The organism is Serratia sp. NPDC078593, from assembly GCF_050268245.1.
Taxonomy (GTDB): Bacteria; Pseudomonadota; Gammaproteobacteria; order Enterobacterales; family Enterobacteriaceae; genus JBNNGK01.
In genome coordinates this window covers 288,005-388,533 of record NZ_JBNNGK010000003.1, presented here as the reverse complement: position 1 = coordinate 388,533, position 100,529 = coordinate 288,005, and the positions used below count along the sequence as shown (strand labels likewise).

The following is a 100,529-nucleotide window of genomic DNA, read 5'->3' as shown; positions in this document are numbered from 1 at the left end:
AATCAAATGAACAACGATTAGTTTTTTCTGCGACTTATCATTTAACGCCTCTTTAATTGAAGGCATTAGCGCGTGGACCCTTCCAAGCTATCAAAATGCTCAGAACACTACAGGGATTAACCGGACATCGGCAGCACCTTTTCCCGGGCAGAGACAATCCGCTAGGTCCAATGACATCGCACTCGCTGCGCCAGCTACTTAAAAGCCTCGGCTGGAGTGGCATTTATAGCCCCCATGCAACCAGAACTACAGGAAGTACGCGTTTAAACAAAATGGGCTATCGACCTGATGCTATTGAGTCCCAACTTGCGCACGCTGATACCAACAATGTTCGCCGCACATACAACCATGCAACTTACCTTGATGAGCGTAAAGTGATGATGCAGGAGTAGGCCGATATGCCGGATAAATGGGTAGCAGGATTCGAGTAGAACTTACTGCACTTAGTGAGCCACGAGGATAGAACTCATTCTTCATGGGTCCACTTTGTGCCAGAAGCGGACATTACATTGCTCAGTTTATGTTCAAAACATCATCCAAACCTCAGTGCGACGAAACAAATTTCGATGTTTGCTGCAAAGAAGGAAACGCGAAATTACGCTGCATACGTTTTACTTCCTCTGCCGGCGGCAGGCCAAACAGCCGTTTAAACTCACGATTAAACTGCGGTGGGCTTTCGTAGCCAACAGCGTAGCTTGCGGCAGCAGCGGTAAGTTTCTTGCGGACCATCAGCATTCGAGCCTGGTGCAGGCGGACCGATTTTACATACTGCATCGGAGGCATGCTGGTTATCGCTTTAAAATGGTGATGGAATGTCGGCACGCTCATGCCGGTTTCCTTCGCCAGCTGTGTGAGCGTTAAAGGCTCAGCATATGTGGCATGAATGCGACGTAACGCTTTCCCAATTTTGCCGAATTGCCCCTGCAAGGCCAGCGCCGCGCGCATTGCGTTGCCCTGCGCGCCGGTTAACACACGGAAATAGAGTTCACGCATCCTCGCTGGCCCCAGAATTGCAGCTTCAGTCGGATTTTCCAGAACCTCAAGCACGCGCAATACCGCTGTTTTTATAGTGTCATCCATCGGGCTTGATATCATGCTCTCAGGCGCGGCGGAAGGGGGCAGAGCGCCATACTGTTCGATCTGTAGCATCAGTTCAGCGGCCAGTTGAAAATCAAGATGAATATAAACGGCCAGCAACGGATGCTCTGCTGATGCGTCAGTCTCCATTGTAAAAGGCACGGGCACAGAGACGGCAAGGTAGTGCTGTTCATCATACAAATAGGTCTTTTTGCCGAAGTAACCGCGTTTACTGCCCTGAAAGACAAAAACAATTCCGGGATCATATAGCACGGGCGTTCTTGTAAGCGGTCGGTTGGCGCGCAAAATTCTCACGTCGGGCAACGCAGTAAGGTTATATCCCTCCTGAACTGCTAGTGTTTTTACCCGTGTAATCATGTCGGACATTATCGAGCCTCATAAAATCAGGCAATAAAACCATAAGATTTGGTCTGAAAATCCATCAGTGCAGATAATATCATGCGGCTTTTACTGCATGGGAATAAATTATGACATCTGCAAAAACGATTTTTATCACCGGTGTGAGTAGTGGCTTTGGTCTTGCCCTAGCGAAGGAAGCTCTGATTGCGGGCCATCGGGTTATCGGCACCTTACGCAACTGCGAATCCCTTCATGCTTTTGAAGCGCTTGATGCGCAGCGGGCATTTGGCCGTCTGCTTGACGTGACTGACACTGAACGTGTCGATGAGGTGGTCAAAGAGATACTGGCAACTGTCGGTCATGTTGATGTTCTGGTCAACAATGCCGGTTACGGCCATGAAGGTATTCTGGAAGAATCCTCTCTTGAAGACATGCGTCGCCAGTTTGACGTGAATGTGTTTGGCGCAGTAGCGATGACAAAAGCAGTACTGCCGGTCATGCGAGAGCGCCGCAGCGGGCACATCATCAATATCACGTCGATGGGCGGTTTCATCACCCTGCCCGGTATCAGCTATTACTGCGGCAGCAAATTTGCGCTGGAAGGCATATCAGAAACCTTAAGTAAGGAACTGGCCGCGTTTAACGTAAAAGTCACCGCTGTCGCACCCGGCTCGTTTCGCACCGACTGGGCAGGCCGATCAATGTCACGCAGTGCTCGCACCATCCCGGACTATGACGCGTTATTTGACCCCATTCGCCAGGCGCGTCAGGAAAAAAGCGGAAATCAGACCGGTGATCCTGCAAAAGCGGCGCAGGCCATCCTGACATTGATTGAAAGTCAGAACCCACCAACACACTTGTTGTTAGGTAGCGATGCTCTGAGCTTGGTGCGACAAAAGCTCACTGATTTGTGTAGGGAAATAGAACAATGGGAAAAGTTAACGCTTTCAACAGATGGCTAACCCGTCTCTGACCGCGGGAATTGACTGAATAATCTGGTATGGCCGCTCAAACAGTCGGCCATTTTACTTAATGTAGTGGATCGGTAATTCAGGACACCTCGAAATCCTGTTAATGTTAAAACAGTGAAAATGAGGTGATGCATGCTCAAAACTCGTCGGACTAAACGCACCTTTTCCCCGGAGTTCAAGCTCGACGCTATCGAGCAGGTTGTTAAATACCAGCGAGATGTACGGGAAGTCGCGCAGGAACTCGAACTCAATCCTGATCATTTGCGCAAATGGATACGGCTTTATAAGCAGGAAATTCAGGGAATTGAGCCAGCTGGCAATGCTATCACACCTGAACAACGCGAAATTCAGCAGCTTAAAGCACAGATAAAGCGTCTTGAGATGGAAAAAGAAATACTAAAGCAGGCTGCCGTGCTGATGAGCGAAATCCCCGGGAAATTATCGCGTTAATCACACGGCTAAAAGCAAAGTGGCCAGTACGGAGTCTTTGCCGTTTATGGGGTGTTCACCGTAGCGTTTATTACGCGCAGGTGAAGCGTCCTGTTAATGTGCAAAGAATTGAATTGCGAAGCCGGGTGAGAGCTTTCCATGCTCTCAGTCGTGGCGCTGCCGGTAGCCGGGCCATCAGCCAGATGTTGCGCCAGAGTGGCGTTGATGCCGGGCGGTGGCTGGCGCGACGACTGATGCAGGAATGTGGACTGGCAAGTCGTCAACCCGTTAAACATCGCTACCGGGTGAACGAAGACAACAGTCCGGCATTACCGAACTTATTGAACCGGCAGTTTAACCCTGCTGCACCGAACCGCGCCTGGTGCGGCGACATCAGTTTTATCCGTCTGCAGGACAAATGGTGCTATCTCGCACTTGTCGTTGATCTATATTCACGCCGGATTATCGGTTCAGCCCTCTCATTAACCGCTGATGCGGATTTGGTATGCAGGGCTTTGCGTAATGCTCTGGAAACACGACCGCGTGATGGCCGACGGTTGTTTCATTCAGATCAAGGCGTTCAATATAAAAGCAATAAATACAGAAGGTTACTCTGGAATTATGGAGTAATACAAAGCATGGGTCGCAGAGGGAATTGCCTGGATAACTCGCCGATGGAAAGAGTCTTTCGTAGCCTTAAAAGTGAATGGTTGCCCAAAGGCGGTTATGGTGATAATAACCATCGTAAACGTTCGTAGTATGCCTACAATAATTTGTTAATCATAATTAGTTCACAACAACTATTTTATTTTTATGGAAAAATCACAAAAAATGACTGACTGGATCTATCGGCCGATGCAGGAGATTGAGTTTGATAAGTGGATGGACCTTACTCTGGCTGACTACGCTGAAGACCTGATGATAAACCATCTGTACAGCAAAGAAAAAGCAGTATCAGAGGCGGCGAAGGTAAATAAAGATACCTTGCCGCAAGGGATAAACACAAAATATAATCATTTCCGAATTTGCGAATACTGCCGCCAAACTGTGGGTTATATCTGGTTTAGTTTAGAAGATAGCTCAGCATTTTTGATGGACATAATGCTGTTACCTGAATATCAAGGTAGAGGTATAGGGAAGCAATTTATGCAATCCTTCTTAAACGAACTCATTGCATCAGGCGCTGAGGAATTAGAACTGCGCGTGTCACCTCATAATCAGCGTGCCCTCAATATGTACAAGAAATTAGGTTTCCGTGTTACCGGTTTCGATATGTGCCTCTCTTTGATAACGCCTCTATCTACCACCGTGGTTAAACCGTGACACAAACCCTGTTGTGCCTATCCTACATTGCCATGGATAAGCCGGACACTGGATTGAGCGTTGTATCTAATCTTGGTGGCCAGTCAACCATCAAACTCAAGCCACATAGCGGCCTAGTACCGATCCAAAAATTACAGGTATAATCACACTCATTATTCAACTGGTTTAGAAACGAAGATGACAAAACTCACCCTGCAAGAACAGATGCTAAAAGCTGGCTTAGTAACCAGCAAAAAAATGGCAAAAGTCCAAAGAACGGCGAAAAAATCGCGAGTTCAGGCTCGTGAGGCAAGAGAGGCTGTAGAGGACAATAAAAAAGCACAGCTCGAGCGTGATAAACTGCTAAACGAACAACAAAAACAAGCTGCTTTATCTAAGGAGTATAAAGCTCAGGTGAAGCAACTCATTGAAATGAATAGAATCGATATTGCCAAAGGTGATATCAATTTTAACTTCACAGATAATAATTTAATCAAAAAAATAGTGGTGGATAAGCCGACACAAACCCAGCTGATCAGCGGTCGTCTTGCCATAGCGCGTTTGACCGATAATAACAATGGTGAGAGTGGGTACGCGATTATCCCCGCAAGCGTTGCCGATAAAATCGCGCAGCGGGATGCGAACAGTATTGTGTTAAATAGTACGCTTAGTCAGGAAGAGCAAGATGAAGAAGATCCGTATGCCGACTTTAAAGTTCCCGATGATTTGATGTGGTAATTAACGGCCACGCCCGCCTGTTTTTCCTTGGGAAAATCATTAGGTTAAACATTTCGGCCTGCTCTTTTGTACTCAGCAGGCCTCTTCTTAGGCATCGTTGTAGAAATGCCGCGTTCAGAACGGACTGGCATGAGAGGCGTTGATCCTCACCCCGCTGATGGGATGAACAAAATGCAACTCGCTGGCGTGCAACATCAGTCGCGGCATCCGTTCCGTACCGGGCAGCAAACGCCCACCATACAGATCGCAGCCTAAAATAGGGTGGCCCAACTGCTGGCAATGTATGCGTAGCTGATGGGTACGCCCGGTTTCCGGAATGAGTTGTACCCGTGTCAACGGCAGTAACGTCCTGTTTTCCAACTCGTGATAAAGGCGCTCAACGACCCGATAGCGGGAGCGAGCGGGCTTGCCGTTGGTTGAGCAAATCGACATCAGCGGAAACTGAGCCGGATCTTTGGCAATTGCTGCATCTATCACACCTTCATTATGATCCAGATGTCCACAGAGCAGCGCACTGTAGATCTTGGTCACGGTGCGCTGACTGAACTGCTGGCAGAGAGCGGCATTGATCGCCTTATTGCGGGCAATTACCATCAGCCCGGAAGTGCCAAAATCAAGTCGATGGACCAGAGTACAACCGGGGAATATTTGTACCAGCCGATAATGTACCGAATCGAGGTTTTGTGGATTTTTCCCTGAGAGGCTAAGCAATCCGGAAGGTTTATTGATAAGCACCACGTGATCGTCCTGATAAAGCGTGGCGATCTTGTCATGACATGGCGGGGCAATAAAGGTATCGGAAATCGTGGACATCATGCTACCGGCTGGAAAGTGGATTCGGATAATAGCGAGTTTTCTGTCTACTGGCGAATCTGGCCATTCGTTCTGTAACTCTTCTTGGGGCCCGCCCTTCCCCCACCTTTACCGTGATGGTCACGCCACAGCCTCGTAAGCTGAACCATAGGGCATATAACCTTCCTTTTTATATGCTCCGCACGGTTCAAACATCATTCAGATTGCCCGAGCACGTAACGATTAGCTGATGTCGATGCCATTTAGGCTCTCCTTTTTTCACTGCGCGTTTAGCCTCTCTGAGCCCCGGGGCGGTCCCGTTAATTCAGAAACGGTGTTTGCACTTTTTAGACGAGAGTCTAGTCTGGATTAGACTCCAGTCTGAAATCTCCACTAGCTCTTATGGGAGAATGTCATGAGCAAACCGATCAAGAATATCGTCATTCTAGGCGGCGGCACCGCGGGCTGGATGTCCGCCTCGTACCTCGCCCGGGCGCTTCAACAACAGGTGAATATTACGCTCATCGAGTCTGATGCGATCCCTCGGATCGGTGTGGGCGAGGCGACTATCCCCAGTTTGCAAAAGGTGTTCTTTGACTTCCTCGGAATACCGGAGCGGGAGTGGATGCCCCAGGTGAACGGCGCGTTCAAGGCCGGCATCAAGTTCGTGAATTGGTGAAAACTGAACCGCACAGGTTTTTTTGGAGAGTTTTTAGTCCGGAAGCTCAGGCTGCCAGAACATTATTTGCACTGTTTAGTCCATCAGATTATCAAGCCGCCGTTGCCAGCGGTGAAACTGCCTCGGCAATTATTACCCCACGGATTTGCACCACAATGTTGGGCACTCTTTGGCTATGCAAAGGATCAGTGCTGAGGAAATAGCACATATTCTCGGACACTCATCGTTAGTTGTGGCCAAACATCTTCGCCAGAATACGCAATGCCACCGATTTTGGATTAACCCCCCTGCTTTTTTGATCGCGCTACGTGAAATATGAAAGCATTCTGCACCTTTGTATACCGACAGATTTTCTCAAAACGCACCAAAAAACGGCCTGTTTTGCGCGTGGAATGTTCACGGCGGCCGTTTCGCGCAAACGTTACCGCCATGTCGTCAAACTGGCTTTAGCTCATCGAGTTCAAAGTAACCGTTGTAGCCTTTCAGATAGATCGCCGCGCGATGTTGGAACAACAACAAAGCCTCGGTTCGGGTTTCCGCTTCCGCGTTCAAAATTGTGGAATGAACCTTTTGCCCGATCGGGAACCGGCTATTCCATTGCGCAATTTTCTCGGCTGGTGCCAGCGGCGCGTTGTGTTTAACCCTGTCAATCACATCGGCCACTTCCTTGATGGCGTTATTTCCGTGGCGCTGTAACCTTATTGCCTGCAACTCGTCTTCTGTCGTTTCTGCTTTGATTTTTTCGACCAGGCCACTGACCACTTCGCTGTGGCCCAGCTCGGTAAATTCAGGTGTGCCCAGGCTCATCAGATATTGAATGCTTGCGGTCCAGCGCACCGGGCTGGCGATTTGTTGCGCCAGGCAGGTTAACAGCGTGTCATCGTCATAGGGGCGTGCCGTTGTATTAGCAATGACAGGGATCTTCAATGCTGAGAACTGAAAGTTTTGCAGGTAACTTTCGAATTTATCCATTGAGTCCCGCATCAACCTGGAATGAAATGCACCGCTGGTATTCAGAGGAACACACTGCATTCCGCTCTGCTCAAATTCCGTTAACGCTTTTGTGACATCGTCACGCTGACCGGAAATTACAATCTGCGAGGGCGTATTAAAGTTTGCTAAATCAATGGTATCCAGTTTTTTTTCAGTCAAGAATGCCCGCAGTATCGCTTCACTTACCCCCAGCACTGCAGCCATGCCGCCGCCCGCCGCCTGCGCCATTAACTCGCCGCGTTTCTTCACCAGTTTCAGGCCGGTGGTGAAATCAAAGCATTCTGCGGCCAGCAACGCATTGAACTCCCCCAGGCTATGCCCTAAAACAAAATCCGGTTGAATACCAGTTTCTTGCCGTTTCTTGTAATAAGACAACGCATTGACTACATAAATGGCAGGCTGAGTGTATTGGGTCTTATTAAGCTCGCCATCAGGGTCACCAAGACAGAGGCGCTCGATAGAATAGCCTAATATATCGTCGGCAATACGGGTTAAGTCAGGGAACTGGCTGAACAGTTCTCGCCCCATTCCTGGCTGCTGGGAGCCCTGTCCCGGGAACATATAAACTTGAATTGGCATAGTCTTACACTCCTTCTCATTGAATCTATTAGCCGCCACCCCTGTTACGCCTTCACCTGCGATAACAGGGTTTCAAGCGATGCCATCCCGTCACTGAACGGGTTTAAGACATAACCGTGTCGACAGGTAAAATCCTGCGAATATTTTAAAAAGTTGGACAAGCTGCCAGTGGCGGAGGCATCAATAAAAAAGTGGTCGCTCATGGTGGAAAATACGGAATCGACCAGGGTGGAAAAATCAACCTTGTCTCGGATGACTCGCCATAAATAACCTTGGGCATCAGCTTGTTGCATCGCGCCGACGGAACGCCCCAGTACCGAGGAATAAACGGGCATCGTTGGCGCGAAACATGGTGTTTTATCCAGTAATTTTTGGTATGAGGGTTTGATCGCATCGATCGAGGCTGAATGGAATGCGTACCTGACCGGCAGCGACAAGGACAAAATATCGTGCTCCGTCAGCTTCTGTATAGCACTGACGACAGCGCTCTGTTCACCTGAGATAAAGAAGTTATTGCCGAAATTAACACCGGCCAGCGTGCAGCGAGAAAAGACATCTGTGGCGCGATGAAAAATGTCCGGCGAAGCCAACACAACGGCCAATCCTCCTGCCGGCGCATGTTGCTCCAGCAAATGCGCCTGTTCAACGACCAGCCGAAGCGCGTCGTCCAGCCGGAGCATCCCGGCGACCACGGCGGCGATGTATTCCCCCAAACTGTGGCCGACCACGGCGGCTGGTTGGATGCCCCTGGCTATCAACATCTGAGCCAGGCTGTACCCAAAACAAAACAGCGCCGGGTGGGTATAGCGAATATCGTCAAACTCAGCTGCGGCATCACGTTCGCTGTAGAGTTGTTCCAGCAGGTTCACACCGCTGAGCATATAAACCTTGTGGCAAAGGCGATCCATCGTCTGGCGAAAATGGCCGTCGGAATGATAAATAGCCCGTCCCATCTGATAGTACTGGCTCCCCTGGCCCGCGAACATAAAAACAAACTTGCGCGGCGTAGCCGGCGGCGAACCCTTGGGGGGCGCCTGCCGCGTTGTGGCCTCTTGAGGTTGGGCAATCGGCATTGGCGCTTCGGTAATGCGCTGGTGCAGTTTCGTTAACACATCGCCGGGGCCCACTTCGGCAAATTCATCACAACCTTGCGCCAGCAAGCAGGAAATAGACTCATACCAGCGAACCGGGCTGGATATTTGCCGGGTCAGCAGCGTCTGATAATCCGTGCTGGGATAAGCCCGGGCCGTAACATTTGACAGAACGGGAATCGATAAGGGCTGGAAAGTAAACTGCGTCAGATAATCGGCGAATTCCCTTTCGATATCCGACATCAACCGTGAATGGAACGCCGCACTGACATTTAATTGAACAAAGCGTGCGCCGGCCTCGAAAAAACGAGGCTCTAACGCCAGCACTTCATCATAAGCCCCGGATATGATGCATTGCTGAAGGGAGTTGATATTGGCGATGTCAACGTGCTGAAAACCGCTTTCGGCCAGGATACGTTCAATATCAGCGACATTGATTTCCAGCACGGCGGCCATGGCTCCCTTGGGGGCAAGGCTCATCAGCTGTCCGCGCTTTTGCACCAGCTTAAGTCCGGTAATAAAGTCAAAAGCGCCGGCGGCAAACAGCGCGTTATATTCTCCCAGGCTGTGCCCGGCTAGGATATCCGGCTGCGCCGCGCCGTGCGCTTTGCGTTCCAGGTAGCTGAGCGCATTCACGGTATAGAGCGCCGGTTGGGTGTACTGCGTCTGGTTTAAAACGCGCAGCGGATCCTTGATGCAAAGTTCGGCAATGTCATACCCGAGAACCTGACTGGCTTGCGCCACCAGCTCAGGAAATTGTTCGAAGAGGCCATAACCCATAGTACGATATTGCGATCCTTGGCCAGGGAAGGTATAGACTGTTTTCATAAATTCTGCGCCATCCGCTTAAGAATAGGAGTAAGAAGGTGAAACATCGCTTTTGAGCAAACCGATCTTTGTCGATAGCATCGAGGCGGCTTCCTGCATCAATATTTCCCCGATTTCATCCACGTGGCGGTTACGCCAGTCTTCATAAGCGGAGCCTTTTACCCATTGATTGAAGGCGCCCAACGCCGGCCCGCAATGCACCTGGTAGTCAACCTTGTTTTCCGGATCGCCGGCTAGCGCCAACCGCGAGCTGTAAGCAAAATACCAGCGGAAGACCGCCACCATTTTACGCCGCGGCTGCCCTTCTATCTTTTCCAGCATTTCTGGGCGGCGAGCTTGATAATATTGCTTCACGTCTTCCCAGACGGCGGATAGCGGCCGTTTAAAGTACTTACCTTCAAGCTGGTTTTTTATCGCCTGCGGTAGCTCATCCAATGAATTGTATTGCTGATAAAGCTGGTAAAGCTTATTGGCGCGAGCGGGGAAAAACACGCCACGCCTAAGCACTTGCACTTTGGCGCCCTGCTCAAACATATCGCCGGCAGGTGCATAGTCGGTATCCTGAATATTGATGTTTTGCAGTAGGTCTTTCACTTCGTCACTGGTCGCCGCCTCTACCGAACACTGATTCACCGAACCGGTGATGATAAAATCAGCCCCCAGCATAAAGGCCGCCATCACGGCTTCCGGCGTGCCTATACCACCGGCGGCCCCGACTCTGAGCGGTTTCTGATAGCCTTGCCGGCCCGAAATATCCCGGCAAAGCCGGGCAATGGCCGGAAAAAGAACATACGCATTGCCTTGATCGGTATGGCCGGCAGAATCTGACTCGACGCAAATATCCTGGGCCATGGGAACCCGCGGTGCCAGCTCAGCCTCTTGCGGCGTCAGCAACCCTTGTGCGTAGAGCCGGGCAACTAAATCAGGCGGCGCCGGATTGGCAAAAACCTCGGCGACCTCAGGGCGTGAGACTTTTGCCATCAGCGTATGCGGAATGACCAGCTGTTGGTCTTTCCCTAGGTGAATACCGCGCAGCCGGTAAAGAACCAAGGCCGGCGTAATCGCAATATAAGCTGCGGCTTCAATAAAACGAATATCATGGGCCAGGAACAATTCAATCCGGCGCATTTCTTTTTCCGGAAACTCATAGTCAGCGAGCATGTTCATGCCGAATGACTCTCCGTTCAGATCAGATTGAATGCCTAAAATGGCTTCTTGCAACAGCGGCAGACTCAGCCCTCCCGAACCGAAAAAACTCATCATCTTGGCCCGGGCCATCGCCACGACCAGTTTGCGGGATGCAATTCCCTGATACATTGAGCCACTGGAGTAGGCGTATTTAACGCCATAGTCCTGGCGGAACGCCGCACTTCCCAACCGCTCAGCCTGAGCCAGCTGCCGTCCTTCGCCGGCCTCAGAATGAGGCGGGTGTTGGCGGCGTTCCGCCAACGTTTTCACATAGGTCATTATTGCCTCTCATTCACTTACTCAGGCAGTCAGGAAAGCCTTAATGGTCGGCATCCCCTTTCATGGCAAAGGATGGATAGTCAGGAAAATCTCTTGTCGCCGGATATTTGGCAAACGTCATGACTTCCCGGCCATTGGTCAAAACCGTTTTGTCGGCATTCAATTTAAATTCGTAACTCACGTAACTCTGGCCTTCCCCCCAGCGTTCATGGTGCGTGCGGGTATTAAAGGTTGTACGCAGGCCATCCGGGGAGATCACCGCTATTTCGTTCGACTCATAACCGATCACGATTTCTTTTAGCTGATGCGGGGGGCTGGTCGCCAGAATATTGTAGTTCCCGTAATACATCTGATTTTTTGGCGTGGCTTTTTCGCCGCTATGGCGCCCGCCCAGCGGAATACCGCCGTTATCGAGAACCGTAATGTAGAAGCCGCCGTCACGCACAATCCACCCGGCTGCAGGTAACTCCATCCCGGCGACGGAATACAAGCGATACTCGCCATCCGGGTTGCCGGTATAAGGTTTCAATTCAATGCGTTTTTGTGCGTCCAGCGCTTTTACATCAATGCCGAATTCCTGGTTAAAATAAGCGATGGCGTCTTCTCTTTTTTGCGCCACCTGCTGCTCATTGAATCCCATGATATGCCTGTAGAAATAGTCGCTGGTACATAGGGTGCCCAGACACCCGGTCACCCCGGGGAAAGGTTCACTCTTGGTGATATTAATGACGCCGGAGCCCATAAAGGTCAGCACCTGGCTAAAGCCCATCGGTTTCGACAAAGGGGTATCCGCATACGTATTGAATGCCATCAATGGCAGAGAAAAAGCCGCGACGGCGGCGAACTTTATTTTAAATAGGTGCAATGACATCGATATCCTCATCAGTTGTTTTATGGCTAACCGGGTTAGCCTTTCATTTACTTGCGCCCTTCGTTGGCGCTAAACATCCAAAGCCGCCATCGCCTCCGGCGACAAACGGTCGATCAGCATTTCGGGAACGGGAATGTCCTCCACGTTCAATTCCGGTTGTTCCACCATCAGCGTCAATAAAAAGCCTACGTGCTCAGCAAGTACCTGAATCAGATCCGGCGAGAAATACCTGCGGTCATAGACGAACGGCAGGCTCAGCACGCCGTTTGTCTTCAACAATCCCATTAACAAGGGGGCTGAGGGCTCCCTTTCTTCCAGCGACATCGGCAGCAATTTTCGGGCGAAAGCCGTGACCTCAACGAAGCTGTCCCGATCATTACTGTCGACCGCTAGGCTGCCCAATAGGGTGTGTTCGTGGGCAGCGCTCTCTGCGAGGACGAGTTGCCGATGCAGGGCAACAAAATCAAAGTGCTTATATTTTTGCACCTGCAGGATGGCGTTTTCATAGGTGCGCCACACGTGTTGTAGGTTGAAGTGAGGCTGAAGCGTTAATACCAGGGGAACCGATGACGAGAAGTCGCCGCATATCGGCTCAAATTCATATCGGTCTCTGAGGTTGTACGCCATTTGGATCGGTATGTTCACGCCGGTAATGCGATACGTCAGCACCGCCAAGGCACAGGTCGCGAGCTGTGTGAGCGTGGTCTTATGGCGGCGATTTGATGCCTGCAATTGGCCAAGCATCTCATCCGAGACTTGCAGATGATAAACCCCCGCCTTTCCAACGTTTCCGGCTTTGTTTGACGGGTCTTGGCGTGCGATGTCTTTGTCGCGCAGCACAAAGGGCACGCGTTTGTCGCGTAACTGGCTCAACCAATATGCAGTCGCGCTATCCCGATGTTCGCCAAACTGGCTCAAGGCGAAATGCGCATATTCAGCCGTGGGTTTGTCGCAAACGAACTCGGTGTCGCTGAGCAGCGCGGTATAGCGGAGATAGAGCTCTTGCAGCAGCATGAACAAGGTAAAACCATCGGCATGGAAGTGATGCGTCACCAGATAAATCGCGCCCAGATCTGCGCCATTATGGACAAGATACACATCAAACATCGGCATCCGTTCCGCGTGGAACAGCGCCATGTTCACCGACTGCTGGAATAGCGCGAATCTCTGTTCAAACGTTGCCCGATCGTTGATATGAGGCCAACAGATTTCCCGGCATTCCAGCGTTAAGGCCTCATGCACGACCTGCGCCCACTGTTGCGCGACCAGTTCGGCGCCGGTTCTCAAAATCGCGTGGCGGCGCGCCATGTCGTTCAATGCCTGATTCAACAGCGCCAGATCGATGGGCATCTCGAGCCAAAAGCCTTGGCCGATATTAAATGTTGCGCGTTTTTTCACCTCGGTTTCATGCAGAACGAATGCCTGGATGTGGCTGGTCGGGTAGTAACGCACTCCCTCTTCCAGAGACATCCCCAAAATATCCGCCTGATTCGCGTGTTCCAGCGCCTGTCGGGCGCAGGGGGCATTGCGGTTAAACTCGACATGCAGATGGGCTGAGTCTTTCCAGACGCCAACGCCCTGCTGCAATAGTCGGCCCAACTCGGCACGCGCCAAGGTCAACTCATCGGCAGTCAAGGCAGCCGTCCGTCGTATCGCCAGCGAGGCCGATTGAATATAGGCTGGGCGCGACGCGCTTGCGGCGTCTTGCGGCACCGCCACCGGCGCGGAGAGCGGATGAGCGGCAATCTCCCCGGCAATCGCCCGAAGCGTGCCGCGGGTCAGCAGCTCGGCATCGAATGCCGTGACAAACGCTGAGTTGATCCGGTTAAGCAAACGCAACCCCAACAATGAATCGATGCCGTAGTGCGTTATCGGCTCATCCGGATCAATTTCTGTGCTGGCGAGGCCAGCCAGTTCCGCCAGAATGCCGAGCAATTTTTGCACGATCGGCTGGGCAGCCGCCGGCGCTGGCGTCTGCTCGGGCGCAAGATCTGCCGATGATTTGCCTACAGGTGCAGGTTCGGCGTTGCCGGCCCAGCATAAACGCGCGTCAAACGGATAGGTTGGCAACGACAACGGGAATTTCTCCGCCGAAGAGAACGCCTGAGCGATATTGGCCCCAGCGTGGAAATCCTGGGTCATGAAGTCTACGCCATCGACATAAAGCCTAGCTAACCTCAACCAATTCCCGCTATCGCTCGGATCCTGAATGGCTTGCCGAACGCACGCGACGGAGGATGAGGCCGCATGCTCCGCCAATCGTTGCCCGCCTGGCGCCGCTTTGCCCCGGTAACCTGGGTCCGCCGGGGTTAAAACCGCACCCGCTACCACCTGCGCCAGAAAATAGCGTAATTCTTCGACGCCAGAAACCACGCAGGCGCAGCGGTAGGCGAAATGCGTTCTGCGCAACAACAAGTTGGCCGCCAACTGTTGCAGGTCCAATTCTGGCCTGGCCTGCACAAACTTTTGCAACTCACGACAACGTTGCTGCAGGGCCCTTTCATTCTTTCCCGACAGTGCGAGGTACACAGGCCTGGCGCATTCCAATCGCGAGGTGGCCAATGAAAGGCTACCATCCTGCCCTTTTTCACGCGCTTCCCCGTTTGAATCAGGCTCGGCGATAACAAGATGAACATTGATCCCCGTAGCCCCAAATGAACTGATTGCGGCCCGACGTGCTTGCCCTGCTTCCGGCTGCCAGGGAACCGTTGCCGAATTGATATAAAACGGGCCGTCTTCCAGCGCAGGCAGCACCTCGCGGTCTTCGGTATTCGGCGTGCCGGGAATCGCCCGGTGCTTGAGCGCCAACAACACCTTGAACAGGTGATTAATTCCCGAGCTGTGAAACGCATGGCCAATGTTGTTTTCAACGCTACCCAGCGCACAGGATTGACGCGCACGTTCCTGACCTCGAAACACTTGGCTCAGGGCGGCGATTTCCGCCGTATCTGCGGCGGGCATTCCCGTGGCATGGGCTTCCACCAGCGTAATGCTCTCCGGACGGATATCAAACCGTTGATAAGTATCGGACAATAGCGCCACCTGCGCCTTGGCGCTCGGGGCCATAATCCCGTGGGTTCGGCCATTGTGGTTGCTGCCCCAGCCTTCGATCACACCGTGGATGCGATCCCCCTGCGCTAATGCCAACGACAGAGGTTTCAAAATAATCACCCCCACCGATTCACCGGGCATCATGCCGCTGGCGCACGTCGAAAATGCGCCACCGCGATCCGCCTGCGATAACAGCCCAAAACGGGAAGCGCTGATCAACATATTCGGCGTGGAGTAAATCTGCGCCCCTCCGGCAATGGCCACGTCACATTGCCCCTGCGCTAAATGGTCGCAAGCCTGCGCGATAGACAGCAACGATGACGCACAGCCGGCCTCTACGGAGAGACAAGGCCCCTTCAGGTCCAGGCTGTAAGAGACGCGCCCCGGGATCTGGGACAGCGTGATATTCGGCGCGAAGTGCTCGCCTGCGGCAAAGCGCAGCGTATAGTCGCCCCCGCTGCCGCAGAAAACGCCCCAACGCCCGCCGGAGAGCGCATCAGGCCGTATTCCCGCATCCTCAATCGCTTTCCAGCTTTCCTGTAAGAACAGCCGTTCGCAAGGGTCCAGCATCGACGCCTCTTGCGGTGACATGTTGAAAAACAGCGGGTCGAAGGATTTTATCTCCGTGAGAAAAGCGCCGTAGCCTTCATACTGGCCGGCAGACCAACCGCGATCATCCGGCGGCGGCGTAAACGCGGATTGGCCCTGCTCGAGCAGCCGCCAGAGTTCATCCGCATTTCGGGCGCCGGGGAACTGCCCGGACATCCCGATAATCGCAATACGCTCTCGCCCCGGTTGACGCGGCCTCGCCACAGGTTCTTCCGCATCGGCCACGGTTGTTTTTCTCGCAGAGGCGTTCTGATAAATCGTCCGGCAGCGGTCGGAGATCATGGCTACGCTTTCGCGTTCAGACAACAGGTGAAAATGGTCTTTGGCCCGGCTGCGAAACACTTGAGCACCAGGCAGATAGTCTAACCATCGCTGACAATGACTCTCGTCATGGGTGAGCGCTTCGCCCAGAACATGGCGATTGTTTTCAGCTAAAGCGGACGACGCACTCCCCGTGTCTGGCTGCTCATCGTTTGACGATGGGCTCAGGGTCATGTAGTGCAAATCGATATCATGGGCTTTCGGTAACGCTTTCACCACGTAGGCCGCCATGGCTTCGCGGTTGTGCTTCAGGATCTGAGCCATATTCTCGATTTTTTCTTGCACCACCGGCAACGGCTGCGCCACACCTTTTCTGAGGCACCCCTCAGCCAGCCACGCCGCCAGTTTATCGGCGTCAATGCCCATTAATTCCTGCTCCCTGTAGGCAAGGCTTTCAAACGCTACCTGCCCCGACGCCAAAATTTCTTTCAAACTATAGTGCAAAAAGAAATTCGCGCTCATCAACAAGGCGTCGCGATAATCAAATGGCGACGACTGGCGCAGAGGCTCGGGTTGCGGGAACGGCGGCTCCAGCAGGATCAGGCTCGAAACCCGGTAGCCCGCCAGTTGCAGTTGCCGGGCCATTTCATAAGCGATAATCCCGCCCATGGAATAGCCTGCCAGTTCATAAGGCCCGGTGGCGTTGCCGGCTTGAAGAATTTCAATATAGTAATTCGCCATGCTTTCAATGCTTTTCAGCGGCGAGAACCGGGTCAGGAAACCGCGCGAATGAATACCCCATATGGCGTAGTCATCGCCCAGATTTTCAGCCACCTTCAGATATAAGCCGGTAGACCCCGTCAGCGGGTGGATCCAGAACCGAGAGCGGTCATGTTCCCGCTCATCGCCGGCGCGCAGTTGTCGGCTGAGAGGAATGCACTCCGGGTACTGTTTCAACCAGGCCTTTCCCATTTGCCGGCCGCGGGCGGCGGCGCCTTGTTCAGCGCTCAGTGCCGGCGCGGCTTCCATGCTTTCGGCCTGGCCATTCGTGCCATCGGAAGCCGCCGAGGCAAGGCGGCCACGCGGCAAGGCGTGCAAATATGCTGACAGGGCATCAATGCTGGGATACTCAAAAATTGCATTAATCGTCACCCCGGCCGCTAATGACCGGTTAAGGGCTTCAATAAAGCCAACTGCATTGATTGAATTTAACCCTAGTTCGGTAAACGGTTGATGGTTGGCAACATCAGCCTCCTCAAAATACAGCGTCTGTATCAGTAAAGAACGAACCTGACGCGTGATGGCGTCAAGCGACGACGTTTTGCTTTCGCCCATCGTTGCATCGCTTGCTGCCTCGGCCGTTTGCGTATGCACAACAGCAGGCCCGCGCTGCATTGTGGGCGAGAGAGTGGCCCAGTAACGCTTGCCCTGGAAAGGATAGACTGGCCCCGCGCTGCGCTGCGGTGGCCGTGCCTCTCGGTATAATTCAAACCAATCGATTTCAGCGCCGCGGCTCCAGGCGTCGGCTAATGCTTGCCATTGGCGTGCTGCGATCCATGCCTGAATTTGTTCAGGCGGCACCGAGTTTTCATCCCCCCACGCCTGTGAATTTGTGACATTGTCACCATTTTGCGCACTAATGTGATAAACGCCCGGCGCAGCCTGGCCGGCAATAAACTGCGCTAACTGTTCGTGCAGTTCTGCGCTATCCGCTGCGACAAAGGCGACGCGTTGCGCCATGGCATCTCGCCCGGTTTGCAGGCTATAGGCCAGCCTATCAAGCCGCGTTGCCGGCTGATCCCGGAGAAATTGCGCGCAGGCCTGGACATAGGCTCGCAGCGCTTCGGCGGTTTTTGCCGAAATTGGCACGATCGTGGAATGCGCGGCGGCCCCTGCCGACAACGGCGTTTTTGACGCCTGCCCGGATTCGGGGTCGTCTGCAATATATTCTTCAATCACCGCATGCGCATTGGTTCCGCTGATCCCCGTCGCGCTGATGGCACCCAGTCTGGGCTGCATACCCCGGCGCAGCCAGGGCTGATTCTGTCGTTCGATGGTAAAGGGGGTTCGCTCCAGATTGATGTAGCGGTTGCATGTTTCAAAGCGATGGGTCGCCGGCATCGTCTGATGCGTTATGGCTTTCAGCATGGCGATGAGACTGACCACGCCGGAAGCGGCAAAAGTATGGCCGATAAGCGGTTTAATCGAGCCTAGCACGCAGCGATGGGGATCGTCACCGCCACCGGCGAAGGCATCGGCCAGCGCTTGAACTTCAAGCGGATCCCCCAACTGCGAACCGGTGCTATGGGAGATAACGTATTGAATCGCGCGGGGATCAATCCGATAGCGGTCATAGATATTTTTCAGCAATTCAGCCTGACGCAGCGGATTCGGCGCCGTGATGCCATTGGTTTTCCCATCGTAATTCACACCGCTGGCTTTAATGCAGCCATAGATCCGATCGCCATCGGCTTTGGCCTTTGACAAGGGCTTCAGCAATACCGCCGCAACCGCCTCTCCCGGCACCAGCCCGTTGGCGCGCTGATCAAATACGCTGGCGTTGCCGTCAGGCGACAGCATCCCGCTCCGATGCATGCTCTGATACACCCACGGCGTCATTAACAGGTTGATCCCCCCTGCCAGCGCCATCTCGCAATCTCCCTGGCGCAACGCCAGGCAGGCCTGATGAACGGCGACCAAGCCCGATGCGCAAGCCGCGGTCAGGGCCAGGTTAGGCCCTTTCAGATCCAGCGCATATGAAATCCGCGCCGCCAGCGTGGCATTCTGATTGCCATTTATCGACCCTTGCTCGCCGACAAGCATGCCATAATCGCTTTCTTCCGCCCCGACATACACGCCGCAAGACATGCCGCGGATGCGTGGCCCCATGTAACCTGCATCTTCAAACGTGCGCCAGGCCTCTTGCAGAAAAATTCGCTGTCTGGGGTCCATGTCCATCGCCTCTTTCGGCGCGATATCAAAGAAAGCGGCATCAAACCGCATGATATCCGTCATGAACGCGCCCCATTGCGGAACAACCGCTCCATTGTCGGTGACGGCGCCCCAGTCCCAACGCGGCTCAGACATCTCGCCGATACCACTTTTCCCCTGAATCAACGCATCCCAGAATTCGTCGATGCTGTCCGCCTGCGGAAAACGCCCGCTCATGCCGATGATGGCGATCGGCTCCTCAGCGGCCCCGATCTCGCGGTGCGGCGCTGTCGCAGAGGCCGCTTCAGGCGGCGGCTGAACCAAGGGTATGGCGGCAGCACCGGTGTCCTCGGCTATGTGAGGCGACAGCATGTCATGCAGCACCGATGCGTGTTCACGGCAAAAGTATTCCGTTAACCGTTTAACCGAGGAGTGGCCGAAGAGCACCGTTGGCGTAATGTCGAGATTAAAACGCTGACTCAATTCCCGGGAAAATGACGCCAGCGTGATCGAATCAAAACCGAAATCGGCAAAGCCGCTGTCCAACCCGATCCGATCAAGCGGAGTGCCGAGCAAGCGATGGATCAGCGTTTTCAGTATGTGGCTGACTTCGGCGCGAATATCGGTCGTTTTTCCGGCAGGGAGCGCCGGTTGTTGCAGATCGCCCGTGCCAGCGACATCGTGCGACGGGCTGGCCGAATCAGGATCCGGGGCCGGTCCGGCCACCCTGTGTTTATCCAATCCCAATAACTGGGCGGCGCGAGCGGGCTTTCCAGCAATAACCAGATATTGCCCCTCACCTTGCTGCAACAACTGCTCGAAGACCTGCAGCCCTTCCGCACTGTTAAGTGCCCGCTGTCCAGTCGCGCTGAGATAGAAGCCAGCGCTTTCTTTGTCGTGAGCGCCCATTTTCCCTTCGGCCCAGAATGGCCAGTTGATAATCAAGGTTTTGCCGCGAAGATGGCCTTGTTTCACCTGCGCCATGCGGTGCTTGCCAAAGCTCATCAGGAAACGGTTTCCCATCGCGTAATCGCAAGAACCGAAATCGCCCAAGAATGCAGCGCTGGAGGAAAAATAGCAGACAAAATCCAGCGGATCCTGCGTGAGCAATTCGTCTACTATTTGCGGCCCATCCACTTTCGGCTGCAGGACCGCTTCGAATGCCTGACGAGATTTGGCAAACACAGGTTCCCCGGCTTCAATACCGGCGGCGTGAATCACGCCAAGGATCGCCCCCATCGCTTGTCTGGCCTGCGCCAGATTAAAACGCATGGCGCTGGCATCACACACATCCGCCTGGATGTAATGCACTTGTCCCCCCAACCGAACCAACTCGTCAACCACCGCGCCCCGTTCCGCATTCATGGCGGTGCGGCCAGTCAGAATCAACCGGGCGGAATAACGCTGTGCCAGGTATCGGGCGAAAATCAAGCCCAGACCGCCGAACCCGCCGGTGATCAGGTAGGTGCCCCCTTGCTTTATCCCCGTTTCCTCCGGCCCCGTCAGAGACGCGGGGCCAGGTTGAACCTGCAGGACGTGCCGTTCTTCATTTTCATAGCAAACGCTTTCAAAATCTTGCGCCGTTATTTGCTGATAAAGCCGAGAGAGAGAGAGCTCGGTGACGGCGTGTGCGGCCAACACCACGCTTTCATCTGCCGCATCGGCGCCTGAAACAACGCTGGCGGCAATGGCGCATTGCGTGGACGGCAATGCGGCCGTCAGGGAACGCTCGATGCCAATCCACGACTCTAGATAGGCCCGGCCAAGCGAATAGTGGCTGGCGCCGGCCAACAACAGACGTTGTGGCGCCATGCCTGTTTTCACCATCGAAGACAGAAGATGATGCAGCGCGGCATAATCCGGCAAATGGCCGCGCTCTTCCAACGGCCATAGATACAGGATTGCGCTGCGCTGAGGGTCGATCTGCGCCGATTTCAACTGGGTGAAGCAGCGGTGATAGTTCTCCGTCTGTTCCTGTTCCGCGCCCGCATGCGGCAGCGAGAAAACGCGTTCTGCGCGGCGTTCCGGCTCGCGGGAAACAAACACCACTTCGGTTTGCGGCGCCAGCGTCTTCATGTGCAATCGCAGCAAATGCTGGCTTTCCGGCTGCGACAAGAAGCAGATCAGCGTGTTGAAGTCTCGGGGCGGCCGGGGTGCGGCCGGCGCAGGCATCTTATGCCACGACTCCGTAAACAGCATCAGCCTCTCGGGCTCTTCCGGGCTGACAGGCGCTGAACCTGGCGCGGCCGTCTCGTCCGAAGAGGCTGCCGATGCGGCGTGAGCGATCCGCCCCAAGTCGTCCGGTGCGGGAAGCCAATGCTTCTCTCTGGCAAACGGATAGCCTGGCAGGCTAATGCGGCAAGGTGTCGCCAGCGGGTATAACTGAGGCCAGTCCACCCTAAAGCCTTCAACCCAAAAACGGGCGATTTTGTGAACGGCGTTTTGCGCTATCCAGCGTTGAAGCAGCGCGGCGCTGTCGTCCGCCGAGAGAAAACCGCCGCTGCGGGCGCTGTCTTTGCCGTTGCTGCCGGCACTTCCCCGCCAGCTCTGCTCAGGCAAAACGGCTTCTGTGGCAAAAGCCGCCAGTTTCTGTTCCAGCTCCCTGAGATCCTGTACGACAAACACAACGCGCTCTTCCAATGACCGGCGGCCCACCTGGAGTGTAAAGGCCAGATCTTCAGGAGGCAGTCCGTCGAGATTCGGGTGGTTCGCCAGGAATTGAGCCAAATTTCCCGCCATAACCCGCAGCCTGTCTTCATTTTTCGCTGACAAAGGCACGATCAGCGGCTGAGCACTCGCCGCTCGGTGGGAGACCGGCGGCAGAAATTCTTCGACGATCAGGTGCGCATTCGACCCGGTGGCGCCAAATGAACTGATCCCGGCACGCCGGGGCACGGCGATCGCTTCACCGTTGTGTTCCACCCTTGGCTGCTCCCACGCCTTCGCCTCGCGCTGAATATAGAAAGGTGAATGCTCCAGTTCCAGATAAGGATTCACCTGTTCTGCATGCAACAGTGAGGGCACCAGCATTTTATGATGCAGTTGAAGGATCACTTTACTGAGCCCGCTGATGCCCGCTGCAGACTCCGCATGACCGATGTTGGATTTCACCGAGCCTATCGCGCAAAACTGCTTGTCGGGGGTATGTTGCCTAAAGGCTTTGACCAACCCCTGAATTTCGATCGGATCGCCCAGCGCCGTTCCGGTGCCATGCGCCTCGATATAGCTGATGGTGCGTGGATCGATGCCGGTCTTTTCGTAACAGCGCAGCATCAAATCAGCCTGTGCCACCGGGCTGGGAACGGTAATGCCGCTCACTTGCCCCACATGGTTGATGGCGCTGCCCTTGATTAACGCATAAATATTGTCCCGGTCCTTGAGCGCCTGAGAAAGCGGTTTAAGCAAGACCGCGCCAACCCCTTCCCCGGAGACGAAACCGTTCCCGCCGTCGCCGAACGTCCGGCAGCGTCCATCGCTGGAGTACATGTCCGCCAGCCCATAGGTCATGTACTTGTAAGGATGCAAGGACAGATTAACGCCGCCGGCTATCGCGACCTTGCTTTCCCCCCGGTGCAAACTTTCCAGAGCCAAATGAAGCGCCGTCAGGGAAGAGGAACAAACCGTGTCGATGGCAAAAGAAGGCCCGTGGAAGCCGCAAAAATAAGAGACCCTGTTAGCGATGGGGGCATGATTCATCGACAGCGGCATGACCTGCCCGCGATTGACGATTTCCGCAGCAATCAGGGCGTAATCGTTATGCATTACCCCCACAAAGACGCCGACGTCGCGCCGTTTATTGGGCCCCTCTTCAGCCACCAGCGTCTCCGGCGTGTAACCTGCATCCTCGATCGCCGTCCAGCAGGTTTCCAGGAACAATCTCTCTTGAGGGTTGAGCCATTGCGCTTCTCGGGGGGATACGCGGAAGAACTGGGCGTCGAAACAGTCCACATCGTCGATAAATCCACCCCAGCGTGAAATCGGGCGGCCCGAAGGCGAAGCGACGCCATCCAATACCTCTTTCCGCCATCTCTCTGCGGGAATTTCCGTCACGGAATCCTTGCCGGCGTTGAGATTAGCCCAAAACTCCGCCATGTCCTGTGCTCCGGGGTATCGCCCCGCAATCCCGATCACCGCGATATCTTCATCGCCGCTTGCCGCGGGTTGCCGCATGTCGGCAGATGAACGAGACGCTTGCTGTTTCGCGTTGTTCGCTGCGGCATCCGTTTGGATCTCGCTCGTTGAAATGCCGGCATTTTGCGTCTGGGGAGAAACGTCCCCCTGTGCGGCGCTTGCCTTATCCGCCGCGAGGAACGACATCGGATACTGCTCAAGCAAATACGCGGCGAGTTCACCGACGTTGGCATATTCAAACAGTACCGTCGGGTTCAATTTCACCTTGAGCGACTGTTCCAGTAACTTCACCATATGCAACAGCCCGGCGGAGTCCAAACCCAACTCGTAATAACCGATATCGGTTTCAATCTCTTCAGGGCTTTTCGTCAGCGTATCCGCCAGGATCTTTTTCACTCGCTGCTCAGCGCATTCCAATGCTGAATCATGCGTATCCGCGACGATGGATGCGGTTACAGACAGGGTTTCATTTTTCATAGGCTCAATGAGATCGGCGGACATGACGGCGGCAGCGGCCTGCGTCGTCACGTCGGCGTGAGGTTGTGATGCGTTGATCGCCGCGGCGTCGCGCACGCGCTTGCAGGTGAAATTTTTCAGCTCGCCAATCTTTTCTCCGTGGGGCGTAAAGAACTCCATGGTCAGGTACGAGAGCTGCGGAGTTTGTTTCAGCGAGTCGCGGCCGATCCGGGTAATACACTGTGCCGATAATGGCGACGTCGCCCGGAAAGATTCGTAATAAAGCGGCAAGAAGATATCCTGCTGCGCGTTCTGCTCCAGAAACAGGCTACCGGAGCCGATGGCGCTCCCGTCGATCAACACCGGATGGAACAGATAGTCTTCGGCGCCGGGCAAGGGTTCTTCAGGCACGGCAATATCGATCAGATTTGCCATAGGCAGGTGATAAATTACGCCGTCGCCAACCATCGGCCCGCTGTGGCGAATATCGGTTCCGCCAAAGGTCTCATAGGCTTCCCGTAGCCCCAACCGCCCGGTGGCGCCCTGTTTCAACGGGGTTAAATCAAGTGTTTCATCAAACGGTGCCGCCTGAACCGAGTGCATTTCCGCACTCATATAGGTCTTCAGTTCTGACTGCCGATGATCATCAAACACTTCGTAGCCTTCAACGCGAAGCTGCCAGTACCCTTGTTCATGTTTTTGGCAACTGATGTGCGCCTCCACCGCGTAATCGTCGGCAATGGTCAGGGGATGGTGGATCACCAGATTACGCATTTCCAACCGCCGATAATCCATGCCCTGGCGATGGAAAAATTGGAACAGCAGATCGATGTATGCCAGACCGGGCATCAGCGATTGGCCGAATGCCTTGTGATGGCGTAAAACGGGATGATGGCGATTAAAAGGCCGGCTCCAGGGATGCCCGGCCCTAAATAAGCCCACTTTCCCAATCGGATAATGGCCGTCGGCAATTGCGCTGCCCGCTGGCCGGTTTTTTTCGGTGAAGCCGGAATCCGACGCGCGGAAAACGGCTTTCGCAAAGCGATAGCCAGGCAAGTGAATTCTTTTAGGCGCCGACGAATAAAAACTTTGCCAATTAACGGGGCGGCCCTGCAACCAGGCGTGGCCGATAGTCTCCAGCTCGGCATGGGAAAGCCGGTGCAAACCGCGATCTTGATAAGCCTCAGCGCTTAACGGCGGCTGCTTCCTGGCGGCATTCGCAGCATGGCTTGTCGCGGTTTGCCGGCGGCAAAATGCCTGTAGCTGCCGCAGGCAGTCACGATGATCGTGCACGATCATCAAGAAACGTTCCGGCATCGCTTCTCGCCCGATTTGCAACGTGTACGCCATAGATTGCATGAAGGCGCGGGCATTCTCTTCGCTCTCGCGGCCTTGTCGCCCCATCGTCTCCAGCCAGGTGCTCAGCGCCTCTGCCTGCGCGTACAGACGGTCCGGCGTTTTGGCCGACAGAGGAATCATCCAACCGGCGTTGGCCGGTTCGGCCACCGCTTGCGTCGCGACATACTCTTCGATGACCAAATGGGCGTTGGTTCCGCTGTGGCCGAAAGAATTCAGAGCCGCCAAGCGGGGTTTATCGCCGTGGCCGTGCCAGGCGGAGGCCGAGCTCTGAAGATAAAATGCGGAGTCCTGCAATTCGAATAATGGGTTGATTTGCCGATAATCTTTCAAACCCGGCAGATGACGATGGCGCATCGACAGCACGATTTTTATCAGCCCAATCACGCCTGACGCGGCAGAAGTATGGCCAATATGCGATTTCACGCTGCCCAGGGCGCAGAAATGCTGCTTTGCGGTCAGCGCTTTAAACGCGCGCACCAGCGCATTAACCTCAATGGTATCGCCCAATTTTCCGCCGGTGGCATGAGCTTCAAGGTAGCTGAGCTCTTCGGGGTTAATGCGATACTTATGATAGACCTGTTCCAGTAATTGTTGCTGCGCGGTTCCGCTCGGTGCCGTGATGCCGTTGCTGGCGCCATCCTGATTGATCCCCGAGGCGCGGATGACGGCGTGGATGGGATCGCCGTCCGCAATGGCTTGCTCCAGCCTTTTCAGCACGACCAGCCCAATCCCTTCCGACAGCAGCATACCGTCAGCTTCCTGGTCAAAAATGGGGCATACCGCCTTGTGGGACAACAGTCCAATACCGGACAGACTCGCCAGCGCGTCGGCATCCAGCGCCGTAAAGACGCCGCCGGCCAGTGCAAGCTCCGTCTCCCGGCGACGCAGGCTTTCACACGCCAGGTGTATCGCCACGGCTGAAGATGAACAGCCGGTATTTACCACCAGTGCCGGGCCCTTCAGATCCAGAAAATAGGAGACGCGTGACGCGATGATCGCCTCGGACGATCCAACAAAAGAACCCTGCTGGTAATTGGCGGGCTCCGCGCCAATAAACACGCCCGCGTTGGCGCCGGACAGCGCTTTGGGGTTATAGCCGGCATCTTCCAGCGCCTTCCAGCTTTCCTGCAGCACCAGGCGCTGGTGAGGGCTCATCGACAGGGCATCCTGCTCGGAAATGCGGAAAAACCCGGCATCGAAACAGTCCCGGTCTTTAACGATACCGCCCCACTTGCAATAGGTTTTTCCGTCTCGGATGGCCGCGTCTTTGTCCGTATCGGCAGAATATCTCGCGGGATCCAAATAATGGTGAGGCAAGGCTTCAATCCCGGCATTATCTGCCGCAAGATTGTCCCAGAAACCCTGGATATCTTCGGCGCCGGGGAACTGCCCCGCCATGCCGATCACCGCGATGGCATCAGATTCGACGTGCCGCTGCCCGGAGGCTTTCGCCTCTGGTGCGGCGATCGGCGGCACCGGCTCTCGGCGCCGGTCTGAAGGGGGTTGCGGTTGCGGCGCGGCGAGAGGTTCAGCAATAACGTGCAGCTCGGGATAAGTCCGGCAGATATGCGCGCTTAAGGCTTCTATCGTCGCATAGTCATAGAGCACCGCCGGGTTTAGCGCGATCCCCAGTGATTGATTGATCTGATTGATAAAGTTAACGCTGAGAATCGAATCAATACCAAAATCCGACAATGCCGTCTGCTCATCGATACGCTCGGGCTGCAGGTTGACCGTCTTTGCCAGCACGTCAATCACGCTGTCCGTAATATATTTCAGTTTGTTTTCATCGTGCGTACTGCGTGCGGCGGCCGGCCCTTTCTTGTCCGTATGCGCCGGAACCGCCTCGCCGCCCTCGTGGGCGCTGGAGGCGGCCAGCGAGGCGCGCACTGCCTCACTGGCGCTGCGGTGGATATGGCCGCTCAACGAGGCGACAGAACGGTAATCGTAAAGCGCGGCCGGGTTCAGGCGGACGCCAATTAATTCGTTAATTTTATTGGTGAAATTAACCGTCAGAATGGAGTCAATACCGTATTCGGAGAAGGCGGTTTCGGCATCGATCTGCTCAGGAGAAAGGTTCACCGCTTGCGCCAGAGCAGACAGGATCACCTCGCTGATGTGCGCCACCATGCGCTCTTCGGTTAGGCCGGCCTCGGGCGCCGAAGCCGGTGCGGCGGGACGCGGGGTCGCCTGTTGTTTTGCAGGCTGATTTCTTTTCTTCGACAGCGGCGCTTGCTGTCGAATGACGCCGTTGCTGAAGGCAACAATAATGGTTTGTCCCAACGCATGCGCTTTCTGCGCCGGAAACTCAACCGAATGAAACCCCTCTTCTTCCAGAATTTCTCGCCAGGTATCAGGCGCTATCGCCGGGCTGCCTTCAATGCGCAACGCGGTGTCCTGATGTAACCACCAGCCTTTGAGTAGCCCGAACGTCAAATGCGTAAACACGGATTTATCGCTCAGTTCATTGATGATCACCATGCCGCCATTGCGCAAGGCGGCTTTGCAATGGCGCAGCGTGCTCCGGATATCCTTGGTGGCGTGGAGAACATTGGTCGCGATCGCCACATCAAAAGACGCAGGAGGGATCGGCTGCGTCGCCAGGGGTTGCTCAATATCCCACAATGCATAATCAAGAAACGGGCAAGTGGGTCCATAACAACGCCGGGCATGCATCAAAAAGGCTTGCGAGAGATCCGTATACAAATATTGTTGAATATTGCGTTGGTGCGTCATCAGCGCCGGTAACACCATGGCCGTTGTGCCACCGGTGCCGGCGCCGATCTCGACCAGATTCAATTGCGCTTCGCGTTCCAGGCGCAACACGCCGCTCACATAGTCGCTGACGGTTTTCGTCAATACCCGATTAAACAAATCTGAAACCGGATTATCCTTATAAATCCCTTCGACTTTTTCCATCGACGCATTGGGGAATAGCACTTCCGTCGCCGGCAGCCCGCCGGTCAGGATCTGTGGCAGATTACGCAAACAGGCATCAACCAGATTCATTTGGGTCATGCGTGCAGAGTCATGACGATGGCCGTCGCGAAAATCATCCCACGCCCGCCATACCGCTTCCGCGTGTTCCGAACTCGGTCCGCGGCAAACCAGGACGCCGTCTCGCCAGGCGATCAATTCGGCTGCAAGCAACAGCCTGATCGACTCGCGCCACCAGAGCTGGAACTGAGGGTCAAGGCCCCAACGATCGGCGTGTTCAGTAAAATCATCCTGATGCACCGAGGCTGAGAAAACGCCAAGCCGATCGAGCTGTAGATACAGAAGTTGAGCCAGCCAGGCATTAATGGCGTGAGGATGATGGGACTGCAACAACACGTCAGTCTCTGTGTCCCATTGATTGTCAGCGATCTTAGGCATTGATCAGCCCCTGATTAAAAGTGTCGGGTGAAGGTTGTCGTTGATGGCTGACCAGCACGGACTCATGCGGATGCAGATTCATCAGTTGCTGTACCGGCGCAGAGGCATTCAGGCAGACGAACTGACCCTGGCGCTTTTGCTGCAGCAGCGTGACAAAACGCTCAAAACAGGTGAAACCCTCCGCATCACTTAATGCGAAAATGCTTTGGCTGGCCGGCAAACCGGCCAGTGAGGCTTGCCAGAATCCCCAATTGATAATTCCCACCGGATACCCGGCCTGAGCCTGCAGGGTGCGTACCAGCGTGTCAGAGAACGTAATCCCGGCGGCATAGGCCGACAGCGTCGCGGCGCCGGAAAACGAGAAGGCCTGACAGGAAGAGAAATAGACCAGGAAATCCAACGATTCCTGCTGGAGCGCCCGGTAGAAATTGAGGCTGCCTGACGCTTTGACCTGCAGTATTTGCCAGAAAGCCTGTTCCGTGGTCTGGCTAATGGCATTCTCGGCGTCAAAAACCAGGCCGGCGAATATCGCACCGTCGATGCGGGGGTATTTCCGCTTGATTTGCGCCAGGGCCGACTGCAAAGAGGCCAGGTCCGTCGCATCGGCCTGGAAATATTCAGGCCGCTCGCCCACGCTTGCCAATGCGTCCAACCGGCTTTGCAACGCAGGGCTGGAATCAGGCTGACGACCTAACCAAATCACTTTCGCCTGGTAATGTTGCAAGAGTTGTCGGGTGATGACACTACCCACCGTTCCGCTGCCGCCCAGAATCAGATAGACGCCGCCATGTTTGATGGCGTTCTCGTCGCTGTAACTGCGAGGATCGAGACGGAAGAAGGTTTGTCGGTAGCGCCGGTCGGAAAACAGGCGAATTTGTTCGCCTCGCTCACTGGGCGCTTCGTTGATGATCTGCTGCAGCAATTTTTCTCGTCGCGCGGGCGATTGCACGTCTCGCAGGGAAACGTCCAAATTCCTGACCCTGAAACGGTGATCTCCCTGAGCGATGGAATAAGCCAGGCCGGTAATCCCGGCGCCATGGTAACGGATCTCATCGGCTGACAACGCATGGTTGTCTTGGGTAATCACGGTAAAATCTACTGCATCTTCTTTCGCCAGCCGCTGTTGCAGCGATTTTGCCAAACGCAGCAGCTGCAACTCGTTACGCTGCAAACTGGCCGTGAGCGTTGCCGCATCTGCCGATGGTTGGCTATCCGCGCCGTCGGCAATGAAAAAGACATGCTGTATGCCGCCGACGTTATCCAGGCAATGGCCGAGTGCGTTTTCATCCCGGATGTCGCACGTCCAGCGATCGGGGTCGGTCTGCCGCGTTTCACGCGTCGCCGCGTCGCTCAAGGAGAAACGCACCAGGCGCGAAGTTTGGCCGCTCAGTTTGGCGATCAGCGCAGTTTCCAGCGCCATATCCTGCTCCGCCGCGACAATCAACACCGTTCCCGTCATTGGTGAGGCTGTGATGCTCTCCTGGGGGGTGTCATCCGTTTCCCAGAGCACGACATGGCTGAAGTCATCGTCTGGCTGCGTCTGCGCCCGATCCGGGTTCTGCGCTGCGCTCGCGGCGAGATCGTCGGGCACGGCGTCTGGCGTTTGCGCGGCGCAGACGCTCAACGCCGCGTGGCGGACATCGTTGATCCAGTATTGTTCGGTCGCGAACGGATAAGTCGGCAGGCTGATGCGTTTTGGCCGCTGCTGCGGGTATAACCGATACCAGTCAACGTCCATCCCCTTCACCCACAACGCCAGGATTTTTGCGTGCTTACGCTTACGGAACCAAAGATCGAGGGTAGCCGTCATGTCTTCGTCCGTGACGAACATGGCCAGCATGTCTTTATTCTGTCGGACATTACCGCGATACAGGCCATCGATAGCCTCTTCCCCCGCCAGGAACTGGCTTAGTTTCTCAGCCAGTTCGTCAAGGGATGAGACCAGGATCCCCAACCGTTGATCCATCGCATCCCGCCCGACCTGCAATGTATAAGCGAGTTCATCCAACGGCGGCCGCGCCTTGTTCTCAGCCGTGATCCGGGAGAGCAGATTCTGCGCCGCCGCCATCAGGCGCTCAGCGTTCTTTGCCGAGAGGATCACCATGGCGAGTTCCGCAGGTTCTTTGCCCCGCTCGTCCGTTGCCGTTATTCCGCCGGTGTATTCCTCCAGCACGATATGCGCATTGGCGCCGCCAAAACCGAAAGAGCTGACGCCGGCCCGGCGAGGTTGCGCCTGCCCCTGGGGATCCTGAGGGGCAAGCCAAGGCTGATTCTCTCGCACGACATAAAAGGGCGAGTTATCCAGTTGGATATAAGAATTGAGTTGTTCGGAATGTAAACTCTTCACCAGCGTCTTGTGTTGCAGCTGCAATAACACTTTGATCACGCCGGCAATGCCGGCCGCCATTTCCAAATGGCCGATATTGGTCTTTACCGAGCCCAAACCGCAGTGTTGAGGCCGGTCGTGCAGATCGGTCGCCGCCGGCGTCTTGCGATATAAGTCTTGAAACGCGCTTTTCAGCCCATCGATCTCTATCGGATCGCCCAACGGCGTTCCTGTGCCGTGAGCCTCGATGTACCCGATACTGCGCGGATCGATCCCGGCTTTGGCGTAAGCCCGCTTCAGCAAGGCCGCTTGCGCTTTCGGATTGGGCGCCGTTAATGAATTGGCCCGGCCGCCGTGATTTTCCGCGCTGGAACGAATCAAGCCATAGATATGATCGCCCGACGCTTCCGCCACGCTGAGTTTGCGCAGGAAAAGCATACCGACGCCTTCTCCTCGCACATAACCGTTAGCCGCGCTGGAGAAGGTTTTGCAGCGGCCGTCCTGGCACAGCATGCCGGCCTTGCTGAAACTGATATACCCATCTGGGGTTACCAGCGTATTCACACCGCCGACAATGGCCTGTTCACATTCGCCGGCGTTGATAGCCTGAACGGCGCGATGAATGGCGATCAACGAAGAAGAGCACGCGGTTTCCACAGGCTCACTGGGGCCGTGAATATTCAGGAAGAAACTCATTCGGTTAGGTCCAACGGAGGGGACAATGCCGGTCAGCGAATACCCTTCGATGGGGAGCCTGGCCTCTGAGATGAGGCTGCCGTACCCGCTCATGCCGGTTCCCACGAAAATTCCGGTGTCGGTACCGGAGATTTCGCCGGCGCTGTAGCCCGCATCTTCAATGACGTTCCATATGTAAGTCATCAATAAGCGTTGTTGAGGGTCCATCAGCTCGGCTTCTTTCGGCGAAATGCCGAAAAACAGAGGATCAAACTCATCGATACCATCAATGAATCCACCCCATTTAACCTGGCATTTATTCACTTCACGCAGGGGATCGCCATACAGTGCCCGCCAGTCCCAGCGTTGCTCAGGAATCTCGCTGATGCAATCTTTGCCGTTCACTAGGTTGTCCCAAAAGGCGTCCAGATCCCGCGCCATCGGGAAACGGCCCGTCATGCCGACAATGGCTATCGGCTCGTTTGCCGGCGCGATGGGCGCCGAGGGATAGACCGCCCCTTGTCGAGGCAACGTCCGAGGGGCGTGCGCTGTCTCGTCATGGTGCCTCGATTCGCGTGATTGCCCCCCGTTTTCTTGCTCAGCGCCTGCGGCGGGCTGCGCGAGCGGCTCATGTGCGGTAAGCAGCGTCGAGAATGCGGCCGGATGGGCTTGCGCCAGATAAGCCACAAACTCCCCCAGGGTGGAATATTCGAAGAATACCGTTGGCGTCAACGTCAGCGAGTATTGGCGATTCAACAGGTTGGTAAACTCCGTAAGCTGAATAGAATCCAGACCAAACTGAGACAGTTCGGCATGGGGATCGATTCGCCCCGCTTCCAGCTTCCGCAACCTGGCCAGTGACTGCTGCATCAAGGGGAGCAGCTTGTCTTGCAATTCTTTGTTCTCGGCGCTTTCCGCCGCGACGCGCATGTCAGAAGGTCGTGTCTCGGTTGGCGTCTCCGTACGGCCAGCGGCCGGCGGCGCATTGTCCACCTCTCTGGAAGAAAAGCCGCCGAGCCTGACCCAAACATGGCCGGCTTCGTCGCACAGGTCGTAATCCATTTTTTTGACTTTGTCGGTTTTAGCAGACCCGGTTTTATACCGCGCCCAGACCCACAGGCACTCGGGCAACGCGCTGGCCCCCTCTCGCGGGAACATGTCCAAATGTTCCAATGCAAACGGCAATGCGAATTCAGGGTTTTCAGCGTCAACCAGCAAACCGGCGGCCATTTGTAATGCCGAATCCATCAGGCTGGGGTGTAAAAAGAGTTGACTGTGGCTCTTGGCCACACAGGCGGGCAATTCGATACGGGCAATAGCCTGCGTAGCGCCCTCATCTATTGAGATCACGCCCTGATAGGCCGGGCCGTGAAGAATGCCCATTGCGCTGTAAGCGGCATAACATGCCTGGCTGTCCAGATGCCTGACGGCGCATTGGCGCTGCAGAGCGCGCACGTCGATTGCAGGTGGTGCCGGCTCCCCGGCAGGCGCTATCCCGGCCTGCCCGCGGCAATGCGTGACTCTTTCGCTCCCCGCGGCAGAAGCGCCGGTGCTGTATATCTCAAAGCCGAAGCGCGCATCGCCTTCAGGATGCAGTTCGACAGCAACGTGCAACCCCGGCGCCTCTACGCGCATTGGCCGTATCCAACTGATATTTTCCAGCCTGATCGCTGCCGGCTGGCCCAAGGCATCGGCCAGCGCCGCCCGCGCCAACTCCAGGTAGGCCACCCCAGGCAGCACTTTCTGGCCTTTAACCAGATGATCAGCCAGAAAAAACTCATCGCCGGTATAGAAACTGCTGTAGCGCTGAGTATAAAAATCCGACGTATTTTGCTGCACTAACGGATGTATGTCCCGATGCCCCCGACCGCCGTGCGGCGCTGACGGCGACACCGCCGCGCTCCAGTAATGTTCAAGGTTAAAAGGGTAACGCGGCAGCGACAGCTTGTTAAACGTCGATGCGCCAAGGGTCTGATGCAGCGGGAAGTCGACGTCCTGAACCCACAGATCGATAAGAAAGCGTTTGTCATTTTCCCAATCCAGCGTCGTCAGCAAGTCCGATAGCCGGTGATGGCGGTTAAATATGTCGAGCGCCTTATTCTCATCGCGCACCCCGCTTTTCAGGTAGTAAGCTTTCTGCCCTTTGGCGGCGATAAACTGGGTCAGCTTCTCTTGCAAATTTTCAATGTCGGTATAACGAAAGACCACCCGGTGCTCAAACTTATTGCGTGCGGTCAGATAAAAATATTCCAGCGCGCCCGGAGGGACGTCGGGAGACCGCTGCAAAAAGGCCAGGAGAGATTCAGCATAGCGAATCCACTGCCATTCATGCAGCGCCGACAGCGCCAGAAAGTACCCCTTTTCCTGCGAATGCGCGTCATCACCGGCGCTCTCGCGGCGATCGTCGTAACCGGAGAACGCTTCCAGCAGCAAATGGGCGTTAACTCCACCCGCGCCAAAGTTGTTAATCGCGGCCCGGCGTGCGATCTCCCGGCCATCGGCATCTACCAACGGCGGCCACTCTTCCGTCGCCTCATTGAGGTAAAAACGTGAACCTTCGAGCTTGATTTTTTCACTGCAGCCGGTGAAATCCTTGATCCCCGGTTTTTTCCTCGTTTTAAACGCGTGCAGCACACGGACCAGCGATACCAGGCCGGAAGCCGAATTGGCGTGCCCCATATTCGGTTTAAGCGTGCTGATTTTGCAGGGCGTGCCCGTAGAGGGCGCCAGGCGCGTTGCTAATTGCGCATCCGCACGCTTGAATCCTTTGATTTCTTCGGCATCGGACAGCAGCGATGAGGCGCCATGAGCTTCAATATAGCCCAGGGTATCCACATCGATACCGGCTTGACGATAGGCGCTGACAATGACCTTCGCCTGTGATTCGGCCGAAGGCATCGTGAGGCTGCCGTAGCCTCCGGTATGGTTGACGGCGGAGCCTAAAATAACCCCATGGATGTTATCCCGATCGTCGATAGCCTGGGATAACCGCTTGAGCAACACGGTGACCGTCGCTTCGGCGGGCAGAAAGCCTTTGGCATCGGACTGAAAAGGGAAACAACTCGCCTCGCCTCCGAGAATACCCAGCGATTCCTGACCCAAATACGATCCGGCCAGCGCATCGCCGAATAACAGGTTAGCGGCGCCGACCAGCGCATAATCCGTCTCTCCGCGCAACAACGCTTCCTTGGCCTGATGCAAAGCCACGCTGGCGCCGGAACAGGCCGTATCGATATACAGGCTTTTGCCGTTGAAACGAAAAGCGTGCGAGAGGTAATTCGGTAAAGACCAGGACATCATGCCCAATATGGAATAGCTCGTAAGCTCAGCCTTAGCGAGAAACGGCGTATAAGCGGCGCCTTCCGAGGCAATATAAACATCGACGTTGGCGTCGCGTAGCTGCTGCGGCAAATAACAGGCGTCCTCCAGGGTATGCCACACCGACATCAAGAGTAAACGCGTCCTGGGATCCATGTACTCGGCCTCCATCGGGCCGATATTGAATATGTCAGGATCAAAGCCGGATATATCGTGCAAAAACGCGCCATATCTGTCGCGCATTTCCGGCCCGGGAAAATGATTGTCAGGCACCGGTGAAAACAGCGACGCTTGCATATCCAACTTGAGGCAAAATTCTTCGATAGAGTCGGCGCCTGGGAAGAACCCGCCTATACCGATAATCGCGACAGCGTCTTTTTTCTCATCCAGGCTCAGGCTTTCCACTATTTCCTTATCATGTATATTATTTAATATTGAGGCGTTTTCACTGTCGTTATTTTGCTTCGTCACTTGTTTCTCCAATCACTTTCCCTGGCGCAGTTAACAGCGCTGCCGCACGCCCCCCATGAGTCTAGTACAACCGGGCGAAATCAAAAGAAGGCGTGCATCAATTTTATTCAGGCGAATCGGTTACTAACGGACGGACATTTTTAACTTGTCCCGTTTAAATATCTTGACGGCGCCCGTTTGGCTGTCACGAACGGCGACCAAACTGCCAAAGTTAAATGCCTTCAAGACAAAACGGTCGATCAGCTCCGCCTCGGAAAGTTCTTTACCCAGTCGGTATTCTTTTTTATCGAGATCCTGCCAGGATTCATCGGCGCGATATTTAAACCACAGGGGCTTAAGCCGGTGGTACTGCACGTTATCACCGTCCAGAAACTCCTGAAGCGTCTGCGTCGAAGCCCGATCTTCATTAAGGATGTAATAGGCTTTGTCTGCCGGACAAACAATCATGTTGAACTCGCCGGAATTTATCAGGTACTCGCTCATTGTTTATCCCCATTGGTCAGAACATCGCTGGTCGAAGTATAGGCAGAGAAATAGTTCTCATCGCCGATGGTTTTGGATTTTTCCCCCAAATTATTAAAGATATCAAACTTGAATTTGATGAAGGATGGATCGGAGTTCAGAATGTTATCGTATACCGGCATCAGCGTCGGGACATCTTTGCCTTTGGTCATGGTATCCAGATTCACTTCCGTCATTCGCATATTGGCCATGATCTGCAGCGGTGTCGTGTTGATAACCGCATGCGGCCAGTATTTCGTGAAGAAGATGACATCGCCGGGCTCCAGGTCGACATAAAATTTGGGCGCGTACGCATAAAGCGGGCTATGGATTTTATGGAAGCTCATATCCAGGCGAGCATCCATCTTGGCTGACATGCCATTGGCGCCATCAAAGAAGGGACGCAAGATATACCCTAGCCGCGGATCGACGAAGTACCACCGTTTTACCCCGCTTATCATCAGAGCGCAGGAAATATCATTCCCCTGATGCCAGTTAGTTCCCCAGGTGCGAAGATTGCCGACAAATAACTGACTGAAACTATTTGCAGAATGACCATGAAACAGATCAAGTATTTTCTCAGCCCCCACTTCATCGATTAAATCCGGATAGTCGTTAAATATTTCCGCAGAGTTGTTGATGTAGTAACTGACCTTTGAATCCTTGTCCAATTGAGAACGCAGTATTTTTTCCAGCTTGAGTTTTTTTAGGCTGGTTTCTTTTTCATCATAACCCACCGCGATAATCTCAGTGTCTTTGTAGTGCTCAATCAGGTATTCATGGGACCATTGTTGAACGGCTTTCGTGTCGTTGAGAAAACCCTTGGCAATAATCGGCGGATTACTTGCGTCATTGATCATGCACTGGAATGTATTCCGATCCATATTTGAGAAATCGTAGGACTTCATTTTAATGAACGTATCGGCACAATCCATGTTGGCCAGATCCGGACATTTCGCCTGGAGGTCGGCCAATTTCTTCTCAAACAGGTCGCGTTCGAAGGTAGCCATAAACTCAGGCGCGTTCAACAGCAACCGCATATGCATCATAAAGTGGAAATTCGCCTGTTCCTCCTGATCGAGAAAGAAGTGTGGCATCAGGTCGAAGGCTTTGCGTTGCGTTTCACTTTGAATGTCATACTTTTCCATAACAGTTTCCTCCGAGACTCATGTTCATAAAAAGGTCATTTCAAGACGATTGAAGTGATGTTTTTTCAGATACTCACTCAACCCTTGCAATGAATTGACTTCCAGGAATACAACCGGCGTCAGTTTGATAGAGAAAAATTTATTCAGATCGACGCAATATTGGTTGACCTCCATCGACTCAAACCCATATTCATCAATATCACTTTCCCACTCGATAATGTCCGGGCTGCACTTCAGTACTTTCGCAGCCTGCGTAACAAGGTAGCCCGACAAGGCTTCGTCTAATTCATTCATTGCACACCCCTATTTGAATAAAAAAACAACGGTACAATTGCACCCTTACTCCACGACAGAACGCTGTTCCGCGTTTGTCGGCACTGCATGATGTCCGTCAGCGACGTCGCTATCGTGGAACCCCTCATGCCAGCAGAACAGCTTCCGCAGTGGGTTGACGGGCAAATGAAGCTTGCGCAGTCCGTCTCGCCACCCTTCGTCCTGCCGCAGTTTGGCCCACTCCACGGCATCCCCCGCCAGCCATTTCAACAAGGCTTGTCGCACGCCGTCGCTCAAGGAAGACAACGCCTTCTCTTTTATGGATGACGTCTCGCGACTGTCGTAAATGCCATCCTGATGGCCCGTATGCGACAGCCAGCGCTGCAACTTCTCTTGCAGTTGCGCAATGCTGTCGGCGCTGACCGCCAGTCTCACGTCTCGATGCTCTCTGCCCTGTTGCAGGGTATATTCGAGCCGTTCCAAATAGAGCGACTCGTGCGCCCGCAGCTTTTCTGGCGTAGGCTCCTGTGCCGCGTCGCGCGCAGAGAGGTTTGCCAACGCACGCGGCAGAAAGCGCAGGTAATCGCTCACCAGCAGGTCCAATCCGGCCTCATCCGCCTCAGAAAACAGGAAAATGAACGGCCGCTCGGTCGGGGACCACTCGGCGTGGTGTTCCGTTTCATAGTCTTCAAGCAGCAAATGGGCGTTCACGCCGCCAATGCTCATGGAATGGATGGCGCCGCGTCGTGGGTGAGGCCCTCGTTTCTGCCAGGGACGATCTTCATCGAGCAATTTAAAACCATCGGTCAGAGTGATCCCTTCGTTCAGCGCGCCGAGCCCCGCAATTTTCGCCAGTTGGCGGTGGTGCATGGACAGCACCATTTTCACCAGGACAGGGAACGTCGATGCCGTTTCGGCGTGCCCGGTCAAGGGTTTGAGTGAACCAATGGCGATAGGCGCCGCCTGGGTTGAAGGCGTCTGCTTGGCCTGCAAATGGGGGCCATAGACCGCCTGGATGGCGATCAGCTCCGCCGCGTCGCCCAACTGGGAGCCGTTGGCCTCGGGCTCGATATAGGAGATGGTCGCCGGATCGAGCCTGGTCTCCGCGAAGGCGGCGACGATGGCCGCTTTTTGCCCCTCAATATTGGGGCTGTACCATTTCAACGGGGCTTTGCCGCCGTGGCTGACGCCGACGCCTTTGACATTGACGTAAATGGCATCGCCCTGCGCCAAGGCATCGCCCTCCGCTTTCAGGATAATGGCGCCGACCACTTCGCTTTTCACATAACCGTCAGAATCACTGGCGAAGCTTTTCGTTACCGGATGAGAGCTGTACAGCGCCTGATCGTCGGTGCGGTTCTGCGCGAAGGGCGAAAGACCCAGTTCCGCGGTGGCGACAATCGCCTGCTGGCAACGCCCCTCTCTGATGGCGCTCATGGCGTGCCTGATCGCAACCAAAAAGCTGGCGCATCCGGTTTCCACAATCTCGCTGAGCCCTGACAGGTTCAGAATGTTTGAAATGCGGTTGGCGTAAGCGGAGATCTGCTCCGCCTGGAAACGCCATTGAGCCGCCTGCTGCGGATCCACTTTTGCCTGAATATCCTGATAGCCTGAATGCCCGCGGGTCGCGACAAAAAGCCCGGTCCGTTTCTCACGGAACTGGCTCAGGGTATAGCCGGCGTCCGTGATGGATTGCCAAATGACTTCAAGCAATTTTCGGATCTGGGGATCCAGTTTTTGTGCGTCCTTGTGAGAAACCTTGAACAGTTTGCGATCGAAATACTCGACCCCCTCCAGATAGGCACCGATTCTGCTGCTGCCGACCTCTTCTTCATCCAGGGCCATCAGGCGTCTGCGCTTGTCACTCAGCGTGGAATGCGCCGCTCGGCCAGCGCGCAGGTTATCCCAAAATGCAGCGATATCCTTGGCCTGCGGGAAGATCCCCGCCATGCCGATGATGCTGATATTTTGCGCCCGCACCTCCTCCGTGCGAATTTTGCTTTCTTCCTGTTTAGGCTCTGGCTCCGCTTCTGACAACGGCCCTGGGTTACTCAGCATGGCTAGCCGTTCGCTGAAATGGCTGCGCAGATACAGCTGAATTTCACCGACGGTGTGGTATTCCATAAACAGCGAGCGGGAGACTTGCGGGAACGTTTCGCGGATGTCATTTAACAGCGCGATGGACACGACCGAATCCATGCCCAACTCCTCCAAAGCGGTATCCGGGCCGATCGCCGCTTCGGCCACTTTGAGCTGCCGGCCGATCAGCGCGGTCAGGTAAACCTCAAGATCAAAGCGCACCTCGGCCTTCTGCGGCGGGCCGTCCGCCAGGGATGGCGACGGTATGCCGCCTGTTTTTTCCGACTGGCGGTGAGCGTCATGCGCCAAGACGTGGGGAACGGCGCGTTCTTGTCCTTGAGCGGCGGGAAGCCAGAAAGCATGGCGGTCAAAGGGATAGGTCGGCAGGCTCAGGCGAAGCGGCTGCAGTCCTTGATATAAGCCCGACCAATCAAGCTCCAGCCCCTGGCACCAAAGGCTCAGCAGCCTGGCGTATTTACCGCGCGCCACCCATTTCGCGATGGCTTCGCGCAGTTCTTCATCGGCCGAGAATTGCGCCACCAGAGCATTGTGGCTGCTGCGCTGGCCGCGGTAGATCTCGCCGGGTTCCTCGTTACCCTGCAAAAAGTCGTCCAGCTTTGCCCTCAGTTCGTCGAGGGACTGCACGATCCAGCCCAGCCGCGCCGTCATGGCGTCCCGCCCGACTTGCAGCGTATAGGCCAGATTCATTAGCGTCAGCTCAGGGTTTTCCCGTTTAGCATCCAGATATCGCCGGAGGTTCTGGGCTACGTCACGCAAGCGAACATCATCCCTGGCTGACAACGGGATCACATAGCGCGATTGCGGCGCCGGCAGTACCGACCGATTGCCGCGATATTCCTCGATCACGATATGCGCATTGGCGCCGCCGAAGCCAAAAGAACTGACGCCGGCCCGGCGCGGCAACGCGTCACCCTGCGCGTTTCGCAATGCGCGCCAGGGGCGATTCTCTTGCACGACATAGAATGGCGTGTTCGTGAAATCGATATAGGGATTCAGTTCTTCACAGTGCAGGCTCTTCACCAACGTCTGGTGTTTCAGCTGCAGCAACACTTTGATGACGCCGGCAATACCTGCCGCCATCTCCAAATGCCCGATGTTGGTTTTCACCGACCCGACGCCGCACTCCGCCTCAGGATATTTCTCGCCCGGATAGAGAGCCTGCATATCGTGAAACGCGGCTTTCAGGCTATTGATCTCAATCGGATCGCCGAGTTTTGTGCCCGTCCCGTGCGCCTCAATGTAGCCGACCGTCCTGGGGTCGATGCCGGCATCGCGGTAGGCGCTGGCCAACAGGGCCGCCTGCGCTTTTGGATTCGGCGCGGTCAAGGAACTGGCGCGCCCGCCGTGATTTTGCGCGCTGCCGCGGATGACGCCATAAATATGATCGCCGTCCGCTTCGGCCGCCGATAAACGCTTCAGCAACAGCATGCCCGCGCCCTCGCCGCGCACATAACCATCAGCCTGGCTGGAGAATGTTTTACAACGGCCATCGGCGGCGAGCATGCCCGCTTTGCAGAAACTGACGAACGTATCCGGCGTGACCAATGTATTAATGCCGCCTACGATCACCATATCGCAGCCTTCATGACGCAGGGCTGAAACACCGCGATGAATGGCGATGAGTGAAGAGGAACACGCCGTTTCAATCGGCTCGCTCGGCCCATGCACATTGAGGAAATAGCTCATGCGATTCGGGCCAACCGAAGGCACAATCCCCGTTGCGGTGAAACCTTCCGCCGGAAGTTTCGCATCGACGATCAGACCCGCATAACCGGTGTTTCCCGTACCGACATAAATGCCCAGCGTACTGCCGGCCAAGGAAGCAGCCGAGTAACCTGCCTCTTCAATCACTTTCCAGGCATGGGTCATCAACAGCCGCTGTTGCGGATCCATCAGTTCGGCCTCTCGGGGGGAGATACCGAAAAAGAGCGGATCGAATTCCGCCATATCCTGAATGAATCCTCCCCAGCGAATACTGTCGCGATTTTCAGCGCTGTGTACAGCCTGCAGGGAATCCCGCCAATTCCAACGCTCTGGCGGCACCTCGCTGATGCAATCTTTCCCCTGCAATAGATTTTCCCAGTAGGCGTCCAGATCCGGCGCCATAGGGAAACTGCCGCTCATCCCCACAATGGCGATCGCTTCCTGCGCGTCGTGCCGGTCGTGAACGGCGGGTGAGGCGGACGGTTTCGGCTGGGGCGCTCGCTCGGCTGAGGCATCATGCGCCGGCGCCTCATCGCTTTGCGGGGCTTGCGCCATCACTTGCGCGGCAAACAGTCGGCTAAAACGCGCCCGATAGCGTTCGGCCAGATAATGCGTTAATCCCGCAACGGTCGGGTACTCGAAAAACACGGTCGGCAGCAGTTCCAGCGTATATTGCCGGTTCAATTTATTGGCAAAACTGGTCGTCAGTATGGAGTCGAAGCCCAGCTCGCTTAGCTCAATATCGTTATCGATGTCAGCGGCGTCCACATGCAACAACGCTGAGATTTCCTGCATCAGAAGCGACTGAACCGCTTCATGCAACGCCGGTATATCCACCGCCTGGGCAGATGCCTCTTCGGCTATCCGAGGCGCCGGCGCAGCCCGTTCAACCAGGTGTTGCTCCCCGGTTTCCGGCTGGGAGAACGCGGTAAACCTTGCTGCGAATGCGGTCTGATAGGTTGCCGTCAGATAACCGCTCAGCGCCGCAATCGTTGGATACTCGAAGAACAGGGTTGGCAGCAGGTCGAGCTGATACCGCTGATTCAGCGTGTTGGCGAACCCGGTTGTCAGAATGGAATCGAGGCCCAGCTCCGTCAATTCGAGGTCCAGATCGATCTCAGTCGCCGCCACCTCAAGCAATACGGAGACTTCGCGGATCAACAGCTGTTGCACCGCCTCTTCCAGCCCCGTTTTGTCAATCTGCGCCGCCGCATTCTGCCCGCAGCCTGCAGCCGGCTCACCGCGGTGCTGTTCATTACCCTTGGCCAATGTCAGGCGCAACTTTTCAATGTCGCCGGCGATCACCAGCACTTGGTTTTCTTCCCGCTCAAGCGCCTGATAGAAAGCCTGCAGGCCGACATCCGCAGACATCGCGATCATGCCCGTATTCTGGTACATCAGGGTTTCAGATGCGTCATCAACCACCATGCCGCCTTCTTTCCACAGCGGCCAGTTGATTGTCAGACTTCTGCCCATCCGCGCCTTAGCCGCCACCTGCCGCTGGCGGTAGTGAGCGTAAGCATCCATGAAACCGTTCGCCGTAACATAATCAGCCTGCCCTGGATTGCCCAAGGCGGCCGCGGTCGAGGAAAAGAGAATAAAGAAATCCAGCGGATGCCGCGCCAGGGCCAGATCCAGGTTCACCGTCCCTCGCACTTTAGGTGCGAGTACGGCCAGAAAATCCTCCGGCGACTTTTTCAGGATGTAGCTATCGCGCAGCACGCCGGCGCAATGCAGCACGCCGTTGATGACGCCGTATTTCGCTATGGTGCTGGCGGTTAACGCCTCAACCCCTGAGCGATCGCAGACGTCAAGCCGGCAGTAGTCAACCTGAGCGCCCAGCGCGTTCAACTGGCTGACGGCGGCCTGGATCCGATCGTTCATCGGTGTTCGTCCGGTGAGGATCAGCCTGGCTCCGCGGGTTTGGCGGGCAATCTCTGTGGCAAAAATAAGCCCCAACCCGCCCGCACCGCCGGTAATCAGATAAACGCCCCGCTCTTTCCACGGCATGCGGGCTGCCCCTGACGCTGAAGGCACGGCGGAGCTTCCGGTGAGTGAGCGCACTTCCCGCCAGGATAAAACCTGGCGCCCCTCCCGGCCGTAGCGTATGTGAATATCTTCCGGCACGAGGCTGCTTTCCCGCAGCCTGTCGTTAATCTCATCGGCGCGTGCCGTCGCCTCCAGCTCAATCAGTTGGCCAATAAACTGGCCATTCTCTAAACGCGCCGTTTTTAACACCCCGCAGAGCGCGGCGGAAAACGGCGCGGGCAGCGCCCCGGCAACCGCCACTTGCAACAGCATCGGCTGCCTGGGCCGCCCATCCAACAGGGATTTTACCCGGCCAAATAAGGCCAGCGCCTGCTGCTGAAAGTCCAGGGCGATATGCTCTTCACGGTCCAGCGCCGGGAAAATCAGGTCATCCGTCAGCCCCATGGCTTTCGCGACGGAAGGTTCGCCGCAGAAGAGTGTTTGACGGTGGGTGTACGCCTGCGGAGCAACGACATCGCTCCGGACCTGTTTACGCGACCACGTCGGCACCAGCAACAGCGTGCCATTGCCGGGCGGCGTGGCGGGTTCAAGCGCGCGGGCGCTGAATCCCCGAAAATGAACACAGAGCCGCCCGGCATCGTCGTATAGCTCAACGGTCAGTTTCTGCACTTTCGCCCGTAGCGCAGGCTCGGCACCATGCTCATACGCAATGCGGGCCCACATTCTGGACGTGCAGTGGTGCAGGATCTCCAGTGACTCCAGTTCAAACGGCAAACCCAGCCGATGATCCTGGGACAACCCCAGCGTCGCCTGTAATGCAGAATCCATCAGGCTGGGATGCAGAACATACTCGCCCAGCGTATCGTTGAGGGGGGCGGGCAGCGCCAGTTGCGCAAGCACGCGCCCGCTGGCGATATGCAGCCGTTCAATGCCCTGATGTCCGGCGCCGTATTCGATCCCCAACTGATGGAAAGCCCGGTAACATTCGGCTTTCTCCAGCGTACCTTCCTGGTGCTCGGTCAGCGCAACCGACAGATCGAGCAGGGTTTCGCTAGTCGCAAACGAGTCCGCAACGATCGCTTTTCCCTGGCAATGCGTCTGGGTTTGGCCATCCGCCATCTGAGAACAAATTTCGAACCGAATCACCGTCGGCGATTGCGGCAGCAATTTTACCGTCATAGGGGAAAGGCCGTTTTCGCCAGCAGCGATGTAAGGGCGAATCCAGACGATCTGAGTCAACTGCAGACGCCGCTCATGCCCCACCGTCTGTTCAACGGCGGCGCGCGCCATTTCCAAATAGGCGACGCCAGGCAAAAGCCGTTTCCCCATCACTACATGGTCTGACAGGAAAAACTCGCTGCCATCAAACCAGGAGGTAAAGCTGAGCGCGGTCAGATCGGAGGTATTGCGGTGTACCAGCGGGTGCAAACGATAAGGTTGGGATGGGATGACTGGCGCCGTCGCCTCTCCGTTCTCGCCGGCCGCGGTGGCTTTCTCTTTCAACCAGAAACGATCCCGTGCGAACGGGTAAGTCGGCAAGCCGATCTTGCGGGGTGGCGTTGCCGCGGAATACAGCGCTTTCCAGTCAACGACGGCGCCCTGCACCCAGGCCGCCAGTAACTTGTCGTACTCGCCTTGTCGGCACCAGGCCTGAAGGTCTTCATCAGCCGCAGCCAATAAGGCGCCATTGCCCGCTTTCGCATTGCCGCAATAGATGCCCGGCGCCGATTTGGCGTCGGCAAGGTAGCGGGACAATGTGTCTTGCAAGGCCGGCACGGAGTCGGCGACGAAGGCCAGTCGTTCATCCATGCCTTCGCGCCCCACTTGCAGGGTATAAGCGATATCCGCCAGGCTCGGCTGCTGCTCGGCAAAGGCCGCAGAATCCAGGTAGGTGGCCAAACCTTGTACGACTACCTCCAGGCGAGCGGTTTTTTTTGCTGACAAGACAATCGCCGCCGGCCTCGTTGAGGAGGCAATAACGCTGCCGGCCGGTTCCGCCACGTACTCTTCGAGAACGATGTGCGCATTCGCCCCGCCGATGCCAAAACTGCTGACGCCGGCTATTCTCGGCAGCGGCCTGCCACCGGCGTCTTGCATCGCCGGCCATGGCTGCGTTTCCCGCACCAGGTAGAACGGACTATCGGCAAGATCCAAATACGGATTCGCCGTCTGCAAATGAACGTTGCCAGGCATTTTCTGGTGACGGAACATCAATAACACTTTCAGGACGCCAGAAATGCCGGCGGCGGCTTCCAGGTGGCCGATATTGGTTTTTACCGATCCGAGCCCACAACCCGCGTCGCTCGGCATGGATTGCCCTCGCTCTTGGTACAAGGCGGCGAACGCTTTTTTCAACCCATTGATCTCAATCGGATCGCCCAGCCGGGTTCCCGTGCCATGGGTCTCGATATACCCCACCCTCGCCGGATCGATGCCGCTGCGGCGATAGGCCTGGGTCAACAGCGCCTGCTGCGCAACCGGGTTCGGCGCGGTGGGCGACGTTGCTTTACCGCCGTGATTCTCGGCGCTGCCGCGGATCAGGCCGTGAATGCGATCGCCATCGGCAATCGCCTGGCGCAGAGGTTTGAGCAGAATGGCTCCGACGCCTTCGCCACGGCCATAGCCGTCTGCGCTGATATCAAAGGTTTTGCAACGGCCGTCTTCGCTAAGGATCCCCGCTTCTCCGGCGGTGATGGTGATCCCCGGATTGACGATAATGTTGGCGCCGCCGACCAGGGCCATATCGCAGCTGCCGGCGCGCATCGCTTCTATCGCCCGGTGAATGGCGACCAGTGAACTGGAACAGGCGGTATCAACGGGTTCGCTCGGGCCATGGAGGTTCAGTATGTAAGACACACGGTTGGCCAGCGCGAAGTGAGAAAGCCAAGGGGGATCGCCGATGCCGAACTTATCGTGGGAATACTTCAGCCAGGCGTCTTTGTATTCGGAGGTCGATACCCCGACAAACACCCCGGTGTTGCTGCCCGATAAGTCACTGGCGCGATAGCCTGCATCCTCAATCGTCGCCCAGACCGTTTCTAGGAAAATCCTGAACTGCGGGTCCAATGACTGGGCTTCCCGTGGAGAAATGCCAAAAAACAGCGGGTCGAAACAATCGACATCCTGCATGAACCCGCCGCAAGTCACGTTGGTTTTTCCGGGCGTTTCATGCGGGTTTCCATAATATTCCCGCCAGTTCCAACGATCGGCCGGAACCGTGCTGATCAAATCCTGATTCGCTTCCAGTTTTCGCCAGAACTCATCTAGATTGCGCGACTGGGGGAAGCGGCCGCTCATGCCGATAACCGCTATCGCTTCCGGCTCTTGCGGCCCGTCCGTCGCCGCTGAGGCAGTGGCCGGGGCTTCTTGCTGTGGTGCTGACGCATAAGCCGCCGTCCGCCAGCCAAAGGTTTTTTCACCATCACCCCGCGTTGCCAGGCGGGTGGCGGTGATGATTGGAGCCGGTTCTTTGGCGGCCGCCATTTCCACAGCGCCCACTATTTGCGCGACCGCGTCGGGATAAGTGTCGGCCAGATGATGACCCATCGCCCGCAGGGTGGAATGTTCAAAGAACACCGTCGGCATCAGTGTCAAGCCATAGGTCTTATTGAGACGGCCGGCAAACTCGGTGAAATCAATAGAATTAAAGCCATACTTGGACAGTTCCATATCCAGTTCAACCTTGTTCTCATCGAGCTTTTGCAACTGAGCCACCATGCTGACCAGCATGGTGTGGACGCGTGCAACCAGAACCGAGCTGTTTTCGCCTGCCCGTTGCCGGGGTGCCTCTTCGCAGCTTGATGATCCCGCAGGCAGCGGATCGCGTGTCTCCGAGAGCCGGCGCTCGATCTGCCCGGCTTCGCCATACATAACCGCCAACTGCGGCTCCAGGCTGTGCAGCCCCAGAAGCAACGCCTCTATCCCCACGGCGGTGGGCATCGGTACCAAACCCGACTGCCGCCTGAGCTGTTCAGCGGCTTGATCGGAAATTCCCATACCGCCATCGCGCCAAAGCGGCCAGTTCAACGACAGGGTTTTTCCGCGCCGCAAACCATCGGCAACCTGCTGGTTACGCTTGAAGGCGAAGCCGTCCATAAAACCATTGGCGCAGGCATAGTCAGCCTGGCCGGTATTGCCAAACGCGCTGCTCAAAGAGGAGAACAGCACCATGAAGTCCAGATCGCAATCCCGGGTTGCCTCATCCAAAGCCAGTGTACCCGCGACTTTCGGCCCTAATACCTCAAGTACTTCAGATGCGGTTTTATTGACAATGAATGCGTCACGCGTGACACCCGCACTGTGGATGATGCCATTCAATTGGCCCTCATCGTGCAGAATTTGCCCCACCAAACGACGAACTTGCTCAGGATCGGTCACATCACCCTGATAGTAAGCCACCTGGGCGCCCTGCTGTCGCAGCGCCGCAAGGCGTTGCTCATTGAGGCCCTGTAAAGCGGAACGGCCGCTCAGGACGAAACGAGCCTGATAGCGCCCCCCCAGTTCACGGACCAACTGATAGCCAATACCGCCCAGCCCGCCGGTGATCCAGATAACGGAGCCGGCAGCCATCGGCGGTACATCGGCGGCGTCAGTCAGCGCGGTTGGGTGCCACTCCCGCACGCTTCTGCCCCCCGCCGCGTCGTAACGAATCTCGACGGCGCCCTCTGTCGCCTGCATTTCGGCACGCAACTGGGTCGGCAACTGCATGGCCGCGTCAGCGGTATTCGGGTAGCGGATCACTTTTCCATTAAGGCCCGGCTGTTCCTGGCGGGCCGTTTTGAGCAGCCCTGCCGCCGCAGACAGCCACGACGCGTTAACCGGTTCCGCCGCCAGTATGAACAGCACCTGCCGCTGGGCCTGTTCCGTGCAGGCAAGCGCGCTTTCTTTAATTTGGGCAAACAACTGCTGCAGACAAAGCGTCAATTGCGCCGGTGTCTGATCTGCATCAGACGACAGGCGCATGACCCGGCAAGCAGGCCAGGCGGTTTGCAACGCGGTTTGCCACGCATCATGCCCCTGCGCCAGGATAAAACATGGCGGCGCGTCTGTAGCCCGTTCAGCGTGCGGGAGAACGGCTATGTGTTGACGGGTCCACAAAGGTCGGGCAAAGACCAGCGACGCCGCAGGCGCTGCGATCATTTTCAGCCCCTTCATTTCGACCAGGATATGGCCGTGGCGATCGGTAAACCAGATATCACAACTGACGATCTGCTGCGTAGAGCCGCTCTCTGAAGGGTGTTGGCGAATATAGGCCAACACGCTCCCCGGCAATGGCCGGTGGACTCGCAGTTCATCCAGGCCAAACGGCATCAGCGGGCGATCGCTTTGCCGCTCGCCGCCGGTGGACAACATGATCGCGGCCAAAACGGCCCCGTTCATCAGGGTTGGGTGCAGCGCCACCGTCTCGCCGTCAACATCGCCCGGCGTTTCCAGCGCGATCAACGCTTCTTGATGCCCCTGGTCATAGCGGGTGATGCCGAGCAACCTTGGTCCGATCGCCGCCGCAAAAAACTCGGCGCAGGCGCTCTGTTCCCTGCGCTGCCGACAGCGCTGCGCGATCTCTTCAAGCGGCAACGGCTGAAGCACCTGTTCGCTGGTTGAGACGGTCATCACTCGGGCCTGCGCGTGCATCGCGCCCTGCGAACTGACCGTGCAGCGATAACCTTGTTGATCCCGGCTCAGGTGCAAATCAATATCGGCTCCGTGCACACCCACCGCCACGGGTTGCCGCCAGACCACCTGTTTGAGCCCAATGACGGACGGAGGATCTTCTGGCTGGAGATGCGCCGCCGCCAATTCGCTCATCCACGCCAGCGACAGCATGCCCGGCAACAACCCGCCGTGATCTTGCAAGAAGTATTCAGTCCCGCTTAACGTTTTGCGCTGTGAGCTAACGGCCGTCTCGACCGCAGGCTCGTCTTGTTCAGACGGGTGAGTTACCGACAGCATGCGGGTCGAGAAGCCGCGCAAGCTCACGCAGATATGCCCCCGTTCATCGCAGAGATCGACGTCCATTTTTTGCACTTGCGGATCCGCCGCGTTATCGGTTGTGACCAGCCGCAGCCAGACCCAGAGCCGGGTGTCGATGTTGCCAAAGACCTCCAACTGCTCCAGCGCAAACGGTACATAGGCGGCGTCGGGGCGCGGCTCAGAGCCATGCAGCCCCAGGCTGGTTTGCAATGCGGCGTCGATCAAACTCGGGTGCAAACCGAGCCCCTGCAGGGTTGCCGCTTTCGGCAGCGCAATTTTGGCCAACACTTGGCGATCTCCCGTCAGCAACTGTTCAATGCATTGGAATGATTCGCCATACTCGAGCCCCATGCTGCGGAACCTTTGGTAGCACTGCGCCGGCAGATAGCCGGGGTCGGTCATCTGGCTTTTCAACTGCTCCACGTCCAGCGAGCGGCGCGCCGGGATGGCGTCATTCAGATGCGGCACAATCACGCCCTGGCTGTGGATCCTCCGCTGCTGTCCTTCGCTTTCCGAATACACCCGATAGTCAACAAGCCCTTCGTTCTGCTCACACAGCCCGACGTAAAGAGTCATGGTCTGTTGTGCGGCGATCGCCGGCTGAAGCCAAAGAACCTGTTTCATGCTGAAGCGCAGCGGCTGAGGCGTTGCACCCGACTGCGAGGCCGCGCTGGCATAAGCCGCACGCGCCATTTCCAGATAGCAGACGCCCGGCAACACTTTCTGCCCGTAAACCCGGTGATCCTTGAGGAAAAACTCTTCGCCGCTGAATTCAGCGCGAAAACGCAGCTCCCCCAGCGTTGAAGCATTCTCCTGCAGCATCGGATGCAGCGCGCCGTGTGCGGCGGCGCTTCGCGCCGGCGATGACGCACCACCCTCCGCCCAACAGCGTTCACGGGCGAAGGGGTAAGCCGGCAAGACAACGCAACGGGACACGTCCGGCAACAGCTCGTCACCTTTCAGCACGTATCCCTGGCAGTAATAATCCGCCAGCGCGCACAAATTCTCCTGATATTCCTGCCCTGCACTGCGTTGTGATTGGTGCAGCAACGCATCGACGTGTTTTTGAATGGCCGGCTGCCCGATGAAGCCCAGAGGGATACCGTTACCGCGAAACAGATTGGGGCGCTGCCCATGTTCGGCCTGCTGCAGGCTAACGATGGCGCCCTCGCGATCTGCGACCACGATAGCCAGGCGGTAGCGGAAATGGCTACGGCCGCGGAGCAACGTATAGCTGATCGCCGCCAGACTCTGACTCTCGGTTTCCGATCTTTGCAAATGCGACATCAGATCGCCGGCCTTGAGATAGAGCGCCTCCTCGGTCTTGGCGGACAAGCAGAGCAGATAATGGCTGCGTTGCTGCTCTGGCGCCGCAGGCGCCTGCGCATATTCCTCGATGAGAAGATGCGCATTGGTGCCGCTCATGCCGAAAGCGCTCACCGCCCCCATTCTTCGTTTATCCGCCACCCTCGGCCAGGCGCGGGCTGTTTTATTAACGTAGAAAGGACTCTCCGCCCAGGTGATGTAGTCATTTTCCTGTTGGCAGTTGAGGCTTGCGGGAATGATTTGCCGCTGCAAAGCCTCAATCAAGCTCACTGCGCTCAGAAGGCCCGAGGCGGCGAAAGTATGACCGAAATTCGTTTTGGTCGATGTCAGAGCGCAAAAAGCCTGTTTATCGGTGTGCGCTTTGAACGCCTCATTCAGCGCATTGATCTCAACCGGGTCGCCAAGGCGGGTGCCCGTGCCGTGCGTGACGATATACTCAATTTGCGCCGGGCTAATGCCGGCGCGTTGATACACGGATTTGAGCAAATCGGCCTGCGCCACGCCGTTCGGAGCGGTGATCCCGTTAGTCTTGCCATCATAGTTGATGCCGCTGGCGCGGATCAGGCCATGGATTCGGTCGCCATCGGCCTCTGCCTGCGATAACCGTTTCAACACCAGCACCACGACGGCTTCCCCCGGCACCATGCCGTTGGCGCGCTGATCGAAGGTATAGCAGGTGCCGTCCTCCGACAGCATGCCTGAGCGCGCCATGATGTCGAAACCTTCCGTCGAGAGTTGCAGGCTGACGCCGGCGGCCAATGCGGTGTCACATTCCCGGTTGCGCAGGCTGGCGCATGCCAGATGCGCTGCGACCAAGCCGGATGAACAGGCCGTATTGATCGCCAGCACCGGGCCATGCAGATCGAGGAAATAGGCCAGGCGCGAAGCCAGAATGCCGTTATGATTGGCGGTGATTTCAACCTGCTCGCTCGCGGTGAAACGGCCATAGGCCCCCTCTTCGACACCGACAAACGTACCGATACTGTGCTGTCGCAGCGAGTGTTCGCCATAACCAGCATGCTCCAGCGCTTTCCAGGTCTCCTGCAAAAGCTGGCGCTGGCCCGGGTCCATGTTCTGCGCTTCCCGTGGCGAAATTTCAAAAAACAACGGGTCAAACTCCGCAACGCCAGGCATGACGCCGCACCACAGCTGGCGCGCCGACGCGCTGCGATGCTCTCGGCAAGATTCGTCACGGCCGCGCAGATACGCCTCGCTCACCTGGCTGACGGACGATTTGCCCTCCGCCAGATAGCGCCACATTTCTTCAACGTCGCGGGCGCCGGGGAACCGGCCGCTCATGCCGATCACCGCGATCGGCTCTTCCTGCGCAGACGGCGTCGACGCCGGGGTATGCATGCCCGGATTGCGGGCTGATGGAGGAAGCTCATGGACGCTCGGGTCTGCCGACACGCGCTCGCCTGGCGAACAGCCGTAACAGCTGTGCATTAACGCCCCGTGAGTCGCCATAAAGTACTGGCTAAGCCGCGACAGCGTGGCATGCCCGAAAAACAGAGCCGGCGACACAGCGATTTTCCAGCGCCGGCTGAGCGCGGCGGCAAACTCCGCTAGGCTGATTGAATCAAAACCGAAATCCGCCAGATTCACGTCATGCTGCAAACGATGCCGCTCAATGCTTAAAATATCGCTCACCGTCTGCTGCAATTCCCAAAGCACGCACTGTTCAACCGTCAGACCTTTCATTTCAGGGGGGTAAACGGAGGTGTCTGCCGGTCGATTTTTCGCGCGCTGTTGGCGCTGTCCTCCCGCCAGCAAGCGTTGCAGCGCATCGGGCCGGCCGGCCATGACCAGCGCCGCGCCCTCTTCGCCGGCGAGCAACTGTTCGAATACCCTCACCCCTTCTTCACTGCGCAATGCGCGCTGGCCGCTGGTTTTCAGGTAAAAGGACGTCGCCTGCTCCCGTTCGGCCGAACCCTGCGTCATGCCGCCGTCTGCCCACACCGGCCAGCCGATAGCGACCGTCTTGCGGGCGGACCGCACGCCATGGTGGCGGCTGTTGGCGTAAGCCATTTGGAAACGATTCGCCACGGCATAATCACCGGCGCCAAAATCGCCGAAAATAGCGGCGCTGGACGAGAAGTAAACGATAAAGTCCAGCGCGTGTTCTGCCCCGAATACGCTTTGCCAGGCGTTATCAATCGCCTGAACGCCCAGAACTTTCGGCGCCAGCACCTGATGAACCCCGGTGAGATCTTTCTCCGCCAGCGTTTGCTGCGTTTGCGCCCCTGCGGCATGCAAGATGCCGTCAATCCTGATCCCCTGACGCCGACAGTCTGCAAACAGAGACTCCATCTGCGACAACACACTCACATCGGCCTGGAGGTAGGTAATCTGACCGCCATGTTGTTCGATGGCGCGTAACTCCGCCTGTTTACCCGGCTCAAGCGGAGAACGACCAATCAAGATCACCTTCGCCATAAAGTTTTCGCACAGATAGCGCGCAAATATCCTCCCCAACCCACCTAGCCCTCCGGTAATCAGGTAACATCCGCCCACTTTCAAACAACTTTCCGCTTTCACGTTTTCATCGTTGTTTACGGCATGAGCTCCGCTGGCCATCTGTACCGGCTCGTACGCCAGCACATGGCGTTTGCCCTGGAGATACAGCACGTTTTGGCCCGGTTCGCTTTGCAGCTCAGCCCAGACGGCGGGAAGCGATGCGGCTACCCCCTGCCAGCGCTCAGCGCCCGGAGCCGTGTCGAACCCGACAAACGAGACGTTTGCTTCCGGCAGAACACGTCGCAAAGAGGTGCCGAAAGCGACCAACGCCTCGGCGTAACAACGCTCCAGAGCGTCGGTAAAGGCGCTGACGATCAAAATACGGCCGACCTCGAGCCCGCTGGATAACACCCCCTGGAACAGAGGCACCAATTGGTCCATCGCGGTCTCAGGTTCGACGACGCACAACAGCGCGTTTACCGACTCAGGTTCATCTGCCGTTTGCGCAGTCATCTTCAGTTGCGCAAAGAAACGGCTGCAGGCATCGGCTTCTGTTTGCGCCGCATGCAGGAACAGCGCCGGTGAGCCCTCTCCTGCAATCTGCATAATGCCGGCCCCCAGCGTCGTTTGAACGGCGGCGGGAAGGACGCAAATCACGCGCCGGTTGCAATGCCCGGCGCAGAGATTCACGGCATCCGGCAGCGGCTGCTCCCGCCATCTTTCGCGAGCAATCCAAACGGCGTCACTCTGCTCTGCCTCCGCCGCACGACGCGGCGCGAGAGCGTTTAACTCATCCATCGAGGCGAACCAATAACGTTCCTCCGCGAAAGGATACGTCGGCAGGTGCATCCTGCGCGGCGCGGCATCGCGATATAACGCCGCCCAATCCACCGTCTCACCGCGCAGCCAGGCGGCCAGTTGCAGGCGCGCCAGAGGCGGCGTCTGGCCGGTTTGAAGCCCGTGAGTCCCTCCCTCGTCACGCAGCAATGCCTGCGCGGCGGCGGAACGGTCGGTTCCCGATACGTCGGCATAATACACATCGAGCGAAGCGCTTATTTCCGCCCCGCTGGCAAGATATTGCCCCAACGCTTCCTGCAGGCTATGCCAGCCGTCGCTAAACAACGCCAGACGATGCGGCATCGACGTTCGCCCGACTTGCAGGGTATAAGCGAGATCGCGCATGCTGTGCGGTTCATCCGCGGCGAGCAGGTTGGCCGCCATCTGTTTCAACTGAGCTTCACTTTTAGCGGATAACACCATCAGATACGGCTCATGGCGGCCTGATTGCTCCTCCAGGCGCTTCACCGGCGCCTCTGCGTTCTGCAGTACCAGGTGGGCATTGGTGCCCGTGTGGCCGAAAGAACTGACCGCCGCGAAACGCCGCTCCCGATCCCAGCGTTTGAGTTCGGTATTCACATAGAAAGGGCTGTCGGCAAAATCAATATCCGCATTGGGCTGGGTATAGTTCAGCGACGGCGGGATTTCTCGCTGTTTCAACGCCAACGCCGCCGTGATGACGTTCACGATCCCGGACGCGGCCTGCGTATGGCCAATATTGGTTTTCGGCGAGGTTAACGCGCAATACTGCTTCTTCTGCACCCCTTCGCGCTGGAAGGCATCGATCAGCGCATTGCACTCAACGGGATCCCCTAACAGGGTGCCGGTGCCATGGCTGACAACATAGTCTATCCGATCGGGAGAAACGCCGCTTTGCCGATAAACCTGTGCGTAAAGCTCACTCTGGCGAACGCCGCTGGGCGCCGTCAGGCCATTGGTTTTGCCGTCATAGTTAATTGCGCTGCCTTTGATAATGGCGTAAACATCATCGCCATCTCGCAATGCGTCCTCATGGCGTTTTAACACCACCGTCGCGCCCCCTTCGCCGACCACCATGCCGTTGGCGCGGTGATCAAACGCATAGCAGGCGCCGTCTGGCGAGAGCATATCTCCCATCCGCGACAAACCGTGCAACAGACGCTCCGGCTGGCAGATCAGATTGCACCCGCCGGCCAACGCCAATTCACTTTCTCCGTTCAAAATACTCTGGCAGGCATAATGCAGGGCAACCAACGAAGAGGAACAGGCGGTGCCGATAGCCAACAGAGGGCCTTTAGTATCAAGGAAGTAACCGATACGCGCCGGCGCCGTTCCCGTATGCACAGAGGTAATCGCAGAGTGTTCGGTCAATGGGTAATCTGATTCTTCCATGCCGACAAAAATGCCGTGCTGTTGCCCGCACCATGCATGCGGGTCATAACCGGCATCTTCAATCGCTCGCCATGCGGACTGCAACAGCAAGCGATGATGGGGATCCATATGGTGGGCTTCCCGCGGCGAAATCTTAAAAAACAGCGGGTCAAAGCGATCGATATGCGCCATGAAACCGCCCCGGGAGGTTTTCATTTGCAGGTCTTCGCGCTGCCGCCGCCATTGCGGCACCGGCCCAATACTGCTGCGGCCCTCTCGCAGCATTTGCCAAAATTCTGCCGCATTCTCTGCCCCGGCGACCTTGATATCGATGCCGATAATGGCGATGTCGCCATTGCCGCTCTGCGCCGAACGCGGCGCAACGGCGGTTTGGCGCGGTGCTTTCGCCGCCGCGCCGCTCTGCATGCGTTCGGCAACCACACGCGCTAACGCCGCCGGCGTGGTGTAACTGAACAAATCCGAACGCCGCACTTTAACCGGGTACGCCGCCATCAGTCGGCTGACGAAGGCGGCAACAGAGACGGAGTCAAGGCCGAGATCGGTAAATGCCTGCCGACAGGCTTCGTCGTCCGCGCCCTTCATGCCCAGCAGGCGCGCGATTGTCGCGCGCACGTCGGCTTCAGCCTCGGTCAGGCGCCGGGCGTCAGGGATGCGTTCGGTTTGGGCTGGCCGCGCACTGGGCTGGAACCAGCAATATTCCCGGGCGAAGGCATAATGGGGCGACGCCGCCGGAAACTCGGCACCCGCAGGGTGAGCGCCGCGATATTCTTCAATCAGGATATGAGCATTATTGCCGCCGGAGCCGTAGCTATGAATCGCTGCGATCCTGGGATGTTCACCTGCCGGCCAGGCCTGCGTTTCTTTCGCAAAAACACAGGGGGTGTCTTGCGTATCGCAATAGTCATTCGGCTGTTCAAAACCCGGTATTTTATGAATTTTATCGGTTTGCAGACTACGGATGACTTTGAACAAGGCGCCCAGTGACGAGGCGGAATGCATGTGCCCCAGCAGGGGTTTCAAGCTGCTGACCCGGCAATAACCCGGCTCGAACGCCAGCCCCTGTTCATCGCAAAGCTGGCTCAGCGCCCGGTTGAACGCCGTCCATTCGGCAATGTCCGCTACCGGTAGCCCCATGCCCTGGGCTTCAATGTAAGACACGCTGCGTGGGTCAATAGCGGCTTCACGGTAGCAGTCTTTGATCAGTTCACAATGCGCATCCGTATTCGGCGACGCCATCGATACACCGCCTTGCCCGTTGAAGTTAACCCGGGTATGCTTGACGACGGCATAGACCCGTCGCCCGGCCTTCTCAACGTCCGCCAGACGTTCCAAAAGCAAGGTGCCGACCCCTTCGGATCGAATGAATCCATCCCCATTTTCGCCGAAAGAGAGTACCTGCCCACGGTGAGTGAGCTGGCTGGCGTCATTCAATCGGTTGGTCACGTCCGGAACCAGCATGATATTGGCTGCGCCGACAATGGCCCGATCAATGATGCCGGCTCTGAGCGCCAAAGTGGCGCGGTGAAGCGCGACGGCGAACCCGGCGCAGGTCGCATTGATTAACTCACTGGGCCCGGCCAAATCAAACTGGTAAGAAATCCGGTTGGCTATCATGCTGTCGGCCTGCGTCAGGCCGAACTCGGGCCGATAACCGTGGCGCGCCATCAGCGCGGCATACTCATTGGATTCGCAGCCGATAAATACGCCGGTCTGCGTTTTGCTCAGGGAGGCGGGAACAAGGCCGGCGTCTTCCAGCGTGTGATAGGTTGACATCAGCAACAGACGTTGCCGCGGGTCCATCTCTTCGGCTTCGATCGGTAAGATACCGAACTTTGCCGCATCAAAAGAGGCGATATCGGGAATAAATCCGCCTGCGAGCACCGACCACGGCGTTTCTCCCTCGGCCTCCCCTTGCCGATACCATGCTTCGCGTTGCGCCGGCAATGTGGTGATCAACGTATCGTCGGCATCGAGATGCCGCCATAACTCAGCAATGCTCATACACTGCGGGAAATATCCCGCCAGGCCGGTAATCGCCAAAGGCTCGATATTCCCGTTTGCAGCCAACAGCGTTGATGCCGAATCTGAAGAAGCAGTTTTATGATTATTAATCCACTGCGCAATGAAAGATAATTGTGCTGCTTGCTTACTCATAAAAAGACTTCTCCCGCTTGAGATTAAGTTCAACTAATTGCTGCAAATAACCAAGGGCGTTTTTGACGGAGGCGTAATCCATGCCGAAGTCCTGAAGAAAGGCAATTTCATTGACGCCGCACGCCACCGCCAAATCAATTTGTTTCTGGCATTCGTCAAGCGGGCCGAATATGCCGCCGGTTTTGAAAAAACGCGCATAGGCGTAATCAAGAATGTGATCAATTTGGCTGTTATCGAAATGCTTATCTCTGGCTTTCATCTGGGGAATAATGCTGCTACGGATATAAGCCTTGAACGGTTCGCAGACCACCCGCTGTACCCATTCCATGTCCGGATGAACGAAGGTGTGCATCATCAGCGTCACCCGGCCGCTCAGAGGATCCAACCCCGCTTCGGCGCGGGCAGCTCGGTAGCTGCTCACATACTTGCCGAACTCGTGCAGGTCTATCCCATGCAGCATGCCGAAGACGTTATACCCTTGCAGCCCCGCATAGCGAAAACCCGGTTCCGAGATGCTGAAGTACCAAATGGCGACCTCTTTTTGAATCGGGCGCGGATACACGACCGTTGGGAAACGCTCCCCGCCGGGGCCGGGAAAATCTACGGTTTCACCGCGCCAGAGCTGTTGAATAACCGGGATCCGCTGGTCGCGTATTTTAGCCCGATCGTCATAAGTCTCAGGTGACAGGATAAAGTCCGCTTTGTTCCAGCCGCTGCCAATACCCAGTTCAACCCGACCGTCTGAGAGAATATCCACCATCGCCCAGTTTTCGACGATCTCGACCGGATGGTGCAGCGTATTGGTCACGGCGGCTGAACGCAGGCGCACGTTTTTAGTCAGCGGCGCAAAATAAGCCGCAGCGATAGCGTTATTGGCGTAAATAGAACCAAATTCATAGAAGTGACGCTCAGGGAAGCAAACCGATTCAAACCCGGCCTGATCGGCAAACTCAACAAGCTCGCGGGCAAAACGATATTTATCCCGATCCGAGACATCTTTGCGAACATCAGAAAAAAACAGATAGCTAAAAGAAACGTCTGTCTCAGGCTTGCCGTTCCGCGCTTCGGTCTCTGAGGTGTGGTAACCGGAGAAAAAATTTTCCAGCTTTTGATTCAGCGTATTCATAACCGGTTCCCTCTTGCGCCAACCTGTTCACGCAACTTTTTCATCAATAAGTTGGGGGTCGGATGATCGATCAGCCAATTCGGCTGCACGGGAAATTTCATCTGTTTTTCCAATGTGGTGCTCAGCTGCATGGCGATAATCGAGTCCATCCCGTAGTCCTGCAGGGGTTTATCCCAGTCAAGATCGTCGCCCAGCTTCATGACTTTCTCGATCCCGAAGGCCAGCACGTTACGCAGTTCGCCGTCACCTTCTCTCTGCGTCGCCCCGCCGACATCTTTGACTGCTTCGATGGGCGCCGTGTTGGTGGCAGGCTCATTCAGCGCCGTCGCAATCGCGGCCCCAACCTCTTGTTGCAACTCGGCCGGCAGATCCTGCAAGGACAAGGTAGAGAGATAATCCGCAAACGCCGTTGGCGTTAATACCCCCAGTCGATAGCGTTCGATGTTTTGTCGCACCGCTTCTGCCGTCGCGTGCGCCCGATCGACGTTTACGGTAAGCGTCTGCTGTTCGTCAAACCCCAACAGCACTCTCGCCTTGTCGCGATCGGTCACGGCAACCAAGGCTGTGGCCCCCTCTGCAAGACCGGCTTGTATCTGCCGTACCGCCGCCGAGGCGTTAATGCTGCCCATACCCTGCCGCACCAGATGTGCCAAACGTGCAGGTAGCCGCTCGGCATCAACGGCGCCGTCAGTTTCCCATTGCCCCCAGCAAATGGATGCCGTGAGCCCATGCCGTTGTTTCTGGGCGACCCGTTTTTGCCGGTATCGGGCAAACGCGTTCTGGAACGCGGCGGAATAGGCGTAATCCGGAGATCCTTGAATGCCGAACGCGGCAACGGAAGAAAACATCATGAAAAACGCCAACGGTTCATTGGCCGTTGCCGCGTCGATGTTCAGGGTACCTGAGACCTTCGCCGCCAGCGTTTGTCGAAACGCATCCCAAGGCTTATTCACAATAGAACCGTCGCTCACCTGTCGGGCCAACTGCACAACCCCGTGGAGGGTGATGCCTTCAGATTTCAGCTGCTGCATCGCCTGGCTAATCTGGCCCATGTCCAGAATATCGACAGCATGATAAATAACCCGGGCGCCAGAGGCTCGGATGCGCATCAGAACCGGCGCTACCTGGCTTTCTGGGCGGCGAGAGAAAATCACCAACTCTGCCTGATAGTTCTGCCCTAAAACCCGGCAAAGCTGCTCCCCCGTTTCGCCCAGAGCACCGACCATTAAATAGGTCGCGCCCGTGCGAAAACGCGCTTCCGCCGTTTCAGGCCGCTCGGATTCACTGACACGCAACGCGTACTGCCGGCCGCCAGAGAAACGCACTGTCGATGCGCTGATCGCCTGCGTCTGTCTGCCCGCTTCAGGCGCCGTCATGCCATCGCACAGCCAAGTTTGCATCAACTGAAGCGCCGTCTCCCGGTGGGCTGTCTGCGGAGAAAAGATAACGTTCCGGTAGCTATGCCCCACAGTTTCCAGGATCGCAGATCGCAGCAATCCGCAGAGCGCTTCATATTGCACGGCCGCAGTTGTCAGGCCGCGATCATAGTCCGCCCGGTGACAGCAATAGAATTGCACCGGGTTGAGCCGAGCAACCGCCTGGACGGCCTGCACGCAAAGATAGGCAAGCCGCAGCCCATACTCTGCTTCGGCGTCCGGGCTATCGGGCAGGAACAAAAAAATAGCCAACGGTTTATCGGGATGGGGGATCGCTGCCGAGAACGCCTCTTGCAGCGTGGCTCTCTCGGCCTCCGCCGTTAAGGCTTCCTTCGGCAAGGCGATATGTCGTACATCCCAGAGTGGCTGAGTGTTATCGGTGATCTGCTGAATATGCTGACAAACCTGCTCAACGCTCCGATAGTCTGCCGCAGTCTGATCAAGCACCAGAATTTGCCTGTCGCGGTTCGCCTCGATGCAGTCAACCCATGGCGTGTCTTCATGGGCATTCAGGTCAACCCAAGCCTCTGTCGCCCGTAGCCATGGCGTTTCTTCTTCAGCCAGCCCTGTCCCGGTGGCGTCTGACGAAAGTACCGGCGAGACCCCGGTATCTACCTCTTCGAACCAGCACGGCTGCCGGTAAAACGGATACGTCGGCAAGCTGATTCTTTGGGGGAAACGGCGCTCAGCGCCTTCAGCAGGGTGCGGATAGAGTAAATCCCAGGGCAGCGGCGCCCCTGCGGCCCAGGCCGCCGCCAGCACGTGCAGATCCGCCGGGTTGACGCATTGATGGCGCTCAAGTACCGGTGGGTTGCCGTTCACCGTTTCTCTGAAGAACGGGGGTGCCGCGATATCCCCGGCGATAAACCGGCCCAGTTTCTCTTGCAGATCGCCGACCGAGGTGGCGACAAACGCAAGCCGTTCCGTCATGGCCTGGCGTCCTCTCAGCAAGGTATAAGCCAGCCGGTTTAAATCAACGGAATGGCCAGCCGTTTGCTCACCTTGGATCCAGGCCAGCAGATTTTTCGCCATCAGCGGCAAACGGTCGGCCCGCATCGCCGATAACGCGATCACGTTTGGTTTTTCCTCCGCCGCCTCAGCCACCGACGGCGACAGATACTCTTCAATCACCATATGCGCATTAGTGCCGCTGTAGCCGAAAGCACTCACCGCCGCTCTTCGCGGCTGGTTTTCATCATGTCTCCAGGGCTGGAATTGAGTATTGACGTAGAAAGGCGAATCTTCGAAGTTAACGTGTTGGTTCGGTTTGATAAAATGCAGCGATGGCGCGAGTTGCCGGTGTTTCATTGACAGCAGCGTTTTGTGCACGCTTGCCATGCCGGATGCCGCTGAGGCGTGGCCGATATTGCTTTTCACAGAACCAAGGCCACAGAAACGCTTGCGCGATGTATGCTCTCTGAAGACGGAGGTCAGCGCTTCAAGCTCAATAGGATCGCCGAGTTTCGTCCCTGTACCGTGCGTCTCCACATAGCTGATCGAATCCGGGTTAATTTGAGACTTGCGGTAGACTTCCCTCTCCAGCTCGATCTGGCTGTTGACGCTGGGCGCCGTAATGCCGTTGGTTTTGCCGTCTTGGTTGATGCCCGAGCCAATGATGACGCCATAAATATGGTCGCCGTCCGCCTCAGCCTGGGACAGTCGTTTCAACACCAGGCATCCGGCGCCTTCGCCGGGCACAAATCCATCAGCCGCATCATCGAACGCTTTGCACTGGCCCTCAGGGGACAACATGCCCGCAGAACACATGCCCATGTAAGTTTCCGGCATCAGATAGAGGCTGACGCCGCCGACCAGCGCCAGGTCTATTTCCTCGTTTTGTAATGCCGTGACGGCCAAATGGGTCGCGACCAGCGAAGACGAACACGCGGTATCGACAGGGATGGCCGGCCCTTTCAGGTTAAGGAAATACGGAATTCGCGCCGCGCCGATGGCGAAGCTGTTGCCGGTGCCGGACAGCGGCCGCGGGGAGTTCAGCATTAGGTGAGCATATTCATAGCTCATTATCCCCATATAAACGCCGCAGTTCTGGTGACTCAATTCTTCGGGGCTATAGCCGGCATCTTCAAATGCCTTGTATCCTTCCTGCAGGAAAAGTCGGTGCTGGGGATCCATGCCTTCCGCTTCGGCGGGAGAAATCGAGAAAAAGAGCGGGTCAAAACAGTCGATATCCGTTAATGCCCCTAACCATTTGCAATACACCTTTCCCTCCGCGCGACGATCGGCATCGAAGTATTGATCGACGTCCCAACGCGCTTTGGGGACCTCACGCACAGCATTGCGCCCGTTCGCCAGGTTATCCCAGTATTGCGCCAAATTGTCCGCATCGGGATAGCGGCTAGCCATGCCGATGATGGCAATTTTCTCTTGCCGGCGATGCGGGATGGCGGTCTCTTCCGAGCGTGCGGACGCGACGGGAGCGGCCGGTTTCAGAACCTCGGGACATGCGTCCTCAGGCGCTGAAACGGCCGCGTTCGGTTTTGGGCGCGGCGTTGCTCCATCGGATTGTGACGCAATATATTCCGCCAGAGCCTGAATGTTGGGGTAGTCGTACAAACGCGTGGCGGAAAGATCGGTGCCCAGCGTCTTGTTTATCTCATTGATCCATTCGGCGCCGATGATCGAGTCCAGACCTAACGCCGAGAAGGCGCGATCGTTCTGAATGTCTTCCACCGTAATGTAAAGTGCATCAGCCAGGCTGGCTTTCAGCAATGGCGCGATCGCCGCAGCCGGCTCGCGTTGCCGCTCTGCGGAGCGCGCCGATGCCGCAACTGCGCTTGGGGCGATAGTCTGCCGGCCGTCATGCCGAGGCTTATCCCCGGCATGACGCGGTTCCGGCACGCCACTGAGCGCGATAAACTGCGCCAGTTGCCGAACGCTGGAATAATCGTATAACCGGGTAGCGGATAAGGCGCTACCAAGTTGTCGGTTGATGTCATGCACCCATTCAGCGCCGACAATGGAGTCCAGGCCCATTTCAGCGAAGGAGCGATCCAGGTGAATATCCGCCTCGGCGCAACAGAGCGCCCGAGCCAAACTGGTTCGTAATGCTTCGGTGACGCTTTCCAGCGGCCTCTCTCCGCTGCGCGGGGAGCCGTTACCGTTCACCGTGGCAGCCCCGTTGTATTCATGGTCCTGGTGCAGTTCACCCCGCTCGTCGCGCCGCCACGCCTGCGCCGAAGCCGCGTCGCCGCCAACTGCAACCGGCGGATTAGCGTCCTTCTTCGATTTCAGCGGCTGCAGTCGGATCTTTTCTGAATGGCTGGCCCTTTTCATCGGTTCTTTTGCCGGCTGGATGGCCGCGACATTTACCGTCGGCTGCGGCTGCGTGTCCTTTATCCAGTAACGGCGGCGATCGAAGGGATAGGTTGGCAGCGCCAGGCGCGGATAATGCCGGCCCGCGTATAGCTGCCGCCAGTCAACCGCGCCGGTCGCCACCCAGGCCCGGGCGACTTCATTAAGCTGCCGATTCTGCCACCAACGCGCGATATCCTGCGCATCGGCATGGGAAGCGCGTTCCGCGCCTTCGTTGTTGACAAAAATGGCCTCGTCACTGGCGGCGGCCGGTGTTTTTTGCGCCAGAAGGGTCAGTTGGCGCAAAAGCGAAGCCGCATCTTCGGCCACGAATGCGGCCCGCACCGGCATCGCATCCCGCGCCGTTTGTAATGTGTAGGCGAACTGCTTGAAGTGTGTCGCGACATAAGCCGAATTTTGAGCGACATACTGCGTCAAATGCTGCGCATAGACCTGCAGCCTTTCGCTGTTCTTAGCTGACAGCACGATGATTTCCGGCTCCAGGACCAAGGACAACGGCTCGTCAGGTTCCTGACGGTATTCCTCAATCACCAGATGCGCGTTCGCGCCGCCGGCGCCGAAGGAGCTCACGCCGGCCCGCAATGGTTGCTGCGCGTCACCGATCGTCGGCCGTTGCCATGTTTGGCCCTCCTGAAGGACATAGAACGGGCTCTCTTCCAGCTCCAGCAAAGGATTCAGATTCTGGCAATGCAGCGATTTGGGCAAATATTCATCCTGCATCGCCAACAACACCTTGATGACGCCGGCAACGCCGGCGGCGGTTTCCGTATGGCCGATATTGGATTTCACCGAACCTAATGCGCAGTGTTTCGCCGCTGTGGAATGCAGCCCGTGTTCCTGATAGAGATTTTTAAAGGCCGTTTTCAGGCCGTTGACCTCAATAGGATCGCCCAGTGGCGTACCGGTCCCATGGCACTCGATATAAGTAATACTGCGCGGGTCAACCCCGGATTTTCTGTGCGCATCGCGAATCAGCTGAGCCTGGGCATTCGGGTTGGGAGCCATCAGTGAGGTGGCGGCGCCGCCGTGGTTCTCAGCCGAGCCGATAATGACCCCGAGAATACGATCTTTATCCGCCTGCGCGGCGGACAGCCTTTTCAGCATGACGACGCCAACCCCTTCCCCGCGGGCATAGCCGTTGGCCTGATCAGAGAACGTCTTGCAGCGGCCGTCCTCGCAAATCATTTCGGCCTTGCTGTACAGAATGTGCATTTTCGGGCTCAGGATCAGGTTGGCGCCGCCGGTTATCGCCATATCACAATCACCGTGCTGAATGCTCATCACGGCGCGATGGATCGCCACTAAAGAACTTGAACAGGCGGTGTCGATAATTTCGCTGGGGCCATGCACATCCAGCAAATAAGAGAGGCGGTTCGGGCAAAACATATGGGGGATCGCCGTGAGCTCGACAATATCGCGGGATTGGGCATTCAGGACGGTTTCGGCATAGTCTTGCAAATTGATGCCGGCAAATACCCCGACCTTTTTTCCGGCTAATGACGAAGGGGCATAGCCGGATGACTCGATGAGCTGCCAGGCCGATTCTATAAACAACCGATGCTGAGGATCCATGGTCTGGGCTTCACGCGGTGAGATGCCAAAAAAACCCGGGTCGAACTTATCCACATCCTGAATAAAGCCGGCGTATTTAACATTGGTCAACTCACCGTCTTTCGGGTTGCCGTAGATGGCTTTCCAATCCCAGCGTTCTTTGGGAATTTCACTGATGCAATCCCGGCCCTGGTAAAGGTGGCGTTGCAGCGCCTCCACCGAGGAAGACTGCGCAAATATTCCGCTCATGCCGATGATGGCGATCGGCTCATAACGCCCGTTTGCCGGTACGCCAATGGGCCGGGCCTCATCGCCCGGCGCAGCGCGCCGTTCCCGTTGTCGCTTGAGTTGATGACTTTTTGCCAACAGCGCCTGAAGGTGACGGGCTGATTTTTCACCGGCGGCGATGTCTGCCGCTGCTGCCGGCCCACGCCGTTGGCCCGCCGCCAATGCGGCTGACCGGCTGTCATCGCTGCGGACGGGTGAACACTCGTAGCGCGCCGCGACATTCTGGCCGAAACGCGTCATGATGATATCGGTCAGTTCCTCAATGTTTCTGGCCTCAAAGAAAATGGCGGCGGAAAGCGACACGCACAATGCACCGGCGATACGCCCCATGATTTCCGTAATGACAATAGAATCAACGCCGTAGGTCGATATCTTTTCCTCGCTGTCGATTTTTTCCGCCGGCAGTTTGAGGATCATGGAAAAAATGCTCAGCACCTCTTTCCGCAGTGCCTGGCGGTGGCCATCGCCGACAGCAGCGGCAAGCGGCCATTCAACGGCGGCACGAGCAGAATTGGCATCGGTAGGCATAGGTTTCCTGACGGATTGCATCAACTCAGCTTCCAGCGCATTCCGGGCTGACTCATGTAAGTCGTGGGTGTTGTTATCTTTGCCTGTCATCGCCTCTACCTTCTGTTGAGTACTTCACGGTACTGCGCCAGTAACTTAAGGAACTTCCAGAGATCGACTTCCCACTGATGCCGGAAAGATCCGATGTAATAGTTCTGCCCCAGATCGGGGTTTTGCTCTTTTTTCATTCGGGTAAAATCGTGCAGCCCTTGAGACTGAGCGAAATAAGCCTTGAGGTAATCCACTACGAACAAACCGTGAGAACGGGCGGAAACCCCCAGGCCCGTAGCGGAGTTGATATAACCGACAAAAAGCAGGTTATTAAAGTTTTTGGGAACGATGTGTAAGAAACAGTCTGGAATGCCGTTCTTCATATCCAGATATTTGTTGTCCAGGAAGGGGAAGCGGCGGTTATATCCTGTCGCATAAATAAGGGTATCGACCTCAACCTGCGAACCGTCTTCGAATATCACGGTATTACCGCGAAACTCGCTCACGTCTCCCTTGGGCTGGATATCGCCGTGGCCAATAAAATAGAGCAGTTGAGAGTTCATGATCGGATGGGAGGCATCCAACGGATAATCCGGCTTCTTTAAACCGAAATCCGTACCGTCGTAACTGGCGAGCTTGAAAACCTGTTGTATATAAGCCAGCGTTTCTTCGCGAGTGTTAAATTTATTCCCCAACCCTTCCATCCATCTTGGGGTTGGCATGCCGTTGATAAACTTGGGCTGATAGTAGTAACCGCGCCGCGTGCTATGGTAGACCGCCTGGCAATGATGAACTGCGTCGACCGCGATGTCGCAGCCGGAGTTGCCGGCGCCAATGATCAAGACCCGCTTGCCCTTGATACGCTCCGGCGTCCGGTAATCGATCGAATGCATGATATCGCCGGTGAAATGGCCACGATAAGCCGATTCAGGATAGCGGGCCTCTCGTTGCATGCCGTTGCTGACCAGAACAAAAGAATAAAACTTTCTTTCCCCCGTCGATAACTCAACCTGCCAACCCTTATCCTGCGGTTCAATACGGGTGACGGCGACATTGAAATGGGCTTTCTCATAGACCCCAAAGGTGCGCGCGTAATGGCAGATATATTGATGCATCAGTTTATGGTTGGGATAATGAGGGTAATCTTCCGGCATGGGGAAATCCGGATATTGGGTATTGACCTTCGGGGAGATCAGATGCAATGACGGATAGGTGCGGCCACAGCGGCTGTCAGCATTCCATACGCCGCCAAAGTCGGATTCGGCTTCATACAGGTCATAATCAATGCCGCCCTGGTTCAACTCTTTACCGAGGCTGACCCCATAAGGGCCGCCACCGATAATGCATACTCGTTTTCCTTGTACATCCATCAATGACATCACCTCTTTCAACGGGCTGGCAAAACCGTACGGGTTATTCGGTCAGTAATCAGTGTTCTGCGCGATCAGGGTTCGGACGATTCAAGGGTGAGCAAGGCCTCTTCCCTCACCATTTTCAAGTTGCTGAGCCGCAGGCAAAGCGCGCCCGATTCGTCGTACACGCTCAGGTCATATCCGGGGAGATCGCCGGTGATCACCAAAGACGCATGTTCCGCAGGCGCGGGTGAAATGCAGACCGTCGCGCGCTCTGGAACCGGCTTATAAGTCATGATCGAATCCAGCGAGAACGGGTACCACTGTCCATGCGCCGGGGTTTGAGGATGACAATAATGGTTTAACGCTGAGAGCAGCTGCCAGCAGGCGGTCAGCAGCGCCGGCCGTTGCGCAAAGGCGCTGAGTCGCGCCAGTAACTGTGTGCCGTCAAAACACATTTTTTCGGCCACCGCGTGCTTGTGTAACCCGCTTTCATCGATTGTCCGTTTGATTTGCTGCGCCGCCGGCTGGTGATGAGGCGCTTCCAGCCGGGCTTCTAGCGCCTGCAGATCCTGCACATGGCTGCCTACGCCGGCGGATGCGTTCAGGGCGACCTGGCCAAAATGATGAGTCACGGATTGATGCGTTTTCTCGGTCACGCACTGGAAATAGAGACCGTCATCCTCGCGGGCGAAATAGGTTTGAATATTGCCATCTACAGCGTCCTGTACGCTGGCCGGTTGTCCCCACAGCAGATAATTCAGTTCGGCCGTATGCCCGCGGGCGGATGACTCGCAGGCGCTCAGCACCTGTTCCAGCAACCATAATCCGGGGAGGCGGCCTTGCGGAGACATTGCGCCTGCCGCCAGCAGGTTCTCATAAGCGGTGAAATCCATCGGTGCGTCATGCATTTGCGCAAGCGTACCGGAAACGGGCGCCGCGTCTGCCGGCGCGCCCAGAGTACCCTCGGCAGGCACGGTGAGCAGATCGACCCAGTAGCGTTCACGGGCAAACGGATACGTCGGCAGAGACACTTTTCGAGGGCTGAGTGCCGACGTCCCCTTTAGATAGAGAATATCCCAATCGATATTGACGCCTTTGACCCATATCTCGAGGAGTTTGGCAAACTTGCCCTTGGCGGCCCAGGCTTGCACCAGGCCATGCATATCGTCATCGACGTTAAAGAGCGACAACACATCGCTCTGTGATTTGCTCTTGCCTCGGAAGATCGGATCGTGGGTTTGCTGCTCGCCGTCGAGCGCGGCTGCAAGCTGGCTTTGCAACTCATCAAGCGTGTGCGCGACAAATCCTAACCGCTCACTCATCGCTTCACGCCCGGTTTGCAGGGTATAAGCCAGTGAGTGCAGGTAGGCATCCGCTCCTCCGGCCTGGCCTTCTTGCGTTCGCATCCGGTCAGCCTGTTCACGTACATGAGCCAACAAATTGACGGCGCTTTGCCTGAGCTGCGCGTCGTTTTTCGCCGACAAGACGATCAGCGCCGGTTCGCGCGTGGCGGGTTGTCCGGTAACGATGGAGGGCGCATCCTCGCTTGAGAACTGTTCAATCACCAGGTGGGCATTGGTGCCGCTAAAGCCGAACGAACTTACGGCCGCCTGACGGCGGTGCCCCGCTGCCACGCTCCAATCCCGAAGCTCCCGGTTGACGTAAAAGGGTGAGCCGTCCAGCGCAATGTGTTCATTAAGCGCCTGATGCTGCAACATGGGCGGTATCTGGCGATTCTTCATCGCCAGCAACACCTTAAGCACCGAGGCGACCCCGGCGGCTCTCAGGGTATGACCGATATTGCTTTTCACCGAGCCCAATGCGCAGTAATTCGCTTGGCGGGTAAATTGCGCGAAGCTCTGCTTTAAACCTGCAACTTCAACGGGATCGCCCAACTTGGTGCCCGTCCCGTGAGCTTCTACGTATTGAATGCGCTCAGGATCGATCCCAAAGCGGGTGTATACCTTCTGCTCCAAGCGCGACTGCGCGTTGCCGTTCGGAGCCGTGATACCGTTGCTTTTGCCATCCTGATTGACACCCCATCCTCTGATCACGCCATGAATGACGTCCCGAGCTTCAATCGCCTCTTCAAGGCGTTTTAGCAGCACCACGCCCACGCCTTCTCCAGGAACAAAGCCATTGGCACGCTGATCAAAGGTAAAGCAGCGCCCATCTTCCGACAGCATTCCGGCTTTGCTGGTCATGATGTGCATGCTTGGGCCGGCCAATACGCAAACCCCACCGGCCAACGCCAGATCGCAATTGCCCAGCACTAAACTGTCACAGGCCGAGGCCATCGCCACCAAAGAGGATGAGCAGGCGGTATCGATAGCCAGACTTGGCCCTTGCAAATTCAGGTGGTAGGCGATTCTCGCGGCGAGAATCGACGCGGCATTTCCCATAAAGGTTTGCGCATTGAGTTCCATGCCAAAGCGCGCTTCATAGTCACCCTCGCCGCATCCGACGAAAACGCCGCATCGGCTGCCGGACAAATCGGCAGGGTTGTACCCCGAGTCTTCTATGCAGCCCCAACAGGCTTCAAGAAATACCCGCTGCTGCGGATCCATCAGTTCGGCTTCGCGAGGAGAAATATTGAAGAACAGCGGATCAAACTTGTCGGCATCGTCCAGTACCCCCATCCATTTGGAGTAGGTTTTTCCGGGTGCTTGAGGGTTAGCGTCAAAGAACGCCGTTACCGGCCAGCGTTCGGCAGGCACTTCTGAAATACAGTCGACGCCGGCGCGCAAATTCTCCCAGAACTGCTGCAAATTCTTCGCTTTCGGGAACTGGCCGGACATACCGACGATAGCAATCGCCTGACCTGCGGCAGACGCCGGTTCTGGCGCCGCCGGCGAATCTGCATGCGGGGTGCGGTGCTCTTCCGGCCTCGCAGCCGGCAGCGGCGCCTCATGCCATTGCGCCGTCGGTTCTGTCGACGTCTGGCTTAGCGGCACCGTCGCCACGGCATAGCGCTGCACCAGCGCGGCGAACTCTTGCAGCGTAGGATAGCTGTATATTTCCGCTGCATTCAGTGCCAGGCCGAAGTGCTGGTTGATTTTTCGGATCCAGGTGACGCCGGTTATCGAATCCAGACCCAAATCAACAAAAGCGATGTCAGGATCAATCGCCTGCGCTTTAATTTGCAGTTCTTGAGACAGCGTTTGGCTTAAAAACGCCAGCACGTTGGCTGACCGGGTTTCCACATGGCCGGCACGGTCTGCTGCTAGGCTGTCGGCGGACAGCGCCGGCAAGACGTCCGCGGCCTTATTCGATTTAACAGCATGATGGTCAGCCACGACAGCACTGAGGTCCGCTTTATCGATCACCAGCGCGGTGAAGAGTTTCAGATTGGGGTAACTGTAAATGTCGGCGGCGTTGAGCGTCAGCCCGTATTCCGCATTGACTTTTCTAACCCAGGTGACGCCGGTAATCGAATCCAGCCCAAGGTCGACAAAAGACTGCTCGCTTTCAACGTGCTCGGCTTTGATTTGCAATTCTTCGGTCAGCATCCGCCGCAGGAGAACATAAACTTTATCAAACAACGCCTGAGGTGCGTCTTGCGAGGGCTGCCCGGCACCGACGGAATGCGCTGCATTCACCATCAACGCATTCGCGCCTTGCTGTGGAGCGATCGATTCCGGCTGCTTGGCGCCCAGGTTAAAATGCTGTTGGATACGCGATAACACCTCTGGATTGCCGACAAAAGTCCGTTCATGCATCCGAAGCTCCTGCGCGTAGTTCGCTTCGACGCGATCTCGCAAAGGCTGCGAGCGTTGCGTTTTCCAGGCAACCAGCTCAGCTCGCGATTTCTGGGCGACCGCACTGGCGGCAGCCAGCGCAAAGGGCAACACCCGGGCGCGTTCAAGCACCGGATTTTTGAGCCCGCGTTGCAGGAACTCATCCCCTTTATACTCACCGGCGGTAAACAGCACTTCCCTAGCGAGATCCAGGCCCAGCCTGCTGGGAAGGATCAGCGTCGCCCCTGCTCCCGGGGTAAACCCGTAACGCATATACGGGCTGTAATAGACGCTTTCCAGACTGAAGATCGCCTCATCGCAAAACATGCCGACGGCCCATCCCGGACCAATGCCATGCCCTTGCATCGCGGCGATGACCGGAATTTCACATTCTAACGGCAAGGCGAAGATTTTTTCGTCGGTGAACTTCGCTTCGCCTTTCTGGATCGCCTGCAGCGTTTCCAGCGTGCCGCCGCTGGCAAAATAGTGATCATATCCGGTTAGCACCACCACTTTATAAACGTGATGTTGACGGATATGAGTAAAGATCTCTTCAAAACCGGCCACGAAGGCTTTCGAGAACTTATTACGGCTTTCACGCTCACATAACCGAACCAACAGCACGCCATTGTCATAAGCTTCCGCCTCGATAACCGTGGAACTGAGCGCCACTTTGTGCGGCTGGCCAGACGGCGCTGGCAATTGACCGTTTTCGAACGCCTGCACCCCATTTTCCGGCAGTAACGGAGCAGAAACCGCGGCGTCTGGCGTAAACGCGATCGGGTTATCTGCCGATGCGGCAGACAGTTCAACCAGCGTAGCCGCCAAATGCTGCTTCAATTGAACCAGCGCTTCTCTGGGCGCTTTCGCCAGCTCCCGCGCCAGTTTCAGTCCTTCCGCGGCAACCTCTGCCGACGGGAAAACCGGCATCAGCATCCCCAAGGTTTTCAACTGTCGACCCTCCCTCTGCCGCGTGTCGGTCAGCAAAGCCTGAGCCGCAGCTGGCGCAAAACGCTCGCTCAGCAGGTGATACAACGGCTGCGATACCCGTTGATCGCGGCTGGCGTAGTGATAGCGGGCCGTTGCGCTCAACACGGCAAAATCGCACAGGCAGGCGAGCAACCAGGCATACCCTTTGCAATCACCAGGCACGACAGCGATCACAGGAAACGGCATCATCAGCACGGTACGGTAGAGCGCTTGCTGTAAAAACAGCTCATGGTCATGCTCAAGATCGGTAAGGAAGCCATGCTCATCCCCGCAGAGCAACAGAACGCTGATGTCCGTGCGGCGTTTTAACGCCGTCAATATGTGGGAAAGATGATTGGCCGAAACCCCGTCGGCACCCTGGAGGCGCAGCGAGAATATGCCCTGGCCTTCATCCGTTAGCGGGATGGAGGCTATCTCAGCCTGCGAATCCGCCGACTGGAAGGTTTGCAAGGCGGCCAACACCCGCTTGCCCGGCGTGTTTTCAGTCAAGGGAGCGGCCGTGACTGCCGATGAGACATCGGCCGCAGATATCGTTCCGGCATCGCTCAGGGCATATGGCATGGCGCGGGTTTGGTTTTCGGGCAGCCAGTACCGTTCTTGTTCAAAAGGATAACGCGGCAGGTTGGCCACGCGTTGGCGTACCGCCGGATACCAAGCAGACCAGTCAATTTGCCGCCCTTCCAGCCACTGCCCGGCCAGCCCTCTCAGGTCGCGTTGCTGCATGGCGCGGTCGATTTCCGCCTGCTGCTCCGCGCTGTTGCCTCTATTCCGCTCGCCTTGCGCCACGGCGGCGGTGAGATAAGTTTGCTCAAACGCATGCCGGTTGAGGTAGTCCTCCAGCCCCGAGAGCATCTCCGCCTCACTTTTTCCGGCAACCGCCAGACGATGGCCCAAGGATTCTCGGCCAAGTTGCAACGTATAAGCGATATCCTTTAATTCGCCGAGAGTCAGCGGCGAGTGTTGCTGAACATACGTTTTCAGTTGTTGAGCCAGCAGGTGCAATTGTGCTTCACTTCTGGCGGAAAGCAACAACAAGGCGGGTTCGGGATCCAGCGCATTAAGCTGTTTTGTTGGTGCCCCTTCGTCACTCGCAGGACTAAACTCTTCAAGCACCATATGCACATTGGTCCCGCTAAAACCGAAAGAGCTCACTGCGGCTATCCGTTTGCCCTGAGCGTTCGGCTGCCAATCCTGAACCTGGGTATTGACGACAAAAGGCGTTTCTTCAAAGGGGATCAGCGGGTTCGGTTTGTCATAGTTGGCGCTGGGAGGCAACTTGCGATGTTTGAAAGACAGCAATAGCTTGATCAACGCGCTGACCCCAGACGCATGAACACAATGTCCGATGTTGCTTTTGACCGAACCAATGGCGCAAAAGCCGGCGCGTTGAGTTTGCTTGCGGAAGGCATCCGTCAGGGCGGTTATCTCTATCGGATCACCCAGTTTGGTTCCGGTGCCGTGGGCCTCGATATAGGTCAGTTCATCGGCGCTGAGATTCAGCTCATCGTAAACCTGACAAATCAATTCGGTCTGCGAACGGCTGCTCGGCGCAGTGATCCCGTTGGTTTTGCCATCCTGGTTCATGGCGGATCCTTTGATCACGCTATAAATTGGATCTTTATCGGTAATGGCATCCTGAAGACGCTTCAGGACAACAACGCCGACCGCTTCTCCCGGAACAAAACCGTCGGCCCGATGATCGAAAGGTTTACAGCGCCCATCGGCCGACAACATACCGGCCTTCGCGCATAAAATATGAAAGTTGACGGTAGTATGAATTGACACGCCGCCGGCGATCGCCATTTCGACCGCGCCGCTTCTCAAGCTTTCACAGGCCAAATGCACTGCGGCCAAAGACGACGAAGACGCGGTATCGATCGCCATCGCCGGGCCTTTCATATCCATAAAGTAAGCGATACGCGCCGCCAGAATCGACGAATCGTTCCCCATGAATGAAGAAGCGTCTAACGGAACACCATAGCGCCGCAGATTAGCTTGGTAATCGCCGGCATCCGCGCCGGCATAAACGCCCCACTTCTTGTTTTTGATGTCTCGGTTGGCATATCCCGCATCTTCCAGCGCGTGCCAGCTTTCCTGCAGGAACAGGCGTTGCTGAGGATCCATCTGTTTGGCTTCTTTACCGGAAATACCAAAGAAAGACGCGTCAAACTTATCAATGTCCTCGATAAAACCGCCCCAGCGACCGTAAGTTTTATTCGGTTTGGAACGATCTTCATCGTAATAGGCCGCAATATCCCAGCGTTCTACCGGCACGTCAGAAATGCAGTTACCGCTAGCCAGCAACATCGACCAGAACTCGTCAACGTTCGCAATGCCGGGGAAGCGCGCAGACATGCCAATGACGGCGATATCCCCGCCGTATTGGGCCTTTTCGCCGGCATCATTTGCGTTTTTTCGGTTTTGATTCACCGGCGCCCTGGCGCGACGGCCCGCATCATCTGCAGGCACAACGTTTGGTTGCATACGTGCCACAATGGCAGAGCGATAATTTGCCAGCAGATAACGGCGCAAATCACTGACACAGCCGTAATCGAAGATCACGGTGCTGGGTAGCTTGATCAAGAAAGTGGCGTTCAATTTGACCGCTAGGTTAATGGCGGCGAAGGAGTCGACGCCATACTCGGAAAAAGCTTTGGTCTCGTCGATATCAACCTTTGCCTTCAGGCATTCATGCAGGCTCTGCTCAATTGCAGTATCGATGAAATGCAAAACGGCATCGTTGTCGATGTTGTCTGGCTGGTGCACTGTAATCGGTGGGCATGCCCGTTCGGTTTGAGACAGCGAGAGCCGGCCGTGCTGTTCGGCAATCTGCTGCATTTGCCGCGTATCATGTGATTGCCCGTACGGAAGAGAGGCTGTCTCCTGCGCAGAAGGCGCATTGTCACTCGCTGAATCAATAGCCTGAGGCGAAGGAGTAAATGCCAGTTCGGCCAAGGCGGCGGCCGGTGCGGAATACGCCCAACTACCGGACGACTCCTGCACCATTACTGGAATGCCGCGCAGGAATTTTTCCGCCGGCTGGTTTTTATCATTGGCTGCAAAGTGGATCGCCACGGTGTGCTTCTTCCGTTCCAGAGCGGTACGCCCCAGCGCATTCAACACCTGATATTCAACACCGCGTCCCAGCACGCGGCAACTGAGCAACAGACCATCCACGGACAACGCGTGTTCGTGTTCGGAAAACAGGCACAGGCCGCAGATACCGTAATCGCCAAAGCGATCGGAAACGCGGATGCTCCAACACCCCTGCTCAGGATGCTGAATGCGGGAAAGGATATCGTCGGCGGAGTAAGGCGTTTTAACAAGGTTGAACTGGTTGGTGCGGAGTGTCAGCTGAGACAGCCTTTCCGCCTGATCCGGCGTTGCCGGCTGGAGGGCGACATCAAGGCCAAGCCCGTGAATGAACGTCTCCATGCTGAATGCACTTTGGCGGAATGCTTCACGCTGGACTTGCACCTGATAAAGATGGGTGCGTTTTGCATCCTCATCTGTCGTGCGGCTCAGGTGATCAAAGGCCCATACATGCGCCAGGAATCCGGGAATAGCGTCGCTATTCTCCGGCAATCGCAAACTGAGCACCTGCGGGCAATGCGCAGAGACCTCGGCGCATTCAATCGGACTGTCATCAAGAAAAACAAAGCTATCCAAACTCAGATTCAGCATTTTTGCCAGACGTTGCAAATTGTCAGATTTGGCGTTCCAGTTGATTTGCACATCAACAAAGTCATCCCATTGCAAAACCATGTCGTCACGGCTGTCGAAGACCTGCTTGACATCTTCCTTGTCATTCTTGCTCACCAGGCATAGCAGCATTCCCCGCTCTTTTTGGCGCAACATAAACTGCTGTAATGCGCGGAAATTCGCATCGATAGTGACGCCCGCGGCGCCCTGTTCGCCGACTACGCCAGACCACAGCGTGTTATCGCAATCCAGGGCGATCACTTTATAAGGCGGGCGCCGATTGGCATGGGTATGGCGTACGAGAACGGAAGCTATTACCTCGAAAAACGCGGGCGCATAGGGAATATGCCCCATTTCATCACGCACATCATCGTGATAGTCGGTGACACCATAAGCCTGCAGCTGATGATTCAGGTCAATACAGCGTATCTTCGCCTTATCGCCCTGTATGCGATGCATCATCTGAGCGACTTGCGTTAACAAGGCGGTGGAAAACCGCTCACGCATTGCGGGGGAAGGCGGGCAAAGCACGAAGAGCGTCGGGCCTTTACGACGGTGAGGTTGCTCTCCGACCAGGGTCATCAGATCGTTAAAGTTATCGTAGACGCCTTGTTCGAAGGGGGACAAACGCGGCACATTGTCAGCCTGAACTGCCGGACGTCTGGCATAAAAGTTAGCAAGCCCGGAAGACTTAAGCATATCTTCTTCCACTACCGCCAGCTCATAGCCTTTATCACGCAGCAGCCGGGCGATGTTGTCTGCCGTAGTCCCTTCTTTATCATGAACTTCGACTACGATCTGGCGAATATTCGGCCAGACATCATCAGCAATGCTGCTTAAAATGTCCCATTCACATTTTTCCGCGTCGACCTTCAACAGATCGATAGTCTTTATATGATGCTCTTGCATGATGCTGGCCAATGAACGCATCGGTACTTGATAAGTTTGTTTTTGCAGACGTTCGCCGATCATCGCATCCAAATGTTCGCGAATAACTTCACCGTCCATGGCGCCAAGGTGCTTGGCCACCTCATTTTCCATGGATTTTTTCAACGCTTCGCCATCTTCCGCGTCATCGGTATGGAACCCGGACCACACTGAAGAGTTGGGGTAAAAAACAAATTCGGCTTCACCATCTTTGTCGGCAATGCCCACTTGCAACGCTTTCGCTTCAGGCGCATAGAGTGCAAGATTCTTGCGAAGAATGGCGTGGGAGATCGGTGACGGTTCGCAAGAAAAAATACGTAAATCAGGACATTGAGTTGTAGCAAACAGGGAAAACATGCCGATGTTGCCGCCAATATCAACGACCACATCCCCTGGCGCAAAGGAAATACCGTGTTTCACGTATGTTTTCTCTACGAAAATTTCTTCGTACAGATAGCGAGTTTCATAGGGCTTCAGATGCGCGATCTCCATACCGTTAGGCAGGACGAAACGCTCGCAATCCGTTAAATGATGATTGATTTGTTCCGGTGAAACCTGAGGGACGCCATTTTTCCCTGTAGTGGGCGCTTGCGCCGCATCATTGGCGATCAGATCTTCTAATCGACACAGAATCGCATTTACACCTGTGGCGTTTGTCGCCAGCAAACTCTGCGGACTGAGCAGCTCCTGATAAACCTGATTGTACGGCGCAAACTTGATGCGATCATGCCAGTTCAGTTGGGAGAACCACGTTTGCAGAGGCTCAACGATCGGTTCTGCCGTAAAGGTGGCGGCGATCGCCCATGTTTGCCCCGCATCCATTGGCGTGGCGGCAAGCACTCCCTGTTCACCCTGCCCGCCTTTATGGTATGTCCGTATATGCAAGCCTTTCATTTCCACCAGTATGTCCCCAGATTCACTGACTATCAGCACGTCGAAAATCCCCTTGTCAGGCGAGTGTGAAGACGCCAGCCTTGGGATGGAAAAAACATCGCACTTTTCCGTTAATGGCTTGTAAATCAATATATTGTCTAACGAGAAAGGGACATAAACTTGCCCAGGGAAGTCACCCCACAGGGTTTTTCCGGCGCCAAGCAAAACCGTTTGTATTGCGGCGTCGAGAATGTAGGGGGAAGGAAGGCCCGTCAGGCTTTCTTCATCCGCATCTGCACAGATCTGGCCCCAAAAAAGCGTTCGGTTGCAGTGCAGCGCATGCAAACACTGAAAATTGCCCCGGTAATCGAGGCCGGCAGACAGAAACTGGCGGTAAATGTCATCACGGGTCAGCCTATGGGTGAAGGTTTGCGCTGTGATATCGGGCAGTGGAAATACGGAGCGTGCGGGCCTTTCGTTTGCTTCGACAGCGTTAAGATCGAATGACACTACGCCCGTCGCATGGCGCTTTGTCGCCTTGCCCGGCACCTTTGACGTAACCCAGTAAGTTTTATCACCGTCTTCTTCGCCAAAAACAATATTCACCTCGCAGGCCCCCATATCCAGGGGCATCGGCGAGAACCAGACTGCATTTTTTATCTGCATAGGGTAAATGCCGGTGGCATTATTAGCGTCGTTATTATTCAATAATGATGACGCAACAAAATGAACATATCCCATCGCCGGCAGAATAGGTTCATTTAATACCACATGCCCAGAAACAATAAGACTGCTGTCACTTAACCTGTACGCCGACATCACGACCCCTTCACCAATATGCATTAATATTTGGGTTAACTTTGGAAGGATTTTTCACTTAAAGTTCAATTTCAATATATTCAGAACCGAATAACTATAACCAAAACTTAAAATGAAACAGCGAGCTGCTGCGTAAAAATTATTTCAGTTAGTTTCATTATTAACATTTAATTAGTTTTTCTTAATAAAAACAGGAGTGTAAATATTAAGCCAATCTAAATATTTTTAACATACAACCCCGACTGACAAGCTCCCACCAGTATCGAGGGGTGTTGATGAAACGAACAGCGCAATTGAGTCGGCAGGGATAATAACCGTCTTGTTCTTACGCCGCGGGGTGCGATGCGGACAGCGTAAAGACGCTTGCCGAGAATGCATTTCCGCATGGTCAAGAAAGATACCTACGGAACGGCTGAGTAACGCGTGCCGCATAAAAAATATCAGAATAAAAACCACAATAAATTGATTTAAAATAAAAAAATAACACCAACATTGCACCTTTCGTTGCCCGATCACCCTGACGGGTATCGAATGCCAAAGAGCGTACGCGGCGAGAAACACGATAACGGGCGCCCGCAGCATGGTTCTGACAGTTGGCGTTGCGATGAGCCTGTTTCCTCCTGTGGGCAACTATCCGTCAGGCAGGCCGTGCCGTGAAAACATCTGTATTAGATACAAAAATGCGCAAAAAACAGGCGATCTCGGCAGGTTACGATACTGTAAAAAAATTGATAAATACTAATTGACACTCCTTTACCCTCCCTGATATAAGGTTGCACACAAAGCGAAAAGTTAAGTGTCCTTCATGGTTGATCTTTATTAATCCCTCAGGGTTAATAAAGGGAAAGCGGTTTTTAGATCGAGATTCATTATCAGAGAATGATTAACTCTGATGTTGTTCTTTGGCATTAAAATTAAGAAAATCCATTCTCATTCATGTTAATTCATACTCACCCATACAAGTAAGGAGTAGCGTATGAGCCCAAAGAGTAAAGAAGACATATTCAACATCATCGTAAAAAACCTATTGGAAACCTTGCCGCACCTTGACGCCGGTGATATTAAACAAGAACACAGCATGCGAGATTTAGGCGCCAACTCAATTGACCGTGCGGATATTCTCCTTTCCAGCATGGAAGCTATTGATGTCATATTCCCGCTCCACGAAGCCGCCTCTCTAAAAAACATCGGTGAGTTAGCCAGTTTCCTGCACGCCAAAGCGCAGTAACCATTTCATTTGCATATGCTGTTCTGTTGCATAAATGCACATTCAGTAAAGTAAGACCGGGGGCGTATGATGAACCATGTCGTTGTGACCGGCTTAGGCGTTTCTGCTGCCAATGGAATTGGAATACCCGCCTTTACCCAATCTCTGAAATCAGGCATCAGCGGCGTTAAGTGTCATATCAATGAATTTCCTGCAATCAAGGCCAGCCTGGCGGACTACAGTTACAAAACCGCACTGGCATCTTTACCCCTCTCACAGGACACACTGAATCATGCGCTGCGCCTGGGCGCCAAAGCGCCGCTAAGCGCCCATTTATCGCTCGCAACCGCGCTTGAAGCCTGGCATGACGCCTTCGCCGACGGGTGTCCCTATCCTCCCGACCAACGAGGGGTCATCATTGCCGGGCATAACATCGAACAAAAGTATCAATATCAAATCCGTCAGTCTTATGTTGAACGCCCCGAGTTTGTTCCCGCCAGCCATGCGCTGTGCTTTATGGATACTAACCAACTGGCGCTGCTCAGCGAACTTTTAACCCTCCGCGGAGAAGGCTATACCGTGGGTGGAGCGTCTGCCAGCGGCAACACCGGTCTTCTCCACGCCTACCGGCAAATCGCTTCAGGGGTTACGCAGGCTTGTCTGGTCGTCGGCGCGATGGCGGATTTGTCACCGCCGGAAATACAGGCTTTCAAAAACAGCGGTGCCTTGCTGACTGAAGGCGACGCATTCGATGCCGCGCGGCTTTGCCGCCCTTTTGACCTTAATCGGCAAGGTTTTGTCTATGGCCAAGGCTGCGCCTGCCTGTTGCTCGAAAATGAGCAAAGCGCCAATGAACGCAATGCGCCGATTTGGGGGCGCGTGCTTGGCGGCAGCCTCTGCCTGGATGCCAATCGCGGTAGCAATCCAAGCAGTGAAGGTGAGTCGCGCGCGATGCGCCAGGCGCTTCTGGCGGCGAATCGCCCTTATGACTCGGTCAATTACATCAATACTCACGGCACCAGTTCATTGCAGGGAGATGAAACTGAAATTGCCGCCATCAAGCACGCCTTTGGCCCCTATCATCGGCAAATTTGGCTAAACTCCACCAAAAGCCTCACGGGGCATTGCCTGTACGCCGCCGCCGCCGTGGAAGCGGCCGCCACGTTGATACAGATGAAAGAACACTTCCTGCATCCGAATTTGAATCTGGAAAACCCCATCGACAATGACTGCCGTTTTGTCGGGCAACAGGCTCAAAGCCAGCCGATCGCCATCGCATTGAATAATGCTTTCGGTTTCGGTGGCATTAATACCTGCGTTGTGTTGGAACATGTCAGCCAATAACGGCGTAAACCTCCCATGTAACCTCGCGAAAAGAGGCATTATGATTTCCGTTGGAATTGAAGCGATAAACGCCTTTTGCGGCTCAAGCTATATCAATGTCAGAGATCTGGCGCAACATCGTCAGCTGGATATATCACGCTTCGACAATCTGCTGATGAAGCAAAAAACAGTCAGTTTACCCTGTGAAGATCCCGTCAGCTTTGCCGTCAATGCCGCCAAACCCATTCTGGATGCTCTGAGTGATGCAGAAAAAAATAGCATTGAGTTGTTGATTACCTGTACGGAGTCAGGCATCGACTTCGGCAAATCCCTCAGCACCTATGTGCACCACTACTTGGGAATAAAGCGAAATTGTCGCTTGTTTGAACTGAAAACGGCCTGCTACTCCGGCGTCGCCGGATTGCAAATGGCGGTGAATACGATCCTTTCTCAGACATCACCAGGCAGCAAGGCGCTCGTTATCGCCACCGATATGACGCGTTTCATCCTGGATGAGGAAAACGCCGCAGCTACCAGCCAGGATTGGTCTTTTGCCGAACCGAGCGGTGGTTCGGGCGCCGTGGCCATGCTGGTCAGCGACAACCCGCACGTTTTTCAAATCGATGTTGGGGCGAATGGGTATTACGGTTATGAAGTGATGGATACCTGTAGACCCATTCCCGATATGGAAACCGGGGATTCGGATCTGTCATTATTGGCCTACCTAGAATGTTGCGAAAAAGCGTATCGGGAATACGAGAAACGTACCGCCGACATTGATTATGTGAACACCTTTGGCTATTTGGCCTTCCATACGCCGTTCGGCGGAATGGTCAAAGGCGCTCATCGCAACATGATGCGTAAGCTGGTTCACGCCGCCCCGCAGGATATTGAAGCCGACTTCGTCCGTCGGGTCATTCCCGGGTTAAATTATTGCCAGCGCGTCGGCAATATTATGGGAGCGACGTTAGCGCTTTCACTGCTCAGCACGTTGGCGAATGCCGATATTCAATCAGCACAGCGTATCGGCTGTTTTTCGTACGGGTCTGGCTGTTGTTCCGAGTTTTTCAGCGGCGTAGTCACACCTGAAAGCGCCCGACGCGTCAGGCAAATGGGCATCGGCGCTCACCTGGACAACCGCCGGGAACTGACCATGGATGAATATGACGCTTTGCTTTACAGCAACCAGCGTGTCAGTTTCGGCACCAAAACCGTCGAGCTGGATCTGAACCTATTCCCGCAAATTCATACAGGATCCCACGCACCTCACCGCCTGGTTTTGAGACGCATCAACCAGTTTCATCGTGAATATGAATGGGTTTGACCATGTCATCATATCAAACGCTACGACTGCGGCAGGAAGGCTCGGTCTTATATCTGCAAATATACCGGCCTGAAGCCAACAATACGATCAATGAAGCATTTGCCTTCGAGTGTCGGTCTGTCATCCACGAGTTTCGCGATAAAATCAACATATTGGTTGTTGAGGGCCTGCCTGAGTTCTTTTGCTTCGGCGCAGATTTACAGGCCATCGAACAAGGAAATATAGCCGGAAACGACAGCGGTGGCCGGCCTCAGGATCCGGAAATCCTTTATTCTGTCTGGCAAGATATGATGAGTGGGCCTTACATCAGCATTGCACATGTCAAGGGCAAGGCCAACGCGGGAGGATTAGGTTTCGTTGCCGCCAGCGATATCGTCATTGCCGACAATCGGGCTCTGTTCAGCCTGTCTGAAATGTTATTCGGCTTGTTGCCGGCCTGTGTACTCCCCTTCCTGATACACAAGATAGGCAAACAAAAAGCGCATTATATGACGCTAATGACCAAGCCAGTGTCGGCGGAACAGGCCCACGCCTGGGGATTGGTTGACGATTATTGCGATAACAGCGACCTGCTCCTTAAAAAGCATATTCAACGGCTTAGCTGTTTATCAAAATCAGCCATCGTGCGTTACAAATCCTACATGGCGGAACTTGATACGCGGGTTTGCGATCAAAAGTCAGCGGCTTTGGCGATGAATGTGGAAATTTTCTCAGATGAGGACAACATCAGAAAAATAAACCGTTACATACAAACGGGCAAATACCCCTGGGAGGCCTAGAAATGTCGACAAATGTCATTGATTTTCAGGAGATAGAACCGGGAATCGCCCAGATACGCATGCAAGATCGCGCCTATAAGAACACCTTTTCACGCGCTTTGGTCAATGAACTGATCACGGCGTTCAAACAGGTTGAAACGTCGGAGCGTTATAAAGCCGTCATTCTTACTGGCTATGATAACTATTTCGCCACAGGGGGAACTCAGGAAGATCTGTTTGCCTTGCAGGCAGGAAAAGGAAAGTTCACGGACACCAACATCTACAGCCTGCCATTGGAATGCCCTATCCCGGTCATTTCCGCTATGCAGGGGCATGCCGTGGGAGGCGGCCTAGTGATGGGGCTCTTTGCCGATTTTGTGATTATGAGCAAGGAAAGCATTTATACCGCCAATTTTATGAAGTACGGCTTTACTCCCGGCATGGGAGGAACCCTTATCGTACCGGAGAAACTGGGTCTGGCTTTAGGGGCAGAAATGTTGATGTTGGGGAATAACTATCGCGGCGAAGCGTTGAAACAAAGGGGCGTGCCGTTCCCGGTTTATCCTAGGGAGGACGTCGCCGCGGCGGCTTTATCCATCGCCAGGGATCTGGTAAAAAAACCCCGTCTGTCGCTCATCACGTTAAAGGACCATCTGACCCGGAATTTGCGCGCCCAATTGCCAAACTATACTGCGCAGGAAGTTCTCATGCATGAGAAAACCTTTTTCCAACCAGAAGTTCGGCAAAATATCGCCAGGCTATTTGGCAATTAACGCATGCGGCCCCTGCTCAACCCGGTTGAGCAACCGCTAAAGCATCATTGATACCAATTTGTAAAACATCGAAGTGGCAAAAAATGAAATAACCACTGAGGCGCTGCGATAAAAAAGCACGGGTTTTAACTTGTAATTTGAGTGTTCACTGAAATTAATGAGGGTACCTGAATAAGTTCATATGAGGGAAACAGGTAACAATGCCAATAACAAACAGAGCATGGCATGAAAGTAACTGTCTTGATAAAGAAAAGCCGATGGAGGGATAATCGAGTCCGCAAATAAAAAACCTTTGGATTGAGCAGCGTTGTAATGAATACCATGCCGAAAGTCATATTGCTGCGAACCTGATGAAGCGAAAAGCGCTACACTTTTATCGCCAAATAAGCCGAGTAAAATGAAGGCATCAATTTAATGATGTTTAACACCGGATTTCCGTGTTGCGCCAAACAGGTGAAAAAGACTCCCCATGCTGTAACCGCCCTATCCATTCCGATAAAATCAGTTTCAAGCTTTTCACGAAACCCTGCGTGTAACCTGCGCAGATAAGCAATGTATTGGTCGGACCAGGAACACTCAACAGCAATGCAATATATAATGTCACTCTTACATATTCATTTTTACTAAACATGCTTGAAACACCTCGATTAAAATTAACGGGGATTATTCTTGATCACGACAACCCGCCTAATTAAACATCAAGCTTTCAATTTACGCTCGGATGACTCATCTCGCCGCCAATGATTTCAATGATTGATACATGGCCGACATCATCAGAAAGAATGAACAGTATCCATTAGAAATTAAAATAAAACAACGAATGAGGTAAAATAAAAATGAAATAAAAACCGAAAGACGGCACGCGGAAATTTCCTGTGGCGCCATTATTCCCCCCTCAGTCTCTTAATGCCGATAGCATCCTGCGGCGGCCATATTCGGCAAAACGCGCTGAGGTAGTCGTGAGGATTAGACGAAATCATTGCAAGCTTAAATACGAACAGTAAAATCATAATTATATGTATTTAAGGTGAAAATTTTATCAACCAGCGTGTCGACGAAGGCACGGTCACGCCAGCTTTTCTATGCCGGGTATCATCTGCATGAAATCATAGAGCGCCATATTGAAACCGCTATTATTTTCAATGACCAATCCGTGTCCAGACTTCGGCACGTTGTAATACTTCGAAAACTTAAAGTCGCGAAGATAATCTTGCGCCTGATGTTCACTGACAAACGAGGAGAAATACCCTCTGATTATCGAAATAGGAATCGAACAAGCTCTGGTCTGCGATGTCTCATTTTCGCTGTGATTTGCACTACGATTTAAAATTCGTGGATCCGCATGAAAAAAATAGCTGCCATTCATTTTTACTAATAGTTCAGCCGCCAGCCACTTAATATCTTTTCCCGGCATTAATGGCCTGGCATTGCTGATGAAACCGGCATATTCATCGATTGACCATGATCTTATCACCGATTTTTCGAAATTTCTCGCTACGTAGTTTGATGGCGTACCGCCACTAATTTTCGGGCAGAAGTCAACCATCACCATTCCACACACTCCAGATACTTTTCTTTTCAGCAGTTCATTGGCAATTCTTCCCCCCATAGAGTGCCCAATTAAAATAAGCGAGTTTATATTCAACTCATTTATAACGAACTCAACGTCATCAGCATAATTGGCAATATTATAGTTGCCATCGTCACGCCAGTCTGATCGCCCATGGCCGCTCAGATCGATGGCAATAACATCGCAATTAAACTTACTCGCGGCTTCCTGGGCGGTTTTTGACCAGATAAAAGAAGCCTCAGCAAATCCATGAATCATCAGCAAAGTTGTAACGCTATTGCTCTTCGTGTAATGATAATAAAAAATCCGCCTCATAGAGGAGTGACGCAAAAAACCTCGTCTGGAATCAAACATTAATGCCACTCCTGATGAAAGTAGTGTTCAAAGAAAAGAGATAATAGCAGAAATTCATCCAGAAATTACCGCCCTACCTGATAAGAAGTGGAACTCTGTAAATGTTACCTAAAAATTAAGTATATTCAACAAATCAATCAGATAAACCATAATATTTTAAGGGGCTAATTATGAGATTACAATTTATGATAGTTCATGAACTAAAACTGACTGAGCCATGCAAAACAGCACAAAAATGGCTTGATGAAGTTATTGATTGATAATCATTGATGGAAAATAATGATTAAAAACAATGAGATAAAGCATAATCATATATGAGCTGGGGTTTCTTTCAACATAAGTTCAATTGAATCTGTTACTCCGCACCGGGATGTCCGTCCTGGCTATATAAGTCACCTCACCTCCAATACTCACCGGTTTGTCTCTACAACAGAGATCTATCAATGCCTGTTTTATCATTGCTAATTTGAACATTGTTGTTTCAATCTTCCACCGGTGTACCTTGGTGAAAACGTATCTGCCAGCGGTCATTATCCTCTCCTGACGATCGCAACATATTGCGACTCATACTGCCTTCAGCACTACGATGAAAACTGCGGTATGTCAGCAACACCAAACCTTCAGTTATTTGGGCCAGCTTGAAGCCATCGGAAAAAATCGTTGTCTGGCCACTTTCTATTTGCAGTGCCATCAAAGTATTACGCTTGTCGTAGCATTGACCGGAACGTCCAATCTCTTCAACGTCGTCATGCAACAATTCACTGACCGCAGCTATGTTGCTCCGGGTTACTGGTTGGTGCAGTTGAATTTCCATAGCTTTAATCACGGCCAACAAGTCGGCTAAATCGGTCAAAATGCCCTCCTTTTGTGATCGCGCTACGTGAAATCTGAAAACAATTGACAGTATCTCGCGTCAATTACTTTGGCCGGTCGGCGACAATTAAAATGGCGGCTTTTCTACGGCGCTATGATGCCGCTTCCGTTTTTACCCTCACCATCTTCTTTCGATAATTTTCTCCCCTTAGTTCAAATAGATAACCATGATGGATAAGGCGATCGGCGGCCGCTACCGCCATAGTCTCATCCACGAAGATTTCTCCCCACGCGCTGAACCCATGGTTGCTTGTGATGATCAGACTCCCATTTTCGTATCGATGTGCGATCAGTTCGAACAACACCCCCGTCTCCGCGTTATCGCGTTTCACAGCCGTTACCGTCAATGAAGCCAGCAAGGTTCATGGCTCGCTCGTGAAGTGGAAACACACCGCAAAGCGGCCGAAGCCAAAGGCGACACAGAACACGCTAAATACCTGGCCAGCCGTCTACGCCGTCTCACCGCTCTTAAAGATGAGCGTATAACCGCCCGTTCAGCATCCGAGGAGAAAGCACAATGAGCATCAGAGCCATCGAATTAGCAGCCGATTACGCTAAGTTGCATCAACTTGTTGAAACCTCCGACGAGATTACGCCGGAAACCCAGTCACTAAAAAAAAATTTCGCTTGGACAAATCACGCGCCGTGACGCCATAGCGCAGGCGGTCGAAGCAAACCACTATATTGAGCAGAACTACTCCCCTGTTCTGCTGCTGGAGAAGATTAAGGCACGCACGAATACACGCTAAACTCCTGGCTCGAGCGTTACTACGTCATTTTTAAGCGCCGTAACTTGGCCGATGCCACGTATAAAGTCCGCCGCGGTCAGCTAGCAATCATCAAAGAGAAATTGGGCGATATGGTGCTCTCTAAGATCACCACGCGCCACGTCGCAGAGTTCCTCGAACTCTGGATAGCACAAGACAAAAGTCCATGGCAGCAACAATGCGATCGGTGCTATCCGACATTTTCCGCGAAGCTATTGTTGAAGGCCATATCGAAAACAACCCCGTGGCACCGACACGCGCGGCAAAAATGGTAGTTAAGCGTGAACGTTTGGCACTGCCGCAATATACCGCCATACGTGCAGCGGCTACCGCAATGCCAGCGTGGTTTGGCTTAGCCATGAATTTGGCTCTGGTCACCGGCCAACGGCGAGAAGATGTGGCACATATACGATTTGATCATGTAGTTGGTGAACGCCTGCAAATTGAGCAAGGCAAAACAGGTGCCATGATCTCCCTGCCTCTTGATCTCGAACTAAAATCCGTGAGTTTACGTCTCGGCACAGTGATCGAGCGCTGCCGCTGGGCCAGCACCACAAACTTTATGATTAGTGCCGGTATCAGGAAAAATAGCCCTGATGGCTCACTGCATCCAGACGGTTTAACGAAAAAGTTTGTCGCTGCGAGAAAGGCTTCAGGATTGGTATTTGAGGAATACCCACCGACCTTTCACGAGATCCGTAGTCTGGCTGGGCGACTGTATGAGAAGGAAAAAGGAAAGAAGTTTGCGCAGAAGCTATTAGGGCATAAATCCGAAGCAATGACGGGAAAATACCTGTATTCACGGGGGAAAGAATACGTGATGCTATAAAAGACCGAATACAGAAATTCGTGGAAATTTCGTGTATTTTCGTGAATTCTGATTTTTAACTTTAAAAATCAATTACTTAAAAAAAGACCGAATACGATTCCTATATTCGGTCTAGGGAAATGGCTCTTGGGAGAGAGCCGTGCGCTAAAAGTTGGCATTTCATGCAAGGCTTGCTCAGCCATGCACTTTAAGAGTAGCTCACTCAGATGTTTTTGCCAGCCAGACGCACAGCAGTGATAGTTTCAACACAAAATCATTTGCGGGCATATTTTAACCGCTTGTTAACCCACGGGTAAATGCTGAGCGATCGGCATCTCAATGTGCACACAATTTTTCAGCACGCGCGCGGAAAGGGTCAACGCTCATTTTTTTACCGGGATTATTGGCATCATCCAGCAGAATAACGTCTAACGGTTGTGCACGTTGCTGCCCCATTTTTACCTGTTCTTGTGCCACTTCATTGAGTGGATATTGCATCAAGGTGCCGTTATTCAGCACAAATAATGCGCCGCCTTTGCGGCATTGCAGCGTCACCTCTTCTTTAACAAACGCCCACTGTGCGCCATATTCCAGTTTGGTGACATTGACTAACCCTTCCGCAGCCAGCGCACTGCCCATACTGCTCAACAGTGCGATGCTTAATAATGCACGTTTCATATTCTGACCTTAACGTTATTTTATGATGCTATTTTCCTGTAAGCCGTGTCTTGCCGCAAGACTGCGATGCTATCTCGGTGAATAGGTAGCAAATAAACTGACCAGCAATAGCACGATGCCACCCAGTGCAACTTCACTCCAGCACGCCAATAGCAATCCACGCTGCGCCAGTTTTGGCATGCTGCGCATTGCAGGCACGACCGCGTAACGGTTCGCTAACGCGATAACCATCATCAACGCGACCAGCGCTATTTTTAATAACAATAATCGCTGGTAGGGCAAGTCAATATCCAGTGACCCACTCCCCAAAATAACCAAGCTATTAATGATGCCAGTCACTATCACAACTGCCACCGCAAGATGCCCCCAACGGGAAAAACGAATCAACGTGGTCACGGCATCTGTTCGCCACTGGGGTAAATGCAAATAACGCAAACAATACAACAGCGGCAACAAACAACCAAACCAGTAGCCTGCCGCCAAAAGATGTAGGGCATGATTAAATCGATGTATGGTCCCAAGCGCCCCACTGTGCATAGCTGCATGGCCAATAAACGCCATACTTACCAACAGTAGCGCACTCAAAAACGCGCAGACTGCACTGCGGTATGTCGGCACCCACAACGCAAGTAACGCTAACAATGAAAAGACCAAATGCCAACGCCACACTTCACCGAAGGTGGTGCCAAGCACCGCTATCCATACATCAAACTGATAAGTATCCCGCCATCCATCTCCCATTTGACCTGCCTGAATGGCTAATAACGCTACAGCAGAAAGCGCCGCAAGCAACGTCGAAGATATCAACAAAGGGCGCAGATCGCGGGAAAGTATCGGGGAAAGGCGCTGCGGCGACAATAAGGCGGTGAATACGCTGACACCAAGCATCAGCATCACCGCCGCAAAGTGCACGAAGCGACATAGAACAAACAGCGTCGCCAACGTCATCGATTATTTTACGGTAAAGGTATAGTTGCCTTTGGTTTTATGCCCATCCACCGATACTACATGCCAACTCACTTGATATTTCCCGGCAGCCAGTTGGCCTTCGATAGGCACGTTGATCTGCGTATTGTTAGCGGCATCAATCTGCAACTTACCCGTTTTTATTACGCTATTTTCTGGCCCGGTAATTTTCACTCCGCTAAAGTTGGGTTCAATACCTTCAGAAAAACTCAGCGTTAACGCCTGTGGCGCAGGGCTTACGATAGTGTCCGCCGCCGGAGTTTGCATTTTTAAATGAGCATGGGCTAATGCCTGTTGCGAAGACAATCCAACGAACAGCACGAATAACGCAGAAAGCAGGCGATAAGAACAGCGAATTTTACCGATCACAGCGAAGTCCCTTAATGTAAAAGATGAGGGTGATCAGGGAGAGAAATAGCCTCATCCCTGTAGCGTATCGATAGAAATCATAACGATGGAGACTTAGCAAGTCGAGTAGAACACTGCTATTTTGCGATCCGGTAGCACATATCGCTGCATAACCCGCTTAACGGTAGGGTATAAAAAAACCGCGTTCTGCAAGCAGATACGCGGTTCTTACAAATGCTACGGTATCAATCAAACTTGGCCGTTGTTGCCTTCGGTCGCGGCGCCCATTTTCTTCAAATCTTTATCGATAAAGAACAATGCATTGCCGCTGTTACCCACTAGCGCTAGTTTATCTAATACAGATTTGAACAGTTTCTCTTCTTCATGCTGCTCTGCAACGTACCATTGCAGGAAGTTAAAGGTAGAATAATCGTGGGTGGTCATTGCCATATGCGCCAGTTCGTTGATCTGACGGGTGATCAATTGTTCGTGTTCGTAGGTTTGTTGGAAAACATCAGCTAATGATTCAAAATCAACGGGCGGCGCGCTAATCGTACCCAACAACGGCAGTGAGCCCGTGTCGCTCAGATAATCAAACAGACGCTGCATATGCTGCATCTCTTCTTGAGAATGCTCCTTTAAAAATGCAGCCGCGCCCTCAAAACCTTTGTCGCTACACCATGCACTCATCTGCAGATAAAGGTTCGCGGAATAAAACTCGAGATTAAGTTGTTCATTCAACTGTTTTGCCATTTCTTGCGTCAGCATTGGATATCCTTTTATTTTGCAGGTCACAATTTAATTTTGTGCATTATGCCTTGGCACATACAAAATAAAAACAGTTGATTTACAACATATATGAATTTATTTTTATTTTAATCTATATCAATAAGTTAAAAGCAATCACAAAAAAATAAAACAAGTAATTATGATAATTATTTCCATCCAGGAAAATAATTAAAAAAGAATCATTCTTATTTAAGATACTAAATAGTTTTCTTTAGCTAAAATAGAAAATAACACCAGCATTTAGTAAGGGCATTAGTGCAGTCTATTGAGACTTGCCAAGCTTGGCTGAGTGCATTACCTTTTGCGCTGTTTGTAGATGCGGTAACAGTAAGGAATAAAACATGGGATACAATCTGGCAGCGCTTTCTAAAGAAGAAATGGACAAGGTTAACGTCGATCTAGCAGCCTCCGGTGTGGCTTTCAAAGAAAGATACAACATGCCGGTGATCCCCGAAGTGGTGGAACGTGAGCAGCCCGCTCATTTGCAAGATTACTTTCGCGAACGCGTGGCACACTATCGGGTAGAATCGCATAAATTTTCTCGCCTGCCATACGAGCCTAAAATGAAATGAATCGCTGCCACGGGCGCCCTCTTGAGCCCCCGTGGTTTACATTGTTGTATGACGTTGACTTATTCACTAGCAAAACGATCGGTCGCCAACATCAACTGATGCAAGATCCCGGGTTCATCGAACGAATGCCCCGCACCTTCAACAATCTGCAGTTCGGCTTCAGGCCAGACCTTTGCTAAATCCCAGGCATTTTGTACCTGGCACGCCATATCATATCGCCCATGAATAATCACTGCTGGAATATGACGGATCAAAGGTATATTGCGCAGTAATTGATCGTCGCTGTCCAAAAAACCGGAGTGGGTAAAATAGTGGTTTTCAATACGGGCGAATGCCAGCGCAAAATCATCCTCTTCAAACGAGGATGAGGCTTCACTCGGCAATAACGTGACCGTTTCCCCTTCCCATACGCTCCACAGCTTGGCTGCCTCCAGTTGTACCGCGCGATTGGGCGAGGTCAGTCGTTCACGATAGGCTGCAATCACATCCTGGCGCTCTTCTTCTGACAATATCGACAATACGCGCTCCCATTTATCCGGGAAGAAACGCGACGCGCCGTCTTGATAATACCAACTCACCTCGTGTTTACGCAGCGTAAAAATACCGCGTAACACCAGCTCACTCACCTGTTGAGGATAGGTCTGGGCATAGGCCAATGCCAAGGTAGACCCCCACGAGCCGCCAAATACCAGCCACTGTTCGACACCGGCCATTTTCCGTAGGCGCTCAATATCATCAACCAAATGCCAGGTGGTGTTGTTATCCAGGCTGGCATGAGGTTTAGAACGCCCGCAACCACGCTGATCGAACAACAAGACCTTGTAGCGTTCTGGATCAAATAACTGGCGGTGATAAGCTGAGATACCGCCCCCTGGACCGCCGTGGATAAATACCGCCGGTTTACCATCTGGATTGCCGCTTAATTCCCAATAGATCCGGTGGCCATCACCGGTATCCAGCCAACCACTATCATATGCTGCTAACGGTGGGTACAAACCTCGTAATTGTTCCATGGCGCTTGCGTCTCTTTGTAAGTCATGCATTCATCAAAGCCCAAGCGCTGCATCAGGTCAACGGGAAAACCCGAAAATGCCGAACCACCTCCGCTTGATCGCGTTCGTTTGCTTAAAATGAACGCGACTTGCGCCTATTTAGACCAATCCTCACACATTTTCGCAAATTACTAACTCATTTAGCGGATAACCACTTTTAAACTTGCATCCGGTCAACGAAAGGTGATTAATGGTTAAGCAACCCACCCAACCATAGCTCACAGCGAGGTCATCATGAGTAAGGGAATGGATAGCAAAAAGAACGCGAAGAAAAAACCGTTGAAAAGCCCAGCAGAAAAACGCGCGGAGAAACGCGCTAAAAAGGATCAACCCACCAGCGGGCTGGGAATCAGCTAATATTTTTCTCATCAAAATGATAAGCCCGCTCAGTTTGCGGGTTTTTTATTGTCGTTAAAACGGGTTTGGCAATGCCCCGCCTCTGCCGTTAAGCTAAGCGCAGATAATTCTGCGAGGGCAATATGACGTTACGCGTGATAGATACAGAAACCTGCGGGTTAGACGGCGGCATTGTTGAAATTGCCTCAATTGATATCGTCGACGGGCAACTCACCAATCCAATGAGCGATTTGGTGTCGCCAGATCGCCCGATAGGGATTGAAGCCATGGCTATCCACCATATAACCGAAGCTATGGTGGAGGATAAACCCCGTATCGCCGTCGCGATCGGCCGTTATATCGGCTGTGAGTATTATGTTGCCCACAACGCTGCGTTTGACCGCGGCGTGTTGCCAGAAATGAATGGCCGCTGGATTTGTACCGTCAAACTGGCGCGCACCTTGTATCCTGGCATTAAATACGGCAATCAATATTTGCGTTATGCATTGAATCTCAATGTAGAACTCCCCCAGGATACAACGCTCTATCCTCATCGCGCGCTGTATGATTGTTACGTCACCGCCGCCCTGTTGCAACGCATCATGCACGATTCGGGATGGTCGCCAGAAGAAATGGCTAACCTCACGGAACAACCCGTGCTATTAAAAACGTTTAGGTTTGGCAAATATCGCGGGCAACCTATTGAGCGTATAGCTCAAGATGATCCCGGCTATTTACGCTGGATGTTAAAATCGGTCGCCGACCTTAGCCCTGATATGAAGCACACCTTGAAATACTATTTGATTGGTTAAAGAGATGGGCGACAACCCGCCGCCCATTCTAGCTTTACTCGGCCAACGCCAGAATGAAAGCATACTCCAGCGCTATATCTTCGTAGGCTTTGAAACGACCAGACTTTCCGCCGTGACCAGAATCCATGTCGGTGTACAGCAGCAGCTGATGATTATCTGTTTTCAGCTCACGGAGTTTCGCGACCCATTTTGCCGGTTCCCAATATTGCACCTGCGAATCATGTAAACCCGTGGTCACCAACATGTGCGGATAGGGCTGCGCTTGTACCTGATCGTAGGGGCTGTATTGCTTGATGTAATCGTAATAGGGCTTATCATTCGGATTGCCCCATTCTTCATATTCACCGGTGGTTAAAGGAATCGACTCGTCCAGCATGGTGGTAACGACATCAACAAAGGGAACCTGCGCAACAATGCCGTGATAGAGCGTCGGAGCTTGGTTAATGACTGCGCCCATCAGCAACCCCCCAGCACTGCCGCCCATTGCAAATACCCGGTTAGCATCGCCATAGCCTTGGGCTATCAGACTATGGGTAACATCAATGAAATCGCTGAACGTGTTCTGCTTTTTGAACAATTTACCGTCTTCGTACCACAGTTGCCCCAACTCACCACCACCACGAATATGCGCCAACGCAAAGACAAAGCCACGATCTAACAGGCTCAATCGGCTAGCGCTGAAGGCCGGATCCATGCTGCTGCCGTATGAACCATAACCATAAACCAACAGCGGATTAGCACCTTGGGTAAAGCGATCGGCACGATAAACCAGCGACACCGGCACCTCAACGCCATCTTGCGCCTTAACCCATACCCGTTCACTGCGGTAATTATCGGGGGTGAAGTTTTTCACTTCTTGCTGTTTGAGCATCACCCGCTCACCGGTGTCGAGATTCAACTCATACAACGTTGTCGGGGTAGTCATCGACGAGTAGCCATAGCGCAGCAACGCTGTTTCGGGCTCAGGATTGTACGCCAACCAGGTCGCATAGGTCGGATCGTCAAACGCGATACGCTTTTCTTCTGCACTGTGCCAATGGAGTTGCCGTAATTGCGTCAACCCAGCCGCGCGTTCTTCTACCACCAGCCAATCGCGAAACAGGTTAAACCCTTCTAGCATCACGTCAGTACGCGGTGCAATCAGCGTCTGCCACTGCGTTTCATCAGCCTGAGCCGTTTGATAGAGGCCAAAATTCTTCCCATCTTTATTCGAGCGGATGTAAAAATTCTGACGATAATGGTCGATACCATATTCATGATCTTTACGGCGTGAGACAAACACCTGCGGTTGTGCATCGGATTTATCAGCATCCAACAGCAAAATTTCCGACGTAGTGGTACTACTGAGATGAATCAGGATATAGCGTTCAGAAGTGGTTTTTTCCAAACTGACGTAAAAAGTGTCGTCCGTTTCCTGGTACACCAACACGTCATCTAATGGATTGGCGCCAATCACATGGCGATAGACCTGATACGGCAATAACGTTTGCGCATGTTTACGCACATAATAAATGCAGGAAGAGTCATTAGCCCATTCAAAACTGCCCGAGGTATTTTCCAGCACATCATCCCCCCACTGCCCATCCAGCAATGACTTGAAACGGATGTCGTACTGGCGGCGCGAGAGAAAATCTTCCGCTACCGCCATCATCTGGTTGTTCGGGCTCACCTCTAACCCGCCAAGGGTGTAAAACTCACGCCCCTCGGCACGTTGGTTGCCGTCCAGCAGCGTATCCCATTGCTCGGTTTCAGACGCAGGCTGGCGCACATACAGCGCATATTCATTACCCGGCTCATAGCGCGTTTGATAACGATAACCACGACGCACGTAAGGTACGGAGTGTTCCTGCTGCGGAATGCGCGCAACCATTTCCTGATACAAGGCTTCACGCAATGGCTGCTGTGGTTTCAATGTGGCATCGGTAAACGCATTCTCCGCCTGCAAATACTCCAGCACCTGCGGATCGGTACGTTCGTCGTCCCTTAGCCAATAATAGTCGTCAACGCGGGTATCCCCGTGCGCAGTCATCGGGTACGGTCGTTTTTCAGCCTTTGGGGGTGTCATCATTACGTCATCATCCGCTTACAGAATTTGCTGTAAGGGTGTCATGTTTTCCCCCGAATTAACAAGCAGAACGCTTATGCTAATGCGCGCTTTTTCTCAGCCACATCGCTTTCAATCCCTTGCTTAACATCGTCAGGTATTTTCAGTGATTGCGCTAAGGCATCAAGATAGCCACGCTCCATGAAATGATCGACGTCAATCACCATACAACTCAAGTAATACACTTCTAACGCTTCATCTTCGTTTTTAACGCTGCTGGTGATCAAGTCCGGATTAAGTGGTTGATCGATCGCCTGCTGAACCCAAGCTTGCGCCTCTTCCCCGACGTGTAATTGCTCAAGACTGTGATCGATAGCGCGACGCTCTTCATCATCAATGTGACCATCGCTTTTAGCTGCAAACACCAATGCCTGAACCAAGCGCTTGGCACGTAAATCGACCGGCGTGATCGCCTTGCCAAACTGAGGTTCATCTTGATGGGTTTCTTTGACTCGGCTTTTATACTTGTTCCACAGTACGGCGCCCACCGCCGCGCCGCCGCCAATAACCAGCGCGTTCTTGCCCCATTTCCCAACTAACTTACGCGAGGATTTATTAGCCAATAGCACACCCACCAGACCACCCAATGCGGTAGGCGCTAGCAGTTTACCTATCCCTTCCGAGCCCCCCAACGTTCCGGCTTTTTGACCGAGCATCGATTGAATCTGCTGCATCCAGTTATTCTTCATCATGTCCCCTTGTATTAATTTCAAGCACGCAGGCATAACTGAGCCTAGGCGCCAGCCTGTCATCAGATTAGGGGATATTTTGTCAAGTTGCGTATGGGGATGAAAACTTGTGTTGACCGAATCGCGTGCTGCGCGACAGTAGAAGGCGCTAATCAGGGCGCACAATGTTGCGCCCTCAGCCGGCAATGCTGCCCCGGTGGTATTACTGCGGAGCGGTGTAGCTAATCTCGCCTGATTTGCAGTTGAGTGTCACACGGTAGATTTTATCCAGTTTGCTGCCGCGTACCGTCAGCGGTAACTGCCAGACATCATCTTTACTCACTATGGCATCGGGGTTAACCCAAGCTATCGGCTTGTCCGTGCCGAGCTGTTTTTTGTCGGCGTCCCAGCGCGTAATCCGATTTTGCAGAAAATCGCGTTTTACCTGCGCGGCAATATCTGGCGCCTGTAGCCCGGTACAAGGTGCGACTTTAGCGGTACGTACCTGTTGCGCCTGCGCGCTGGTTGCCATCGCCAATAGCGCTACAGCCAATATTGATTTCATCTGGTTCATTTGCCCTCCCGTTGTGGTTATCACTATCCGGAAGGTGCAGGCTTAACGTTTGATAAACGCGATCGCAAACAGCTCATCCAATCCCGGATAGATTTCCTTGATTACCTGCTTCAACTCGCTGAGCGACATATTTTCCTGCTTGGCGTGCTGTTCGGTCAGCGTGTCCAGACGCACTGGCGTAACCGACAAAACTTCAATAAAGCAGAAAAACACGCCATCTTCGTTACGGCTAACGCGCAAGACTTCCCCGGGTTGAAAGTGTGACTCACTGGCATCCCGAAGGGTGATAGTTTTACGCCCAGCCAAAATATCCGCTTCAAAACGGCTGAAGAAAGTGATGTCACGGCTCATTCTAGATCCTTTTCCATTACATTGCTGCAACATAAATCATTATGCTGCCTGCTTTTCCGCCGCAGAGTCTTCTTTTCCCGAGGTTGCAACTTTTTCACCTTTCGCTTTAGCCGGTTTTTTCACCGCCTCGTGCGGTGCCGCACCGCGAAGAATATGCGTCAGTACTTCTTTATTTTCAGCGAGATAGAAACTCAATTCTTCACGTTGCTGCTCATCCAACGTGAGCGGCGCCTGTTGCAGCCATTCGCCTAAACTGTCAGCCAGATCGAGCATTTTGTCGTAGGCATCGGCTTCTTTCTTGCTTGCGAACGTCATTTTTTCCTCACCGTTTCTGACCACCACGAATTTAACTTCAACTGCCATATGCGTATTCCTAAAAAATCGAGATACTGTATTTATATACAGTATAATGCATTATACTACGAGGGCACAAGCGCCCTCGCCTTTATTATTTCAACAAGCGTACTTTGCAATTTTTACCTTTGATTTTACCCTGCTGTAACTGCTGTAACGCTTTACGCGCACAAGACTTGCGAATAGCAACGTAAGCATGTACCGGGAACATATCGATTTTGCCAACGTCAGCCGCAGTCAAGCCTGCATCACCGGTCAGCGCACCAAGAATATCACCGGGGCGAATCTTCGCTTTGCGCCCGCCGTCAATGCACAGCGTGGTCATCTCGGCTTCCAGCGGCGTAGTTGGCGCACCACTCAGTTCGCTGACCGCGGCCCAGTCGAGTTTCATCTGCAGATACTCTTCCAGCGCATGAGCTCGCGTCATCTCCTGTGGCGTACAAAGACTGATCGCCAACCCGCTCATGCCCGCGCGGCCGGTACGACCAATACGATGGACGTGGACTTCCGGATCAAACGACAGCTCATAGTTGACGACCAGCTCCAACTCTTTGATATCCAGACCGCGTGCGGCCACGTCAGTCGCCACCAAAACGCGGCAACTGCGGTTAGCAAAACGTACTAACACCTGATCGCGGTCACGCTGTTCCAGATCACCATGCAGGGCCAATACGCTAATACCGCGGGCCTCCAGCGCCTCAAACACGCTTTGGCAATCCCGTTTGGTATTGCAAAATACCACGCAGGAAGCGGGTTGGTAGTGACGAATGGCGGCGACTAACAGTGCCGGACGCTGATCGCGGGTGGTTTCGTAAAAACGCTGGGCAATGGTGGTTGGCTCATCACCGTCTTCGACTTCCACGCTCAGCGGCTGCCGCTGTACCCGGCCGCTAATACGCTCGATGCCGCTCGGATAGGTTGCGGAAAAAAGCAGCGTTTGGCGTTGCGGTGGCGTATAACTGATTACGTCATCAATATCATCGGCAAAGCCCATATCCAACATGCGATCGGCCTCATCCAACACCAGTATTTTCAATTTATCCAGCTTCAGCGTTTGCTTGCGCAGGTGCTCCTGAATACGTCCCGGTGTCCCGACCACAATGTGTGGTGCATGAACCAACGAATCGAGTTGTGCCCCCATCGGCTGACCACCGCACAGGGTAAGAATTTTTATGTTCTGGGTAAAACGCGCCAAACGGCGTAACTCTTTGCTGACCTGATCGGCCAGCTCGCGAGTTGGGCATAAGATCAGCGCCTGCACGGCTACCAGGCTGACATCGATTTTGTCCAACAGACCGATACCGAACGCCGCCGTTTTACCGCTGCCGGTTTTTGCTCTGGCGCGCACATCTTGCCCTTTCAGGATGGCAGGTAATGCGGCAGCCTGTACCGGTGTCATTTCGGCATACCCCAATTCATTGAGGTTGGCCAACTGTTCGGCTGGCAGCGGTAGGGAAGAAAAAGAAACTGTGCTCACGGCAATAACTCTTATAGGAAAAATGGAAAGGCGGCGCGGCCTACTGGCGGACACCGTAATAGGCAGTGATGATAACAGAGATGGCGGGATTTCTGGATTGCGGCCATAAAAAAACCCGCCGGGAGCGGGTTTTTTTGGCAGCTTACGTTGCTTAGATAGCAATCACGTTGACTGCCGCAGGGCCACGTTGGCTGTCTTGGATGGAGAATTCAACCTGCTGACCTTCTGCCAGCGTTTTGAAACCATCGCTAACGATAGCGGAAAAATGTACGAAAACATCTTTAGAGCCATCGGCCGGAGTAATAAAACCAAAGCCTTTGCTTTCGTTAAACCATTTTACGTGACCAGTGATCTTAGTCATTTGACGTTCCTTTACTAGATAAACCTGCCTTAACGGCACTGACGGCGCGAAAGCATGGCGTGCTATAAGCCTTCTGTCACCATGGATTATTAACGCATAATCGTTCGGCGAGGGCAAATTTTTTCGTTCCTTATGAAAACAGCAGGTTACGATAACTCCATTACCCGTAACACTAGATGAAATTGTGCAAACACTGCCAGCGCAATCGTTTTCCTATATACTGGCCGCATTGGTTCAGACCGCTTCAATTTTCATATCAGGTACGAAATTATGTTAACCATTGGAACTGCCCTTCGCCCCTCAGCCACCCGCGTGATGCTGCTTGGTTCTGGCGAACTGGGCAAAGAAGTCGCCATCGAGTGCCAACGTTTGGGGCTAGAAGTCATTGCCGTCGATCGTTATGCCGATGCCCCCGCCATGCAGGTAGCCCATCGGAGCCATGTTATTAACATGTTAGATGGTGATGCGCTCAAGACCCTTGTCGAGCAAGAGCGTCCCGACTACATCGTGCCAGAAATTGAAGCTATCGCCACGGATATGTTGGTCACCTTAGAGCAACAAGGGCATCACGTCGTGCCCTGCGCAGAGGCGACTCGCCTAACCATGAATCGTGAGGGCATTCGCCGCTTGGCGGCGGAAACGCTCAACTTACCGACCTCAAGCTACCGTTTTGCTGACAATGAAGACAGGTATCGGCGGGCTGTTGAAGAGATCGGTTTCCCTTGCATTATTAAACCGGTGATGAGTTCCTCCGGTAAGGGCCAAAGCCTGCTGCGCGAGGCCTCTCAACTACACACCGCCTGGAATTATGCACAACAAGGGGGCCGTGCCGGCGGTGGCCGAGTGATTATTGAGGGCTTAGTCACGTTCGATTTCGAAATCACCTTGCTCACCATCAATGCCGTGGATGGTATCCATTTCTGCGCCCCCATTGGCCATCGTCAAGAAGACGGCGACTACCGAGAATCCTGGCAGCCCCAGCAGATGTCGGCATTAGCATTGGAACGCGCGCACACCATCGCCGAACGCGTCGTCACCGCGTTGGGCGGATACGGCCTGTTCGGCGTTGAATTATTCGTTTGTGGTGATGAAGTGATTTTCAGTGAAGTTTCCCCCCGCCCTCACGATACCGGGATGGTGACCTTAATTTCACAGGATTTATCAGAGTTTTCGTTGCATGTACGGGCATTTCTTGGGCTGCCGGTGGGCAACATCCGTCAATTTGGTGCCGCGGCCTCGGCGGTCATTTTACCGGAACAACACAGCAATGACCTGCGTTTTGGTGGCATTGAACACGCGGTTAAAGACCATAATCAAGTACGCCTGTTCGGTAAGCCAGACATTAACGGTAAGCGCCGTTTAGGGGTTGTGCTGGCTTACGCTGACACTACCGAACAAGCGATTGAACAGGCTAAACGAGCGGCGTCCCGCATCAAAGTACACGGATAAGCCAAAATGACAAAAGCTCGGTTACCCGAGCTTTTTTTAAGCAAACGCGATTTCTCACGCGCTGCGATTATCATCAATAACGATTAATAATCGTCTTCATCATCTTGCGGATCGGCATCCAGTTGCGCGATCGGTTCTTCTTCATCGTCTTCGTCATCAAACATAACGGCAACGTGATCGCCCTGATGCTTTTCACGGATCTCCTGCGCAACGCGG

At 54.4% G+C, this 100,529-nt stretch carries 44 protein-coding genes and 5 pseudogenes (1 of these 49 cut by a window edge); 17 read left to right on the top strand and 32 right to left on the bottom strand.

Going from position 1 to position 100,529, the window contains the following annotated elements:
- Nucleotides 1-77 precede the first annotated feature (77 nt).
- Nucleotides 78-392, top strand: a pseudogene (locus ACQKDS_RS05690) (tyrosine-type recombinase/integrase); the annotation flags it as partial.
- Between the two features lie 151 nt (nt 393-543).
- Here the strand turns inward: ACQKDS_RS05690 and ACQKDS_RS05685 are convergent.
- Complete coding sequence (locus ACQKDS_RS05685) at nt 544-1,464, bottom strand: AraC family transcriptional regulator (protein WP_399666252.1); 921 nt, start codon at nt 1,462-1,464, stop codon at nt 544-546.
- 101 nt (nt 1,465-1,565) lie between these two features.
- On the opposite strand from ACQKDS_RS05685, the gene ACQKDS_RS05680 reads away from it, so the two are divergent.
- The 4 genes and pseudogenes from ACQKDS_RS05680 (at nt 1,566) to ACQKDS_RS05665 (ending at nt 4,877) form a co-directional block, all read left to right on the top strand.
- Nucleotides 1,566-2,399, top strand: a complete 834-nt coding sequence (locus ACQKDS_RS05680; protein WP_399666255.1) for an oxidoreductase — start codon at nt 1,566-1,568, stop codon at nt 2,397-2,399.
- A gap of 141 nt (nt 2,400-2,540) precedes the next feature.
- Nucleotides 2,541-3,589, top strand: a pseudogene (locus ACQKDS_RS05675) (IS3 family transposase); the annotation flags it as partial.
- A gap of 79 nt (nt 3,590-3,668) precedes the next feature.
- Nucleotides 3,669-4,160: a GNAT family N-acetyltransferase gene (locus ACQKDS_RS05670; RefSeq protein ID WP_399666258.1), complete on the top strand. Its 492-nt coding sequence runs from the start codon at nt 3,669-3,671 to the stop codon at nt 4,158-4,160.
- A gap of 177 nt (nt 4,161-4,337) precedes the next feature.
- Complete coding sequence (locus ACQKDS_RS05665) at nt 4,338-4,877, top strand: DUF2058 domain-containing protein (protein ID WP_399666260.1); 540 nt, start codon at nt 4,338-4,340, stop codon at nt 4,875-4,877.
- 114 nt (nt 4,878-4,991) lie between these two features.
- Here the strand turns inward: ACQKDS_RS05665 and ACQKDS_RS05660 are convergent, their stop codons facing one another.
- Nucleotides 4,992-5,690: an RluA family pseudouridine synthase gene (locus tag ACQKDS_RS05660; RefSeq protein WP_399667072.1), complete on the bottom strand. Its 699-nt coding sequence runs from the start codon at nt 5,688-5,690 to the stop codon at nt 4,992-4,994.
- Between the two features lie 394 nt (nt 5,691-6,084).
- On the opposite strand from ACQKDS_RS05660, the gene ACQKDS_RS05655 reads away from it, so the two are divergent.
- On the top strand, nt 6,085-6,348 hold the full coding sequence (locus ACQKDS_RS05655; RefSeq protein ID WP_399666263.1) for a tryptophan 7-halogenase: 264 nt from the start codon (nt 6,085-6,087) through the stop codon (nt 6,346-6,348).
- A gap of 74 nt (nt 6,349-6,422) precedes the next feature.
- A pseudogene (locus ACQKDS_RS05650) lies at nt 6,423-6,592 on the top strand (site-specific integrase); the annotation flags it as partial.
- A gap of 191 nt (nt 6,593-6,783) precedes the next feature.
- On the opposite strand, the gene fabD (ACQKDS_RS05645) reads toward ACQKDS_RS05650, so the two are convergent.
- From fabD (ACQKDS_RS05645) to ACQKDS_RS05580, 14 genes are all read right to left on the bottom strand, one after another.
- Complete coding sequence (fabD, locus tag ACQKDS_RS05645; protein ID WP_399666266.1) at nt 6,784-7,920, bottom strand: ACP S-malonyltransferase; 1,137 nt, start codon at nt 7,918-7,920, stop codon at nt 6,784-6,786.
- Between the two features lie 44 nt (nt 7,921-7,964).
- A complete protein-coding gene (gene fabD / locus ACQKDS_RS05640; RefSeq protein ID WP_399666268.1) occupies nt 7,965-9,839 on the bottom strand; it encodes an ACP S-malonyltransferase in 1,875 nt (624 codons plus the stop codon).
- An 18-nt stretch (nt 9,840-9,857) separates the two neighbouring features.
- Entirely contained in the window at nt 9,858-11,306 is a 1,449-nt protein-coding gene (locus tag ACQKDS_RS05635) for a PfaD family polyunsaturated fatty acid/polyketide biosynthesis protein (protein ID WP_399666270.1), read from the bottom strand.
- A gap of 40 nt (nt 11,307-11,346) precedes the next feature.
- A complete protein-coding gene (locus ACQKDS_RS05630) occupies nt 11,347-12,177 on the bottom strand; it encodes a hypothetical protein (RefSeq protein WP_399666273.1) in 831 nt (276 codons plus the stop codon).
- A 69-nt stretch (nt 12,178-12,246) separates the two neighbouring features.
- Nucleotides 12,247-28,350, bottom strand: coding sequence for an SDR family NAD(P)-dependent oxidoreductase (locus ACQKDS_RS05625; protein ID WP_399666275.1), 16,104 nt, complete (start codon nt 28,348-28,350; stop codon nt 12,247-12,249).
- Nucleotides 28,343-35,140, bottom strand: coding sequence for an SDR family NAD(P)-dependent oxidoreductase (locus tag ACQKDS_RS05620; RefSeq protein ID WP_399666278.1), 6,798 nt, complete (start codon nt 35,138-35,140; stop codon nt 28,343-28,345). Before ACQKDS_RS05620 ends, ACQKDS_RS05625 begins: the two co-directional genes overlap by 8 nt.
- A 123-nt stretch (nt 35,141-35,263) precedes the next feature.
- On the bottom strand, nt 35,264-35,623 hold the full coding sequence (locus tag ACQKDS_RS05615) for a hypothetical protein (RefSeq protein ID WP_399666280.1): 360 nt from the start codon (nt 35,621-35,623) through the stop codon (nt 35,264-35,266).
- Nucleotides 35,620-36,789 carry a cupin-like domain-containing protein gene (locus ACQKDS_RS05610; RefSeq protein WP_399666283.1) on the bottom strand — a complete coding sequence of 390 codons (1,170 nt, stop codon included), beginning with the start codon at nt 36,787-36,789 and terminating at the stop codon, nt 35,620-35,622. Before ACQKDS_RS05610 ends, ACQKDS_RS05615 begins: the two co-directional genes overlap by 4 nt.
- 24 nt (nt 36,790-36,813) lie before the next feature.
- Nucleotides 36,814-37,083, bottom strand: a complete 270-nt coding sequence (locus ACQKDS_RS05605) for an acyl carrier protein (protein WP_041416949.1) — start codon at nt 37,081-37,083, stop codon at nt 36,814-36,816.
- A gap of 45 nt (nt 37,084-37,128) precedes the next feature.
- Nucleotides 37,129-56,970: an SDR family NAD(P)-dependent oxidoreductase gene (locus ACQKDS_RS05600; protein WP_399666286.1), complete on the bottom strand. Its 19,842-nt coding sequence runs from the start codon at nt 56,968-56,970 to the stop codon at nt 37,129-37,131.
- Nucleotides 56,963-58,096 carry a MupA/Atu3671 family FMN-dependent luciferase-like monooxygenase gene (locus ACQKDS_RS05595; RefSeq protein ID WP_399666289.1) on the bottom strand — a complete coding sequence of 378 codons (1,134 nt, stop codon included), beginning with the start codon at nt 58,094-58,096 and terminating at the stop codon, nt 56,963-56,965. The genes ACQKDS_RS05600 and ACQKDS_RS05595 overlap by 8 nt, the downstream gene beginning before the upstream one ends.
- Nucleotides 58,093-65,322: a beta-ketoacyl synthase N-terminal-like domain-containing protein gene (locus ACQKDS_RS05590; RefSeq protein ID WP_399666292.1), complete on the bottom strand. Its 7,230-nt coding sequence runs from the start codon at nt 65,320-65,322 to the stop codon at nt 58,093-58,095. The genes ACQKDS_RS05595 and ACQKDS_RS05590 overlap by 4 nt, the downstream gene beginning before the upstream one ends.
- A gap of 5 nt (nt 65,323-65,327) precedes the next feature.
- A complete protein-coding gene (locus ACQKDS_RS05585; RefSeq protein WP_399666294.1) occupies nt 65,328-66,632 on the bottom strand; it encodes a flavin-containing monooxygenase in 1,305 nt (434 codons plus the stop codon).
- A 74-nt stretch (nt 66,633-66,706) separates the two neighbouring features.
- Nucleotides 66,707-77,665, bottom strand: a complete 10,959-nt coding sequence (locus ACQKDS_RS05580; protein ID WP_399666297.1) for an FkbM family methyltransferase — start codon at nt 77,663-77,665, stop codon at nt 66,707-66,709.
- 976 nt (nt 77,666-78,641) lie between these two features.
- Between ACQKDS_RS05580 and ACQKDS_RS05575 the strand changes: the two genes are divergently transcribed.
- The 5 genes from ACQKDS_RS05575 (at nt 78,642) to ACQKDS_RS05555 (ending at nt 83,050) form a co-directional block, all read left to right on the top strand.
- Nucleotides 78,642-78,893, top strand: coding sequence for an acyl carrier protein (locus ACQKDS_RS05575; RefSeq protein ID WP_399666300.1), 252 nt, complete (start codon nt 78,642-78,644; stop codon nt 78,891-78,893).
- 66 nt (nt 78,894-78,959) lie between these two features.
- The gene (locus ACQKDS_RS05570; protein ID WP_399666302.1) at nt 78,960-80,216 is read left to right on the top strand and encodes a beta-ketoacyl synthase N-terminal-like domain-containing protein; all 1,257 of its coding nucleotides are present in this window, start codon (nt 78,960-78,962) and stop codon (nt 80,214-80,216) included.
- A gap of 40 nt (nt 80,217-80,256) precedes the next feature.
- On the top strand, nt 80,257-81,519 hold the full coding sequence (locus tag ACQKDS_RS05565; protein ID WP_399666305.1) for a hydroxymethylglutaryl-CoA synthase family protein: 1,263 nt from the start codon (nt 80,257-80,259) through the stop codon (nt 81,517-81,519).
- A gap of 2 nt (nt 81,520-81,521) precedes the next feature.
- Nucleotides 81,522-82,298: an enoyl-CoA hydratase/isomerase gene (locus ACQKDS_RS05560; protein ID WP_399666307.1), complete on the top strand. Its 777-nt coding sequence runs from the start codon at nt 81,522-81,524 to the stop codon at nt 82,296-82,298.
- 2 nt (nt 82,299-82,300) lie between these two features.
- Nucleotides 82,301-83,050: a polyketide synthase gene (locus tag ACQKDS_RS05555; RefSeq protein WP_399666310.1), complete on the top strand. Its 750-nt coding sequence runs from the start codon at nt 82,301-82,303 to the stop codon at nt 83,048-83,050.
- A 1,066-nt stretch (nt 83,051-84,116) separates the two neighbouring features.
- On the opposite strand, the gene ACQKDS_RS05550 is transcribed toward ACQKDS_RS05555, so the two are convergent.
- The 3 genes and pseudogenes from ACQKDS_RS05550 to ACQKDS_RS05540 all read right to left on the bottom strand — a co-directional run.
- Nucleotides 84,117-84,974 carry an alpha/beta fold hydrolase gene (locus tag ACQKDS_RS05550; RefSeq protein WP_399666313.1) on the bottom strand — a complete coding sequence of 286 codons (858 nt, stop codon included), beginning with the start codon at nt 84,972-84,974 and terminating at the stop codon, nt 84,117-84,119.
- 481 nt (nt 84,975-85,455) lie between these two features.
- A complete protein-coding gene (locus ACQKDS_RS05545; protein ID WP_399666315.1) occupies nt 85,456-85,827 on the bottom strand; it encodes a DUF4440 domain-containing protein in 372 nt (123 codons plus the stop codon).
- Nucleotides 85,828-85,939: 112 nt separating this feature from the next.
- Nucleotides 85,940-86,179: pseudogene (locus ACQKDS_RS05540) on the bottom strand (ATP-binding protein); the annotation flags it as partial.
- A gap of 250 nt (nt 86,180-86,429) precedes the next feature.
- Between ACQKDS_RS05540 and ACQKDS_RS05535 the strand changes: the two are divergent.
- Nucleotides 86,430-87,443 (top strand): annotated as a pseudogene (locus tag ACQKDS_RS05535) (tyrosine-type recombinase/integrase); the annotation flags it as partial.
- 315 nt (nt 87,444-87,758) lie between these two features.
- Here ACQKDS_RS05535 and ACQKDS_RS05530 read toward each other — a convergent pair.
- The 4 genes from ACQKDS_RS05530 to ftnA all read right to left on the bottom strand — a co-directional run bounded on the left by ACQKDS_RS05530 (nt 87,759) and on the right by ftnA (nt 90,182).
- Nucleotides 87,759-88,100 carry a YebY family protein gene (locus ACQKDS_RS05530; RefSeq protein WP_399666320.1) on the bottom strand — a complete coding sequence of 114 codons (342 nt, stop codon included), beginning with the start codon at nt 88,098-88,100 and terminating at the stop codon, nt 87,759-87,761.
- 69 nt (nt 88,101-88,169) lie between these two features.
- Nucleotides 88,170-89,048 (bottom strand): copper homeostasis membrane protein CopD, encoded by an 879-nt coding sequence (copD, locus tag ACQKDS_RS05525; RefSeq protein WP_399666322.1) that lies wholly within the window; start codon nt 89,046-89,048, stop codon nt 88,170-88,172.
- Between the two features lie 3 nt (nt 89,049-89,051).
- Entirely contained in the window at nt 89,052-89,435 is a 384-nt protein-coding gene (gene yobA / locus ACQKDS_RS05520) for a CopC domain-containing protein YobA (protein WP_399666326.1), read from the bottom strand.
- Nucleotides 89,436-89,663: 228 nt separating this feature from the next.
- Complete coding sequence (gene ftnA, locus ACQKDS_RS05515; protein WP_399666329.1) at nt 89,664-90,182, bottom strand: non-heme ferritin; 519 nt, start codon at nt 90,180-90,182, stop codon at nt 89,664-89,666.
- Nucleotides 90,183-90,544: 362 nt separating this feature from the next.
- Here ftnA and ACQKDS_RS05510 point away from each other — a divergent pair, with 362 nt between their 5' ends.
- Complete coding sequence (locus ACQKDS_RS05510; protein WP_399666332.1) at nt 90,545-90,775, top strand: DNA polymerase III subunit theta; 231 nt, start codon at nt 90,545-90,547, stop codon at nt 90,773-90,775.
- Between the two features lie 59 nt (nt 90,776-90,834).
- Here ACQKDS_RS05510 and pip read toward each other — a convergent pair whose 3' ends face one another.
- The gene (gene pip, locus ACQKDS_RS05505) at nt 90,835-91,788 is read right to left on the bottom strand and encodes a prolyl aminopeptidase (protein ID WP_399666335.1); all 954 of its coding nucleotides are present in this window, start codon (nt 91,786-91,788) and stop codon (nt 90,835-90,837) included.
- Between the two features lie 273 nt (nt 91,789-92,061).
- Here pip and ACQKDS_RS05500 point away from each other — a divergent pair, with 273 nt between their 5' ends.
- On the top strand, nt 92,062-92,184 hold the full coding sequence (locus tag ACQKDS_RS05500) for a hypothetical protein (protein ID WP_399666338.1): 123 nt from the start codon (nt 92,062-92,064) through the stop codon (nt 92,182-92,184).
- A 122-nt stretch (nt 92,185-92,306) separates the two neighbouring features.
- Nucleotides 92,307-92,975, top strand: a complete 669-nt coding sequence (exoX, locus tag ACQKDS_RS05495) for an exodeoxyribonuclease X (protein ID WP_399666340.1) — start codon at nt 92,307-92,309, stop codon at nt 92,973-92,975.
- A 34-nt stretch (nt 92,976-93,009) separates the two neighbouring features.
- Here the strand turns inward: exoX and ACQKDS_RS05490 are convergent, their stop codons facing one another.
- The 7 genes from ACQKDS_RS05490 to cspE all read right to left on the bottom strand — a co-directional run bounded on the left by ACQKDS_RS05490 (nt 93,010) and on the right by cspE (nt 98,864).
- On the bottom strand, nt 93,010-95,043 hold the full coding sequence (locus ACQKDS_RS05490; RefSeq protein WP_399666343.1) for a S9 family peptidase: 2,034 nt from the start codon (nt 95,041-95,043) through the stop codon (nt 93,010-93,012).
- 71 nt (nt 95,044-95,114) lie between these two features.
- Nucleotides 95,115-95,768, bottom strand: coding sequence for a tellurite resistance TerB family protein (locus tag ACQKDS_RS05485; protein ID WP_399667075.1), 654 nt, complete (start codon nt 95,766-95,768; stop codon nt 95,115-95,117).
- Between the two features lie 202 nt (nt 95,769-95,970).
- A complete protein-coding gene (yebF, locus tag ACQKDS_RS05480; RefSeq protein WP_399666346.1) occupies nt 95,971-96,321 on the bottom strand; it encodes a protein YebF in 351 nt (116 codons plus the stop codon).
- A 42-nt stretch (nt 96,322-96,363) separates the two neighbouring features.
- Nucleotides 96,364-96,672, bottom strand: coding sequence for a N(4)-acetylcytidine aminohydrolase (gene yqfB / locus ACQKDS_RS05475; protein WP_399666349.1), 309 nt, complete (start codon nt 96,670-96,672; stop codon nt 96,364-96,366).
- A 39-nt stretch (nt 96,673-96,711) separates the two neighbouring features.
- Nucleotides 96,712-97,035 (bottom strand): YebG family protein, encoded by a 324-nt coding sequence (locus ACQKDS_RS05470; RefSeq protein ID WP_399666351.1) that lies wholly within the window; start codon nt 97,033-97,035, stop codon nt 96,712-96,714.
- A gap of 85 nt (nt 97,036-97,120) precedes the next feature.
- Nucleotides 97,121-98,503 (bottom strand): ATP-dependent RNA helicase DbpA, encoded by a 1,383-nt coding sequence (gene dbpA / locus ACQKDS_RS05465; RefSeq protein ID WP_399666353.1) that lies wholly within the window; start codon nt 98,501-98,503, stop codon nt 97,121-97,123.
- A 151-nt stretch (nt 98,504-98,654) separates the two neighbouring features.
- Nucleotides 98,655-98,864, bottom strand: coding sequence for a transcription antiterminator/RNA stability regulator CspE (gene cspE, locus ACQKDS_RS05460; RefSeq protein WP_399666355.1), 210 nt, complete (start codon nt 98,862-98,864; stop codon nt 98,655-98,657).
- Between the two features lie 270 nt (nt 98,865-99,134).
- On the opposite strand from cspE, the gene purT reads away from it, so the two are divergent.
- Complete coding sequence (gene purT, locus ACQKDS_RS05455; protein WP_399666358.1) at nt 99,135-100,313, top strand: formate-dependent phosphoribosylglycinamide formyltransferase; 1,179 nt, start codon at nt 99,135-99,137, stop codon at nt 100,311-100,313.
- Nucleotides 100,314-100,396: 83 nt separating this feature from the next.
- Here purT and ACQKDS_RS05450 read toward each other — a convergent pair whose 3' ends face one another.
- Nucleotides 100,397-100,529: the 3' portion of a YoaH family protein gene (locus ACQKDS_RS05450; RefSeq protein WP_399666361.1), read on the bottom strand. Its footprint extends 104 nt past the window's final position; only the last 133 of its 237 coding nucleotides appear in the window; the start codon falls outside the window, past its right edge; it ends in the stop codon at nt 100,397-100,399.

Coding starts and splice junctions, on each gene's coding strand:
- cspE (WP_399666355.1), bottom strand. CDS start 98,864: ATGACTAAGATCACTGGTCACGTAAAATGGTTTAACGAAAGCAAAGGC.
- ACQKDS_RS05560 (WP_399666307.1), top strand. CDS start 81,522: ATGTCATCATATCAAACGCTACGACTGCGGCAGGAAGGCTCGGTCTTA.
- ACQKDS_RS05595 (WP_399666289.1), bottom strand. CDS start 58,096: ATGAATACGCTGAATCAAAAGCTGGAAAATTTTTTCTCCGGTTACCAC.
- ACQKDS_RS05625 (WP_399666275.1), bottom strand. CDS start 28,350: ATGCCTAAGATCGCTGACAATCAATGGGACACAGAGACTGACGTGTTG.
- ACQKDS_RS05635 (WP_399666270.1), bottom strand. CDS start 11,306: ATGACCTATGTGAAAACGTTGGCGGAACGCCGCCAACACCCGCCTCAT.
- ACQKDS_RS05585 (WP_399666294.1), bottom strand. CDS start 66,632: ATGGATGTACAAGGAAAACGAGTATGCATTATCGGTGGCGGCCCTTAT.
- ACQKDS_RS05610 (WP_399666283.1), bottom strand. CDS start 36,789: ATGGAAAAGTATGACATTCAAAGTGAAACGCAACGCAAAGCCTTCGAC.
- ACQKDS_RS05580 (WP_399666297.1), bottom strand. CDS start 77,665: ATGTCGGCGTACAGGTTAAGTGACAGCAGTCTTATTGTTTCTGGGCAT.
- yqfB (WP_399666349.1), bottom strand. CDS start 96,672: ATGAGCCGTGACATCACTTTCTTCAGCCGTTTTGAAGCGGATATTTTG.
- ACQKDS_RS05590 (WP_399666292.1), bottom strand. CDS start 65,322: ATGACAGGCAAAGATAACAACACCCACGACTTACATGAGTCAGCCCGG.
- ACQKDS_RS05555 (WP_399666310.1), top strand. CDS start 82,301: ATGTCGACAAATGTCATTGATTTTCAGGAGATAGAACCGGGAATCGCC.
- ACQKDS_RS05485 (WP_399667075.1), bottom strand. CDS start 95,768: ATGAAGAATAACTGGATGCAGCAGATTCAATCGATGCTCGGTCAAAAA.
- ACQKDS_RS05570 (WP_399666302.1), top strand. CDS start 78,960: ATGATGAACCATGTCGTTGTGACCGGCTTAGGCGTTTCTGCTGCCAAT.
- ACQKDS_RS05500 (WP_399666338.1), top strand. CDS start 92,062: ATGAGTAAGGGAATGGATAGCAAAAAGAACGCGAAGAAAAAACCGTTG.
- ACQKDS_RS05605 (WP_041416949.1), bottom strand. CDS start 37,083: ATGAATGAATTAGACGAAGCCTTGTCGGGCTACCTTGTTACGCAGGCT.
- ACQKDS_RS05685 (WP_399666252.1), bottom strand. CDS start 1,464: ATGTCCGACATGATTACACGGGTAAAAACACTAGCAGTTCAGGAGGGA.
- copD (WP_399666322.1), bottom strand. CDS start 89,048: ATGACGTTGGCGACGCTGTTTGTTCTATGTCGCTTCGTGCACTTTGCG.
- ACQKDS_RS05530 (WP_399666320.1), bottom strand. CDS start 88,100: ATGAAACGTGCATTATTAAGCATCGCACTGTTGAGCAGTATGGGCAGT.
- exoX (WP_399666340.1), top strand. CDS start 92,307: ATGACGTTACGCGTGATAGATACAGAAACCTGCGGGTTAGACGGCGGC.
- fabD (WP_399666266.1), bottom strand. CDS start 7,920: ATGCCAATTCAAGTTTATATGTTCCCGGGACAGGGCTCCCAGCAGCCA.
- purT (WP_399666358.1), top strand. CDS start 99,135: ATGTTAACCATTGGAACTGCCCTTCGCCCCTCAGCCACCCGCGTGATG.
- ACQKDS_RS05510 (WP_399666332.1), top strand. CDS start 90,545: ATGGGATACAATCTGGCAGCGCTTTCTAAAGAAGAAATGGACAAGGTT.
- ACQKDS_RS05680 (WP_399666255.1), top strand. CDS start 1,566: ATGACATCTGCAAAAACGATTTTTATCACCGGTGTGAGTAGTGGCTTT.
- ACQKDS_RS05600 (WP_399666286.1), bottom strand. CDS start 56,970: ATGAGTAAGCAAGCAGCACAATTATCTTTCATTGCGCAGTGGATTAAT.
- ACQKDS_RS05490 (WP_399666343.1), bottom strand. CDS start 95,043: ATGATGACACCCCCAAAGGCTGAAAAACGACCGTACCCGATGACTGCG.
- yebF (WP_399666346.1), bottom strand. CDS start 96,321: ATGAACCAGATGAAATCAATATTGGCTGTAGCGCTATTGGCGATGGCA.
- ACQKDS_RS05575 (WP_399666300.1), top strand. CDS start 78,642: ATGAGCCCAAAGAGTAAAGAAGACATATTCAACATCATCGTAAAAAAC.
- ACQKDS_RS05470 (WP_399666351.1), bottom strand. CDS start 97,035: ATGGCAGTTGAAGTTAAATTCGTGGTGGTCAGAAACGGTGAGGAAAAA.
- ACQKDS_RS05670 (WP_399666258.1), top strand. CDS start 3,669: ATGACTGACTGGATCTATCGGCCGATGCAGGAGATTGAGTTTGATAAG.
- ACQKDS_RS05655 (WP_399666263.1), top strand. CDS start 6,085: ATGAGCAAACCGATCAAGAATATCGTCATTCTAGGCGGCGGCACCGCG.
- ACQKDS_RS05565 (WP_399666305.1), top strand. CDS start 80,257: ATGATTTCCGTTGGAATTGAAGCGATAAACGCCTTTTGCGGCTCAAGC.
- ACQKDS_RS05550 (WP_399666313.1), bottom strand. CDS start 84,974: ATGTTTGATTCCAGACGAGGTTTTTTGCGTCACTCCTCTATGAGGCGG.
- pip (WP_399666335.1), bottom strand. CDS start 91,788: ATGGAACAATTACGAGGTTTGTACCCACCGTTAGCAGCATATGATAGT.
- ACQKDS_RS05630 (WP_399666273.1), bottom strand. CDS start 12,177: ATGTCATTGCACCTATTTAAAATAAAGTTCGCCGCCGTCGCGGCTTTT.
- ACQKDS_RS05665 (WP_399666260.1), top strand. CDS start 4,338: ATGACAAAACTCACCCTGCAAGAACAGATGCTAAAAGCTGGCTTAGTA.
- ACQKDS_RS05660 (WP_399667072.1), bottom strand. CDS start 5,690: ATGTCCACGATTTCCGATACCTTTATTGCCCCGCCATGTCATGACAAG.
- ACQKDS_RS05615 (WP_399666280.1), bottom strand. CDS start 35,623: ATGAGCGAGTACCTGATAAATTCCGGCGAGTTCAACATGATTGTTTGT.
- ftnA (WP_399666329.1), bottom strand. CDS start 90,182: ATGCTGACGCAAGAAATGGCAAAACAGTTGAATGAACAACTTAATCTC.
- fabD (WP_399666268.1), bottom strand. CDS start 9,839: ATGAAAACAGTCTATACCTTCCCTGGCCAAGGATCGCAATATCGTACT.